This is a genomic window from Prevotella sp. lc2012, from assembly GCF_900107065.1.
GTDB lineage: Bacteria > Bacteroidota > Bacteroidia > Bacteroidales > Bacteroidaceae > Prevotella.
This window is the reverse complement of record NZ_FNUF01000002.1, coordinates 57672-173014: the sequence shown is the minus strand read 5'-3', so window position 1 is coordinate 173014 and position 115343 is coordinate 57672. Positions and strand designations below refer to the sequence as shown.

At 50.8% G+C, this 115343-nt stretch carries 78 protein-coding genes, 1 tRNA gene and 1 pseudogene (2 of these 80 cut by a window edge); 29 read left to right on the top strand and 51 right to left on the bottom strand.

Going from position 1 to position 115343, the window contains the following annotated elements; all coding sequences use genetic code 11:
- From BLU99_RS04845 to BLU99_RS04805, 9 genes are all read right to left on the bottom strand, one after another.
- Positions 1-187 carry the 5' portion of a carbohydrate kinase family protein gene (locus BLU99_RS04845; RefSeq protein WP_091900067.1) on the bottom strand. 698 nt of this gene lie to the left of the window's left edge, so the window shows 187 of its 885 coding nt (coding positions 1-187); it begins with the start codon at positions 185-187; its stop codon lies beyond the left edge, outside the window.
- A gap of 4 nt (positions 188-191) precedes the next feature.
- Entirely contained in the window at positions 192-1352 is a 1161-nt protein-coding gene (locus BLU99_RS04840) for an MFS transporter (protein WP_091900066.1), read from the bottom strand.
- Between the two features lie 19 nt (positions 1353-1371).
- Entirely contained in the window at positions 1372-3045 is a 1674-nt protein-coding gene (locus BLU99_RS04835; RefSeq protein ID WP_091900065.1) for a glycoside hydrolase family 32 protein, read from the bottom strand.
- A gap of 39 nt (positions 3046-3084) precedes the next feature.
- Complete coding sequence (locus BLU99_RS04830) at positions 3085-4581, bottom strand: DUF4960 domain-containing protein (protein ID WP_091900064.1); 1497 nt, start codon at positions 4579-4581, stop codon at positions 3085-3087.
- Positions 4582-4627: 46 nt separating this feature from the next.
- Positions 4628-6370 carry a RagB/SusD family nutrient uptake outer membrane protein gene (locus BLU99_RS04825; RefSeq protein ID WP_091900063.1) on the bottom strand — a complete coding sequence of 581 codons (1743 nt, stop codon included), beginning with the start codon at positions 6368-6370 and terminating at the stop codon, positions 4628-4630.
- A 20-nt stretch (positions 6371-6390) separates the two neighbouring features.
- On the bottom strand, positions 6391-9504 hold the full coding sequence (locus BLU99_RS04820; RefSeq protein WP_091900062.1) for a SusC/RagA family TonB-linked outer membrane protein: 3114 nt from the start codon (positions 9502-9504) through the stop codon (positions 6391-6393).
- Between the two features lie 192 nt (positions 9505-9696).
- Positions 9697-11196: an AraC family transcriptional regulator gene (locus tag BLU99_RS04815; RefSeq protein WP_255397449.1), complete on the bottom strand. Its 1500-nt coding sequence runs from the start codon at positions 11194-11196 to the stop codon at positions 9697-9699.
- 183 nt (positions 11197-11379) lie between these two features.
- Positions 11380-12948 (bottom strand): carboxylesterase/lipase family protein, encoded by a 1569-nt coding sequence (locus BLU99_RS04810; RefSeq protein WP_091900060.1) that lies wholly within the window; start codon positions 12946-12948, stop codon positions 11380-11382.
- 24 nt (positions 12949-12972) lie between these two features.
- Positions 12973-14595 carry a glycoside hydrolase family 43 protein gene (locus BLU99_RS04805; RefSeq protein ID WP_091900059.1) on the bottom strand — a complete coding sequence of 541 codons (1623 nt, stop codon included), beginning with the start codon at positions 14593-14595 and terminating at the stop codon, positions 12973-12975.
- A gap of 85 nt (positions 14596-14680) precedes the next feature.
- On the opposite strand from BLU99_RS04805, the gene BLU99_RS04800 reads away from it, so the two are divergent.
- Positions 14681-15703: a DUF3667 domain-containing protein gene (locus BLU99_RS04800; RefSeq protein WP_091900058.1), complete on the top strand. Its 1023-nt coding sequence runs from the start codon at positions 14681-14683 to the stop codon at positions 15701-15703.
- A gap of 40 nt (positions 15704-15743) precedes the next feature.
- Here the strand turns inward: BLU99_RS04800 and BLU99_RS04795 are convergent, their stop codons facing one another.
- From BLU99_RS04795 to BLU99_RS04750, 10 genes and pseudogenes are all read right to left on the bottom strand, one after another.
- Positions 15744-17231: a carboxylesterase/lipase family protein gene (locus BLU99_RS04795; protein ID WP_091900057.1), complete on the bottom strand. Its 1488-nt coding sequence runs from the start codon at positions 17229-17231 to the stop codon at positions 15744-15746.
- 220 nt (positions 17232-17451) lie between these two features.
- Complete coding sequence (locus tag BLU99_RS04790) at positions 17452-18525, bottom strand: hypothetical protein (protein WP_143065784.1); 1074 nt, start codon at positions 18523-18525, stop codon at positions 17452-17454.
- 140 nt (positions 18526-18665) lie between these two features.
- Positions 18666-20324, bottom strand: coding sequence for a helix-turn-helix domain-containing protein (locus BLU99_RS04785; protein WP_218128537.1), 1659 nt, complete (start codon positions 20322-20324; stop codon positions 18666-18668).
- A gap of 204 nt (positions 20325-20528) precedes the next feature.
- A complete protein-coding gene (locus tag BLU99_RS04780; protein ID WP_255397448.1) occupies positions 20529-21479 on the bottom strand; it encodes an alpha/beta hydrolase in 951 nt (316 codons plus the stop codon).
- Entirely contained in the window at positions 21476-23269 is a 1794-nt protein-coding gene (locus BLU99_RS04775) for an alpha/beta hydrolase-fold protein (RefSeq protein ID WP_176771045.1), read from the bottom strand. Before BLU99_RS04775 ends, BLU99_RS04780 begins: the two co-directional genes overlap by 4 nt.
- 63 nt (positions 23270-23332) lie before the next feature.
- On the bottom strand, positions 23333-25489 hold the full coding sequence (locus BLU99_RS04770) for a glycoside hydrolase family 31 protein (RefSeq protein ID WP_091900053.1): 2157 nt from the start codon (positions 25487-25489) through the stop codon (positions 23333-23335).
- A gap of 6 nt (positions 25490-25495) precedes the next feature.
- The gene (locus tag BLU99_RS04765) at positions 25496-27148 is read right to left on the bottom strand and encodes a family 43 glycosylhydrolase (RefSeq protein WP_369807708.1); all 1653 of its coding nucleotides are present in this window, start codon (positions 27146-27148) and stop codon (positions 25496-25498) included.
- A pseudogene (locus BLU99_RS04760) lies at positions 27134-28633 on the bottom strand (glycoside hydrolase family 97 catalytic domain-containing protein); the annotation flags it as partial. The gene BLU99_RS04765 and the pseudogene BLU99_RS04760, both read right to left, overlap by 15 nt.
- Positions 28634-28705: 72 nt before the next feature.
- A complete protein-coding gene (gene xyn10D/fae1 / locus BLU99_RS04755; protein WP_091900052.1) occupies positions 28706-30874 on the bottom strand; it encodes a bifunctional endo-1,4-beta-xylanase/feruloyl esterase in 2169 nt (722 codons plus the stop codon).
- A gap of 349 nt (positions 30875-31223) precedes the next feature.
- Positions 31224-33131 (bottom strand): bifunctional carbohydrate acetyl esterase/feruloyl esterase, encoded by a 1908-nt coding sequence (locus BLU99_RS04750; protein WP_255397447.1) that lies wholly within the window; start codon positions 33129-33131, stop codon positions 31224-31226.
- 322 nt (positions 33132-33453) lie between these two features.
- Here BLU99_RS04750 and BLU99_RS04740 point away from each other — a divergent pair, with 322 nt between their 5' ends.
- Complete coding sequence (locus tag BLU99_RS04740; protein WP_091900049.1) at positions 33454-37440, top strand: hybrid sensor histidine kinase/response regulator transcription factor; 3987 nt, start codon at positions 33454-33456, stop codon at positions 37438-37440.
- Positions 37441-37452: 12 nt separating this feature from the next.
- On the opposite strand, the gene BLU99_RS04735 is transcribed toward BLU99_RS04740, so the two are convergent.
- From BLU99_RS04735 to BLU99_RS04710, 6 genes are all read right to left on the bottom strand, one after another.
- On the bottom strand, positions 37453-39948 hold the full coding sequence (locus tag BLU99_RS04735; protein ID WP_091900048.1) for a glycosyl hydrolase 115 family protein: 2496 nt from the start codon (positions 39946-39948) through the stop codon (positions 37453-37455).
- A gap of 130 nt (positions 39949-40078) precedes the next feature.
- Positions 40079-41950 carry an alpha-amylase family glycosyl hydrolase gene (locus BLU99_RS04730; RefSeq protein WP_091900047.1) on the bottom strand — a complete coding sequence of 624 codons (1872 nt, stop codon included), beginning with the start codon at positions 41948-41950 and terminating at the stop codon, positions 40079-40081.
- A gap of 2 nt (positions 41951-41952) precedes the next feature.
- Positions 41953-43854: a type I pullulanase gene (pulA, locus tag BLU99_RS04725; protein WP_091900046.1), complete on the bottom strand. Its 1902-nt coding sequence runs from the start codon at positions 43852-43854 to the stop codon at positions 41953-41955.
- Between the two features lie 29 nt (positions 43855-43883).
- The gene (locus BLU99_RS04720; RefSeq protein ID WP_091900045.1) at positions 43884-46100 is read right to left on the bottom strand and encodes a glycoside hydrolase family 97 protein; all 2217 of its coding nucleotides are present in this window, start codon (positions 46098-46100) and stop codon (positions 43884-43886) included.
- Complete coding sequence (locus BLU99_RS04715) at positions 46097-48775, bottom strand: 4-alpha-glucanotransferase (protein WP_091900044.1); 2679 nt, start codon at positions 48773-48775, stop codon at positions 46097-46099. Before BLU99_RS04715 ends, BLU99_RS04720 begins: the two co-directional genes overlap by 4 nt.
- 232 nt (positions 48776-49007) lie before the next feature.
- Positions 49008-53030 (bottom strand): hybrid sensor histidine kinase/response regulator transcription factor, encoded by a 4023-nt coding sequence (locus BLU99_RS04710; RefSeq protein WP_091900043.1) that lies wholly within the window; start codon positions 53028-53030, stop codon positions 49008-49010.
- A 269-nt stretch (positions 53031-53299) separates the two neighbouring features.
- Between BLU99_RS04710 and BLU99_RS04705 the strand changes: the two genes are divergently transcribed.
- The 5 genes from BLU99_RS04705 to BLU99_RS04685 all read left to right on the top strand — a co-directional run bounded on the left by BLU99_RS04705 (position 53300) and on the right by BLU99_RS04685 (position 63646).
- On the top strand, positions 53300-56344 hold the full coding sequence (locus BLU99_RS04705) for a SusC/RagA family TonB-linked outer membrane protein (protein ID WP_255397446.1): 3045 nt from the start codon (positions 53300-53302) through the stop codon (positions 56342-56344).
- A 40-nt stretch (positions 56345-56384) separates the two neighbouring features.
- Positions 56385-57950, top strand: coding sequence for a RagB/SusD family nutrient uptake outer membrane protein (locus BLU99_RS04700; RefSeq protein WP_091900042.1), 1566 nt, complete (start codon positions 56385-56387; stop codon positions 57948-57950).
- A gap of 119 nt (positions 57951-58069) precedes the next feature.
- On the top strand, positions 58070-59278 hold the full coding sequence (locus BLU99_RS04695; protein ID WP_091900041.1) for an esterase: 1209 nt from the start codon (positions 58070-58072) through the stop codon (positions 59276-59278).
- A 1-nt stretch (position 59279) separates the two neighbouring features.
- Entirely contained in the window at positions 59280-61643 is a 2364-nt protein-coding gene (locus tag BLU99_RS04690) for a beta-glucosidase family protein (RefSeq protein WP_091900040.1), read from the top strand.
- Between the two features lie 683 nt (positions 61644-62326).
- Entirely contained in the window at positions 62327-63646 is a 1320-nt protein-coding gene (locus BLU99_RS04685; protein ID WP_091900039.1) for a serpin family protein, read from the top strand.
- A 66-nt stretch (positions 63647-63712) separates the two neighbouring features.
- Here the strand turns inward: BLU99_RS04685 and BLU99_RS04680 are convergent, their stop codons facing one another.
- The 5 genes from BLU99_RS04680 to BLU99_RS04660 all read right to left on the bottom strand — a co-directional run bounded on the left by BLU99_RS04680 (position 63713) and on the right by BLU99_RS04660 (position 67726).
- Positions 63713-64591, bottom strand: coding sequence for a PhzF family phenazine biosynthesis protein (locus tag BLU99_RS04680; protein ID WP_091900038.1), 879 nt, complete (start codon positions 64589-64591; stop codon positions 63713-63715).
- A 10-nt stretch (positions 64592-64601) separates the two neighbouring features.
- Complete coding sequence (locus BLU99_RS04675) at positions 64602-65252, bottom strand: CatA-like O-acetyltransferase, family 2 (protein ID WP_091900037.1); 651 nt, start codon at positions 65250-65252, stop codon at positions 64602-64604.
- A 7-nt stretch (positions 65253-65259) separates the two neighbouring features.
- Positions 65260-66381, bottom strand: a complete 1122-nt coding sequence (locus tag BLU99_RS04670) for a DUF418 domain-containing protein (protein ID WP_091900036.1) — start codon at positions 66379-66381, stop codon at positions 65260-65262.
- Positions 66382-66405: 24 nt separating this feature from the next.
- Entirely contained in the window at positions 66406-66723 is a 318-nt protein-coding gene (locus BLU99_RS04665; protein ID WP_091900389.1) for a heavy metal-binding domain-containing protein, read from the bottom strand.
- Between the two features lie 106 nt (positions 66724-66829).
- Entirely contained in the window at positions 66830-67726 is an 897-nt protein-coding gene (locus tag BLU99_RS04660; RefSeq protein ID WP_369807703.1) for a cation diffusion facilitator family transporter, read from the bottom strand.
- Between the two features lie 250 nt (positions 67727-67976).
- Between BLU99_RS04660 and BLU99_RS04655 the strand changes: the two genes are divergently transcribed.
- Together BLU99_RS04655 and BLU99_RS04650 are read left to right on the top strand one after the other, a co-directional pair.
- A complete protein-coding gene (locus BLU99_RS04655; protein WP_091900388.1) occupies positions 67977-70319 on the top strand; it encodes a glycoside hydrolase family 3 N-terminal domain-containing protein in 2343 nt (780 codons plus the stop codon).
- A gap of 33 nt (positions 70320-70352) precedes the next feature.
- Complete coding sequence (locus BLU99_RS04650; RefSeq protein ID WP_091900034.1) at positions 70353-71597, top strand: esterase; 1245 nt, start codon at positions 70353-70355, stop codon at positions 71595-71597.
- A gap of 89 nt (positions 71598-71686) precedes the next feature.
- Here BLU99_RS04650 and BLU99_RS04645 read toward each other — a convergent pair.
- Positions 71687-71768 (bottom strand) — tRNA-Leu (locus BLU99_RS04645).
- Between the two features lie 151 nt (positions 71769-71919).
- Here BLU99_RS04645 and BLU99_RS04640 point away from each other — a divergent pair.
- Complete coding sequence (locus tag BLU99_RS04640; RefSeq protein WP_091900033.1) at positions 71920-73014, top strand: mannose-1-phosphate guanylyltransferase; 1095 nt, start codon at positions 71920-71922, stop codon at positions 73012-73014.
- 32 nt (positions 73015-73046) lie between these two features.
- On the opposite strand, the gene BLU99_RS04635 is transcribed toward BLU99_RS04640, so the two are convergent.
- The 4 genes from BLU99_RS04635 to BLU99_RS04620 all read right to left on the bottom strand — a co-directional run bounded on the left by BLU99_RS04635 (position 73047) and on the right by BLU99_RS04620 (position 76134).
- Positions 73047-73445 carry an HIT family protein gene (locus BLU99_RS04635; RefSeq protein WP_091900032.1) on the bottom strand — a complete coding sequence of 133 codons (399 nt, stop codon included), beginning with the start codon at positions 73443-73445 and terminating at the stop codon, positions 73047-73049.
- A 47-nt stretch (positions 73446-73492) separates the two neighbouring features.
- The gene (gene greA / locus BLU99_RS04630; RefSeq protein ID WP_091900031.1) at positions 73493-73960 is read right to left on the bottom strand and encodes a transcription elongation factor GreA; all 468 of its coding nucleotides are present in this window, start codon (positions 73958-73960) and stop codon (positions 73493-73495) included.
- A gap of 179 nt (positions 73961-74139) precedes the next feature.
- Positions 74140-75108 carry a phosphatase PAP2 family protein gene (locus BLU99_RS04625; protein WP_176771044.1) on the bottom strand — a complete coding sequence of 323 codons (969 nt, stop codon included), beginning with the start codon at positions 75106-75108 and terminating at the stop codon, positions 74140-74142.
- Between the two features lie 36 nt (positions 75109-75144).
- The gene (locus tag BLU99_RS04620) at positions 75145-76134 is read right to left on the bottom strand and encodes an NAD-dependent epimerase/dehydratase family protein (RefSeq protein ID WP_091900030.1); all 990 of its coding nucleotides are present in this window, start codon (positions 76132-76134) and stop codon (positions 75145-75147) included.
- Between the two features lie 429 nt (positions 76135-76563).
- Here BLU99_RS04620 and rnr point away from each other — a divergent pair, with 429 nt between their 5' ends.
- The gene (gene rnr / locus BLU99_RS04615; RefSeq protein ID WP_091900029.1) at positions 76564-78786 is read left to right on the top strand and encodes a ribonuclease R; all 2223 of its coding nucleotides are present in this window, start codon (positions 76564-76566) and stop codon (positions 78784-78786) included.
- Here the strand turns inward: rnr and BLU99_RS04610 are convergent.
- Positions 78767-79501: a tellurite resistance TerB family protein gene (locus tag BLU99_RS04610; protein ID WP_091900028.1), complete on the bottom strand. Its 735-nt coding sequence runs from the start codon at positions 79499-79501 to the stop codon at positions 78767-78769. The genes rnr and BLU99_RS04610 overlap by 20 nt on opposite strands.
- Before the next feature lie 288 nt (positions 79502-79789).
- On the opposite strand from BLU99_RS04610, the gene BLU99_RS04605 reads away from it, so the two are divergent.
- The 3 genes from BLU99_RS04605 (at position 79790) to BLU99_RS04595 (ending at position 82986) form a co-directional block, all read left to right on the top strand.
- A complete protein-coding gene (locus BLU99_RS04605; protein WP_176771043.1) occupies positions 79790-80734 on the top strand; it encodes a sensor histidine kinase in 945 nt (314 codons plus the stop codon).
- A gap of 9 nt (positions 80735-80743) precedes the next feature.
- Positions 80744-81391 carry a PAQR family membrane homeostasis protein TrhA gene (locus BLU99_RS04600; protein ID WP_091900026.1) on the top strand — a complete coding sequence of 216 codons (648 nt, stop codon included), beginning with the start codon at positions 80744-80746 and terminating at the stop codon, positions 81389-81391.
- Between the two features lie 89 nt (positions 81392-81480).
- Positions 81481-82986: a succinate CoA transferase gene (locus BLU99_RS04595; protein WP_091900025.1), complete on the top strand. Its 1506-nt coding sequence runs from the start codon at positions 81481-81483 to the stop codon at positions 82984-82986.
- A gap of 62 nt (positions 82987-83048) precedes the next feature.
- Here the strand turns inward: BLU99_RS04595 and BLU99_RS04590 are convergent, their stop codons facing one another.
- The 8 genes from BLU99_RS04590 to BLU99_RS04555 all read right to left on the bottom strand — a co-directional run bounded on the left by BLU99_RS04590 (position 83049) and on the right by BLU99_RS04555 (position 95642).
- A complete protein-coding gene (locus tag BLU99_RS04590; RefSeq protein ID WP_091900024.1) occupies positions 83049-84338 on the bottom strand; it encodes an O-acetylhomoserine aminocarboxypropyltransferase/cysteine synthase family protein in 1290 nt (429 codons plus the stop codon).
- Between the two features lie 193 nt (positions 84339-84531).
- On the bottom strand, positions 84532-85722 hold the full coding sequence (locus BLU99_RS04585) for a dicarboxylate/amino acid:cation symporter (RefSeq protein ID WP_091900023.1): 1191 nt from the start codon (positions 85720-85722) through the stop codon (positions 84532-84534).
- Positions 85723-85826: 104 nt separating this feature from the next.
- Positions 85827-86879 (bottom strand): uroporphyrinogen decarboxylase family protein, encoded by a 1053-nt coding sequence (locus BLU99_RS04580; RefSeq protein ID WP_091900022.1) that lies wholly within the window; start codon positions 86877-86879, stop codon positions 85827-85829.
- A 52-nt stretch (positions 86880-86931) separates the two neighbouring features.
- Entirely contained in the window at positions 86932-88518 is a 1587-nt protein-coding gene (locus BLU99_RS04575; RefSeq protein ID WP_091900021.1) for a RagB/SusD family nutrient uptake outer membrane protein, read from the bottom strand.
- 32 nt (positions 88519-88550) lie between these two features.
- Complete coding sequence (locus BLU99_RS04570; RefSeq protein ID WP_091900020.1) at positions 88551-91622, bottom strand: SusC/RagA family TonB-linked outer membrane protein; 3072 nt, start codon at positions 91620-91622, stop codon at positions 88551-88553.
- A gap of 18 nt (positions 91623-91640) precedes the next feature.
- Entirely contained in the window at positions 91641-92573 is a 933-nt protein-coding gene (locus tag BLU99_RS04565) for a hypothetical protein (RefSeq protein ID WP_091900019.1), read from the bottom strand.
- Positions 92574-92721: 148 nt separating this feature from the next.
- On the bottom strand, positions 92722-94677 hold the full coding sequence (locus BLU99_RS04560) for a porin family protein (RefSeq protein ID WP_144006086.1): 1956 nt from the start codon (positions 94675-94677) through the stop codon (positions 92722-92724).
- 17 nt (positions 94678-94694) lie between these two features.
- On the bottom strand, positions 94695-95642 hold the full coding sequence (locus BLU99_RS04555) for a FixH family protein (RefSeq protein ID WP_176771042.1): 948 nt from the start codon (positions 95640-95642) through the stop codon (positions 94695-94697).
- A 486-nt stretch (positions 95643-96128) separates the two neighbouring features.
- Here BLU99_RS04555 and BLU99_RS04550 point away from each other — a divergent pair, with 486 nt between their 5' ends.
- Positions 96129-96545 (top strand): HU family DNA-binding protein, encoded by a 417-nt coding sequence (locus BLU99_RS04550; protein ID WP_091900016.1) that lies wholly within the window; start codon positions 96129-96131, stop codon positions 96543-96545.
- Positions 96546-96676: 131 nt separating this feature from the next.
- Here BLU99_RS04550 and BLU99_RS04545 read toward each other — a convergent pair whose 3' ends face one another.
- The 3 genes from BLU99_RS04545 to thiS are packed head-to-tail and all read right to left on the bottom strand — an operon-like array spanning position 96677 to position 98097.
- On the bottom strand, positions 96677-97075 hold the full coding sequence (locus tag BLU99_RS04545; protein WP_091900015.1) for a M67 family metallopeptidase: 399 nt from the start codon (positions 97073-97075) through the stop codon (positions 96677-96679).
- A gap of 3 nt (positions 97076-97078) precedes the next feature.
- Positions 97079-97888 carry a HesA/MoeB/ThiF family protein gene (locus BLU99_RS04540; RefSeq protein WP_218128536.1) on the bottom strand — a complete coding sequence of 270 codons (810 nt, stop codon included), beginning with the start codon at positions 97886-97888 and terminating at the stop codon, positions 97079-97081.
- Complete coding sequence (gene thiS / locus BLU99_RS04535; protein WP_091900014.1) at positions 97885-98097, bottom strand: sulfur carrier protein ThiS; 213 nt, start codon at positions 98095-98097, stop codon at positions 97885-97887. Before thiS ends, BLU99_RS04540 begins: the two co-directional genes overlap by 4 nt.
- 254 nt (positions 98098-98351) lie before the next feature.
- Between thiS and BLU99_RS04530 the strand changes: the two genes are divergently transcribed.
- From BLU99_RS04530 to BLU99_RS04510, 5 genes are read left to right on the top strand one after another with little or no spacing between them, the layout of a single operon-like run.
- Positions 98352-98831, top strand: a complete 480-nt coding sequence (locus BLU99_RS04530; RefSeq protein WP_091900013.1) for a DsrE/DsrF/DrsH-like family protein — start codon at positions 98352-98354, stop codon at positions 98829-98831.
- A 17-nt stretch (positions 98832-98848) separates the two neighbouring features.
- Positions 98849-99073: a sulfurtransferase TusA family protein gene (locus BLU99_RS04525; protein ID WP_091900012.1), complete on the top strand. Its 225-nt coding sequence runs from the start codon at positions 98849-98851 to the stop codon at positions 99071-99073.
- Positions 99074-99108: 35 nt separating this feature from the next.
- Entirely contained in the window at positions 99109-100548 is a 1440-nt protein-coding gene (locus BLU99_RS04520) for a family 2B encapsulin nanocompartment shell protein (RefSeq protein ID WP_091900011.1), read from the top strand.
- The gene (locus tag BLU99_RS04515) at positions 100549-102108 is read left to right on the top strand and encodes a cysteine desulfurase (protein WP_091900010.1); all 1560 of its coding nucleotides are present in this window, start codon (positions 100549-100551) and stop codon (positions 102106-102108) included.
- A 4-nt stretch (positions 102109-102112) separates the two neighbouring features.
- A complete protein-coding gene (locus tag BLU99_RS04510) occupies positions 102113-103345 on the top strand; it encodes a PLP-dependent transferase (protein WP_091900009.1) in 1233 nt (410 codons plus the stop codon).
- A gap of 70 nt (positions 103346-103415) precedes the next feature.
- Here BLU99_RS04510 and BLU99_RS04505 read toward each other — a convergent pair whose 3' ends face one another.
- A complete protein-coding gene (locus BLU99_RS04505) occupies positions 103416-104060 on the bottom strand; it encodes a helix-turn-helix transcriptional regulator (RefSeq protein WP_091900385.1) in 645 nt (214 codons plus the stop codon).
- A 175-nt stretch (positions 104061-104235) separates the two neighbouring features.
- Between BLU99_RS04505 and BLU99_RS04500 the strand changes: the two genes are divergently transcribed.
- Positions 104236-104697: an Lrp/AsnC family transcriptional regulator gene (locus tag BLU99_RS04500; protein ID WP_091900008.1), complete on the top strand. Its 462-nt coding sequence runs from the start codon at positions 104236-104238 to the stop codon at positions 104695-104697.
- A 40-nt stretch (positions 104698-104737) separates the two neighbouring features.
- Here the strand turns inward: BLU99_RS04500 and BLU99_RS04495 are convergent, their stop codons facing one another.
- The gene (locus BLU99_RS04495) at positions 104738-105316 is read right to left on the bottom strand and encodes a hypothetical protein (RefSeq protein WP_144006085.1); all 579 of its coding nucleotides are present in this window, start codon (positions 105314-105316) and stop codon (positions 104738-104740) included.
- A 13-nt stretch (positions 105317-105329) separates the two neighbouring features.
- Positions 105330-105809 (bottom strand): RNA polymerase sigma factor, encoded by a 480-nt coding sequence (locus tag BLU99_RS04490; protein ID WP_091900384.1) that lies wholly within the window; start codon positions 105807-105809, stop codon positions 105330-105332.
- Positions 105810-105927: 118 nt separating this feature from the next.
- Between BLU99_RS04490 and cysS the strand changes: the two genes are divergently transcribed.
- The gene (gene cysS / locus BLU99_RS04485) at positions 105928-107430 is read left to right on the top strand and encodes a cysteine--tRNA ligase (protein WP_091900006.1); all 1503 of its coding nucleotides are present in this window, start codon (positions 105928-105930) and stop codon (positions 107428-107430) included.
- A 24-nt stretch (positions 107431-107454) separates the two neighbouring features.
- On the opposite strand, the gene BLU99_RS04480 is transcribed toward cysS, so the two are convergent.
- Positions 107455-108216: a C1 family peptidase gene (locus BLU99_RS04480; RefSeq protein WP_091900005.1), complete on the bottom strand. Its 762-nt coding sequence runs from the start codon at positions 108214-108216 to the stop codon at positions 107455-107457.
- A 266-nt stretch (positions 108217-108482) separates the two neighbouring features.
- Here BLU99_RS04480 and BLU99_RS04475 point away from each other — a divergent pair, with 266 nt between their 5' ends.
- The 7 genes from BLU99_RS04475 to rpoN all read left to right on the top strand — a co-directional run.
- Positions 108483-109742 (top strand): U32 family peptidase, encoded by a 1260-nt coding sequence (locus tag BLU99_RS04475; RefSeq protein WP_091900004.1) that lies wholly within the window; start codon positions 108483-108485, stop codon positions 109740-109742.
- Positions 109732-110151, top strand: coding sequence for a SufE family protein (locus tag BLU99_RS04470; protein ID WP_091900003.1), 420 nt, complete (start codon positions 109732-109734; stop codon positions 110149-110151). Before BLU99_RS04475 ends, BLU99_RS04470 begins: the two co-directional genes overlap by 11 nt.
- A gap of 236 nt (positions 110152-110387) precedes the next feature.
- Positions 110388-112625 carry an anaerobic ribonucleoside triphosphate reductase gene (locus tag BLU99_RS04465; RefSeq protein ID WP_091900002.1) on the top strand — a complete coding sequence of 746 codons (2238 nt, stop codon included), beginning with the start codon at positions 110388-110390 and terminating at the stop codon, positions 112623-112625.
- 16 nt (positions 112626-112641) lie between these two features.
- The gene (gene nrdG / locus BLU99_RS04460; protein WP_091900001.1) at positions 112642-113145 is read left to right on the top strand and encodes an anaerobic ribonucleoside-triphosphate reductase activating protein; all 504 of its coding nucleotides are present in this window, start codon (positions 112642-112644) and stop codon (positions 113143-113145) included.
- Positions 113142-113615: a low molecular weight protein-tyrosine-phosphatase gene (locus BLU99_RS04455; RefSeq protein WP_091900000.1), complete on the top strand. Its 474-nt coding sequence runs from the start codon at positions 113142-113144 to the stop codon at positions 113613-113615. The genes nrdG and BLU99_RS04455 overlap by 4 nt, the downstream gene beginning before the upstream one ends.
- Positions 113616-113743: 128 nt before the next feature.
- Positions 113744-114400 carry a hypothetical protein gene (locus BLU99_RS04450; protein ID WP_091899999.1) on the top strand — a complete coding sequence of 219 codons (657 nt, stop codon included), beginning with the start codon at positions 113744-113746 and terminating at the stop codon, positions 114398-114400.
- Positions 114400-115343: the 5' portion of an RNA polymerase factor sigma-54 gene (gene rpoN / locus BLU99_RS04445; protein ID WP_091899998.1), read on the top strand. It continues 574 nt past the right edge of the window; only the first 944 of its 1518 coding nucleotides appear in the window; the start codon lies at positions 114400-114402; its stop codon lies beyond the right edge, outside the window. The genes BLU99_RS04450 and rpoN overlap by 1 nt, the downstream gene beginning before the upstream one ends.

Genomic DNA, 115343 nt, shown 5'->3' with positions numbered 1-115343 from the left:
GAGCCTCAATGGTCTCGTCGGCCAGTTTGTCCTTTCCCAGCGCACTGATAGCGATCGTGTAGTCACTACCCAGGAATTGTCCTGCATGATAGGCGAAATTGGCAGGGGCACCACCTAGTTTCTTGCCTTCGGGCAGTACGTCCCACAGGACCTCACCGAGTCCTACTACATAACGTTTCTGATTCATAGTTTTATGTGGTCTTTATTTGTTTGATATACGTAAAGAGGTAGAGGACACCGACAGCCATCACCAGCACGGCTCCGGCCTGTCCCATGGCGTCGCTCATGAAACCCATGAGCAGGGGGAAGATCGTGCCGCCGAATAAGCCCATGATCATGAGGCCCGAGACCTCGTTCTGCTTCTCGGGCATCGATTCGAGGGCGGTGGCGAAGCACATGGAGAAGATGTTCGAATTGCCGTAGCCCACCAATGCGATAGCGATGTAGAGCATCCATTGCTGCGTGCCGAAGAACAGACCACACATCGATAGCGCCATCATCACCGCCGAGATGATGAAGAACGTTCGCATCTTGAGTACGCGGAGAAAGAACGAACCCGTCAGACAGCCGATGGTACGGAAGATGAAGTAGAGGCTCGTGGCAAAGGCTGCCTCGTTGAGCGTCATACTTAGTCGTTCCATGAGGATCTTCGGCGCCGTCGTGTTCGTACCCACGTCGATGCCCACATGGCACATGATGCCAAAGAACGACAGCAGCACGATGGGGGTGCCCAGGAGTTTGAAACACTCCACAAACGTGGAAGGCTTGCCCTCAATGGCTGGTTCGTCAATAGACGTGATGAGGAGCAGAATCGATGACAATATTCCAACGATCAAGAAGATTCCGAACAGCACACGCCAGTTCAGTCCGAATTCAGGAATGACCATCGTGGCACCCCACATGGCGAGATAGGGAGCAGAGAACGAGGCGATGGCCTTGATGAACTGTCCAAAAGTGAGCGTAGAAGCAAGGTTACCGCCGCCCATCACGGTCGATACTAACGGGTTGAGCGATGTCTGCATCAGAGCGTTGCCGATGCCTAGCAGTGAGAAGGCCACAAGCATGATGCCGAACGACTCATCAAACAGCGGCAAAAGCAGAGACACGACTGTCACCACAAGTGAGAGCAGCACAGTCTTCTTACGGCCAATCCTGTTCATCAGCATGCCCGTAGGAACACTGAAGATGAGGAACCAGAAGAATACTAACGAGGGGAATACGTTGGCCACGGAGTCGCTCAGGGCCAGGTCGGCCTTCACATAGTTGGAGGCGATGCCCACCAAGTCCACGAAGCCCATGCAGAAGAAGCAGAGCATCACGGGGATGAGGGCGAGTTTACTAGTTTTATTCATAATGAACGATGGTCTGTTTTTATTTATCAAGTTGGTAGATGGTTGTCTTACCGCCCTTTACCTTTATGGTGTTGTAGGGCTCTGAGGGGAATACAAGGTTGGTCATCACCATCTTTCCTTCTGCGTCGAAGGCCTCGATGGAACAGCGGTCGATGAAAAGACGCAACTGCTTGATGCTACCGAAGGTGGGAGCAGCGGTCTCACAAGGGAATGCCTCACTGAAGCTCACGTCGCCGCTCTTCGTGCGATCCATCTTGAACTCCTGCTTCTGGACATCGTAGTGCATCGTGACCTGCTCACCCTTGGCATTAGACAGGACGATGTCGGTCGAGCTTTTCATGTCGATGACGATCTCGCAGGCCTCCGTCGGCTGCTTTACTTTCTTGCCACGCAGGGCCATCACCTCTTTCGAGGGGATGCAGGTCAGGATGGTCTCGCTGCCAATGGTCTTTATACCCAAGTCACGGGGCAATCCATTGGCTGAGCGGAACTGCTGGGTGGGCACTTGGTTGGCATACTGCCAGTTGCTCATCCAGGGCAGTGCTACGATGCGGCCTTCGGGAGCATTGTGGAAGGTGACGGTAGCATAATGATCCTTGCCGTAATCCATCCATTTCGTCTCTGAGGGATTGTCTTCGCACGTAAAGGTGTGGCCGTCGAACCGCCCAACGAAGTACTGCGTAGCCGAGCCACCGAAAGGTCCACCGGGATTGATGTTGAGCAGCAGTACCCACTTTTCGCCGAAGCAAAGCATATCGGGACATTCCCATACGCCATCGTGGTTGCCGTATTCACGACCAAATGAACTCTCGTACTTCCATTCTTTCAAGTTCTTGGAACTGTAGAACTGCACTTCCTGTCCCACTGCCAGCACCACCATCCATTTGCTTGTAGGCTCGTGCCAGAATACTTTGGGGTCGCGGAAGTCAGGGGCGTTGAAGGTAATGACAGGATTACCGGCATACTTAGTGAATGTCTGTCCGCCGTCGGTACTGTAGGCGATGCTCTGCGTCTGAGCGGCTCCAGCCGACGTGTACATAGCTACGACCGCATTGCGGCCGAATCCTGTCGTATGGTCCTTGTCAACGATGGCACTGCCCGAGAAGATGGCTCCCAGCCAGTCGCTCTCGATGGCCAGCGGCTGAGCATCCCAGTGAATCAGGTCGCGCGAGGTGGAGTGCCCCCAACTCATGTTCTCCCACTGTGAGCCATAGGGGTTATACTGATAGTACAGGTGCCACACGCCATCCTTATAGAACATACCGTTCGGATCATTCATCCAGCCATACAACGGCGTGTGGTGATATCGTGGACGGAAGCGTTCGCGGTTTGTCGTGTCGAAGGTGTCCGAGTACTTCATCTCCTTCCAACACACGAAATCCTTCATGGCTCCTGTCGTCCTCTTGTCGGCATGAAAGGTGATATCTAACAGTTGTCCGTTCCTGATTTCGAAAGGAACGAAATAATCCACTTTGTCCACGGCCAGACGGACGTTCAGCCGTTGTACCATCTCGTTACGTATGTCGAGCACGGCAATGTTCGCATTCTCTTCCTTCTCCTGCACGGGCAGCAGCAGATACTTTGTTCCCTGCTTCACCCGTAGCATGGCATGATTATCTCCCAGGATCATTGGACCTTGGGCCTTCACTGTCACCGCCATCAGTAGGGCAGTCATCATCATGAGTCTCTTCATATTCGTTTGTTTTAAGTTTCTGCTGCAAATTTACATATTTTATCGTGTTTTCAGATACTCCAAGGAGTTTTTCGCGAGGGTGAGGATATTGTCCTGATAGATGTTATTCTTCGGGTGGGCACTCTTGTCGGGCGTGCCATCGGCATTCTTCATCGAGAACTCGCAGCCACCGTTACCGATGCAGAGTAGCGTACCCTGGAAGTCTGTGTTGCCCTGTTGGGCTTCCCAGACGTTCATCTGACTGATCCACCATATCTGACCATCCCATGTGCCGAGCGGATAGATACCATAGGTCTGGGTACACTGGGTGTAGCAGGCCTCTTCGCTATTGCCGATACCTGTCAAGAGACTGGGAAGATTGAAGTAGAGGCAGTTGTGGTCTTCCGTCCAGCCTGGTCCCTTGAAGGCGATAAGCTTCGTATCGGCGGTTGTCTCCACCTCCAGACCCTTGTAGATGGGGTGCGAGGAGTGATCTTTCTTGAACTTATGGTCGGGATACAGTTCGACAGCCATCTTCCAAACGTCATTGTTAATGCCGCCGAAGCCGAAACCGAAGGCATGGTCGTTGTTTTTCATGTCGTCGAGATTGAGGCGTCCGAGATGACCAGCATAGACGGTGGCGTGACTCCAGAGCAGGAGGCTACCGCCTGCCTTGTACCACTCGCGGATGATGGGCGTGGCGGCCTCTACGTCGGTGGGTATATTCCAAACGTCGCTCTCGCTGACACCCTCTAGGTCGCGAAGCCAGAAGAGCACGCGATAGGGCTCGATGACATCAGCAGAGTTGATGCTGGTGAAAGGCACGAACTGAGCCGTCGGATAGGTCTCGTGGAGCCAGAGCCAGGCCGAGGCCTCGTCGTCATCACCATTGGCAACCAGTTCTTCAGGCGAGGCGTAGACACTCAGGAAGCCGATGGCAGTCTTACCGATGCGAAGTGATGAGCGGGTCGAGAGGGCTGTACCCTTATCGTTCACAGCAGTCAGGGTGACTTCCCAAGTGTCGCCAGTCTTTACGTCGGAGATCGTATAGGAAGTGGCTGTGCCAGGGAGAGTCTCATTGATGGTCTGTTTGCCATTGGTAGCGGAGAACTTGATGCCGGTGGCATCGGCAGTCTTGTTCCACTCTACGAGGGCATCGTAGCCGCCAGCCTTATCCACCTGCGACATCTGCACACCGCTGATGCTGGTGGCACCTTCACGCAGATAGTTTTTGATAACGCCAGTAGAGAAATTGGTGCCGTCGGTAAGTTTGAAGACATACTCAAATGGCACGTTCGTTGGCACGTCCTTCTGTGTATAGCTGTTGCCGCTGACGGTCTCGCTGACTGAGAGCGTGCCGTTGCGATAGATGCTGACCTGCATCTGCTCTGTCTGGGCAGACCAAGTCCAGGTGTAGTCATCGCCATTCAAGGCACCGGTGATTTGTGCGGCATCGGGAGCCGAGAGGATCATGGTCTTGCGGTCGATGTCCTTATCCTGACAAGCGGTCAGGATAAGTGCGCACATCGCCATTATAATGATAGATATCTTTTTCATAACTCTTAATTCTTAATACTTAATTCTTAACTCTTAACTCCCCACTTTAATTATATCCTTTATTCTGAGTATAGAGCCCTGGCACGTAGTAGAGCTGGATGTAGGGCAGGGGGAAGTACTCGTTCTTTGCGGGCGTATAGTGGGCGTCCTTATAATACTGGGCGTAAGTCTGACCGTCGTAGATGGCATCCTTCTCCTTGTCAAAGAACTTGTTAAGCGTCTGCGAGGCGATGCCCCAGCGGCGCAGGTCGAAGTAGCGGCCGTTCTCCATGGCCAGTTCTAAGCGTCGTTCCCACTGCAGGCACTTGCGGGCCTGTTCCTTATTAGAGAAATAGCTGGCAGGATAGAGGGCAATGTCGCACTGGTTGGCGGCATATTGGATATGCTTGGCGATGCTGTTCTTGGCACGCTGGCGGATGTCGTTGATAATGGTACGGGCTTCCTCCAGTTGTCCTGTCTCAATGAGGGCTTCAGCACGCATCAGCATCACATCGGTGTAGCGCAGCACATAGTCGTTCATGGCGAAGGCCTGCCAGGGATTGTCGAAGGTCTCTCCTTTCGAACGCTGCGGCACCTCCTTCAGTGAGGTATAGTAGCCGTAAGTGTTCGGTGTGCGACTGTTGTCCTTGGTCATGGTGTACTCGGCTTCGTACTTGTAGGGGAAAGTGGGCATGCCGACGGTATGGAAAAGGCGCGGATCCCATTTCTGGGCAGTAGGCACACCGTTGATAGGATAGGCAATCTCATCGTTGTAGTCGTCAAACATGGGCAGTCCGTCACGGGTCTTGAAGGCGTTGACGAGGTTCTGCGTGGGCTTGTGGAAGTCCCATCCGCACGACCATATCTGCCAGCAGCCATTGAGCATGTTGCTCCAGTTGGCGCGTCCGTAAAGGGTATTATCGTCCTGATAGTCGCTGTGCTGTACGGCGAAGACACTCTCCTTCGAGTTTTTGTACTCCGGCAGGAAGATATCTCCGAAATCCTCCAGGTAGCCGTATGGTGAGTTTTTCACATCGTTAGTGTACTTTATCACCTCCTGCATGTACTGGCTGTTGATGTGGCCGGCACCGGTCGAAGCCTCATAGCCATCGCCCCAGGCCATAGTCAGGTAGCACTTGGCCAGATAGGCTGCGGCGGCAATCTTGTTGGCGCGACCGCCTTCGCTCTGCTGTACGGGTAGCACATCATAGGCAAACTTGAAGTCAGCCACGATCTTGTCCATCAGCTCCTCATGGGTGAACTGGGTGTTGGGTGTCTGCTCCTCGGTGTGGTTCTTATATACCTCCTCGTCGATCCAGGGCACCTGGTACCACATCTGGACGAGTTTGAAGTAGAAGTGAGCGCGGAGGAAGCGCACCTCGCCCTCGCGGATTTTGGTTTTCTCCTCACCCAGTTTGGCATTCCCGTATTCGGCCAGCGAGACCAGCGCGCGGTTGCAGCGTGAGATGCTACAGTAGAAGTGATACCACTGCTCGTCCATGTGGTCGGGCGTCGAGGCTGTCAGCGTCGACCATACTTCCACAGGATGATAGTTGGTATCGGTGGTGCCCGATCCGCCCTTCATGGCATCGTCAGAGGAGACGTCGCCATAAGGCCAGAGATTAAACGGATAGGTGTACCAGTCGTCGCCCAGTTTGGCATAAGCTGAAGTTACCATTTCATTAGGCTGGCTCATGGCGAGATCTTCACTGATGACGCCCTGTGGTTCTACGTCGATGAAATCGTTGCATGATGTCAACGTACCACAGACGATCAGTCCTGCACAGATTGTTTTATATATTGCTTTCATAATCTTTACCTTATTATATATTAGAATGATGTTTGAATACCAATCGAGAAACTTGTGCTGTTAGGATACATCCAACGAGGGTTCTCGGGGTCGCTGCAGGTCAGAGAGCTGCTCTTCAGGGTGAGCAGGTTGTGCCCAGAGATGTAGACGCGTGCACTGCTCATGCGCACCTTCTTCAAGAGGTTGTCAGACAGGTTGTAGCCTATCTGCACTTGGCGCAGCTTAGCGTAGGAGCCGTTTTCCACGAAATAGGTAGAGGTGCGGTTCTCGTTGCCCACGTTGTTGGTGGTCAGAGCGGGAATGTTGCTGCCTGTGTTGGCTGTTGTCCAGGCATCGAGCATACGGTTGCCCTTGTTCGAACCGGCATCGGTGATGCTATAGAAGTCGGTCTGGAACTTTTGGTCGTTATACACATCCTGTCCAGCGACACCCTGCCAGAACATCGAGAAGTCGAAGTCCTTGTAGCCCAGCTCGAAGTTCAAGCCCCATGAGAAGTCGGGTACAGGATTGAAGATCCAGGTCTGGTCCTGCTCGTTGATGATGCCATTGCCGTCGAGGTCGGCATATTTCAGACCACCCACGCGGGCGTTCTCCTGACCGCCAGCCAGCACCTCTTCACGATTCTGGAACAGACCGTCGACCACATAACCTACAATCGAGCCATAGGGCTTCTTAGCCTCCACCAGGTTCTCCTTGGCGGTGTGAACGTATGAGCCTGTGGTCGTCTCGGGCAGGTAGGTCACGCGCTGACGGAAGAAGTCGAGGTTGCCGTTTACGTTGTATTTCAGACCGAAATCGGTGGTGCCGCGATAACCCAGAGCGAACTCCATACCCCAGTTGCGCAGACTGGGCCCGTTGAGCCACGAGGCGCCGCCCTCACCCACCGATCCGAGGTAGGCAGGGTTGATGAGCATGTCCTTCACATTCTTGATATAAGCATCCATTGTACCATAGACGGAGCTGCCGAAGAGGGTGAAGTCGATACCGAGGTTATACTGTTCGGTCGTTTCCCACTTCAGGTTGTTGTTCTGCGACTGTGTGGCGCGGAAGCCAGAAGGGAAGATACCGCTGCCGGCAAGCGCCAGATCATAGGCTGTCGACTCGTTGCGGCCACCGCCGTATGTGGCAGCATAGAGACCGTAGCGAGCGTAGTTGGAGATAGCCTGGTTACCGGTCTCACCCCATGAGGCGCGGAGCTTCAGGTCATTGATCCACTCCTGCTTCAAGTTCTCGGAGAGACGGTAGCCCAGCGTAAAGGCGGGGAAGGTACCATAGCGGTTGTTCTCACCGAAGCGTGAAGAACCGTCGCGGCGGATGGTGAACGAAGCGAGTACCAAGTCTTTCCAGTTGTAGTCCAGCTTGCCGAAGAACGATACCAGGTTATAGCCCTCGCGGATACCGCCGGCACGCTGGGTGCCCGTGGCGGCATCAGGCCACATGTAGTCGTAGTTCTCCAGTGCGTACATCTGTGCGTAAGCCGATGAGCGCTCTTCCACGTCGCGGTGCAGCTCCATACCGGCCAGCACGATGAAGTTGTGGTCGGCACCGATGTTGAATTTATAATTGGCTGTGTTCGACCAGGTCCACTTCACGGAGTTCTTAGTGCCCAGATTGGCAGAGGGCGTAGAGTTGTTCACCACGTCAGAGTGCCAGGTATAGGTAACGCTGTGGATAAACTCCGACCAGTAGTCAAGGCCAAAGTTAGAGCGCAGCGTCAGGCCCTTGACCGGCTGCAGGTTGACATAGGCATTGCCGAAGATGCGCCACATCTTCAGACGGTTGTCGCGGTTATGGTAGAGCTCACGTAGGGGGTTCTGGCGATCGCTCATACCACCTACAGGGCCTGAGAAGGTCTTGCCGTCTTCTTCATATACGGGTAGTGTAGGCGACATCTTCAGGGCATTCTCTAGAGGCTGGCAGTCCACCTGGTTACTGTAGGTGATAGTGGCGTTCTCACCCACGCTCACGATCTTGTTCACCTTGTAGCTGGTGTTGATGCGACCAGAGAAGCTCTCGAAATCGGTGTATTTCAGGATACCGTTGTTCTTCTTATAACCGAAAGAGAGGAGTGCCGATGATTTCTCTGTAGCGTTCGAGAGACTGAGATCGTAACTCTGCAAGAAACCCGTGCGACTGATTGCGTCGAGCCAGTCGGTGTCGCTGAAACGCATGGTCTTCTTAGAGTTCATGAAGCCGTCGTAAAGGCCGTTCACAATGAACTGGCGCATTTGTCCCGTGGCGGGGTCGTAGGCTTGAATATGCTTACCGTTGGCAGCGTTGAGTGTCAGCCCGTAGTTGTTGGCATACTGCTCGGGGTCCAAGCCGTCGTTCATGGCAGCCTGTGCCATGGCAGTAGCATATTCCGATGTGTTGGCCAACTTCATCATGGTCTGCTTGTTGTAGAACTGGGTGGTGAGATTGGCCGAGAAGTCTACCTTCACCTTGTCACCCTTCTTGCCGTTTCGGGTGGTGATGATAATCACACCGTTGGCAGCGCGGCTACCGTAGATAGAGGCCGAGGCGGCATCCTTCAATACCTGCATCGACTCGATGTCGTTCATGTTCAGGGTGTTCAGGCTCGTGGTCGTGGGCACCCCGTCAATAATAAAGAGGGGATCCTGTGACGAGTTGAACGAGCCACCGCCACGGATGCGGATGGTGCCAGTGCCTACAGGCGAGCCGTTCGAGGTGATGGTCATGCCCGGCACCTTACCTTGTAAGGCTCGCATGGGATCGGTATCACTCGACGTCTTCATATCGTTGGTCTTCACCACGGCTACAGAACCCGTGAGGTCGGCCTTACGCTGGCTCTGGTAACCCGTCACCACGACCTCTGCCAGTTCGCTGGCGTTCTCTTTCAGTTGCACCTTCATGCCTGGGGCGGCAGCCACTTCCACATTGTCATAGCCAATGTAGCTCACCACGAGCATGGTGCCCGCCTCAACCTTTAGTTTGAAGTTCCCGTCGAAGTCGGTAACAGTACCGCTCGTCGTTCCTTTCTCCTTTACGGTGGCACCGATGACGCCTTCTCCGTTCTCATCGACGACAGAACCCGTCAGTTCCGTTTGCGCGTATATTATTGTACTCGCAAAGATGAGCAGCGTGCTCGTTAGGAATCTCCTTAGTCTTTCCATTTGTCTTTTTTTGTTTTAAGTTAATACTCTGTCTGTTTGAAAATCTGCTGTGAAAGTACTAACTATTTGTTCTTGGGCATTAAAAATATCGTTCATCCCATGCGAAATATGTTGCAATGAAACATTTTTGCAATGGAATGAACGATATTTCTTAGCTTTTACTCGTGAGCCGGCAGCAGATTATTCACTTTTTCACTTCCTTACGTCTCCCGGCACCATGCCATACTCCTCCTTGAAACATTTCGTGAAATAGCTGGGAGCGGTAAAGCCGACGGCATACGCAACCTCAGAGACGCTCTTGTCGGTAGTAAGCAGCAACTGGTAGGCGCAGCTCAGGCGAGCAGTTCGTAGCAATTCCACAGGCGACGAGCCTGTCACAGCCTTCACCTTGCGGTAGAGTTGCACGCGACTGAGGTTCATGTCTTCTGCCAGATCTTCCACACTGGTATTACTGTCTGTCAGACGAGCTTCCACGACTTCCTTAAAACGCGTGATAAACAAAGAGACGGCAGAAGCGTCGCTTTCCTCTGGGATAACAGAGCTTCCTGATGCCTCTGAAATCTCGGACGTCTTCTGGGACTCAGAGGGTTCCGAGATCACTGTGACATCCTCTGGCTTAAGGTTCCATAAAGTGTTAACCACGCGCGCTCTTTGCATACTGATTTTCCGTAAATGATAGAGGTAGAACAATACGAAGACGACGATAAGTAACGCGATGATGCCGATGGCGAGCCAATTCACGACACGCTGGGTGTCAAGTTCATGCAGGTAGTTGTCGGCTTTATTATGTAACTGATCCAGATGGTCGGCCTGTCGCATCAATTCCTCGCTCTGCATGAGTAGTACCTTGGCATTGTCACTTGTTACAAGGGCAGACATCAACATGGTCTCTTTTTTATAGGGCTTGCCCTCAAGTATGCTAACGGCCAATTCTATGATCTGATCACCATGCGTGGGATAGATGTATGAAGCATCAAGCAAGGAGTCGCGCACCAGCTGGATACCACCGTTCTCGCCAGGCAGACCATCGATGCCGCAGAAAAGGGGAACGTGAATAGTTGCAAGTGAAGACTTGGCTATTGCTGTACGTGCTCCCATCGCCATGCGATCGTTGTGACCAAAAACACAATCAACACGATTATCAGGATTGTCTGCCAACCATTGCTTCATAGCCTCGACTGCGCTCTCTTCTGTCCAGTCGCCCTGTAGCGAGCCAACGATCTTGATACCTGGTGTATCCTTCAGGGCGTTCATGAAACCATTATGGCGCTCGATGGCAGACGACGAGCCTTCTAATCCTTTTATCTCCAACACCGTTCCCTGTCCATGAAGTCGAGAGGCGATGTATTCGCCCATCATACGGCCCATCTCGTAGTTGTCGGCACCGATAAAGGCGGTATATTTCCGTGAACTGGTCTTGCGCTCGAACACAATCACAGGGATGCCTTTTTCGTATGCACGATCGATAGCAGGCGAGATGGTCTGCACCTGATTTGGTGCCACAATCATCAAGTCGATGCCATCATTCACAAGACTGTCAATCTGCTGCACCTGCCGCTCGTCGCTATCGTAGGCCGCCGCGAACTTCAGTTCCACGTTATCATGGAAATAAGCACCCATGCGCAACTCTGCATTCTGCTTGTTACGCCATATGTCATCCGAACACTGCGATATTCCGATACGATACTTCACTTTGTCTCCAGAGCAGGAGGCAAGTACCGCGGCCAATACAAGTAAATAAAAGAATCTTTGTCGCATATATCAAATTATGAACAAGACAAGAATGCATAGGGCAACTTAATTGCTGCCCTAAGATTCGTTATACAGGTGGTTTACGTCTATTTTCAAGTCGTTATATTCTTACGTTTGTTATACTTATCTCTTCCTCTGGCTTTCTGTCTCTTCACGCTTGGCCTTGTAGTAACGGTCGACGAAGTCGATCTGTTCGCGGTTGGGGCGCATGATGAGTGAGGCTCCGTTGGAGAACTGCATCGTGGTGGGCTTGCTGTCGTCGAACGACGGCCAGTAGGGCAGACCCTTGCCATTCGGGTTGCCCGTCTTGGCGAAGTTCACCCAGTACTGTTGGATGATCTCTGCCACGGCCGACTCTGCAGGGTACTTGTCGGGCTGATTGAGGAACTCACCGTTGAGGTAGAGGATATCATCGGCATGAGCCACACCGCGACGGCGCGGGTCTGGCGAGAAACTGCGTGTGGAGGGCTGGGCTAGGAAGGCGGCATAGGCCGGACTCTTGCCGGTCTTGGCCTGCAGACTGACCCATGCGTAGGAAGGCCAGGCAAAGCCCATGTCGCGGAAGGCGTCGCCGAAGCCATGGAACGCCTCGTCGACCGTGCTGCCCGGATAGGTCTTCAGGGCCTCGTCGGCATAGGAGCCGAAGATGCCACGGATCTGCTTCTCGTAGTCCTCGGGCTTGATGGAGTGGGAGAACAGGGCGCCTTCGTCGCTGTTGGTCATCACGATGACGGGCACGTCGTTATACTCGCCACGCTCGTAGAGGCGGTACTGGTCGTCGCAGATCACATAGCCGTCGACACAGGGCCAGAAGCCACCGAAGCCGACATCCTTGCCACAGAGTGCCTGACTGTCCATCTTACGTAGCTCTTTCAACGACTTCTTTTTCAGGTGCTTCTGGAAGGCGAGACCTTGGGCCTCGGCACCTTTCTGTGAGGCATCCAGACCCAGTGAGCGCGGCTGGTCGCTCCAAGGGGCGAACGAACCACCGCTCTGACTGATGCAGCGATGGAAGAGGCCCTTAGCCAACGGTGAGGCGCAGAGGATGCTACAGCTGATGGCACCTGCCGACTCTCCGAAGATGGTGACATTGGAGGGGTCGCCGCCGAAGTTGGCGATGTTACGCTGCACCCACTGCAGGGCGAAGATCTGATCGAGCAGACCGTAGTTGCCGGAATGGCCTTCGCCGTTCTCCTTGGTCAGCTCGGGATGGGCCATGAAGCCGAGGGCACCAGTGCGATACTCCACGCTGACGATGACCACACCGCGCAGGGCGAGGTATTTCCACAGATCGCCGCCATAGTGCTCGGTCTGGAAGCCGCCGCCATGGATCCACACCATCACTGGCAGACGGTCGTCAGCCGAGGTGGCAGGGGTAGCGATACCGAGGTAGAGACAGTCTTCACTCATCATGTCGGGGGTCAGGCCCTGACGAACGGGCTGGGGCGGCCAGGGGCCGAACGTGTCGCATACCCTCACTCCCTGCCAAGGCTTGGCGGGCTGTGGTGCCTTCCAACGGAGGTTGCCCACAGGAGGGGCGGCATAGGGAATGGCCTTGTAGACAGCCAGGGTGGTACCGTCGGCAACACCTTCCACGTCGCCGGTCTCTACGTGTGTCTTAAGTAACGGCTGACTCTGTGCAGCAGTCATGCCCAGTAGTCCGAAGACCAGGATGAATAAATACTTTCTCATGTTGTTGGCTTTAATTGTTGGTGGTTATTGTTTCGAATATACGAAGTTGTCGACGTCGACATAGCCGCCGGCTTTCTTCGTGGCATAGCAGAAGATGGCGAACTTAGAGCCCATGAAGAACCGGCGCCAGTCGAACGCCATCTTATAGTCGTTGCCGATCTTCGTCCACTGCTTGCCGTCAAGACTGTAGTAGAAGGTGGCGAGGTCGCGGCCGGGACCGAACCCGCCGCTCGTCTTCGAATCACCGGCACGGAAGTCGCCGTCGATGCGCAGCCAGATCTTTGTCTGCTTCAGTGGCACCTGTGCGATGATCTTCTCCGTGTGGTTCTCTACGGCTTTCTCGCGGTCGGTGAGGCTGACGGTCTGCTCGCTCATCTCCAGCGTCAGCTTCTTACCCTGGCGCTTTACCGTCAGTATGCCGGAGTCGCTGTTGAAGGCGGCCAGACCGGCGCAGTCGCCGTCCTTCAGGTGCGAGAGGTCGAGCAGCACAGCACCGCTGCATGTCGGACCTTCCATGCGCTGGGTCAGGGTGTTGGGCGCCAGATAGAGGTTGGGCACGACACGGTTGGTCTTCAGGCGCAGGAAGCCAGGACGCTCCGTGAGCGACCAGGCTTGGTTGATGGGGTTGTGGTTCCACTGCCAGTGGAGACCGAGTTTCGCATCACCGAACTCGTCGCTTTTCACGATGGCAGTCTCGGGTTGTCCGCTCTTCAGCGGGCGCATCGTCTCGGGCACCTTCCCGTTCTCGTCGCCGATCTGCGGCCAACCGTCGATCCAACGACAGGGGGAAAGTGTGAGTACACGTCCCACACCGCCACGGTCCTGGAAGATGATGCCATACCAGTCGCCGTCCTGTGTGTCGACGATGGTGCCTTGTCCCACGTAGGGGAATCCGCCGAAGTCTGACTCCAGGATCACGTTCTTCTCATACGGACCGTGGATGTCGTCGGCACGGTAGCACACTTCCCGACGATGTCGTCCGGGGGCATAGGCCTGCGAGATCATCAGCAGGTAGTATCTGCCGTTATGCTTGATCATACGTGAGCCCTCCAACAGTCCTGTCTCGTCGGCCTCGCGCTCGAAGATCTGCTGGTGAGTACCCTCGATGACATCTGAGAGGTCTGGTTTCAGCTCCATCATCTCGCCAGTGCCATAGACCACATACATACGGTCGTCGTCGTCGAAGAACAACGAGCAGTCGTGGAAATGGCGCATCCTTGATACGATGGTCCACGGCCCTTCGGCCTTCTCGGCTGAGAAGATATAGGTGTCACCCATAGCGCCCTCCTCGTTGGGCGCCAACAGCGCATAGAACTTACCCTTGTGGTATTTCAGGGAGGTGGCCCACTGACCGCGCCCGTAGGCCGTTCCTTCCTGCAGGTCGTATTTCGGTGAGTCGGTCAGACGGTCGAAGATATAACCGACAGTTTCCCAGTTCTTCAGATCCTTCGAGGCCATCACCGGCGCTCCTGGCATCAGGTGCATGGTGGTGGACACAAGGTAGAAGGTGTCGCCCACACGGATCACGTCGGGGTCGGGCACGTCGGCCCACAGCATCGGGTTCTGGATCTTCTCATTACAGGTACTCTGTGCCGTCATGTTCATGGCGGCCCAAAGGATCAGAATCATAGTCAGGAGTCTTTTCATTTCTTTGTTCGTTTTAGGATTCGCATGCAAAGATACAACAAGTAGGTGAAAAAACTCACAGATTGAAAGAGAAATAAGAAAAAAGATGTTATCTTTGCAGAGACAAACCATTATCATCATGTATCGGATAGAATACCTCTTTGACAAAGAGCGGCGTAAGATGTGGTACAGGGCTTTCCGTATGTGGCAACGTAGGCCTCACGAGGTGAAGCCGCTCTCTGAGAATCAGCATGCTTGTGCCTCCTGTGGCACGCTCTATCAGGGAAACTACTGCCCTCGTTGCGGACAGTCGGCTGTCGTCGGCCGTTTCTCATTTAAGAAGGCCTTGTTGCTTTTCTTGGATGTGTGGGGCATCGGAAACCGGGGTATGTTCCGGAGTATCCGTGACCTGATGTTCCGTCCGGGATATATGATTCATGACTACCTCGGAGGAATGCAGTCGGCTTATTTCCCCCCATTTAAGATGTTTTTCCTACTGACAGCTCTCTCATTACTCATCGAGCATGGCGTCGACTTCGGAGTGGAGGAGAAAGAGGCGGATGCCAAACAGAACCTGGTTGAGACCATCAAAGAAAAGAAAGGCCTGTCGGATGCGAAAGCTGATTCTATCGCTTCATTGCTTCAGGAGAAAATCGCTGAAAAGGAAAGTGATGACAGCGGGGTCTACAAGAATGGGAAGAAGGTGGACAACCAGTATGTCAACGACGGACTGAGTTTCATGAAGTTTATGAATGGATTAAGAAAGAAGAATCCGGCCATCTTCTCGCTATTCACGCTTCTGTTAGTCTCTGTACCGCTTTATTTCCTCTTCTTCCGACGGAGTCCGGCCGTACAGGATTTGCGCTATTCCGAGTTCTTTGTGGCATTGGTGTATGTGTCAAATGTGTATACCCTATATGCCATCATCGGGAAATTGATATGGCCAGTCAGTATTATCGCATACTGGATGGTCTTTGTGGCTCTCAAGCAGTTCTCGGGATTCACGAAACGTAGGGTGCTTGCTTATTTCGCACTGACCTTCGTCGCGGTCTTGCTCGCACTGATTTTTGTGGGTGTGGTCTTTAGTCTCTGTGCCGGTTTATTAAGTAACTTAAAGACGGCAGCGTGATGACGCCGCCGTCTTTATATACCATATAGGGTGTCTGTCGTTATTCGGGACGGATGGGGGCACCCATCTCTGATGCCTCTGCATCCTGAGCATCGAGCTTGAAGAGCATGAACTGCGGGTTCTCAGCCGTACAGGGCGTCCATGAGAGTCCCTCGCTACCTTCGGCACCATTCGGGTTGGCGTATTTCACGAAGTTTGTCCAGGCAGTCAGCATCTTCTCAGACAGATCCCAGTCGCCTTGTGTCCAAGGGCGCCAGCAGTGCTGCAGCGACTTGAAGACATACCACAGGTCGCTGGAGTGGAAAGCACCTTTCAGACGACTGGTAATCTCGGGATGATGGCCGTCGTCGGGTAACGGACGGGCAAACTCATAGGCCCATGCCTTACCACCCTGACTCTCACGTACCTTACAGAACTCAGCGATGCCGGGTGCCATCGAGCCCATGTCGTTAAGGGTGTATCCAATCATATAGGGTACATCGGCAATTGTTCCGCCACGGGTTGCCTCGTCGAAGTTCTTCAGTGATACGTATCCGTCGATGATGGGACGCTCCATGATCATGACGTCACTTTTGTTGACCATATTATAAAGTGTTCCGACTGTGTAGAGCAATTCTGTTGAAGCGGCGCGCAGCTTGGTCAGGTTGGTGAGTCCGGCCCAGTCCATCACTTTCTTGGTCTCGGCCTCGGCCTCTTTGAGCGTCGGGTTGTAGGTGAAGAACTTCACCATCGGGGTAGCCGGCATGGCTTCCTCACCCTCTTTCGCTGGCACGTTGATACCACCGCCACTCATGATGACTGCCTTGTTGAAGAGACCACGGGCCAGGGGAGACTCACAGAGTGTCTTCACACTACCGGCACCTGCACTCTGTCCGAAGATCGTGACATTATCGGGATCGCCACCAAACTGCGCAATATTCTGCTTAATCCATTTCAACGACTGGATCTGATCGAGGATGCCATAGTTGCCAGAGACCTGATGGGGACTCTCTGCCGACAGCTCTGGATAGGGCATAAAACCGAAAATGCCGAGACGGTAGTTGATCGTGACGAGCACCACATCCTTTGAGGCCCACTCCTGACCGTCGAACTCAGGCTCCGAGCCCCAACCCTCGCGGTAACCACCACCGTGAATCCAAAGAGCTACCGGCAGTTTCTTCTCGACCTGACCGGGTGCCTTCGTCCATACATTCAGATAGAGGCAGTCCTCACTGTAAGGTGCTTCATCGCCATAACCCCATTCAGAGGTGTAGTAACCAGGATAGTGGACGGACTGATAACCGGGATGACCGAATTTATCGCAAATTCGGATGCTGTCCCACGCTTCCACTGGCTGTGGCTCTTTCCAGCGCAGGTCGCCGATAGGGGGAGCGGCATAGGGGATACCGCGATAGACATACACGCCAGTATTCTCGGCTAGCACACCCTGTATCCTGCCACCATCAACGGTAAGGACGGGTGTCTCGACTTCGGGCATCGTACAGCCCAACAATGCCAACAATGGCAAAAGAAGCAAAGATTTTTTCATAAATTGTTATTTGGGTTTAGGTCCTTAATTATTGGATTTCCTGTTGCAAAAATACGAAAAACCTTAAAACGCTTCCCCTTTCATTGTATCACATAGTTTGGAAAATGTATCATTTCCAGATAGATAGCTGATAATGAGCGATTTGGTGAATAAAATGACAGAGACCGAAAATAAGTCGGTCTCTGTCGTTATAGATTAACAACAAAATGATGAGAGACAGTTATTCTATACCTTCTTCCCTGTCCATCTGTTTGGCCATATCCGTTGCTGTGGGCTTATAAATGCACTTGATCTTTGGAGCTGCGTTGGATCTCGTAGACTCCTTGATCTTGAAGTCCATGACATATTTCTGGGTTCTGCCAGCATGATTATAGGGATAGCGACCCCAGACGGGATTGTTGGGCGAGACACCAGTACTCTCAAGCGTGGTGGCACCGTCGGTGAAAGCCATCGAGTTGTCGCCAGGACCAGGCATCGTTATGAGGTTCTTGACCCTATTGCCCTTGTAGCGGACTGTCAGCTGCCAGTTGAGATCGGTACCGATGCTCTTGTCGCAGTTCTTATACATCTCAATGTATACCTGATATACACCAGGCTCGATAGCTTCCTCGGGGATAACGATATTCTCATTGTTCAAACCATCGATACGGCAGTCTGCATTTGAGTCGTGGTCCAGACCGTAGGTGATGGTAGAGCCGTCGGCGGCCTCTACCGTCCATTCACGTGCATTGTAGTAGATGTGCTTGCCACTGGGGGTCAACAGATGGAGGTCCAGATCCTTCTTCCTGTCGAATGTCAGGTTGATGGTTAACTCTCCTTCTTCACTCTCCACGAAGGTAACCGTCTTACGGAAACCCTGTGTGATATCTCCGGCGGTGGTACGAGCCTTGATGACCATGACGAGATTACTGTTCATTCCTTGTCCGTAGACAATCGGGATCATGTAGTAGTGACTGGCGTCACGTGTCCTTGTGGTCATGTTAGCAGGTATCTCCATATAACCGTTCTGACCATCTACGCCAACGTAGAAACGATCGTATTCCTGGTTGGAGTTCACGGAGATGAAGTTAAAGCCGCCAGTCAGTGCATAGTCGTTCATCTCTACACCACTGATGGTCGCTTCGGTTGTGGATTCTGGCATGCCCTCACTATGGAAAGTACCATTTTCGATAGAGAAGAATTTCTCTGCGTACTTCGACTCGGAGCCAGAAGAATCGTCGTCCTTTTCACATGATAAGAACAAACATGTCAGTGATGCTACCAGCATCAGACAGGGTAAATACAATTTTTTCATAATGCTTAATATTTTATTGTTAGTACTGTTATAGGATTCGCCGATGAGTCACAACGATTATTCTATAACGCAAATATAAGGAAGAAAAGCAACGGGGGTACTAACAAAAAAAGAAAATCGACTGATAATTTCTGAAATTGTCAGTCGATTTTTTCCATCCATTCTTTCGGCGTCATATCCGTCAAGGCTTTAAAGGTGCGGAAGAAAGATGTCTCATTACTGAAGCCTGCTTCCATATACACCGTTGAGATTTTCCTTTCCGGATGATGTCGCATGATCTCCTGGACATAGTTGATGCGATAACGATTGATGAAATTGGAGAACGTACATCCTTCGCATGAGTTGATACAGTCGGAGATATAGCGACTGTTCGTGCCCAGCATGGTTGCGATGTCAGAAACTTTCAGGTCACTTTTCCGATAGAGTTCCTGGCTCTCAACCAACTTACGGATATTCTGTATCAGCGTGGCTCTGGAATAAGGCTTGTCATCAGTATCATCCGTGAACTCTTGCTCTAATAATGCCCGATGATGCTTCCTTCTATGTAGAATCAGATAGATAATCAGGAAAGCTGCAATCAGGATGGTCGAGATGAGTAGTGTCAAAAGCCACTGCCAGTTGTTCCCCGCCTTGATCGTCGTTGGACTTTGAGCGATGCGTAGTAGATAGGCGGCAGCAGAGGGGGTGAAATTACTGTGGTCGAGCAGACCGCCAGCCATCAGTAAGTTACCTTCATGGTCAAAGACTGGTACGTTGTCTGGACAGAAAGACAGCGTGTCGGTGTAGTAGAGTGTCAATGGCGCAGGCTTACTTTCGGTGGCATGAGCATAATCGATACAAAGAAGGTAGAAGCGATGGGCTTTTTCTTGGTTGGAATGGTCATCATGGCTGCTTCCCATGATATAGCCTCGTCCGGCTTTCTGATCGACAAAGACAGGTGTGTAATACTCGATATTCTCCCATTGGCTTCGCATCGGTATAGGACAGACGGTGGGCAAGAGTGAGAAGTTCCCGTTCTCCGCTTTTGCGATGGCCACTTGTCCGGTACTGTCCTGAACCGGTATCAGATAGGCATAGAGATTCTTCGTCTCGTCACCGATAAAGCTCTCAGCAGGGCGATGGTGACTGACAGGCAACAGACGCCATGACTCAAACAGTGGAAGGTGTATGGTGTCACCTTCCAGACGGTCGGCCACGGCGCAGGAAATCGTGTCACCTCTAATGCCAGACATGCCGAAGATGATGACGTCGCTTTTGGAGGTGCGGAGGATATAAGGATGGGAGCGTTCAACAGTCGCGTCTTTGATATAGGTGAATTTCTTCTGACCATTGAACACCTCGATACCGTCCTTGTGGTACCAGTTGCCTGCGATGACCACTTGTCCATTATCCATCTCCAAACCAGCGGCAAGCGTCCGTTTCAGGTCCATGCTACTAAAGCCGTCGAAGGTGTGGGTGACGGGATCGTAAAGTTCTGCCAGATGAGTCTGGCCGATGCCGATAGGCTGATCACAGCCTCCAGCCAGCAGCACCTTTCCCGATTTCAATACAACGGAGAAACCGACATCATGGTTGTAGACCATCTGCAACTGATTCCATTTGCCATTGCGATAGTATTCTGCTGTGGGGGTGGGCACGAAGCCATTGGTATGACCGCCAGCCACGACGAGCTCACCGTTGACATAGAATAACTCATGTCCTGCACGGGGGATGTTCAGGTCAGGAAGTCGTTCAATCTCAATCTGGATCATCGGACATTTCTCTCTCGACTGATTGGGCGATGAGGCCTTCTGTGCCATGAGTGACGGCGCAGAAATGAGACTTAAGAGAAGTAGGCCGAGTATTCTTTTCATAAACGCACTAACGGGCTAGTAGACTGATTGTTGTTGCAAATATACGAAATAAATCAGAAATATGGAACGTTTTTCTTCGTTTTTTGAAGAAAAAGATGATGTAAGAGTAAAAAAAGAGATGACACTTCCGAGTGTCATCTCTTTGAACTGTTATTTTGCTGCCCTTACAGCATTGAGGAAGTTGACCATCTTCTGGAGGTTCTCTTCGGCATACATGCCCATGCCATGACCGCCCTCAGGAACGAATGTAGCCTCGGTTTTCACACCAGCGGCCTTCAGAGTCTCGAACAACTTCTTTCCCTGACAGCAGGGAACGACATTGTCTTTTTCGCCATGGAAGATGATGAGGGGAGGATCGTTCTTGTCGACATACGTGGTGGCACTCAGACTCAGGTATTTGTCTGGTTCCTTGTCGAGTTTGGCATTCAGCAGCACATCCTCGGGGCTGTTCTCGCCCATCTGCATATGCTCGCCGCAGTCCATGGCTGTCAGGTCAATAGGGCCAGACCAGTCGCAGGCGGCGTTGACAGCACTACTCTCACTGGTATAATTGCCGATCTGACCCTCCAGATCGATGTCGACCGTACCGACGGTCTCTTGCTTTGTTCCGCTGGTGGTGGCTGCGACAGATGACAGATGGCCGCCGGAAGAGAAACCGGAGGTGGCGATGAACGAGGTGTCGAACTTATATGTCTGTGCCTCTCCCCGTACAAAACGGATGACAGCCTTGATGTCATGGATCTGTGCTGGCCATTTGGCATCCATGCTGGAGCGATGGTTGGGACATACCACAGCATACCCAGCCTCTAACAGTGCCTTGACGATGGTGCCGAGATCGGCCATGCCTTTGCTGTTGTTGCTGAACCATGCACTGCCGTAGATATGGATAACGACGGGATAAGATGCCTGTTCCTTCTTAGGCAGATAGATGTCGCAGGTATGGTAGGCCTGATCGTCGCCGGCGTAGTTCACGTCTTTCCACTCCTGTGATGTCTCCAGTTTTACCTGTGGTACTTGGAAGCCTCCGAAGCCTCCTTGGGGCTGTGCCATGGCTACGGATGTCAGGCACAGCATCATTGTTGAGAATAGTATCTTTTTCATTTCTGTTTGAGTAATAGTGATTCTAATGCCTGACGGCGCTCGGCCCATGTCTTGTAATCATCGGCCCGGAGTGTCTGTATCTGAGGAGCATTGTCGCCGGCTTGTTTCATAAAGTCCAGCGAACTGGTGGTCAGAATGCATGGTTTGATCTTTTTGTCGGCGATCAGCTTATCGGCAACGGCATCGGCACCACCAATCTTGAACCAGCTCTCCATGGTGTCGTCTTTGCCAGGAACCAGTTGGATGAGTTTCGGCATACTCTCCCTCATATCCGTGCCGGGAACGTACCATGCCTCGTTCAGATCCAGATTGTAGCTGACCATGCCATGCTGGATGGCACCCATCCCGGCAAAGTGATAAGGTGAAGCGGGATGGTCGGCAATGCTGGGCTTGAAACCCTTAGATGGTGCCAGATACATATCGTTCGGGTCGGCTGTCTGCATACCGTCGACCAAGAAATAATAGGTGAAGGGCTGCATGATCTGATCCGTCAGTTCTACGCTCCATACTCCGTCGTCGTCTTTCTGCATAGGCAGAGGCTCGCTCAACAGTTCTGTGACGAGTGACACCTGTTTAGCGTCGGCAGCCTTGAAACGGAAGGCGATGCTGTTGTCCTTGTATTCGGGTGAGACGATAGGCTTGGGGAATAGTCGTGCCATCACACCTGCGGTGAACTGCTGTTCCTGACCAGTAGCTGCTGGCGCAGGTTTCCCGTTCTTCATGGCTTCCTCAGCGACATCTGGCTTGAAGAGCAGACGCAGGGTCTTGTCGAGGAAATATTTGGCATTCATCCAGGTATGTCCGAACTTGTCGGTTGTAAACTCCTTCACAGAACGGATACCCTTCTTATCAAGAAACTCCATGTAATCGCGTGCGTTACCGAAGAGGAAATCATCGGTGCCTACGCCGAGCCAGAAGAGATGAAGCTTGCTGTTTGTGTCGGCAGCATTATCGTATACTCCAGGAATGTCTGTCGAGGTGAACGAACTGTAGCTACACAGATATGAGAACTTGTCGAGATGATGCAGACCGTTTGACAGACCTTGGTTACCACCACGTGAGAAACCACCGATGGCGCGGTGGTCGCGATCGTTGATGGTGCGGAAGTGCTGTTCGACATACGGCATCAGGTCGTTGATCAGGTCAAGACTGAAGACGTCGCGTCCAAACTGCATCTGCGGCATGCCGCCCATACCGGGTTTGGTGGGTAACAGCTTATAGGGGTTACCGTAGGGCATGACGATGATCATCTCCTCTGCCGCTCCTTCGGCCAACAGGTTGTCGAGGATGTAATTGGCGCGTCCTACTTTATAGTATACCTCCTCGGTGTCGGTGGTTCCACTGATCAGGTAGAAGACGGGATACTTCTTGTCGCGGTTTCTTTGGTAGCCAGGTGGCAGGTAAACCACGGCTTGATTGGTAGCGCCGAGACTCGTGGAGAAGTAATGGATATACATTACAGATCCATGGGGAACCGGTCTGATGTCGTGTGCCAAAGAACCTTCCCGGCTGGGAATCTCCAACAGACTGTTCTTGAACCCTTCGTTGGGGAAATACAGATCGCACTGGGGATCCATGATGCTCACTCCGTCGACAACGAAACAATAGGGATACATGTCTGGCGCAGCAGGCCCTAGGGTCACTGTCCACAGGCCGGTCTGCTCATCGCGTACCATAGGGACGCGTCCGGCAAACTGCACATCTACCAGAACCTCCTTGGCTTGGTCGTTCTTGTACTGGAATGTCACCGTACCGTCATCATGACAGATGGTTCCGGCATTGACTTGCATACAGCAAGCCAAAAAGCACATGAGAATAAGAATAGTTTTTGTTTTCATAAGATAATAGTTATGTTAATGAATAGTGTATCCTGCACGGATAAATACAGGGATATATGCTTTACTGACGGGTGTCGTGACATATTGCCCGCCGTCGTAGTGCTTGCCAGAGTGATAGTCGTTCCACCCATCTGGGTTCTGGGGTAGATAGGTCTGCCATGTCGTTACCCCAGGTTCCGTGACAGGACTTATCAGAAGTGCTTTGCCGAACATATATTCATATTTCTGTTTCAGAGCCTCTGGATCATTGGCAAAGTCGAATACCAGCGGGCGCATCAGCGTACTACCCTCTTCGGCGACGGCCTTGGCCTGGCGCTTGATATAAGGCAGCAGCCTGTATCGTTCCTTTAGGCATTCTGCGATGATCGTCTGCGCTTCCTCGCCGTAGTTCCAGGGCTCGGTGTTGCTCATATATCCATGGACTCTCATCAATGGTAGATAGACCGACGTTTCAATCCAACGTAGCATACGCTCTATATAAGCACTGTCAGTATATTGGTTCTGAGGACGGAAGAAACCGCCAGCATCATAGGTCCACCAAGGGATGCCTGCTGCCTGCATCCCCAGTCCTGCTGTGATCTGTCGACGGAAGGTCTCCCAATCGTTACCCACATCACCGCTCCACATGGCAGAACCATATCGTTGGATACCAGCAAAGCCGCAACGTGTTAGGATCATGGGAGCCTTGCCTGCTTGCAGCAGACCTTCGTAAACGGTCTTGTTGACTAACAGCGGATATACATTGCGCACCTGCTCGCCCGTCCATTGACCATGATTCACCTTCCTGCCCAGCAGATCGTCGTTTTCTGGTTCGGTAGCATCCTGCCACCAAGCATCTATGCCCAGAGGTAGCAGCCTCTCCTTGAAATGCTTCCAGTAGGCTGCTGCAGCATCAGGGTTAAAGAAGTCTATCCAGTCGGTTCCGGGGATATAGTGACCAGCGGCCTCCATCTGCTTTCCTACTTCTGAGTTCTTGTCGATCTTCGACCATACGCTTAACATCAGCTTGATTCCCATCTTGTGCAGGCTGTCGGTCAGGGCTTTGGGGTCGGGGTAGTTATCTTCGTCGAACTGCATGGAGTTCCAACCATGCTTGCCCCAGTACTGCCAGTCCTGAACGATCACGCTTACCGGCAGCTGCTCGCTGCGGAAGTGGTTGGCCGTCTGAAGGATCTCTTCTGACGAATGGAAACGTTCGCGACAATGGATATAGCCTAAAGCCCAATCCGGCATTTGCGGACATTCGCCTGTCAGTTCACGATAGGTGGCGATGATCTCGTCGGGTGTACCAATAAAGATTGTGTAGTCAACGGCTTCGGCTGCAGGCGAGCGGAACGTCGTTTCGTCTTTCACCTTTTGATAGTAAAGCACAGGTTGATCGTCCTTGGTTAACTCTGCTGATAGTTGATGACGCCCTTTGGCCAGATATACGATTCGCGACGCTGTCGGTGGCAGCCAGAGGTTCTGCATCTCTATCACCGGTTGTCCGTCAATGCAGAGGTTGTGACGGCGGGCCATCTTCTGACCAACATCCAACAGCAGGCTATAGTCGCCATCTTCTAAGATGTCAACTGTAGCGTCGAAGATATGACGCTCGCGTACTTCGCGCTTTCCACCTTCGGTCGATGTCACATTCACGACCTCACGTTCGCCGATTCCTGTGCGTTTTAGGAGTTTCACGCTCTTCTCGCAGGGGTTAAACTCGGTCAGACCGTAGTTGTTCCATAATACACCGTAACCCTTGCTTGACAATAGCATGGGGATGCTGATTTGTGTGTTGACCTGTGTGAGGCGTCGTGACAGTCCCCTGACGTTGCTATAGCCGTCCTGAAACTGCCCCAGTCCGTATAGGTACTCATCTTTCGGTGAGGAGAAGGTCAGCGTGGCCTCGCCAGCCTGAAGTTGATGGGTGATGGCATTGAAAACGACGTTCCCTGTCTGATCCTTTATCGTCAGTCTGTTCCCTTCCACTTCAGCCGAGACATCTGCCGTCTTCAACTCATCGTGCTTGACATATAACCAATCGGGTAAGGAGGAGATGGCCTGAGAGGTAGCATATCTCACACGTACGGCATTCTTAGCTACATAGCTTACTATCAGTTTTTCCTGTGCCGTGGTTGGTGCAGTTATCACGCATAGCCATATAACCGAAAGAAACACTCTTCTATTCATACCTTTTTATTTAAACTGCCACCAGTCTAGGCGGACATCACCGCTGACTTTATCAAAACAGATGTAGAGGTCGTGCACACCAGCTGCATTTTTAACGATGCCACTGAATGAGCGATAGGTCTCTATTCTACCGGTCTTGCCGATGATAACCGAACCGATCGCAGGTCCTTTGTTGCTATCTAGTCGCAGGGTCACAGTAACACCGCCTGTTGATGCCGCAGTCATCATGAAACGCTTGGCGCCCTTGGCAAAGTCTACACCGCGAAGTTTGATATACTCACCATCGTTGATGTCGTAGATATACAGATTCCTTTTTCCTGTGGATGATGGCATATCAGCCACAACACCCGTATTCTCTATTCCTATCTTGGCACTCTTCAGTCCGTAGCCCCAGGCCATCGTCTCGGCTTCTACACGCTGATAGGGATTGAGCCAACATAGTTGTTTCATCGGCTTCTGATCCAACCAATAGGGTACTTCCAGAATCGTACCGTCGGCATTGTAGGTGATCTCCGTAGCTGAGACGCTGCGGCGCTCGTGATGCACGAAGGTGTCCAGGTGCATCAGATCATAGTTTTGTCCGAACACGTACGAATGCCCCTTATAGTCGATGATGCCGGGATGATTGCCGCGGTTACGTTCTGTTGGGCGCATGATATAACCTTTCCACTCCCAGGGACCTGTCGGTGAGTCGCTCATGGCATAACCCAGAGCCTCGGGGCAGCAGGTGGATGCAAATCCAAGATAATAATGCCCATTGCGCTTATAGAACCATGGCCCCTCCTGATAGTTGGGAATATGCGACAATTTGGACACTTCGCTGGTCAGGGAGGTCATGTCGTTACCGAGTTTTGCCCAAAATGTATAGGGATTCCCCCAATACATGTACGCCTGGCCGTCGTCGTCGGTATAGACCGAAGGATCGATGTCGTACCAGTTGCTCTGATCCCATACCAGAGGCTTACCCAGTGGATCCTTGAACGGTCCGTAGGGAGAGTCGGCCTCCAGCACACCGATGCCATGTCCGTGCAGTGGGGCATAGAGGTAGTATTTCCCGTTACGCTCAACGGTCTGGATGGCCCAAGCACCGTTCTCGCGTGACCGCCAAGGGAAATCTTTTAGTGAGGCTACGGCTCCGTGCTCGGTCCAGTTTACCATATCGGTGGTCGACCACAGCAACCAATCATACATGAAGAATCCTGCGGATCCTTCCTCGTTCTCATCAGGAATATCCTCGGGTGAGGCATCGTGTGAGGTATAGAGGAAGAGGGTGTCGCCTACGACAAGCGGTGATGGGTCGGCGGTGTATTTCGTTTGGAAGAGCGGCATATTCACTTCGTCGAGTTGAAGGGTCTCGATGATGGCAACGAAACCACCTCTTGGCAGACAGGTGATATCATCGGGCAGACGGTCTATGGTTTCCACATTCCACAGACTCTCCGTCTTCGGCTCATCCAGGTAAAGTGTCGTGCGATGAATTCCTTTCCCGATGAAGTCTAGGTCAAGGGCGAAGGTCTTCTCCTGTTCCGTACCATTGATGCCTGCTACATACCAAATATTGCCGCTTCTGCGGGCAAGCACGACAGACTCACCAGGGTAGCCGCTGACGAAACGGGTGTCGTCCCATACGACTGGGAGCTGACTCAAGAATTCCTGCACCTCTTTTGGTTGTGCCAGATAGCTCTCGGGTCTGTCGGCAAGATGTTGTAGGCCAGACTCATAGAGAATTGTCAATGCCAACTCATGTCCGTTTGTGGTGATATGCGGATGCTGGGAGTCACTGAACGTGCATGGGGTATAGTCCATCGGACCGATGACATTGCGGGTGAAGGGGAGTGTGGCATTATGAGAAGCGGCCTTGTCGGTGAAGGTCGGTACATTGTTATACCATTCCGCACCATAGACCCCTTCGGTGCTAAGCAGGTTCGGATAAGTGCGTTGCCAACCTCTGGGGATAGTGGCACCGTGGAAGTTCACAAGGAGGTGATGCTTGGCAGCGCACTCCAGTAAGTCCTGACAGTAATCCATGTTCATCTGGTTGTCACCGGAGAAGAAATCAATCTTTACGCCTGCCACGCCGATGCGTTCGCACCAGGCGAATGCTTCCTCTCGATCTTCTGGCTTGTTCAGTCGGAATTTCGGTCCGGGAGCACCATCGATCCAGCCCACAGATGAATTGTACCAGATCATCGGCCTGATTCCCTGTGACTTGGCATATTCGACAGCATCTTCGATGGTCTTACCATCCTTCATCTCGTCCCATTCGGCATCGATAAGCACGTAAGGCAGATGCAGGGTGACGGCCATGTCCACGTATTTCTTGATGATATTGTAGTCGTTGCTTCCATGGTTATAGGCCCAATAGATCCACGATACCACACCGGGATGAATCCAGTTCGTATCATCAATCCGGCATGGCTCGCTGACATCCGTGATCAGTGTGGACTGTACGATGTCGGACAGTTGACCGATGATGGCCACACGCCAAGGTGTGTGCCAGCTGCCATTTACCTTCACCTCGTTCTCATCGGGAACTACACGGTAGTCGCCGTCAGCACCATAGAGGCAAGAAGCACTTTGTTTTCGTTCGATGTTCGCCTCACTGATCAGGACAAAGAGACCATCTTGGGGCTCCAACAAGGCGGGGTAGCCCCATCGATTGTTATATCCGTCTGGAGTGACGGATGGACGATTGAAGCTCGGTATTGGTTTTGCCTTGGCTGTTGTGGAGAGGGGAAAGAAACCTTCGTAGGCCTCAGTCCACTGTTGTATCCAACGACGTGTCCCCTCGGGTATATGATAGATAGTCTGCTCTTCCCATGGTTTTTGGTCTTGCAGGTTGTCGTATTCATAACGGAATGCGATGCCGTCGTTGTACAGTCTGACAACCAAGCGTCCATGCTTGTCGCGCAAAGGGACCTGGTACTCGTTGGCTTCGTTGGTGCAGTGGAGACGTTTGCCAGCTATCATGCGGTAGTCGTCTTTGACCTGTCTGACAAATGATAGTGCGGACTCCGTTGTAGAATACTGAAAAGCCGTTGGTGTCAACTCCAGAGCCTGTTGCTGTTTATAACAAACAATCAGTCGGTCGTCATGAACCTTTACCGATATATGCCCATTCGGCGATAGCACATTCTGTGCCATCGCCGAAAGAGACAGTATGCTCGTCAGAACGAGCATGATTTTTATAATCTTCATCGTCAGGTGTTCTGATTCTTATTTGAAGAGCAGGGGAGCCATCTCACGAAGGCTACGACGCCAGGTCAGGAACTCATGGGCGGTGCCTTCCGACACAAATCCTACAGCATTGTAACCTGCGGCTTTGAGTGCCTCAACCGACTTGTTGATGCCGTCGGGGAACTCCTTTGAACCACAGCTCTCGAAGATCAGACGTACCTGTTTCGTGTCATTGATCTCCTCGGGAGCATACTGACCACCGCTGAGCAGACCCCAGTAGCCGAATACCTCCGGACGGCGCAGTGTGATGAGTTTCGTCTCAACACCACCCATTGACAGACCGGCCATGGCACGATTCCATTTATCAGCTTTGGTGAGGTAGTTTTTGTCAATGAAAGGTACGAGCTCATCGACAAGCAGGGTCTCAAACTCTTTGGCATCGAACTTGCCGATGGTACCAAACTTGATGTCATTGGTCAGACCATAGGCCATCACGATGATGAAGGGCTTAATCTTGCCTTCTGCGATCAGGTTGTCCATGATCAGACCGGCACAACCCTGTACGGGCCAACTGGTCTCGTTCTCACCCCATCCGTGCTGCAGGTAGAGAACAGGATAGCGTTCCTGCTTGCCCTTCACGAGCTTGCCGTATCCATTGGGCAGATATACGGTTGCCTCCTGCATCTTGCCAAGACTCTTTGAATAGAAAAGGATCTTCTGGATGTTCCCGTGAGGAATATCGGTACGACAGGCGTAGAAATCTTGGTCGGGTGCGGGAATCTCGATACCACTCTCCCAACGGCAAGAGCCAAAGTAGTTGCCGGTACCGGGATCGTTTACTACGCCACCATCAATCGTCAGGTGATAGTAGTGGAAACCAGGATCCATCGGTCCCTCTGTAGTACCAGTCCATACACCGTCTTTGTCCTTGCGGAGCACTGTACCGCCACGGCCACCAAGACCGAGACTGACGATGACAGACTTGGCATCGGGCGCCTCTATGCGGAAACGAGCATAACCCTCGCTGTTAACCTGTGGGTACTCCTGTCCGGGTTGGTTCCACTTGTTGGGAACGAAGTCCTCTTTTGGTACAAAGTTGTCGCTGGCTGTATCGAAATCTCTGATCACTCTATAGGAAGCCTTTGGCTTGTAGTTCTCATCGAAAGGCAGCGGGTGGTTGTTCAGACCGAGCCAAGAGTCCTTATCGCCAAGATTCCAGAATGTTACATTGTCGATGACATCCTTGTGCTTTCTGAAAACACGGAAGATACGGTTGTACTGGTCTTCTTGAAGGGTGGCGATGTAGGGCGCCTGTGGCTTAGCCGCACCACGGGCAAATATTAACTGTCCACCGCTCTCTGTGTTGGTACGCAGGTCGAGCTCTGTGATGTGGATGTGCTTTACCAACTCACTGAAACGGGTGATGGTCTTGTCGAGTTCTTTTTCGTCGGGAGTATAGATGTTATAGTGGCCTTGCATACCGATACCGTCGATGGGTACGCCAGCATCCAACATCTTCTTTACCATGTTATATATGCGCTCACGCTTGCCGGGATCCACGCAACTGTAGTCGTTGTAGAACAGCAGCACGTCGGGGTCAGCCTCGCGGGCGAATTCGAAGGCTTTTGCAATGAACTCGTCGCCGCAGAGCTTGAATAGCTGACTCTGGCGATAAGGGCTAGCTTTGGGCCAGAACATCTGAGGACCGTCGTCGGCCATGGCTTCGTTGACAACGTCCCATGCATAGATGATGTCCTTATAGCGATTTACCACTGTGTGGATATGCTTGCGCAGGCGCTCGTAGAATACCTCTTTCTTGACGGGCTTGCCCTTCTTGTCCTTGAACATCCAGTCGGCAAACTGAGAATGCCAGCAGAGGTTATGTCCACGCAGTTTGATACCGTTCTGACGGCAGAAATTGGCAATGCTGTCGGCAGCACCGAAGTTCCAAACACCTTCCTTGGGCTGCATCATTCCCACTTTCATGTCATTTTCTGCAGTGATGCTGTTGAAGTTCTTCTTGATGAGTGCAATCTGGTCAGAATCCTGAATGTTTCTCTTGTTCACTGCGACACCAATGGTGAAATAGTCTTTGTAGGCATCTTTCAGTCCAATTCCCGCATTTGGATCAACTGGCTGCGGCCATTGTGCGAATGTGGACATGCTACCTGCTACAAGCAGGGTCAGTCCGAGTAATAGTCTTTTCATTTGAAGAATTTGTTTTATGTTATAATATCTTTATTCAGCCGCAAAGGTACGACAATTCCTCTAGAAATATTATTTCGAGCGTATCATATACTTTACTATTTGTATCATAGCGGACGCAATCGTAACATCCGAGAATTGTAAGATGCTACGCAATAAGATGATCCTTGTGCTCAAAAAGAATCAAAAAAAGTAAATAATAACCGAAAAACATATAGAACAGACATGGATTTTGTATCTTCGTAGTCAAAAACAACCGAAAAACAGCACCCTTTTCACACGAGGAAGAGATAAAAAAAAGGCGAAATCTAACCAGATAGGTAGATTTCGCCTGTGTTGTTATATCTCTAGTTTACTTCTTGAACAAATGTGGGATGAACTGGTTGAGACCACGGCGCCAGGTAAGCCATTCGTGGGCTGTACCCGTCGATTCGTAGTAGTGGGCGTTCACACCCAGATCGTTGAGGCTCTTGACAAGTTTCTCTGTACCAAACATCTTGTCCATGCCCTCCGTACCACTCATCATGAAGAAGTAGTGGATCTGCTTGTTCAGCTCGTCAGCCTTGGTGAATACTCCATCGTAGGCGGTCTTCACATCGAGGTTGAAGATGGCACCACTGAAGGTTCCCAGATAAGAGAACTTGTCGAGATTGTTAAGCACGATATCGAAGGTCTGGTGACCACCCCAGGATAAACCTGCCATGGCACGGTTATCACGGTCGCTCTTCGTGCGGAAATTGTTGTCGATGTAGGGGATGAGATCGTTCAAAAGAACTGGATAGAAGGAGTTTCCATAAGTCTCCATGGTCTGTCCTTGTCCGAACGGAGCTTTGATGTCGCCACTCTCCATAACCACGATCATCGGTACGGCCTCGCCCTTGGCGATGGCGTTGTCCATGATGTGTTGCATGTGACCCTGCTTGCTCCAGCCAGTCTCGTCCTCACCCATGCCGTGCTGCAGATAAAGCACAGGGTAGCGCTTCTTGACATTTTTCTTCAGGTCGTATTCGGCAGGGGTGTAGACCATGGCGTGACGCCATACCTGTTGTTCATTGCTGAAATAGTAGATGCTGCGAACCTGTCCAGCGGGTACACCCTGCTGTGGGCGGTAGTAGTCGCCTTCGCTGCCCTCGGGCACCTCGATACCACCTGCTTCGCGGTTGCAGCCGAAGAACGTCTCAGTGGCTGGGTCGATGAAGTTCACACCGCCAATGTTCATGAAGTAGTAGTGGAAACCCTCTACCAGCGGATCGGTGATGGCGGTCCAACCACCCTCGCCGTCGCTCTGCATGTTGTATTTCTTGTCACAGATGTCGAGTACTACGTTCTTGGCTTCAGGAGCCTTCAGGTAGAAGTAGCCGCGGCGTTCCTTGTCGAGTTTGGGGAATTGATTGCCTGGAACGGTGGTCTCCGCGATGAAAGCATCGGCGGGCACCTCCATCTTCTTGATGCTTGACTCCATCTTAGGACGTATTGGCTCGTATCCCAAGAAACGGGCGACGGCCTCGCCATAACGGCAACCCAGCTCACGATAGCCTGCTGCATCGAAATGCAGTTTGTCGGGACCGTTGGTGCAGTCGTCTGAGGAAATCACCTGTGAGGTATGCAGGGTCTTTGGTAGATCGTCAATCTGTTTTTTGCACCCGATGCATACGCCCTCGCCGTTGGCCTGTACGATATTTCCGGCATAAAGGGGCACATCTTCTGGCTTCAACTGTAAGTCGCCACACAGGTTGTCGTATACCTGCTTCACCATGCCTGCCCACTTCGGGTCACCCGTGTTCGTCTCACCCTGATGCATCAGAATGCCTTTGATAACACCGTCCTTCTGGGCCTTCTTGGCTAATGTGACCAAACGCTCGTAGGGGTTGTTGTCGTAGGCGGCAAGCATGCCCTTCATCCATTGTGGAGCCTTCTTGATGTAGCTCTGGATGCTGTCGGGGAGGAATCCCTTGATGTCAATACCGCCGATGGCCACATGGATGACACCAATTTTTATATTCTCAGGCAGTGAAGTTACAAGGGTACGGCCAAACCAGTCGACAGGTGTCAGTCCGGTATTAGGACGACAGAGGGGGGCAGAAGCCTCACACCATTCGCCCATCTTACGACCTTTCTCAGGAAAGTCGACTGCAGGCATCAGCAGGAATCGCGGACCAGGACTAGCAAGGTCCTGAGCCTCTGGGCGTGCAGCTCCCTCCATGTTTGATTGCCCGAAACAAAGGAAAATGTAGAAATTAGGGTCTACGGCTGCTGTCATCCTTGAAAACGGCAACGCTAAAAGTGCTATTGTTAGCACGGTTCTCATTGATTTTTTCATCTCGTTATTGGTTTATTGAAGTCTTCCTTGTCTGAAGGAAAAGTGGGTGCAAAGTTACATAGTTTTTTTGAGGTGCCCTTTTCTGTATGTTACAACTTCTTTTTGTTGTGTTTCATTTCGCAAAAAGGGAGCAAAAGGTGAACAGGTTCTCTCTATCGGCGGGGAAATGTGGGCCATAAACATAATTATATATAACATTTCCTTGGTGGTTTTTGAAAAATACATTATCTTTGCCCAAGAAATCATAAACATGCCAATACATATGGATAGGAAGATTCTACTAACTTTCTTCACTTTTTGGACACTTTCAATATCAGCGCAGATGGGGCGGTTGTTTGACGCTAACCACCAGTTGTCGAGCAATTTTACCAGTCAGGTTTACCTTGACAATGACGGCTTCATCTGGTTGGCAACCCGCAATGGCTTGAATAAGTATGACGGCTACCAGTTCCATATCTACAAGAAAGAGAAAGGTGGTGCTTTGGGCATGGCCAGCAATTACGTAAACTGTATTGTTCAAGATCATCAGGGACTATTCTACCTGGGTATGTGGGGTATTCTTCAGACGTATGACGGCAATCGCTTTCAGACGGTAGAGGTAAAGGACCTAGGAGGTAAACATATCGATTGTTTTATTACCTGCTTCCTGAAAAGACGTAATGGTGAAATACTGGTCGGAACGTCAGGCTTTGGCGTGCTGAAGATCGACAACGCCAAGAATGCTCATCAGGTGGGTGGCGCTTTGAAAGGTGTCCATACTGTTGAGCAGATGATGGAGGACAAGAAAGGAAACCTGTGGGTCGTGACCCGTAATCAGGGTCTGATCTGTGATAACGGGAAGTCGTCGCGTGTTTACTTCAAGGATGCTCCGATGAACGCATCTCTCCGTAAAGTCTGCGAAGGTTCTAATGGTATGATTTACCTTGGAACATCGAAGGCAGGCCTGTTCCAGTTGAAAGGCAACGACTTCGTTCGTGTGGAGCAGGTGGGGACAAAGCCTATTGAGGAACTCTATTTTAACCGGAGGGGCGAGTTGTTATTGGGCTATGACGGTGAGGGACTTGGAGTCTATCATCCTCAGACAGGAGTGCTGACTGATAATCCGTATTATAGTACGGAGGTCGATCTGTCGAAGAGCAAGGTTACTTCAATCACGGAGGACCATAGTGGTAATATTTGGCTGGGACTTCTACAAAAGGGACTATACATGCAGTCGGGTGCTTCGATGGGCTTTAACTATATGGGTTATAAACAAGGCTCCCGTAATATGATTGGCTCGGCCTGTGTCATCAGTACCTGTGTTGATAGTCAGAAACGCCTATGGGTTGGAACGGATAAGGATGGCCTTTATTGTTTTAGTAGTGACAGACAACAGGTCAGGCACTACAAAGATAACTTCCCCGCTTCGGTCATGACGATTGCCGAAGACCTTCAAGGGCGAATATGGATTGGCTCATATAACGATGGTGGTGGATGGATTGATCCTCATGGTGGACAGTATCATAAGTACAATTTCCCCTTCCCGGATAATTTCAGTATCTTTGATATTGAGGTTGATAATAAGAACCGTCTATGGATAGGAACTTTGGGAGACGGCATGTTAATGCTGGATCAGCAGACTGGCAAGACCGTCATCTATCCAGTGAAAGGAAATGCGGAAAGTAACAGGAACGTCAACAGTCTGACCAATGCCTATGTCTCGCAACTGTCTATCTCACCAGACCAGAGGCGTATCTATGTGGCAACAACAATGGGTGTCTGTTGTTTGGATGTTGAGAAAGGCAGTTGGCTTAGTACCTTTGGCAAAAACTGTCTGAATTATGGAACACCAGTACGTGTAGCCCGTGAGTTTATGGGAAAACTCTGGATTGGTACAAATGATGGCCTCTGCTGTTACGACCTGGAGAAGAGAACGCTGACGCAGTTTGCGGAGGAAAAAGGACTTGGTGATAATGGTATCGCTTCTATTGAGCAGGATCTGCGTGGAAAACTCTGGGTGGCCACAGACCATGGTCTCTATTGCTATGACCCGAAAACGGAACTCATACAGAGTTATTTTATTGACAACGGACTACAATCCAATGAGTTCTCCGATGGCGCGTCGTGGATGACGAACACGGGAACTTTGTATTTTGGTGGCGTCGGTGGACTCACGTGGTTTAATCCTGTGGATATCGCACAGAGTAAATGGGAGGCGACGGTGCAGTTGACGGGATTCACCATCAATGGTGAGGTCGTTAATAATACGACAAAATCTGGCCGGTTCCATGTGACGGATACGACGGTTATCGCCAGTCGGAATTTTGAGTTAGGTTATCATGATAACTCGTTTGCCATCCAGATGTCGACACTGACCTATGATAATCCCGAGCATATCACATATCTGTATAGTATTAACGGTGAGGCCTTCGTTCGTTTGCAGCCAGGTGTTAATGAGATTACTTTCTCGCATCTGTCACCAGGCACCTATCGCTTCCGTGTGAAGGCAGAACGGAATAATATTGAGACCCCGGAGCGCATGTTCACGGTGGTTGTGCATGCTCCTTGGTACCGATCGGCATGGGCTTGTTTCTTCTACCTGCTTGCGTTGGGAGCAGGAACCTGGTATTATGTTGTTAACCGTCGACGGAAGGAGCAAGATCGGTTACGCTTGCAAGAGCATATCCATGCGGAGGAGTTGGGTGAGGCGAAGTTACGCTTCTTTATGAATATCAGTCATGAGATTCGGACTCCGATGACACTGATTATGACTCCATTGCTGTCTTTGCTGAAAGAGGAAACTGATCTCAGAAAGAAAGGTGTCTATGAGACGATCAAACGAAATGCGGAACGTATTCTCCATCTGATTAACCAGATGATGGATCTGCGTAAGATCGATAAGGGACAGATGCAGATGCGTATGAAGGAAATTAATCTCGTGGGTTTTGTCGGAGATATCTACGCACTTTTTGAGCATCAGGCGAAGGTGAAGGGAATCACCCTGACGTATGAGCATGATACGCCTTCCCTGCCGGTATGGTTAGATCGGCAGAATTTTGACAAGGTGATTATGAATATCCTTTCAAATGCCTTTAAATTCACCCCGACAGGAGGAAAAATAGATATCCGTGTCACGCATGATGAGAAGAATGCAACCATTTCTGTCAGTGACAATGGTGAGAAGATCCCAGACGAGAAGATTGACAAGATTTTCGAGCGATTCTATCAGGTGGCTTCAACAGCCAATGACCGGAATGTGGGAACGGGTATCGGTCTTGATCTGACGCGCTCACTTGTGGAGTTGCATCATGGCACGATCTCTGCACATAATCTAGAACAGGGTTGTGAGTTTATTGTCTCTATTCCATTGGGTAATGCCCACCTGAAACCAGAGGAGATGGATGTGGAGATGGACGACAATATGGCAGAGAGTATTTCTATTGAGATTGAAGATCTGGAACAGATGGATGATGACTCGGCTATTGCTCAGAAGAGCGGTAGGAGACACACGTTGGTGGTGGCGGAAGATGATGATGAGATCCGTGACTATCTTGTCAGTGAACTGAGTCGTGACTATGATGTGTGCGCTTGCACCAATGGTGTGGAAGCATTGAAGGAAGTACTGCGTGTGCGACCTGATCTGGTTCTCAGTGATGTGATGATGCCTGAGATGGATGGAAGCATGCTCTGCTCAAAGTTAAAAGCCAACCCGTCTACGAATATCATGCCTGTTGTGCTTCTGACTGCCAAGAACCGTGATGAGGATCGCTTGGAAGGTCTGGAGACAGGTGCCGATGCCTATATCGTTAAACCGTTCAATATGGATATCCTGCGACGTACCATCATCAACCTGATCAATAGTCATCAGCTTCTCCGTTTGAAGTATGAGCGTAACGATCAGTTAGAGGAGAAACTTGACGAGGTGAAGTTGAAGTCACCGGATGAGAAGTTGCTGGAGCGAGTGATGGCAACGATTAACGCCCGTATTGATGATTCCGACCTAAGTGTAGATATGATTGCCGACGAGGTGGGTATCAGTCGTGTCCACCTGCATCGTAAGATGAAAGAACTGACAGGACAGACTCCTCATGACTTTATCCGTAACATACGTCTGAAGCGAGCCGCTTATCTGCTAGCTAACCAAGGCGTGAACGTCACGGAGGTCATGTATGCCTGTGGCTTCTCTAATTCGGCTTCGTTCTCTACCCTTTTCAAGAAGTTCTATGGTGTTTCACCAAGAGACTACATGAGGGAGCACGGGAACCGTTAATAGTCTTATCTTCTACTTCTTGTAGCTCTTGGGTGACTCTTTCCCAAAGAGGTACTGTGGCTGGTAGCCACCGAAGTCGATGACAATTTTCTCAAAGACAATACCGGGATCCTGTGGGTGTAGTGTAAGGATGTGTGTATCAAGACTGTCATCGAGAGGCAGTTCTACAATCTGTTCTACCACACGACGAGCTACGGTAGGATAGTAGACGGTGTAGATGTTTTCTGGTTTCTCGTTCAGGTTGCTGTTGAAGTTCACACTTACTGGTTGGTTGTTGTCGAAGGATACATCGTAGATGAGACCTCCTTTGTCAAGGAAATCGAGGGTCGACTTGGTGATGATGTGTACCTTGGCAGTCTTTTGTCCTTTGACTTTGAAACGGTAAATCAGTCTCGCCTCGTCGGTGGTTGCTGTATAAGGCATCAGGGCGATACCACTAAGTGTGCGCCCCATGTGGGGAATAACAGTCCACTCAGTACCTTCCATTTGTGTTCTCAGGAAGGTGTGCTCGGCCTCGATGCTGATATAGCCGTCACGTGCGCAGAATGTCGGTCCTTGCTCTGGGCTGGGAACCTCTTTGAGTTTCGGGCATTCGTCGGCAGGGAACCAGTCGTTCCAATCCGTGTAACTGATGTGCTTCTGTGTCATCATTCCATCCCATTTGCCATTAGCGATTTCCTTGTTGTATTGGAGGTTAAGAATGGAGTCGCGTCGGAAAGCCTGACGGCAACGCTCTGCCCAGATGTTGGCATCGGGATCATCCAATGCTGCCAACTGGTAATTCATGGCCTGTGCATAATACATGTCATAGATATTGCCCATGGCTTGCACAGGGAAGAGAATAATCTGGCGGTAGGTGTCACGATATTCGGGTTTGAGAGTGATGAATTGTCGTAATGCACGGGTCTCCAATGCCTGATAGTCGCTCACTACCTGTGCAAACTCATCGGTGGTGTAGGTCGAGGCGTCAAGCATCTCTGAGGTGATGCGGCCGTTATATTTGCTGATAAGGTTCAGAATTGATGCGGCTTCCTCAGCTTGGTCCTCACCGAAACTCTCTACACAGAAATCGCGGGTGTGGTCAAGCAGATTATCTGCTTTATATTTGCTGGGATTCCATGCCATATCCATGAACAACTGGATAGGATACTCCATCGGCTTCAGATCGCCTACGTTCAGAATCCAGAGTTTCTGGATACCGCCATTGTAGGCTAATTGCAACTGTTCCCACATATTCTGTATAGGAGTGACGTTAATCCACTTTGAGTTGCGGGGAGCACCAACATAGTCCACGTGGTAGTAGAGTCCCCAACCGCCTTTACGCTTCTTTTCCTCTGCAGTAGGTAGTCGGCGTACGTTACCCCAGTTGTCATCGCAAAGCAGTACAGTCACGTCATCAGGTACTCGCAGACCAGCATCGTAGTAGTCTTGTACCTCTTTATATAATGCCCATATCTGTGGGGTCTCCTTTGCGGGACGCTTAGTGACCTCCTTAATGATACGACGCTGGTTGTCGATGATTGTCTCCAGTAACTTGGTGTCGGTGCTGTTGCCCATCGCTTCGTCCCCGTCGCCACGCATTCCGATGGTGATGATATCGTCGGTGCCTTTCATGCGCTCAATGCCTTCACGGAAGAATCGGTCGAGGTTCTGTTTATTGGTAGTATAGTTCCATGCGCCCCATCCCTTACGGTCACGTGCGTATTCTTGATGGTTACGTGCCATCGGCTCGTGGTGTGAGGTTCCCATCATAATGCCCATGGCATCGGCGGTTTTCAGGTTTTCCGGATCGTCAGCATAGAAAGCCCAGTTCCACATGGCTGGCCACAAGTAGTTCCCCTTTAGTCGCAGAATCAGTTCAAAGACCTTCTCATAAAAATGGTGATTACCGTAGTCGGTGCCGAATGTGTTCTTTACCCATGAAGTGAGACACGGAGCCTCATCGTTAAGAAACAGGCCGCGGTAGCGCACAGCAGGCTCTCCGTCGGAGTATTCCCCGTCTCTTACATACAGATCATTATGTTTCTCTACAGGAACATCTGCCCAGTAGTACCATGGAGAAACACCGATTTGCCGTGACAATTCGTAGATGCCATATACCGTGCCCCGCTTATCACTACCGGCAATGACAAGCTGACCGTCAATGGTTTTGATGATATATTTCTCAGTCTTCCCTTTAAGATTACGGAGCTGTCCTTGCTTTACCCATTGGTCGATCTTCGAGTGAATGCCAACAGTTCCAATAAGAATGGTTGGTGAATTGGCCTGGAATGAAGCCGTCCTTCCTGTGACCCGTTCAAGGTCTATCGTCAGGTTCTTTGCAGCCAGTTGTACGCAACTATGTTCCCGACCATCTATACCGATGGTCAGGTCTTGTAGGTGTATGGCCCCTTTGATGGGACTATAGGAAATAAATTGCTCAGCAGCCTGTATAGGGAGCGAAAGAATAAGAGCAAGACTGTATACAAGTATTCTTTTCTTTCTTAAACCAGATTTTATCCTTTTCATTATCTTTCGTTATTTTTAGCTGCAAAGATATGGGAAAATAACAAAAAGGATATCTTGATATGTATCAGATGTTTTAAGATTCGTATCAAATCAAAAGAAAGCAGGGGCCGAAACGACCCCTGCTGTGATATCAGAATTCGAGAATCAAACTTTCTCGTGGCCTGAGTTCCAGATTCTTGGAGATATCATACTGTCGGTTGGTTAGGATATCCATTGCCTGAGTCGCCTTGCCGATAGCTTCAGCGTAACGGCTGACATCCATTGTGGCGGGCTTCGATGTGCCATTGAGAACAGTGAGCACCGTCTTGCCTTGGTATTGGCGAGCTATCACATATATGCCGTTGAAGGGGATGAACTGTGTTTGCTTGCCTTTTGAGATGACCTCATTGCCTTGTCGCCAATGAAGCAAACGACTCAGCCATGTGAACATGCTCTGTTCTGCTTTGGAACGTCCTTCCTGCGTAAAGGCATTACGCTCATCGCCAGGGAATCCGCCAGGGAAGTCTTGGCGCACATAGCCGTCTGAGATATTCTTCGTACCGTTCATAAGTATCTCAACGCCATAGTAGAGCTGTGGGATACGGTTCACGGTGAGTAGCAGCGCCAGAGCCTGTTTTAGGGCCAAAGTGTCTTGACCTTCACCCAGGAATCTGTCGGTATCGTGGTTCTCGATAAATGCCATGACACTCGACGGGTTGGGGTAGAGGTAATCGTATACAAACGAACAGTAAAGACGGTTCAGTCCTTTCTCAAAGCCGTCGGTTTCCTCATCCTTTGCCTGACTGAACTTGTTGTAGAAAGAGAAATCCATCACCGTCTTCAAGTAAGAATTAGTCTTGGCGAGTTTCGAGTCTTTCTGCCAGGTGGCTGTATAAGCTGGCTCTGTGACCCATGTCTCGCCTACAGTATTGAAGTTGGGATACTCTTCATTAATTTCTTTCATCCATTGAGCCATGGCATCTGCGTAAGCGTAAGGATAGGTGTCCATGCGGATGCCGTCGATTCCGACGGTCTCTATCCACCACATACTGTTCTGGATAAGGTAGCGCAGGAGGTGTGGATTGTGCTGATTTAAATCTGGCATAGAAGGCACGAACCAACCCTCGGTTGTCTCTTTGAGGTCAACCTCTGAAGCATAGGGATCGACGATTGGCGTCAGCTTGTAGCTGGTCTGCAGGTATTTGTTCTGCTGTTGCTCGTTCAGCCAGTCGGGGGCGTTCAACCAGTCTTTGGAAGGCATGTCCTTGGTCCATGGATGTTCGAAACCACTGTGGTTGAATATCATGTCCATCACAATCTTCAATCCCTTGGCATGAGCCTCGTCGCAAAAACGCTTGTAGTCCTCGTTGGAACCGAAGCGCGGATCTACCTTATAATAATTGGTGGTGGCATAGCCGTGGTAAGTGGAGAAACCATCTTCGCTATCGGGAGAGTCGTTCTCCATAACGGGGGTGAACCAAAGGGCGGTGACACCAAGTTCATTGAAGTAGTCAAGATGCTCACGGATACCGTTCAGATCGCCGCCATGACGGAGCGATGGCTTTGTACGATCTTCAACATAGGAACGCATACCTTTGATCTGTTTTGGATGATTGGCACTCTGTGCAAAACGGTCTGGCATGAGTTGATATAGTACGTCGGCGTTGGAAAATCCCATTCGCTTGTCGCCACTCATTTCACGCTGTTTCAGTTGGTATTGTACCTTTGTCTTGCCAAAGTTGAGTGTCATCGTTCCTGGCTGAGCAGTCTTCAAGTTCATATAGACAAGCAGGTAGTTCGGAGAATCTAAGCGAACAATGCTGTCGATGACTACTCCCGGATAGTCGGTAGTTACACTGGCTACATCACGGATACCTTGACCATAGACCATCAGCTGTACCGTAGGTTTTTTCATTCCTATATACCAATCAGTTGGTTCGATGTGGTCAACTAAGGTCTTCTTAGTTGCCGCCATGGTCATTGTCGTGCTTACAAGTAAGCAGATCGTTATTATTTTCTTCATATTTAGTTGTGAATGATTAATGCAGATTGTGGATCCACGACAGCTTTGTTGCCTTCGATGGTGCTGAGGCCATCCTCACAGATGACTCCGTCGCAGCATACAACACTATATTTGCCTTGTGGAATGGTGATCTCGATAGCGTCTTTATTGGCATTCAGAATGACAATGATGTCACGCCAGTCATCACGTCCAGCGTAGTTCTTAAGACGGTAGGCCACTACGTTCTTTGGTGCTTCCATGAATTCCAGGTGCTTCCTGACCAGATCTGCTGATCCGAGACGGAAGGCAGGGTGGTGCTTGCGTAGAGCAATCAGATCTTTGTAGTAGTTGAATACTTGTGGGTATTTCGCCTTGTTATCCCAGTTTATCTGGTTTACAGAGTCAGGCGACTCAAAAGAGTTATGTACTCTTTTCTTATCACGTAGCATCTCCTCACCACTGAGCATGAAAGGTACACCCTGAGAAGTGAAGACTGCCGTCTGTGCTAACAGGTCCAGACGAATCAGTTCGTCGGTCTGTATGCCAGGGATACTTGTCTGCAGGCGGTCTACAAGACACATGTCATCATGGCAACTGACATACGACATCATCTGTGTCGGTTCTGTGGCCCACGGCTCTTTCGAGTAGTTCACTTTCGACATATCTACTTGTGGATGACTGATGGCACCCACGATACCGAACTTAAGGCTCTCTTCGTTATCTGCTATTCCACCGAGGAAAGCGGCTTTCTTATCGTCGTCGAACGGACCGCGGAGGGCATCGCGGATCTCATCAGAGAAGGCTGCAATGCCAGGCATTTTTGTGATGTTCGCCTTTAAACCAAGTTTTTCCTGCGGATAGGCACACTGACCAGCACTCCATCCCTCACCATAGATGAAGATGGTGGGGTCAATCTCATCCACAGCCTTGCGGATCTCGTTCATGGTCTCAATATCATGGCAGCCCATTAGGTCGAAACGAAGGCCGTCGATATGGTATTCGTTAATCCAATATTTGACGCTCTCAATCATGAACTGACGCATCATCGGCTTATCAGAGGCGGTCTCATTGTTACAACCAGAACCGTTGCTATACTGCCCGTCAGCGGTCTTACGATAGAAATAGTCCGGGTAGGTACGCTGGAAGTTTGAATGTTCGATGTCATAGGTATGGTTATACACCACATCGAGAATGACACGGATGTCAGCTTTGTGGAGGGCTTGTACCATTTGCTTGAACTCACGGATACGCACTTCAGGCTGATAAGGATTGGTAGAGTAGCCGCCCTCGGGTACGTTGTAGTTCACAGGGTCGTAGCCCCAGTTGTACTGCGGAGTGTTGAGGCGCGTCTCATCAACGGAACCATAGTCATAGCTCGGTAAGATATGGATGGCATTCACCCCTAATTGTTTCAGGTGATCGATGGCCCATGGTTCAGTGAGTGCCATGAACTTGCCAGGATACTCGGCGTCGGCACGGTTGATGGAGAAGTCACGATGGTGCATCTCATAGACAACGAGGTCTGCAGGTGACTTGGTGACTGGACGTTTGTCGCAGCACCAATGTTCAGGGTTGGTCTGCTTCATGTCGATGATGGCAGCGCGTTTGCCATTCACACCAACAGCTTTGGCAAAGACACCAGCACACTCGCCGCGTCCTACGTCGAAGGTATAGAACTTACCCATCAGATCACCTTTAACGGTGGCACTGAACTGCTCTTTTCCCGTCTTCTGCATCTTCACGGTCTTGACGGCTTTACCATCCTTTCCTTGTTGGTAGATGCGTAATGTTACCTTTGCGTTGTCGGGCGCAAAGAGTTTAAATGTGGTGGCCTGTGGGGTGTAGGTCATCTCTTGAAAAGCCTGAGCTGCAACCTTATTGGTCAGCATCATAGACAATAGTCCTGCAATAATCAATTTCTTCATTGGTCTTTAATTATGGTTGGCCGTTAATACTATTTGGCAATCAAGGAAACGGCAAAACCGCCACCAGGAGCCTCTTTGAGTTTCAGGATGTCGCCCGCTTTGACCACACGCTTGCTGATGGTGTAAGCCTGCGGATTCGTCTCGTAATGTGCCCCCTTCGCGTCTGCGTAGATGGTACACTCATACTTACGACCTTTATCGAGGAAGTCGAGTTTAATGACAGAGGTGTGACCGTTTTCGTCGCATTTTCCACCGATGAACCAGTTGTCGGTTCCCTTGGCCTTACGGGCTACGGTGATATAGTCGCCTGGTTCTGCTTCCAGATATTTCGAGTCATCCCAGTCGCAAGCCACGTCGCGGATGAACTGGAAGGCATCGTCGAACTTCTCGTAGTTCTCAGGCAGGTCGGCTGCCATCTGAAGTGGGGAATACATCGTCAGATAGAGTGCCAGAGAACCAGCGAGGGTGATACGAGCCCAAGAGGGGTTGTCGCTCCACTCAGAGAGTTTGGTCACGAAGATTCCAGGTGTGTAGTCCATCGGCCCTCCCTGCAGACGAGTGAATGGCAGGATGCAGGTATGGTCAGGGTTTGAACCTCCGAAAGCCTCATACTCTGTACCACGTGCCGACTCGTTGCCTACAAGGTTAGGCCATGTGCGGCAGAGACCAGTAGGACGTGTCGCTTCGTGGGCGTTGATCATGATATGATGCTTGGCAGCCTCCTTTACCACGTAGAGATAGTGGTTGTTCATCGACTGCGAGTAGTGATGGTCGCCGCGTGGGATGATGTCACCCACATAGCCTGTCTTTACTGCGTCGTAGCCGTATTTGTTCATCAGCTCAAATGCTTCCTTGATGTGGCGCTCATAGTTCTGGGAACTAGATGATGTCTCGTGATGCATAAGAATCTTTACGCCTTTAGAGTGAGCATATTCGTTGAGCATCTTGATGTCGAAGTCGGGGTAGGGGGTTACAAAATCGAATACGTCGCGTTTCCACATGTTTGCCCAGTCTTCCCAACCGACATTCCATCCTTCGACCAATACTTCATCAAGCCCGTTCTTGGCAGCAAAGTCGATATAACGCTTCACCTTCTCGTTGTTGGCACCATGACGGCCGTTGGGTTTCACGCTGTTCCAGTCTATCTTGTCGAGCTTGATGCTGGGGAAATCGTCCGTGTAGTTCCATGAGCTCTTGCCGACAATCATCTCCCACCACACACCGCAGTATTTTGTAGGGTGAATCCATGAGGTGTCCTCAATCTTACAAGGCTCGTTCAAGTTTAGGATGAGGTTGTTGGCCAGCATGTCGCGGGCATCGTCGCTCACCATCACCGTGCGCCATGGTGTCTCACAAGGTGTCTGCATGGCACCTTTCAAACCAGTTGCATCAGGCGTGAGATGACTGACAAAGGTGAAAGGTTGTGGCAACGGATAGGCCGAAGGTTTGGGGCTTGGTGTATAGGCATTGCTGCCGCCTCCGAGTTTAGTAGTGAAGGCCTTTGTCTGGTCGTCGACCAGCTCGAGGTGCATCGTCGCGTAGTCCTGACACGCGGCCTCGTGTATGTTGATGTAGAGACCATCCTGTGACTTCATCTGCAGTGAGGTCTGTACGCCTGTCTCTGAGAAGATGGCTACCGAGCTGTTGCTCCAGTTCACCGCTTTCTTCATGCACTCACGGATTTCCGAGAGTCTGGTCTCCTGAGTCTCCTGCTCCTGAGTGTCATAATCGCCAGGCAGCCACCACGCCTTGTGGTCGCCAGCCATGGCAAACTCAGTGCGCTCTTCCTGAATCAGGAAGTAGTTTAGCGCCTGCTGCTGAGGGAACTCATAGCGGAATCCGACACCATCGTCATAGACGCGGAAGCGAATCAGTATTTCGCGCTTAGTGTCGGCCTGCAACAGTGTGGCGGCCAACTCGTTGTAGTGGTTGCGTATGGTGGCAGTCTCGCCCCATACAGGTCTCCATGTCTCGTCGAAGGTTGAGGTCTCCTCCTTGGCAATGCTGAAACCGTCTATGAGGTTGGTCTCATCCATACCCTTCGAGGCATGCTTGTCCTTAGCCAGTTCAAGGCCGAGGTGCGAGGGCTTGATCACCTCACGCCCCTTGTAGGTCATCTCGTAGACAGGACGCCCTGTATTATCCACAGAAAACTTCACCTCAATGTTGCCGTTGGGCGACTTGATGCTTCCTGCCATTGCTATCATCGGCAAGGCGAGCATTACAAATATTAGAATTCTTTTCATTTTCTTCCGCTTTGTATGATTAGTGTACTGATTTCGTTGTTCAGATCATCGGCAGCCAACAGTTGTTCAATGGTCATGTGCATACGATAACGCCAATAGTGACGGGGGTTGGCAGGAATGTTGATTCGCTCGGCATTGGCATCTGGCAGACGACGGTTCTCGTCGATGCTCATCCAGTCCTGGAAGGAGAGTAGGCAGAGCATTGAGGGTGATGTGAGATGCCGACTGACGATATCCTTGGCCAGCCAACCGGGTAGTGGGTGGGGGGCCGCACCGCCACGGTAGAGCATGGAGTTGAAATAATCCTGAGTCTGCCCTTCGTCCTCGTCCCACCACTGGCGAAGTGTCGACATGTCGTGGGTAGAGATTGTGCATACACTACGATAGGGGTTGCGTGATAGGTGGCCAAAGCGTACGGTATTGTCCTTCGGCATTGACTGGATCTCAAGGCTGAGGATGCGTAGCTCGTTCATCACCCAGGGCACGCAGTCGGGTACCATGCCCAGATCCTCTGCACAGACGAGCATTCTGGTGGCTTGTGTCAGTCTGGGCAGTTTCTTCATGGCCTCGGTATACCAGAACTGGTTATTGCGGCGATAGAAATAGTCGTTGTAGAGCTTGTTGAACACAAACTTATCATGATCCCAAAGAGTTTGGTATATGAAGTCGTTCTGCACCCCGATTCTCGGATGGAACTTATCGTTGTTTTTCCGGTCTCTGACGAACAGCACGTCACTGATGAGAGCATAGAGACCATCACGGAGATCCATATCCTCCTTCTCGGTCTTTCCCTTGAAGGCCGCTTCTACCTTACGCTGGGTGTCGAACTCAGGCTTCATCTCCCAGATGTCGTCGTGAGTGTGGTTGAGGAAGGTGTCTTTGACGTACTGTGCTTTCTTGCCGAACATCCTCTCCAGGGTCCAGTCAGCGATAAACGGTTTGGTAAAGAGCTCCTCCTGGAACTGCAGACCATAAGCCTCAATCTCCTCACGGGTCATGCCGAGTGAGGGAGAGAACTGTCCCAGCAGACCGTGAACGGCATCGATGGGAATCTCCCAGATACGGAAGAAGCCAAGTACATGGTCAATACGATAGGCATCGAAATACTCCGACATCTTTCTGAAACGGCGGACCCACCAGGAGCAACCGTCCTCAAGCATCGCATCCCAGTTGTAGGTCGGGAATCCCCAGTTTTGTCCGTTTACGGAAAAAGCGTCGGGGGGTGCTCCGGCCTGACCGTTCAGGTTGAAGTATTTGGGCTCGACCCATGCCTCAACGCCGTCGCGACTGATGCCGATGGGGATATCGCCCTTCAGGATGACTCTCTGTTCACGCGCATGGTGATGAGCAGCATGCATCTGCTGGTCAAGGATAAACTGGACGAAATACCAGAAAGCGACTTGTTTATATAGCTTTGTCGTCGACTTCGACATGGACTCGCGTTCCTTGGCGGGCAGCGTATGATGATCGGGCCACTCTGAGAAGGTGGCTGTGCCATAGAGGTCACGATAATAGCAGAAAGCTGCGTATGGAACAAGCCATTCCTTGTTCTGCTCGAAGAAAGCTTTGAAGGCCGTCGTCTTCATCATCTTGTCACCCTCCTGAGCATAGATCTCACGCAGATATTCCATCTTCGCGTTGTTCACACGCTCATAGTCGATCTGAGGCAGCGCATTCAGTTCCTGGCGCAGCTTCTCAAAATAGGTCTTCCGTTTCCGGTCTTTCAGATCTGGCAACTGTCGGAAGTCTGTGTACTGCGGGTGGAGGGCATAGATGCTGATGCTGTTATAGGGATAGGAGTCCTGCCATGTGTGAGTGATGTTCGTATCATTGATAGGCAGCACCTGAAGGATACGTTGCTTCGTCTTGGCGCACCAGTCGATCATCATCTTCAGGTCGCCAAAGTCGCCAACACCGAAGCTACCCTCACTTCTCAGTGAGAAGATGGGTATCACGGTGCCTGCTCCTTTCCACGGATAGGCCGGGAAATAAGCCTGCGGCAGTTCGTAGACCACCACCTCGCCCATATCCAGATCTGGCATTGTGACGACGCGGTTCATGCCGTTCTCCCACAGCGGCGTCACGTCACTATCCTCGTTGAGGGCGATGAACTTGAACTCAATGGTCTGTGGCAGTTTATCAGCATCAAGACTGATAACCCATTCGTTACTTTCATGTTCTGCCATGGCGATGGCACGCTTGGTATCCCAGTTGCCAAGTGTCTCTCCACTACCGATGATGGCCAGTCGCTCGTTGTTGCGCAACTGCGGTGCACGGACCTTCAGTCTGACGGTCTTGGCATATTCCGTCAGTCGACTCATCTGATGTTTCCTGGCGGCAACGCACTCTGTGAACGCAGAGGAGTACATATAGGAATCTTCCGGTATGTCCAGCCAGTGGTCGTAGATGATATAGCGCGCCCCTTTCTTGGCGGCAAATTCCAGTCGGTGGGGAGCTACCAGCCATTCGTGGCGTATCTGCTGCTCTCCTCTTACGACACTGTAGAAATAGTCGATGTGTGCGCTGGCCTTCACGGCCTTGCTCAGCTCGCATGTCCAGTGAAGACCGTCAACAGTCTTCATCTGATGCTGTTCCGTCTTTCCTGCAGCGATAATGTTCAACATCAGTTCCTCGCCGAAAGTTGTCTGGTACTCAAGATTAAATGCTACTCTCATATTTGTCTTTAGTTATTTTATACGGAATATGTCAACAGTTTCTCTCTTATTCCGGGTCAAAATTACAAAATATTCTGTATCAGTGTTTTATTTGGGCTGAGTTATTGGCCTTGCAAATGCGCAAACGTTTGCATCCGCAAGGCATAGGACTTCCCGATCTGGAACGATGCCGTGCCACCATTCTGAGAGGGTGATGGAAGGTGCCGATCTCTGTGCTATAATTCAGAAAGAACTATGGAGTGTTCTTGTACTCGCTTGGACTGACACCAAACTGTTTCTTGAACAGAGACGAGAAATGGGAGAGGGTACTGAACCCTGTCAGGTCGGCCACTTCAGAGATGGTGTGCCTGCCCTCCTTGATGAGTTGTGCCGCACGGTTCAGTTTGTACATCCGGAAGAAACTGCTGGGTGTCTCACCGGTCAGTCCTTTAATCTTATAGTATAGTTTGGTGCGTGAGATATAAAGCATTTCTGTGATGCGTGTCACGTCAAGTTCAGAGTTGGCCAACTCATCTTCCATGAGTTTGTAGAGTTCGTCCATGAATGCTTTATCTTGTGGCGACAAAGCCTCTTCCACGCCCTTCTCCTCGGTGGTGGTCTTGGTACTGAGGATATGTTGGATGCGAAGTCTGTTGCTGAGCAACGATTTGATCTGTGCCAACAGAACATTGGGATCGAAGGGTTTCGTGACGTAAGCATCAGCACCGGTGTCTAGTCCTTCTATCTGATTCTCCGCCGTAGCCTTGGCTGTTACAAGGATGACAGGGATATGACACAGTTGTAGGTCGTTCTTAATCTCCCGACAGAGGTCGTATCCACTTCTGCCAGGCATGACCACATCGCTGAGTATGATGTCAGGTTCCTTCTCACGGATGGAGCGTAGACTGTCATCAGCGTTGAAATGGCTGATGACATTATAGTGCTGCTGCAACAGGACTTGCAGATAATTGACGACCTCAGAGTCGTCATCGACCACGAGGATGGTCGGACGGTCATCTCTGGTCTCTGCCGTGACGGTATGTTGCTCAGGAACCTGTTCATACGGATAGTCTTGCTCATCCTGTTCTAACGGTCTTTTCTCCGCATCACTGTATGCGTCCTCATGCATCGGCAATAGCAGAGTGAATACGGCACCAGTCTGTCCATTCTTGGCATTGCTAGCGGTGAGTTGTCCGTGGTGAAGTTCTGCCAGTCTACGTGCATAGTAAAGCCCGATGCCTGTTCCCCAGTTGATGGTACCTTTGGTCTGATTGTCCAGTTGGTAGTAACGTTTAAAGATATTCTCCAGTTGATCGTCAGGGATGCCCTTACCTGTATCGGTCACCATGACCTTCAGTTGTTGAGCGTCCGTATCGATCGTGAGGGTCACCTGTCCGCCGCGCGGTGTGAACTTGATGGCGTTCGATAGGAGATTAACAAGAATCTTCTCGACCTTGTCTGCATCCACCCACATCTGCATGGTATCCTCCATACCGATGACCTTGAAGGTAATATCCTTCTCTTTCATGTTGAGAAGGAAGATATCACAGATATGTTGAACGAGAGGAATGACATCCTGCATACTGACGGCGAGTCTTAATGTATCGTTCTCCAGTTTGTTAAAGTCCATCAACTGGTTGACGAGCCGTAGCATCCTTCTTACACTCCGTTGCACGATTAAAAGCATATTACGGTCCTCGCCTTTGAGGTTGCTGCTCTTGGACAACAGGTCTACCGGTCCTTTTATCATTGTCAGGGGGGTACGGAACTCATGGGAGATATTAGCAAAGAAACTCATGTTCATGGCATTGACACGTTTCTCCTGTTCCTTCTCCTGCTCCGCCAGTCGGGCAGCTTCCTTTTCCTGACGGATTCTCCGGCGCAGTCTATAGATAAACCGTACGATGAGCATGAATGCCAATAGGTAGAGCAACCATGCCCACCAGGTGTTTGCTGGTGCTGGATCAACGATCACGCTTATGGTACGTTCGTCGCTGCCGGCCTCATCACTGGCACTGTCGGTGGTGCGCACCCGGAAGGTATAATGTCCGGCGGGAAGATTGGCATAACTGGCCGAGTGACTATTGCCTGCATCGATCCAGTCGTCGTCTATCCCGTCTAACATATAATAATAATGTACGCGCTCGTATTCGCCGAAGTCGAGAGCCGTGAACGAGATGCTGAAACTATTCTCCCTGTGACTCAGATGAATGCTCTGACAACTGTCAAGGACAGCCTCGATGGGACCACCTTCGGCTGGGTGTATGAGTTGGTTGTGTATCTTCAGGTCGCAGAGCCTCAAAGGAATCTTTCTCAGGGTGTCGATGTCGGCAGGATTGAACATGGTGATGCCGTCCGTACTGCCGAAGACCAGACTGCCATTAGGCAGCTGGCATGAGGCGCGGTCGCAGAACTCGTCACCGCCGATGCCGTCGGCCTTGTAGAGTGAGGTGATGCGGCCGGTCTTGGCATCCAGACGGTTCAGTCCTTTCATCGTGCTGATCCAGAGATTACCCTGACGATCTTCCTCGATGCTACCCACGTCGGAACAGGAGAGGCCTGCGATGCGAGTCATGGTATTTGTCTTGGGATTATAACGCAGCAGACCGTTGCTCACGGTACCTATCCATACGTCGCCTCGTGTGTCTTGATGCATGTCGGTGGGTATATATACACTACGACGGATGCACTGTTGCATGTCGGGGATATCAAGTAGCGTCAGTTTTCCCGTCTTGGGATCCATCTTCAGAATCTTCTGGTAGAAGGCGGATATCAGCATGGAGCCATCATTTATCTTTAGCAGTGACGGGATAAAGGTGAAATCCACGTTAAAGACCTGCTTCCGTTCCGGTTCATTGTTACCAGGGTGAAAGGCGAAGATATCCGTTGAACTGGTCGATACCCATACTGTGCCGTCATCGGTCTGCTCGAAATCCATGGTCATGAAGATTGGCCACTGATTAAGTATGTTCAGGCGCTCTCCGTTATAGCGGCATTTCATCACGACATTGCTTGTTGAGAGCCAGAGCAGTCCGTCGCGGTCACAGAAGATATGGGTTACGGTATTGTTCTTCTCACCGGCAGCCAGTCCTTCTATCTCAATCTGCTCAGCCTTCTGGCTACGACAGTGATATACATAGACCCCTTTCAGGAGGGTTGAGATCCAGAGGTTCTCTTGCTGGTCCATCGCTACGGCGAAGACCGACGAGTTCTCGATGACACGGTTCAGGTAGTTGTCACTGCCACCGAACTTCTCCTTGTAATAGTAGTTGGCAAAAAGTCCTTTGTCGTAGGTTCCCATCCAGATGTTCTTGCGAGAGTCTTGGAAGATCTGTGTCACGTAGGCATCGGGTACTGGCACTGAGAATCCCGCATCGCCTTCGCCGGTAAGTGTATGGGTTAGCAGGTTCAGTTCGAAGATGCCGTTGTGCGAGGTGCTCAGCAGAATGGTATTGTTGTTCAAGAGACAAGCAGCCTGAACCACGTTGTTGTGTGCCAGCAGCCTTGTCTCCATCTCCGGACTGAGAGGAATCCTCTGACGTGCCTTTGTGTCGAAGATCATCAGCGTGCCGTTACCCGACGATAGCATCAGCCCGTTTGATAACAGGTCGAAATAGTAGAAGTTCGTCCCGGCAGGATGTCTGAGTTCCATGCGCTGTTTGAAGTCCTCGCCACTGTATATCAGCAGATTCTCCGGTCCGACCAGCAGGATATCGTCGGCGGCATCGATGAAACAGTCGCCCCACGACTGGTTGGTCATCGTCCTGTTGATACGCGACAAGAAGATATGTTGCACCTCGTCGTACATCAGCAGTTCTGTACCGTTGTATACGAAGATACGTCCCCGACTGTCTGTCAACAGTTTACGGGCATTGCAATTGCCCGTCTGCATCGGGATGCGCTCAAAGTTGTCTTTTCTTGTATAGCGACATACACCGTTCACCGTAGCCACCCACAGTCGTCCCTGTTTGTCGCAGAGCAGTCCTTGAACATTGTTGTCGGGCAGCCCCATCGAGTCGTCGGTACAGAAGTACTGGTGATACTCATGACCGTCGTAACGGTTCAGTCCACGGAAGGTGGCTATCCACAGTTGTCCCGTCTTGTCCTCCTCGATACATTGCACCCGACTATTCGATAACTCCTGTGCCACGACAAGACCATGTGCCTCGTCCTTATCCCCTTCAGAGTCTTTCCGCCCTTCCTGATGACAGGCGCCGATGACGATTGCCCCAAGGATACAGATAACAGTCCTACCGATGTCTTTACGATGAATCATAGATTGTATTTTGTTGCAAAGATACAAAAAAATGTGATATGTCACAGAACGTCAGTTGTTCTTTTGAACGAATACGATAGTTTTTGAACGAATAGGAAAACGGCAGAGTTGATTTGAACAAAGAGGATAATCGAAAAACAGAATGAGGAAGTGAGATATGTGCTTTCCTCTTATCTTTGCAGCCGAAAAACGATATAGGGTCGATTACCTAAACATAAATAACGAAACAATTTATTCCTAACAATTAACTCAAAACAATTAAAGACTCAATGAAAAAGAACAGTATTCTATTGATGTTGATGGCATTGTTTATGTCAGTGACATCTTTCGCCCAAGGACTGATGGGAACTGTGATTGACGAAAACGGCGAACCTGTTATCGGTGCCACCGTTACCGACAAGAGTAACGCAAAGAATGCAGCCATCACAGATTTCGATGGTCGCTTTACGATGAACGTCAATGTGGGACAGATCATCGTCATCTCCTATATCGGCTACGATACACAGGAGTTGGCTGCTAAGAATGGCATGGTCGTCAGACTGCAGCCCGACAATAAGGTGCTCGATGAGGTGGTTGTGGTTGGCTATGGTGTACAGAAGAAGAGTTCTGTGACAGGAGCTATCTCACAAGTGAAGCCCGAGGATATGGAGAACCGAACCATCTCCAATGCCCAGCAGGCCTTGCAGGGTAAGACCTCCGGTGTGCAGATCATCTCGACATCGGCAGCTCCTGGCTCATCACCGACCGTACGTGTACGTGGATACTCTTCTAATAAGAGCTCCGAACCCCTCTATGTGGTCGATGGCGTACGCCTGAGTGATATCAGCGGTATCGACCCCGCCACCATCGCCTCGATGGAGATCCTGAAGGATGCCGCATCGGCCGCCATCTATGGTGCTGAGGCAGGCAATGGTGTCGTACTCATCACCACCAAGAAGGGTAAGGCAGGACAAGGTAGGATCGCCTATGATTTCATGTGGACGGACGAGAGCCTCGCTCGTATTCCGAAGATGCTGAATGCCGAGGAGTACAAGCAGTACATGACCGAGGGCATCCTCTTCACGAAAGACTATATGGATGCCAACTGGGACGGAAAGACTGATACCAGGTGGACTGATGTCGCCTTCAACCACGGGCATATGCAGAAGCATAACCTGTCGTTCACTGGCGGTAATGATCGCGGTAACTATTACCTGGCTCTCTCGTACCTTAATAATAATGGTATCGTTAAGGGCGATGCCGACACCTACAAGCGACTGACCGCCACCATCAACGGCGAGTATAATATCAAGGATTGGCTGAAGGTAGGTACGACCAACCAGATAGAAAAGTACGATGTTCGTCAGGTATCATCGAACAACGAGTATGGCTCACTGCTGACCGCCGTGCTGATGATGGATCCTCTGACGCCCAATACCTATGGCAGTACACTGCCATCTAACTATCAAGTCTATCAGGCCATGGGCAAGACCTTCATGCAGGATGAGAATGGCAACTACTACGGTATCTCTCCGTTCTACAACGGTGAGCAGTATCACCCGATGATCATGCGTGACAATGGCCTGAGTAAGAACGGGGGCTTCAACGTGACGGGATCTATCTATGGCGACTTCACGCTGATTCCTAACCTGACGGTCACTTCGCGTTTCGGCTATCGCCTGAACGGTGCCCGCTCTTCCTCTACGAGTCTGCCTTTCTATGGCAATGCCGTACAGAGTCGCGACTATGTGAGTCAGAACAACACGTCTTCTACCACGATCTACTATCAGTGGGAGAACTTCGCCAACTACATGCAGACCTTCGGCAACCACACCGTGACAGCCATGGTCGGTGTATCCTTCCAGGATTCATCTTACGACTATGTGACTGGCGGCCTCGAGGCCAACGGCGAGGATGCCCTGAAGAAGAATCATCCGCTGTTCTACTATCTGAACTATGCCAATCCCTCGGCCACGAAGAGTGTCAGTGGTGAGACCACCAGCAGTACAAAGTTCTCCTACTTCGGTCGTCTGGGCTACGACTTCCTCGGTCGTTATATGCTGAACGCGTCGCTCCGTGCTGATGCTGCCGACCTCTCGAAGCTCTCTCCGAAGAAGCGCTGGGGTTACTTCCCCGCCGTGTCAGTAGGATGGACCATCAGTGAGGAGAAATTCTTCCAACCTCTGAGGAAGGCCTTCGACAGCTTGAAGTTCCGAGCCAGTTGGGGACAGAACGGTAGTCTCTCCGCACTCAGCGGCTACAGCTACAGCACAGACATCGCCTTGGGCGGTCTCTATGCCTTCACACCTGGTATCCAGTATACGCAGGCCGCAGCTCCCTCGACCATGGGTAACGAGGACCTGAAGTGGGAGACCTCCGAGCAGCTGAACTTCGGCTTCGACGGCATCCTGCTGGGCGGTCGCATGACCTTCGGTGTCGACTACTACATCAAGAAGACCAAGGACCTGTTGGTATGGAACACCACCCCCTCACTGATTATCGGTGGTGCCACATCGCCTATCAACGCAGGTAACGTGGAGAACAAGGGCTTCGAGTTCGAACTGGGATGGAGAGACCGTATCGGCGACTTCAGCTATGGCATCCGTGCGAACCTCTCTACGCTCTCCAACAAGGTGACCTATATCGACCCCTCTATCACCCGTCTGGCTGGTAGCACCTTCCATACCTATACCATTACCTATTTCGAGCAGGGCTATCCCGTGTACTATTTCCGTGGCTTCGAGTTCGATAAGATCAATCCTGAGACGGGTGACCCGATGTTCAAGGATATCACAGGCGATGGTGTGGTTAACAACGACGACCTGACCGATATCGGCAATGCCATCCCCGACATCACCTATGGTGTCACTCTCACGGCTGCCTACAAGGGTCTCGACCTGACGGTCTTCGGCACTGGTTCGCATGGTAATAAGATCTTCAACTGTATCAACCGTCCTGACTATGCCACCTCGAATAAGATGAAGAAGGTGATGTTTGATGACCGTTGGACGCCCTCGAACACCAATGGTACCAAACCCCGTGCTGGCGCCAACGACCTCGACAAGTACGTAGACTCCAGTGCCATGATCTACGATGGAAGCTACTTTAAGATCAAACAGATACAGCTCGGCTATACACTGCCCAAGAGTCTGCTCGGTAAGGTGGGTGTCAGCCATGTCCGTGTATATGGATCTCTCGACGATTTCTTCACCTTCTCAGGCTATCCAGGCTTCGATCCTGAAGCCGCAACCAACGCCACCACTGGTATGGGTGTGGATAAGGGTGCCTATCCGACATCTAAGAAGGTAGTCCTCGGCTTTAACATCGAGTTCTAAGAAAAGGCAAAAAAGGAAATAAGTAAAAAGGAAAATAGTTATGAAAAAGAACATTTTATATATCGCGTTGCTGGGCGGCTTGTCGCTGATGAACGTCAGTTGCGAGAGCGAGCTCGACATCGAGAAGCACGGCAATATGGGTAGCATGGACACATACTATACCACAGACGAGAACATAAATACCGCTACTGCCTCCCTGTATCTGGAGGCGAAATCGAACTACTACAACTGGTTCTTCGTAAAGAACCTGCTCTCCGACGATATATGGTGCGGCGGCGGCCAGCGAGGTGACAACGGTGAGATGGAGAAACTCAACGAGTATAGCTTCGACTCCAACCACGGCATGATCGAGAGTCTCTACTCTGGTCTCTATGGCATCATCTACAAGGCCAACCTCATTATCGATAAGACCGAGGGCGACACCCCAGTCATGAAACGCGCCATCAACGAGGCCAAGGTGTTCCGTGCCCTCGGGCACTTCGAACTCGTCACCCTCTGGGGTACGGCTCCGAAGGTGGACCATCTGCTCGCTGCCGATGAGTATCGTCAGGCTAACGGTACTGCTGCCGACACCTGGGCCTTTATTGAGCAGGATCTCACGGAGGCCATCAACTCAGGAACCCTACCATCCAAGAGCGATGCGAATGATCAGGAGACAGGTATCCGTGTCACCAAGGAACTGGCTCAGGCTCTTCTCGGTAAGGCTTATCTCTTCCAAGGTAAGAACAGTGAGGCGGCTATCATGCTCGACAACGTGATCAGCTCTAACAAGTATGCCCTGTTCGCTGGCGAGTACGATGACCAGTTCCATGCAGCCGCCAACAACAACTGTGAGTCGCTCTTCGAACTGCAGAAGCGCAACGACCCCGAGCAGTTGTGGAACTCCTTCGATATGGTGTACATCATGCAGGGCTGGCGCACCAGCGAGCTCTCCTATGGTGGTGAGTCCATCATGAAGCTTGCCATCGGTAACTATGGCTTCAGCAATCCCCGTAAGTCGCTCTACGAAGCCTTTGTGGCATGGGAGGGTGCCGACGGCTACCGCCTCGGCAAGACCATCATGAACTACGACCAGCTCAAGGCCTTTGGAGTGCAGGTACAGTCAGGCAAGTCTGTCTATGGCAACGAGGGATACTTCTTCTGGAAGAACCAGGCATTCAGAGAGGACTGTATCATGGATATGTCGTACTTCCAGATCGGACAGTACATCGACCTCAAGGTGATGCGCTATGCCGAGGTGCTGCTGTTGGCAGCCGAGGCTAATCTGCAGGCCGGCAACACAAGCAAGGCTCTTGAGTATATCAATATGGTCCGTGCCCGCGCCAAGGAGACGCCTCTGACAACGGTCACCCTCAACGATATCAAGACCGAGAAGCGTCTGGAGCTATGCAACGAGGGTGTGCGCTATCAGGACCTTGTGCGCTGGGGCGATGCCAAGACGGCGCTGGGCGAGCAGGGCAAGCAGGTACCGGCCTTCACGGTCAGCGGTGTGCAATGGAACTGGCAGAACACCAAGTATGGTTTCCAGGATAAGAACATGCTCCTGCCCATTCCTCTGAAAGAGCTCGAACTGAATCCGAACATGCATCAGAACACAGGCTGGTAAATGAATCGTCAGACACAGAGATACGGGGATGCAGAGAAAAAACTCTGTTGCTCTGTACCTCTGTGTTGAAATTATTTGTATATTTGCGCCAATCAATATCTTAAAGAAATCATCTCATCATGAAAAAGTTATTCTTTCTCGCTGCCTTCTGCCTGATGGGCATGGCAGCCAAAGCTCAGCAGAACCTAAGTTGGGGACAGGGACCGCAGGTGGCCTCGCCCGTGGTGAATGCTGACAACTCCGTGACCTTCAACCTGATTGCCCCCGAGGCCCAGAAGGTGCAGATCACGGGCGACTTCCTGCCTGCAAAGAAAGTGGAATTCGGCGGTAACTCCTACGAGACGCCTGGTGTTGTCGATCTGGTGAAGGACGACAAGGGTGTGTGGAGCTTCACCTCTGAGCCCTTGAAGCCGGAACTCTACACCTATAATATGTTGGTCGACGGTGTGAAGATCATCGATCCGCTGAACGTCTACAACATCCGCGACATCAACAACCTGTTCAGTGTGCTGCTCATTGGTGGAGAAGGCCGCGCTGATCTGTATAAGGTCAACAAGGTGGCTCACGGCACTGTGAGCAAGGTGTGGTACGAGAGTCCTACAGCCGGACTGACGCGCCGCCTCACGGTCTACACCCCTGCCGGCTACGAGACCAGCGGCAAGGAGTATCCCGTACTCTACCTGTTGCATGGCATCGGTGGCGACGAGAACGCCTGGAGCGAACTGGGGCGTGCCACCCAGATACTCGACAACCTCATCGCCCAGGGCAAGGCCGAGCCGATGCTCGTGGTGATGACCAACGGTAACATCTCGCAGGAGGCTTGTCCTGGTGAGACCTCTGAGGGCTTCCGTGTGCCTACGATGATGCTCCCCAAGACGATGGAGGGCTCGTTCGAGACGGCCTTTCCTGATGTGGTGAACTTCATCGAGAAGACCTACCGTGTGAAGAAGGACAAGTCTCACCGTGCCATCGCTGGTCTGTCGATGGGTGGTTTCCATAGTCTCTTCGTCTCGATCAACAATCCCGATATGTTTGGTTATATCGGCCTGTTCTCTGCTGCCGTGGATCAGCAGCAGAACGGTCAGGGTGGCTTCCCTAATATCTATGCCGACCGCAACCAGAAGATCGACAACCTCTTCAGCAAGAAGCCCAACCTCTTCTGGATCGGTATCGGTAAGACCGACTTCCTGATCAAGAACAACAACGACCTGCGTGCCTATCTCGACTCGAAAGGGCATAAGTACACTTACCTCGAGACCGATGGTGGTCATATCTGGCGCAACTGGCGTATCTATCTTTCAGAATTCACTCCCTTATTGTTTAAGTAACATGAAGAAAACCGCTTTATTTCTCGCCACAGCCATCGTCGCAGTGGGCTGTGCCACAGCCGACAAGTCGGCCCCCAAGAACAAGATCAACCAGGAAGAGGTGATGGCCAGGATGTCGCTTGAAGACAAGGCCCACTTCGTCATAGGCACTGGCATGGCCGGCTTCTCTGGCAATGATGCCGTGATCGGTGCCACACGCAGTCTTGTACCTGGTGCCGCTGGTACCACCTATCCGCTCGACTCACTGGGCATCCCTGCCATCGTACTGGCCGACGGTCCTGCCGGACTCCGTATCGATGCCACTCGCGAGGGTGACTCAGCGACCTACTACTGCACCCATTTCCCCATCGGCACCCTGCTCGCCTCGACATGGAATACCCAACTCGTCGAGGCGGTTGGTCAGGCCATTGGCGAGGAGGTGAAGGCATATGGCGCCGACGTGCTGCTGGCTCCTGCCCTCAATATCATGCGCAATCCGCTCTGTGGTCGTAACTTCGAGTACTATTCCGAGGATCCGGTGGTGGCTGGTAAGACGGCTGCCGCCTATATCACGGGCGTGCAGAAGAACGACGTGGGCACGAGCATCAAGCACTTCGCGGCAAACAATCAGGAGACCAATCGCATGAACAACGATGCACGTATCTCTCAGCGAGCTCTCCGCGAGATTTACCTCAAGGGCTTCGAGATCGCCATTAAGGAGAGCGAGCCCTGGACGGTGATGACCTCGTATAACTATATCAATGGTGTCTATAGCTCAGAGAGCAAGGACCTCGTGCAGACCATCCTCCGCGATGAGTGGGGCTACAAGGGAACGGTGATGACCGACTGGTTTGGTGGTAAGGACGGTGCCCGTCAGATGTGGGCTGGTAACGATATGCTGCAGCCAGGTAAGCAGGAGCAGTTCGATAGCATCGTGGCTGGCGTAAAGAGCGGCAAGCTCGCTGAGGCCGACCTCGACCGCAGCGTTCAGCGCACACTCAGTCTCGTCGAGAAGAGTCCTCGCTTCCAGGGTTATCAGTACACCAACAAGCCCGACCTGAAGGCTCATGCCGAGGTGACACGCCAGAGTGCTGCCGAGGGTATGGTGCTGATGAAGAACAACGGCATCCTACCATTAGAGAGTTCAAAGCTCAACGTGGCTCTCTATGGCAACACCTCCTACGACTTCATCGCTGGTGGCACGGGCTCTGGTAATGTGAACCATGCCTATGTGGTGTCTCTGCTCGACGGACTGAAGAACGGTGGCTATACCGTCTCCGACGAACTGAAGAACGCTTACGCCACCTATGCCGACGACTGTAAGAAGGCCATCGAGGCCGAGATCGAGGCGGCCTCCAAGAAAGATCCCAAGAACGCCATGCTGTTGCGCTTCATGCCTCGTCCGCTACCTGCCGAGAAGCTCTTCTCTGTCGACGAGCTGACCAAGCAGGCCGAGGCTTCCGACGTGGCGGTGATCACGCTGGGACGTATCTCTGGCGAGTTTGTGGATCGTAAGGTGTCCGACTTCAACCTCAGTCCCTCTGAGCGCAAGCTCATCGAACAGGTGTGCGAGGTCTATCACAAGGCCAATAAGCAGGTCGTGGTGCTGCTGAATATCGGTGGTGTCATCGAGACTGCCTCGTGGAAGGATCTGCCTGACGCCATCCTCTGTGCTTGGCAGGCTGGTCAGGAGGGCGGCAACAGTGTGGTCGACGTGCTCAGTGGCCGTCAGTCGCCAAGCGGAAAGTTCACCATGACCTGGCCCGTGAACTTCGCCGATGTCTACTCATCGAAGAACTTCCCCATCGACCAGGATCCTCGTATCGACATGATGAACCAGGGACAGAAGAGTACTAACGTCCGCAATGTCGACTATACCGACTATGAGGAGGATGTCTATGTGGGCTATCGCTATTTCGACTCGTTCGACGTGCCCGTATCCTATCCCTTCGGTTTCGGTCTCTCATACACGACCTTCGATTACGCTGATGCCAGTTGTACGGCCGACGACGATGCCATCACCGTTAAGGTCACCATCAAGAACACGGGCGCTCACGAGGGCAAGGAGGTGGTAGAGCTCTACGTCTCTGCTCCTGACAACAAGACCAACAACAAGCCCGTCAAGGAGCTCAAGGCCTATGGCAAGACGAAGAGCCTGAAGCCAGGAGAGAGCGATACGCTGACCCTCCGTGTGAAGACGGCCGATCTCGCCTCGTTCGATGAGGCTGCCTCGGCTTGGGTCGTTGCCGAGGGCGAGTATCAGTTGCTTGTTGGTGCCTCGTCGCAAGATATCAAGGCTACCCTTACTGCCAAGGTCAAGGCCCAGCAGACGAAGGTCAACGATGTCATGAAACCTCAGACACAGCTCCATCTGCTGAAGCGATAATCCGCAGAGCAGCGATATCCATACAAATCCCAGACGGTCTTACATGATGACCGTCTGGGATTTTCTCCGTTTGTCCTAAAAAAGTGCCGAAAAAAGCGTTCGTCCGAAGTCGTGAACTAGAAAAAACGAGGGGGACTTTTAGTGCCTTTTTCCCCTGTTCGGCGTAGAGATGAGGGCAACTTTGGGTAGGGGTGCCTTCTAACAGTCAAAGGGATGGTCTCCACGACCATAAGGAATGGCACTTACGAGAGAAAGGGATAATCCCTTATAGGGTATAGAGATAATCTCTTACACTCGTAAACCCTATCTCCACGACTCATAAGGCCTATCTCCTTGACTGTAAAATCCTACCCCTTTCTTGTGTAGTTGTAATTGCCTTATTATCAGTCAATTATCGAAATTGCTCAAAACTCGCGCCTACGCCCCACATTCCCATGCTCCTGATCACCACGCGAGTTATAAGCGGTCGTTTGTAAAGAAAAGTCGCCATGGGCCCTATGGGACTCCCTTCGACAGGCTCAGGGACCGCGGTGGGGCCGTGGAGGTGTGTCACACTCGTTAGCCTCTCTCTTAGCTTGTCGTGCCCAGACTTCTAGGGCGTTATGATTATTTAACACAAGGACGTGCAGGAATTGCCGCTTGTCTGTGTTATAGTAGCAGAAACATTCCTAAAAGTATCAGATATGAAAAAGAATCTATTTGCAATCCTGGCCGCTGCGGCTTTGGCTGTATTGATGCTGTCGTGCTCCTCGTCGGACATAGAGAATTTTGGAGAGTTAAAAGCGCCGGTGGCAACCATTAACATGTTGGAAGAGGACACCCGCATCGTATTGACTGAAGCGCAGCAGGTATTCGTCAACGACAACAACCGTTTTACTCTTAACTTCCTGAAAGCAGCGAACGAGGCTGATCAGAGCGGCAAGAGTTTCATCTACTCGCCACTCAGCATCACCTATGCATTGGGAATGGTAAACGATGCCGCCGTAGGTAAGACAGAGGAGGAGATCGAGCAGACCTTAGGCTTCCTTCAGGGAGGTTCCAAGGCTGTGAACGAGTTCTGCAAGAACCTGATCGACAATCTGCCAAAGGTGGATAATAAGGTGACGCTGAACATCGCCAACGCCCTCTTCCTGAACAAGCAATACACGCTGAAGAAGCAGTTCGAGGAGGATCTAAAGGACTATTATGATGCCAAGGCCGAGGTACTCGACTTTAGCGCATCCCAACAGTCGGCTGCCGTTATCAACAAATGGTGTGAAGACAAGACCAAGGGTATGATTCCTGAGATAATTGAAGCAACAGCCCCTAATGCGGTGTCGTATCTGTTGAATGCTATCTACTTCAAGGCCGACTGGGCTTCGAAGTTTGACGAGAAGAACACCAAGGAAGAGGACTTCGCCAGTCTAAATGGCAATCTCACGCTGCCCTTGATGCACCAGAAAGTGCTGATAAGATATCACAAAGATGATGTCTATTCTTCGATTAAGATGCCTTACGGCAATGGCTCGTGGGAGATGACCGTGATGCTGCCAGAGGAAGGGAAGACAACAGACGACGTGATTAAGCGCGTGAACCAGTACGCTTCGGAGGGGCGCGACTTCTGTGGTACGGATACTTATTCTCCCTATGAAGTCGATCTGAAGTTGCCTAGGTTCGAGACATCATCAGATACCGATAACCTGGATGGAAAGCTTAATCAGCTGATGCGTAAGTTGGGCGTCAATCTAGCTTTCAATGCCGATCTCTCGCAGATACCTAATATGTGCGAAAATAGGAATCTTTTTATAGGTACGATGCGGCAGAAGGCAAAGATCAAGGTCAGCGAAGAGGGATCGGAGGCTGCGGCAGTCACGATAGCTGGTATGTTTACTAGCGCTATTGGTCCGTCAGATCCCCCCGAGTATCCCAAGGCAATCTTCCATGCCAATAAGCCTTTCGTCTATGTGATACGTGAAGTTTCAACAGGCATCATCCTGTTCGTGGGTAAGTTTACTGGCGAGTAGATGAGTCTTTGATTGGTGTTGATAAGGTATAAGAGGATGTGTCAAGAATGACACATCCTCTTATATCTATATCTGATATGTTCCTTCTATCCGTACGGTGGCTTTTCCTCCGAAAAGAACCTTTCCGTTGACGTACTTCAGTCTGACGGCATTGAAGATGCGATTATCGCCACCCTGTTCGATGGTGACAGGATGGCCGTCCCAGAGATCCTCACTTAACAGGTAGTTGGCAAAGGCACTGTTGCCAGAGCCCGTTGCTGGGTCCTCGAGGTAGCCGAACCTTGGCGCGAAGACTCGTGAATGGGCGAAAGCCGAAGCATCGGCCGTCTGCTTGGAGAAGAGAAGGATGATATCGATGTCGTTTCCTTCACAGAAGGTCTTCAGACGGTTCACATCTGGGTAGACCGAGATCTCTGTCGCCAGGTCTTTGACGGGTACGATAAGCGTCCGCAATCCTGCGTCAATGATTCGTATGGGCAAGTCCTTGCGGATGCTGTTGTCAGGCAGTTCCAGGATGTCTTCCAGTTGTCTTGTCGTGAGTTCCGTTGGATGCTCAATGGGGGCTGGGGCACTGATGTAGACGGCATCTTCTTCTTTGATGGCGTTATACACCTCGATTATTCCCTTGCGGTTGGTCTCTACGGTGACTACGGGCTTCGACATCAGTTCGGGGGTGTCCTTGACCAACGAATACATGGTGGCGATGGTCCCATGGCCGCAGAAGTCGACCTCACACTCTGATGAGTAGTAGGTCAGTTTGGCATCTGCTTTATCAGAATGTCCACAGAACACCATCTCCATCACGAACCCTTTATGCTCGCTGGCAATCGTTTGCATCTGTTCGCCTGTCATGGTCGCGTCGCCCAGGAACAGGCATGCTGCTGGGTTGCCAAGCGAATCCCCAGTCGTGAAGGCGTTGCTCTTGATGTACTTGTATGCTTTCATCTTATAACGCTCATATCGCCTTGATGGTTTTCTGTAGGTCTTCCAGGAAGCGGGCAGCGTGTCCGCCATCCATCTGCACATGATGGAACTGGAACGAGATGGGGAGTGTGGTCTTCAGCAGGCGGTGCCTGTATCTGCCCCAGGCCAGAAAGGGATTGTTGAAGACATTGCTGTATTGATTGACGATGCAGTCGAGCTCTGTGGCCACCAACGTGGAGGTTCCAACAATCATCATGTCGTCGCGAAAGGAGCTCGTACATGTCTCGCTGGCCAATCGTGTCAAGTTCATGTACTCGGTATTGAACTGTTCCAGATCGTCGGTATAGGGGATGTCGCATGAGCTGATGTCTCCTTCCTTGTTGTCGACAATCACATTGATGGCGAGACTGTCAAACTTATAGAGTCTCCCCAGTAATCCTGAGTTCTGCTCGTCTGCCCGGGCTTTCTCAGGCAACAGGTAGAACTCCTTGATCCTGCTGGCTGTCTTGCCGATACACCAGCATAGGAGCACGTTGAATTTGATGCCCCTTCGTTTGCTGACCTTATAGAGATGTGTCACGTCGAAGGTCTTGGTAAGCGTCACCATCGGCATGGGTGATTTCATCCAAAGCTCGAAGGCCTTTGCACGAGACGTCTCCTGCGGGTTTACTTCTTGTTTCATACTGATCTTATATGGTTATCCATGTCAGTTTCCGCCAGAGCCCCTCTAATGGGCCGCGAGGATGATTCTTAAACCAATAACGGCAGAAAAGGTATTGGCAGATGACCATGCTCAGGCCGATGATCACAGCATAGGTGGTACCGAGTCGTCGATAGCAGGCCAGACCATAACCACAGAAGATGGCACAGCCGATGATGGACTGCAGCAGATAGTTGGTAAGACTCATTCGGCCGAAGATGCAGAGGTGATGAAGTACGCGGCGCACACCTCCGAAAGCATACCAGGCAGAGACCACTGCCGAGACAATCATCAGCAGGATCAAAAGACTGTAGATGGGGGTGGCCCACAAGGAAAGTGCTCCGAAGTCGATGAAGCTTAGGCTGACGACGATAAGCGTCGAAGCACAAAGGACCATGTGCCAGATGCGTAAGTTGTGTCCCTCGTTGTAGAACAACCTCTGTCGACCAAGTTGCATGCCGAGGATAAAGAGACAGAGGAGCTGTGTCAGACGTCCGCTGAAGACATTGAATCTGAAATTCACCTCAAACCCGTATCGGAGGTTGGTGATGGTGTTCTCCAGAAACGAGCCATGTTCGTGCATGCTGTTGATACGACTATACAGTTCCCACATGGTGGAATGATCAATCGTACGACCAGTCAGCAGACAGAAGAGCTCCACGGGTTGGATGGCTAATAATACAAGGATGCACCAGACGACTCGCGATGGCAGATAGCTGATAGGGATGAGCAAAAAACCATATAGCGCATAGAGCATCAGAATGTCGCCATCGTAGAAGGCCAAGTTGATGAGGCCGATGCCAAACAGCAGGCACATACGCCAGGCAAAGCGACCAGAGAACGAGCGCCCCTTTTGCTGCTGGTTGTCGTTCATGATGAAGAAACTCAGTCCGAAGAGCATGGCGAAGATGCCATACATCTTACCAGAGAGCAGCCATGCCAGCACATCGGCCACCTGCTGGTCGCAGGGCAGAGTGTGGGCTATCGACTCCATGGTAAAGATGTTGAAGTGCTCAACAGAATGATACAGGATGATGCCAGCCACAGCGATTCCCCTTAGGGCATCGGCCACATCGATTCGGGTATTGGGGAGATGACGAGTTGTATACATGGGATAAATAACGTATCTATAGCATCAGATGACTACTGCCGTTCCGCTAGTAGACACCATGAGCATCGAACCGTTGCTCCCGATGGTCTCGTAATCGATATCAATTCCTACAACAGCATTGGCGCCTATAACCTGGGCACGCTCCATCATCTCTTTTAATGATGTGTCTTTTGCCTCACGCAGTACCTGTTCGTAACTGGCAGAGCGTCCGCCTACGACATCGCGGATGCCTGCAAAGAAGTCTTTGACGATGTTAGCACCAATAATGGTCTCGCCTGTCACCAAACCTTTATACTCTCGGATTGTGTGACCTTCAATGGTTGGGGTTGTTGTAAGTATCATAATTGTTATCGTTTTAAGATCTTTATTTATATGACGTGACAAAGATACGAAAAAGTTGCATAACTCCGCATGATTTGCTTCCGCCTTCTTATCTTCTCCGGTGATTTTATTTCGGTTCGACATGGACGGAGATGTGAGTGCTTTCTCCATAATGCTGTCTGAGGAGAGCTTCTACCTCGGAGGCTTTGTCGTGGGCCTCGCTTAGGGGGATGTCGCCGTCCATAAGGATATGTAGTTCGATGGCATAGTGATTACCGAGCCGACGTGTGCACAGATCATGAGGCTCTGCCACACCAGGTACGGATGCTGCGAGTTGTAGGATCTCTTGTTCCACCTCGTCGGGTAGTGATTGCTCCATCAGGTCGCCGATGCCATTACGTAACAGGTCTGTTGCCACCTTTATTATAAATAGTCCAACGATAACAGATGCCACAGGATCGAGAACCGTCCACCGCCGACCGAGGAAGATGGCACCGCCGATGCCGACGGCAGTACCTATTGACGAGAGTGCGTCGCTGCGATGATGCCAGGCATTGGCCTCCAGAGCCTGTGAGTTTAGCAGCTTGGCTTCCATCATCGAATAACGGTAGACTGCCTCTTTTAGTACCACAGACAAAAGGGCAGCCCAGAGTGCCAGCATGTCGGGAGCCTCCAACTGCTGACCGCCCAGCCATGCCCCAATCTTCACCATGCCGCTATAGACAATGCCTATTGCCACGACAAGCAAAGCGACACCGATAAGGGTCATCGCCAGGGTTTCGTATTTGCCGTGACCATAGTCGTGCGACTTATCCTTGGGTTTGCCGCTGATGCGGACAAAAACGAGTACGATGATGTCCGTTACGAAATCACTGAGCGAGTGGACGGCGTCGGCAACCATCGCGGCACTATGTCCCATGATGCCCGCCACGAACTTGAAGAGCAACAGGATAATATTGACAGCCCCACCTATCAGGGTGACCTTATAGATTTCCTTGTTTCTTTCCATCTTTTCTTTTCGCATACAAAAATACGCCATTAATTCGAGAAATCATCTAAATGTCTTCGGAAAATGAACAAACAAGACAGAAAATGAACGAATAGGATAGTTGACGGGTACTTTTGAACACAGATATAAAACAAATGAACGGAGCGGAAAAGCGTTTTTGAAAATAATCTATATCTTTGCAGCCGGAATCTGTAAGGTTTTCGTATCTTTGCAGAATCAATAACAAAACTATAAAACAATGAAGAAGAAGATTAAACTATGTCTGATGCTTGCAGGCACGTTCTTGGGTAGCGGCTTGCATATGTCTGTCTTTGCACAGGTCAAGCTCTCTGCAATCAATATTGACGAGATTGTGCAAACGATGACGCTGGAAGAGAAATGTCATCTTGTACTGGGTTGCGGTATGCATTTCAATGATGAGGCGAAATTCCCTGGTACGGCAGGAAGCACGTATGCCATCGCCCGTCTGGGTATCCCCGAGACCTACTGTGCCGATAGTCAGCAAGGCCTGCGTATGGACCATCACCGTGATTGGGATCATCGTGATTATTATCCCACGGACTTTGTGGCTAGCATGACCCTTGCCTCTACTTGGGACCGTGAGGCTGCCTATAAGGTCGGACAAGGCATCGGTAATGAAGTGAAAGAATTCGGACTCGACTGGATCCTCTCACCCTCGATGAACTTGATACGTGACGCCCTCTGTGGTAGAAATCATGAGTACTATAGTGAGGACCCTTATCTCTCGGGCATGATTGCTGCAGGCTATGTGAACGGTGTGCAGAGTGAGGGTACGGCCGCCTGTCCGAAGCATTTTATTGCAAACAATCAGGAGACTAACCGTAGCAACAATATCTCTCAGATGTCACAACGTGCACTTCGTGAGATTTATCTGAAGGCCTTTGAGATCATGGTCAAGGAGAGCAATCCCTGGACCATTATGACCTCTTATAATAAGTTGAACGGTCCATATGCCGTGCAGAATCATGAACTACTGACCACCATCGTTCGCGACGAGTGGGGATGGAAAGGTATGTATGTGTCGGATTGGGGCGGCGGTGATAATGCTGTGGCCGCCATGCAGGCCGGTAACGATATGCTACAGCCTGGCAGCGATATGCAGTATCAGGTCATTCTTGCTGCCGCTAAGAATGGACAACTGTCGATGGAGGTGCTCGATGCCAACGTAAAGCGTATCCTTGAATATGTCGTGAAAACCCATAACTTCAGGGGCTATGCATATACGAACACCCCAGACCTGAAGGCGCATGCTCAGGTGGCGCGTGAGGTGGGGGCCGATGGTATCGTACTGCTGAAGAACGGTCGTTCCTCCAGTGCTTCCGAAGGCGGGGAGAAGCTGTTGCCGTTAAAGGGTAAGCGTGTGGCTCTCTTCGGTTGTACCAGTTATGATTGGATATCTGGAGGGTCGGGCTTTGGTGGTACTACCGTAGGTCACTATACCGTCTCGCTTGTTGAAGGTATGCGTAGCGCAGGCTATGAGGTGTATAAGCCTCTCATCGGCATCTATAAGAAACATATCGCTGGCGAGCAGAAACGATTATATCCCAACGGTCGCCCGCAGTTCTCATTGATGCCTCCTGCTCGTGCAGAGGAGAAGCTCTTTTCGAATGAAGAGCTTGCTTCTGCCATCGATGGTAGTGATGTGGCTATCATCAGTCTGGGACGTAAGAGTGGTGAGGCTGCCGACCGTAGTGAGGCAGACTTCTATCTGAAAGATGGTGAGAAGGCACTCATCAAACAGGTCAGTGAGGCCTATCATGCACAAGGGAAACAGGTGGTGGTCCTGCTTGACATCTGCAGTCCTATCGACGTGGCCTCATGGCAGGATCAGGTGGATGCACTTGTCTGTACTTGGCAAGGTGGACAGGAAAGTGGTTTTGCTGTGGCCGACGTACTCTCTGGTAAGGTGACCCCCAGCGGAAAATTGCCTATGACTTTCCAGATCAAGTACGGTGATGCCTATGCTGACAGGAACTTCCCCTCTAATGTCGATGATAAGACGCTTGGTGCAATGTTCATGTGGGGACGAAACAAGGATGATGCCAAGAAACGGGAGCCGCAGAAGAATATCGATTTTACCAACTATGAGGAGGATATCTACGTGGGCTATCGCTATTTTGACAGTTTCGACAAGCCTGTGGCCTATCCTTTCGGATTTGGTCTGAGTTACACGACGTTCGACTATGGGAATATGCGTGTGAGCGAGAATAATGGTATCTTTACTATCAAGGTAGATGTGAAGAATACAGGCGACTATGCTGGTCGTAATGTTGTGGAGCTCTTTGTGGCTGCACCAAATAGCAAGAAGGCAAACAAGCCGGCCAAGGAGTTGCGCAACTTTGCCAAGACACGTCTGCTGCAGCCTGGTGAAAACGAGACTGTGACGATGACGGTCTCGACTGCTGATCTCGCTTCGTTCAACGAGAAGCTGTCGGCATGGAAGACCGATGCCGGTCTGTATACGTTTATGATCTGCTCGTCGGCCAGTGATGTGGAGGCCAAGGCCACAGCCAAGGTGAAGGCCTATACTCGGAAGGTGAACAACGTCATGAAGCCCAACGTACAACTGAATCTGTTGCGGAGATAAGAAAAGGTAAGACAACTATAAGTATAATATCGTATGAAGAAAACAATTATCATGATGGCGCTTGCAGCGGTTTGCTGCATGAATGCCTCAGCCCAGGAGAAACTCTTCAACAGTGCCAACGTACAATCGCCCGTCGTCAATCCCGACGGAACGGTGACCTTTAACCTCTTTGCCCCCAAGGCCGTGAAGGTGGAGGTGACAGGCGACTTCCTGCCCACGCAGACCATCGAGGCGCCTGGCTTTGGCTCCTATGATGCTCCAGGTGTGGCACAACTGAAGGAGGACAAGAACGGTGTGTGGAGCTATACCACCGACAAGCTCGCTCCAGAGATGTACAGCTATACCTTTAATATCGATGGCATGACGGGGGTGAAGGATCCTGCCAATATCTATGTGAACCGTGATATCGTGTCGTTCTCGAACATCTTCATTGTCAGCGACCAGAAAGGCGACAAGGGTGATCTCTATCGTGTGAACGAGGTGCCTCACGGCAACCTCTCCAAGGTGTGGTACAACAGTCCGACGTTGAAGATGCAGCGCCGCATGACCATCTATACCCCTGCGGGCTATGACAAAGGCGGTCGTTATCCGGTACTCTATCTGTTGCATGGCGCTGGTGGTGATGAGAACGCGTGGAGCGAGCTTGGGCGTGCTGCGCAGATTCTCGACAATCTGATTGCCGCGGGTAAGGCCAAGCCCATGATTGTGGTGATGCCCAATGGTAATCCCAATTGTCAGGCGGCTCCTGGGGAGTGGTCGTTTGGCATGTACACCCCGGGTTTCCGTGACAGCGGTACTGGTCCCACGGCTCCTGCTGCTGCAACAATCCCAGAGAGTTTCATGGACATCGTCAAATATGTCGATGCCAACTATCGCACCATCAAGAGTCGTGCAGGTCGTGCGGTCTGCGGACTCTCGATGGGGGGCGGTCACACATTCCACATCAGCCTGCTCTATCCCACAACGTTCGATTATTATGGTCTTTTCTCTGCTGGGTTGCATCTCGGCAAGAGTCAGATTATGGAAGGATCGTTTGCCGATCAGATCAAGGGCGATCCCGATTTCGCGGGACAGTCAGCTCGTCTGTTCGGTAGTAAGCCCAAGCTTTATTGGATGGGTATGGGCAAGACCGACTTCCTCTATCAGGGTACCGTCGATCTGCGTGACTACTGGGATTCCAAAGGTTACAAATATGAATATGTGGAGACTGAGGGCGGACACATCTGGCGTAACTGGCGCATCTATCTGACGATGTTTGCACAGAAGGTTTTTAAATAAGGAAAAACTGATTATATATGAAAAGAGCGCTGTAAGTTTTGACTTGCAGCGCTCTTGTTTTTGTAACCAGTCTTAAACTAGTACCGAAGTACCCAGAGCCGGGGTCGAACCGGCACGGGTTGCCCCACTGGTGTTTGAGACCAGCGCGTCTACCGATTCCGCCATCTGGGCATGTGTCGCCTGCTGGTTACCAAAAGTGGGTGCAAAGGTAATATAAAAAAATGAAATCACAAAGGTTTCTGATAAAAAAATAAAAAATGCTTGCAGATATCACTTATTATGCTTATCTTCGCAAACAGAAGGTTAACTATAAATATGATTCATGGATAAAACTGACAAGAGAAACTTTTGCGTGATACTCGCAGGAGGTCGCGGCAGACGATTATGGCCTTGTAGTAGGAATTTGTATCCCAAACAGTTTATTGATTTCTTCGGGACAGGACGTACGCAACTGCAGGAAACTTATGATCGTTTTGCGAAACTTTTGCCAAAAGAGAATATATATATATGTACGTGTAAGGAATATCTGGTGCAGGCTCAAGAGCAGTTGCCAGAGATACCAGAACGGAATATCTTGGTAGAACCTGTTCATCGTAATACTGCTCCAAGTGTGGCTTGGGCGAATATGAGAATTCTTCGGGAGAACCCCGATGCGAATATCATCATAACCCCTTCGGACCAGATGGTGCTTCATGAGGATGCTTTTGTCAAGAGTCTGGAGAATGGTATCGCTTATGTGTCAGAGAATAATGTTCTGCTGGTCATGGGCGTGAAGCCCACGCGACCAGAGCCAGGCTATGGTTACATCCAGTTGGGCGACCAGAGCAGTGAACTGGATGTGTATAGGGTGAAGTCGTTCACAGAGAAGCCGGAACGTGACTTTGCGAAGATGTTTATGGAGAGTGGTGAGTTCTATTGGAACACGGGCATCTTCATCTCTAATGCTCAGCATCTGCGCAATAATTTCGAGATGCAGTTCCCAGAGGTACTGCGTAATCTTGAGGTGGAGAAACCCAACTATACCTATGAGGAGGAGATGGAGTATGTGGCTCAACGTTACTCGCTTTATCCGAACTTGTCTATCGACTATGCTATCCTTGAGCACAGTGACGATGTTTTTGTCATGAAGTGCGATTTTGGTTGGGCCGACATGGGTACATGGCATGCTATCTATGAGGCGATGAGCAAGGTGGAGAACGACAATGTGGTAATCAACTCGGAGGTGGTGATGGATGATTGTCACGATAATGTGATCAAACTGCCGAAGGGGAAACTTGGTGTCTTCAATGGCTTAGACGGCTATATTGTCGCCGAGGAAGGTAATGTGCTGATGATCTGTAAGAAGGGCGACTCGTCTTCGCTCGTCCGTAAGTATGTCAGTGAGGTGCAGATTCGATACGGTGATGATTTTGTATAGTAAGATAAAAAAAGAAGCAGTAGCCTTTCGGACTACTGCTTCTTGTATTCTGCATATATCTTTGATGCGATATCCTTGAACTCTTCTTCCGTGAGCTTCAGTTTCTCACGACGGAAGTCGACATCCTGCTCCGACTGCATCGGAATCAGATGAATATGGGCATGAGGAACTTCTAGGCCAAGTACCACCTGAGCCACTTTCTTGCAAGGGAAGGCTTTGCCGACTGCCAGCGCCACCTTCTTGGCGAACACCTGATACTCGGCAATCTCATCATCGCCCATGTCGAAGATATAGTCTACCTCACGACGAGGAATCACGAGGGTATGGCCTTTTACCAATGGGTTGATATCAAGGAAAGCGTAGAACTTCTCGTTCTCAGCGCACTTATAGCTAGGAATCTCGCCTGCTGCAATCTTACTGAAAATATCCATCGTTATATCGTTTAATGATTCAACAGCTAACAGTCGGCAGCCAAGGGCTAACCTACAGTGATCTTGTCAATACGGAGTTTGATGGTGCCGCGTGGTATCGTCACCTCTACTTCATCGCCCACCTTGTGATTGAGCAACCCTTGTGCGATTGGAGTTTGGATAGAGATTTTTCCCTCGCGGAGGTTGGCCTCGCTCTCGCTGACGATGGTATAAGTCATCTTGGCCTTATTGGTCAAGTTCGTCATCTCTACTTTCGACAGAATCTGAACGGCGTCAGTGCTCAGACGGGATGTATCGACAACCTTTGCCTCGGAGATGGTCAACTTTAACTGATTGATCTTATCCTCAAGATGAGCTTGTGCCTCTTTGGCGGCATCATACTCTGAGTTCTCACTGAGGTCGCCCTTTTCGCGTGCCTCGGCGATAGCGGCTGAGGCTTTTGGGCGCTCAACACTTTCCAGATGTTTTAGTTCGGCTATCAGTTTGTCATAGCCTTCTTGTGACATATAAGCCATAGTTATTCTTTTTTATTGTTCTACATTGTTCTTCTAAGATGGATAAACAAAAAACAAAGAATCCCGACAATACCGTCGTGTCGGAATCCTCATGATCTTATGATGTCTTATCCTTACTTGTCTGTGTGCAAAGATAGGAAATATTTTCGAATCAAACAAATTTTTCTCGCAAAAAAACATCAGTTGCGATGACCTGTAAATCTCCATGCATAACAGAGAACCATGTAGATGATGGCTGCGGAAACCCATCCTCCGATGACGTCTACGGCATAGTGGGCTTGGATGTAAACGGTGGCGAAGCACATCAGCACGAAGAAGGGCAGTATGCCATAGAAGAGTTTCTTGTTCTTGGCGCGCCAGGCGAGGAAGAGCAAGATTGTACAGATGCCTACATGACTGCTGGGGAAGGCGGCCGTGGGGCGTTCGCCGGCATCGTGGGCGGCCACCACGCATTGGTAGAAGAATCCGTCGCGATAGCCGGGGATGGGCAGGCTCTCACTGTGTGTAGCGAAAAAGTCGTGCATGTTGGGGAACACTCCGTTGGCGATGTTATCCATACCTGCGGCCAGATAGTAGTACTGTGGTCCTGTGACGGGCAGCGCGATGAAGATGACGTAGTAGACGAAGAACGCAGTGAGTATGATAAAGGCCGTGCGACTGAATTCTTTATAACGGTAAAAGAAATAGAACAGGGTCACCAAGGCGATCAGTGGATAGTACGAGGCATAGCCCAGGTGCATCAGCTCGCTGAGCACCGGATTGGTGAAGTTCTTCGAGAAGAGCAGGGCAGGCTGGCAGTTGAAAAGCTGTTGCTCATAGCCTGCGAAGAGATGGTCGAGGTTGGGGAACATCCTGTTGAACTCATAGGTGTCGGGATACCACCAGGAAAGCAGGGCCATCTGGGCAATGATGCGGCAGAGGTGGGTGAACCTGCAGGGCAGCATCCTGTAGACAGCCCACATGGCAATGGTCATCGCCACGATACGTATGCGCCCCCAGAGCATCGACTCGGGGTTGACCACTTTCGTGTAGGTGAAAAACATGATCAGCAGGGTGAGTGCCAGATAGCCGAGGATGACCCATTCGACGGTCAGCAGTCCTTTCTTCGGCTTCTTCTCAATCTCGAATAAATATCTTAGTGATTTCAATGTGAGTTCAGTATTGTTTTTGTTGTCAATTGCGGATTACAGCCACTGGTGGTCTTTGTACCACTGGATGGTCTTCTTGACGCCTTCCGCCAGTTGCACCTTCGGCTGGTAGCCCAGCTCGCGCCGAGCCGGTTCTATGTCACAGCGCCAGTTACGCTGGCGCAAGATGTTGTACTTGTCGTTGTTTAGGGCCGTCACCTTACCTGTTATCTGCCCAATATACTCTCCAAAGAACGTTACGATGCGGAGGACCCATACGGGTGCCGTGATGCGGATCCACCAAGGACGTCCTAGTTCCTCATGGATCAGGTTACTGAATGTGGCACTCTGGTATACCTTCCCGTCGGAGAGGAAATATTTACGCCCCGTCTTGCCATTCTCCAAGGCGAGGAAGACTGCTTGTACCACGTCGTCGACATACACGAACGTGATATCCTGACGCTTAAAGCCTACGGCAAAGTCGGAGTGTTGTTTGATACTCTTCGCCATGATGAAGTAATCCTTTTCACGAGGGCCATATACACCTGTTGGTCTTAATATAATATAAGGTATTGTGGTCGTGGCAAGGAACTGTTCGGCTTCCAGCTTGCTCCTTCCGTATTCGGTGTTGGGTTGTGGGGTGTCCGTCTCGCGAATCTCCTGATAGGGCTGTTTCTCACGGATGGCTCCGAAGATACTGAGACTACTCACGAACACAAAGCGTTTCAATGGCATCTGCAAATCGGTGAGTGCCTCGACAAGGTTTTTCGTCCCCTCGGTATTGATGCGACGGAAGTCGGCTTTGTTCAGGCATTTCGTCACACCAGCAGCATGCACCACGTAGTCAAAGTCCTTGTCTCGTAGCTGTTCTACGAGTTGTTCCTTCGACGAGAGGTTCAGTTCGATGAGGTGGATGCGCTCGTCCTGCAGATATTCCCTTGAGCTACTTCCTCGCACGGCAGCCCATGTCTCAAAGCCTCTTCTGAGGGCCTCCTCTACGATAAACGAGCCGATAAATCCGCTCGCGCCAGTAATCAGAATCTTCATCTTTCGCTGTTTTGGGTGCAAAGGTAGTGCAAAAATCTCATTTTGCGAAAGAAAAGGGCATAAAAGTTCAGAGGGCCTGTCTGTACAGAAAGAGATGCCTCCTTGGACAGGAAGTTTGTTTGTTATAGAGTAAAGATTGTTTACCTGTTGTGGAGACGACTTTGGGAAGCCCTGTTTATGGGCGTTTTGGGGCTGTTTGTTTTTCCCAGCGGGAAAGTCGGGGTTTCCTCCCAGGTTTCTGCCACTTTGCCGGCATGAAACTCCCAGCTTGCTCCACCCTTTCTTCATGCGACCTCGTGACGGCATACAATTTGTAAACATTTAGTCAAATAGAACATATAAGAATGCAAAAGAAAAACAAGGATTCCTTTTGCATTTCTCTCGTTTTTTCGTAAATTTGCCGTCGAACTATATGAAGTATATAAGACTATGGGAAAGAAAAAAGGTGGAAAACGACTAGGGAAGAAGCAGGTCAGTGAACTGCTTCAGAATCTCTTTCAGCATAACCCAAACGAGACATTCTCGTTTAAGCAGATATTCAAAGCACTGAAGTTTGATACCCATCCGTTGAAGATGCTTGCTATCGACGTGATGGAGGAGATGGCATGGGACGACTTCCTGAGCAAGGTCAGCGATAACTCATACCGCCTGAACATGAAAACGCAGGTTCAGGAGGGCATCTTCCGTCGCAAGGCGACAGGGCGCAATTCCTTTGTGCCCGATGACGGTGGAACCCCAGTCTTTGTGGCAGAGCGTAATTCTATGTCGGCCATGGATGGTGACCGTGTAAAAGTATCGTATATGGCCCGCCGTGACAAACATATTAAGGAGGCTATGGTGGTGGAAATTCTCAAGAGGGCTCATGATACTATCGTCGGCAAGCTCCGAGTGACGAAGGATATTGCATTCCTCGTTACCCCCGATAGTACATTTGTTCATGACATCATCATCCCGAAACGTAAGTTGAAAGGAGGTAAGTCTGATGATAAGGCTGTGGTTAAGGTGATGCAATGGCCCGACTCAGAACATAAGAATATCATTGGCGAGGTGATTGACATCTTGGGAAAGACTGGTGAGAACAACGCCGAGATGCATGCCATCCTTGCGCAGTATAACCTGCCATACAAGTATCCGAAGGCAGTGGAAGAGGCTGCAGAGAAAATTGATGCGACGATTACACCACAGGAGATCGCACGACGTGAGGACTTCCGTGATGTGTTTACCTGTACCATCGACCCCAAAGATGCCAAAGACTTCGACGATGCTCTGTCTATCAGAGCCGTTGGTAATGGTGAGGCGCAGAAGAGCAAAGGGCAGCTCTGGGAGGTGGGCGTGCATATCGCTGATGTGTCACACTATGTGAAGGAGGGTTCCATGATCGATAAGGAAGCGGTGAAGCGTGCCACGAGCATCTACCTCGTGGATCGTACGATCCCCATGCTGCCCGAACGACTCTGTAACTTCATCTGCTCACTCCGCCCTAACGAGGAGAAACTGTGCTATAGCGTCATCTTCCAGATGGATGATGAGGCGAATGTGAAGAGCTGGCATCTGGCCCATACCGTGATCCGCAGCGACCGCCGCTTCGCTTATGAGGAGGTGCAGCAGATTCTTGAGGATAACGGTGTCAAGGACGGCACAGGAGAGCCGGCACCGCCAGCTACGAAGAAACATCCTTACAAGGGGGAGTATGCTACAGAACTTATTAAGCTTGATGCTCTGGCCAAGAAACTTCGTGCCGCCCGTTTCAAGAATGGTTCTGTGAAATTCGACCGCGAAGAACTACATTTCGATATCGATGAGAAAGGTAAGCCCATCAGGGCCTACTTCAAAACATCAAAGGATGCCAATAAACTCGTTGAGGAGTTTATGCTTTTGGCAAATAAAACCGTGGCCGAGTCTGTTGGTAAGGTGAAGAAAGGGGTGAAGGCAAAGACGCTTCCCTATCGTATTCACGATCAACCGGATCCGGCTAAGCTGGAGAATCTGCGTGAGTTTGTTGCCAAGTTCGGCTATAAGGTGAAGACCAGCGGAACGAAGGGTGCCATCTCCCGCAGTCTTAATGCTTTGATGTCCTCGGCAGAGGGAACCCGTGAGCAAAATGCTATTGAGACTGTGGCTCTCCGTGCGATGATGAAGGCAAAATACAGCGTCCATAATATCGGCCACTATGGATTGGCTTTCGATTATTATACACACTTCACCTCACCTATCCGCCGTTATCCTGATACGATGGTGCACCGTCTGCTGACGAAGTACCAAGAGGGTGCTCGCTCGGCCAACAAGGATAAGTATGAGGAACTCTGTGAGCATTGTTCTGATATGGAGCAGATCAGCCAGAATGCAGAACGCGACTCCATCAAATATAAGATGGTGGAGTTTATGGAGGATAAGATAGGTAATACGTACGATGCTCATATCAGCGGTATCCAGTCGTATGGCATCTATGCTCAGATAGATGAGAACCATTGTGAGGGTATGATTCCCATCCGTGATCTAGGTGACGATTACTACGATTTCGACGAGAAAAACTATATGATTGTTGGCCGCCGTCATCACACGAAGTATCAGCTCGGTGATCCGATCCGTATCCAGGTGGCTCGCGCGAACCTCGAGAAGAAACAGCTCGATTTTACCCTGGCAGACGATTGATAATGATGTCTCCTGGCCGTTGCTGCAGTTGAATCTGCCTTCCGAGAGCTTTTATGCTCTCAGACTCTAGTATTTCCCTGAAGTTAAGACCCGCCGTCTGGAACTCACGGGCAAGTAGTTCGTTGGCTAAGAGGGTCTGGGTCGCTTTGGCAAAGGCCTCTCTTAGGAGAAGCTGGTTCTCCTGAGCATCGTCTGTTAGGATTGTAGTGTTTGCGACCGCATCGTAAATCTTAGCGATATTATCGTGGTTTTGTTGGTTGCTTTTACCCTTAGGGTCGACAATGTTCTTCAGGAAAGTAGAAAGTACCTTGGCGCCAAAGTCGCCAGGGAAATTTTTCCTGGTGGCATTGAGCAATACTAGTGCTGTCAACTGTAGTCGGGAAAAACCAAGTCTTCCCGCCATGATCTCCAAAAGGAAAATCTCTTCTGTGGCGCTGTCGCCGTCGGCTCCCATAACCTGAATCATCTTGACCAGATAATCTTCCTTCTCTTTTCGAGTGGCGGGAATGGCAACTTGAGCTTGTTGACCGCTACTCTTGAACATCTCCTTGAGTTGATCCTCGGTGATATTGTCCAACTGACAGATTCTTGCTATGGCGGCCTTTTCTTCTTCAGTGATTTTTCCGTCGGCAAGGGCAAGGCCAATAAGATCACGAGCCAATGAGTAGTCATTGTCTGTCGTGATAGTCATGATGTCTGTAAGAACTCCTCCCATATTTGTTGATAAATGGTGTCTATGGATACAAAGATATGGAAATCTTCTGGGAAAACAAAGAATTTGGGGACTTTTTTGCCGAGGGATGATGTTAACGAGACTCGATTATGCGAAAAACGGAAGAAAATATGTCTTTTTTTCTTTTTTTTCAAGGAAAAGTTCTTATCTTTGCACACATAAAAACTATATTAATCAGCTATAATGTTAGGACAGATTGAACAACGAATGCTAAATCTGGCTTTTTCAGGATTACAGATTGGCATAGGGATTTACGATAAAGATGGACATATGATGACCAGTAACGAAGAGTTCAACAGGTTACAGAATGACTATCCGCAAGATTGTGAATTGCTGTGTCGATCAATCCGTGAAGGGAAGTCTGGAAAAGAGCAGTGGATTCGCGAGGATGGAACTGTCTTAGAGTCTTTCGTTGTCCCCTTTACCAACGATCAGGGGGAGACCGATGGTTATATATTCCGGCTGAGTAATATTACGGAAAGAAGACCGCGATACGGAAATGAAGACCAAAGCCGGTTGGAAGAGATATTTCTGAATAATGTGAACCATGAGATCCGAACCCCCTTGAATGCGATTATTGGTTTTAATGATCTCTTGAACGGTGTGGCCGGCGAACATATGGAGGAGGAAGAGAAACGGATAATGAAGGATCATATCCACAGGAATGCCGAGCGACTGATTAATGTCGTAAATGACTTGGTCGATCTATCAAAGATGGAAAAAGGTAGCTTGATTATTCATAAGACGGTGGTGAGTCTGATGGAGATCTGTTATAAGGCACGCGAGAGCGTGAAGAATGAGGTTCAACCGGGAGTAAAGCTGTTGCATCAGTATCCTGTGGTGCTCAAAGATACGAGAATCTATACGGATGGTCGTCGGATGGTACAGTTGCTGCGTAACATCTTGTCGAATGCCTGCAAACATACAAGGATGGGCGCGATTACACTGAGAGTCAGAACGGTGGAGAGTGACGATTCCCAAGGACAACCGCGACTACAGATACGGGTCAGTGATACGGGGGAAGGTATCCCCGTGGAGAACCGCAGTCAGTTGTTTCTGCCGTTCCGCAAGTTCGATGGTGTGACAGAGGGTCTTGGCATGGGACTGGCGATCAGTCGTCAGATCGCAAAGATGCTTGGTGGACGCCTCTATCTGGACGAGGACTATGAAGGCGGCTCAAGCTTTGTGTATGAGATGCCTTTTGAGGAAGCGTAAGCGAGTGGAGTGATAAAATACACGAGGAAAGAGGAAATCTGGAATGCAGTATCGCATGGCGGAGGCATTCTGCTTGGGGTGGTGGTTGGTGTCATCTTCCTAGTGTGGTGTTTCCGAAGCGATAACAATTGGGCACGGATTGGTGTCATCCTCTATCTCTTTGGTATGCTTGGTTCTTACGTGGCTTCTACGGTTTATCATTCTATCAAGCATCATTCGAAATGGAAAGAACGGCTCCGGAAATGGGATCATGCCGCCATCTATTGGCATATCGCCGGAAGTTATTCTCCGCTTACATTGGTTGCGTTACGCAGTCAGGGATACTGGGGGTGGAGTCTTTTTTCTTTTGTCTGGCTCTGTGCTATTGTTGGAACGGTTATTAGTCTCATTAAGCTAAAAGAGCATTCAAATCTGGAAACCTTTTGTTTCGTGGGTATGGGACTGAGTGTGCTTGTTGCTTTCAAACCGCTACTGGATTCTGTCAGTACGGCGGCAGTTATCTGGATAATTGCTGAGGGAATATGCTATATCACGGGGGCAGTGTTCTACTCTCTGAACAAAAAGAAATATATGCACTCTGTGTTTCATTTCTTTGTGTTGGCAGGTAGCGTCTGTCATATCATTGCCGTCTGGGATGTACTGATGGAGTACTTATAAGAAGGTAGCGGTAAATAATTTGTTTTTTGTTTTGTATTTCGCTATAAAAATTGTAATTTTGCGAGCAAAATTTGCAAAAACTGTAAGATATGGCTTATACACGTATGACTGCTGCGGAGGCTGCAGCACTGATTAAGAATGGCGAGAATATCGCTATGAGCGGCTTTACACCTGCGGGTGTGGCCAAGGCAACAACAAAGGAATTAGCAAAGATTGCCGTTGCTGAGCATGAGGCTGGGCGTGAGTTCAAGGTGGGTATCTTTACCGGTGCGTCGACGGGACAGTCGACTGATGGTGACCTTGCCAATGCGCAGGCTATAAAGTATCGTGCACCCTATACGACAAATCCTGATTTCCGTAAGCATGTAAATATGGGGGAAATCCCTTATAACGATCTGCACTTGAGTCATATGGCACAGGAGTTGCGTTATGGCTTCTATGGTAATCTTGATTGGGCGATTCTTGAGGTATGCGACATTGAGGAGGCAGGCAATGACTATCATGTGTATCTGACTGCTGCCGGTGGTATTTCTCCGACGGCTGCTCGTCTGGCCAAACATGTCATATTAGAGTTGAATTCATTTCATAACCCGAATGCGAGATTTATCCATGATGTGTATGAGCCATTGGATCCTCCTTACCGCAAGGCTATTCCAATCGAACACGTCAGCGACCGTATAGGTAAACCTTACGTGTCGATTCCAAAGGAGAAGGTGGTGGGAGTCGTGGAGTGTAACATCCCTGATGAGGCCCGTGCTTTTAAAGACAGCGATCCTGTTACTGATAAGATTGGTTTCCTGACGGCTGAGTTCTTGGTTGAGGAGATGCGCAAGGGGCGTATTCCTAAGGAGTTCCTGCCGTTGCAGAGTGGTGTGGGTTCAACAGCCAATGCCATCCTTGGTGCTCTGGGCCAGGACAAGCACGTACCTGATTTTAATATCTATACCGAAGTGCTGCAGGATTCTGTGGTTGGCATGATGATGAACGGCCGTGTGAAGGATGCTTCAGCCTGTTCCCTGACGGTCAGCAATGATTGTCTGATGCAGGTATATGATCATATGGACTATTTCAAGGATCATCTGACACTGCGTCAGAGTGAGATATCCAATTCGCCGGAGGTGATTCGTCGATTGGGAGTGATAGCCATCAACACTGCTATAGAGGTCGATCTCTATGGTAATGCAAACTCAACGCACATTAGTGGCGTGAAGATGATGAATGGTATCGGTGGCTCGGGTGACTTTATCCGTAACGCTTATCTGAGCATATTTACCTGTCCGTCTGTGGCCAAGGGTGGTGTAATCTCTTCGATTGTTCCGTTTGTCAGTCATCAGGATAGCTCGGAGCATGATGTGAACATCATTGTTACCGAACAGGGTGTCGCCGACTTGCGCGGAAAGTCGCCTGCTCAGCGTGCGGAGATCATCATTGAGAACTGTGCGCATCCTGACTATAAGCAGTTGCTTTGGGACTACCTGAAGATTGCGAAGATGGGACAGACTCGTCATAACCTGACAGCCGCCTTCGCTTTGCATGATACGTTGGCACGTAAGGGTGACATGAAACTGACGGATTTCGCAGACTATATCAAATAAGTGAATCAAAAAGAGAAGAGGCCTCGCTATAACAGCGAGGCCTCTTTTCTTAGGTAAACCCCTTAAATCTTATCAAATGCCTGACTCAGATCAGCAATGATATCGTCAATGTGCTCTGTTCCGATGCTGAGGCGGATGGTCGAAGGCGTGATATGCTGTTCTGCCAGTTCCTCGGGCGAGAGCTGGGAGTGAGTGGTGGTGTAGGGATGAATCACCAGACTCTTCACGTCAGCTACGTTAGCCAGCAGAGAGAAAATCTGCAAGGCGTCGATGAACTTCCATGCCTCTTCTTGTCCACCCTTGATCTCGAAGGTGAAGATTGAGGCACCACCATTGGGGAAATACTTCTGATAGAGTTTGTGATCGTGGTGGCTCTCCAATGCGGGATGGTTCACCTTGGCAACCTTCGGGTGCTTGGCGAGGAAGTCGACCACCTTCAGGGCGTTTTCTACATGACGCTCCACACGCAGACTCAGTGTCTCGACACCTTGCAACAGGATGAAAGCATTAAAAGGTGAGATGGCTGCACCAGTATCACGTAAGATGACGGCACGGATGCGGGTTACGTAGGCTGCGGCACCCACTGCATCGGCAAACACGATACCATGGTATGAGGGATCGGGTTTTGCCAGTGTCGGGAATTTGTCGGGGTTAGCCTTCCAGTCGAACTTACCACCATCTACGATGACGCCACCAAGAGACGACCCGTGACCACCTAAGAACTTTGTAGCTGAGTGAACGACGATATCTGCGCCATGCTCCAACGGACGGATAAGATAAGGTGTGCCGAAGGTGTTATCCACGATGAAGGGGATTCCGTGCTTGTGAGCCACGGCTGCCACTCCTTCCAAGTCAAGCACATCAGAGTTCGGGTTTCCGAAAGTCTCTGCATATACAACCTTCGTGTTTGGTTTGATGGCAGCTTCGAGTGCGGTGAGGTCGTTCACGTTGATAATAGTATTGCTGATGCCTTGTGTTGCCAGCGTGTGGGTAATCAGGTTGTATGAGCCACCATAGAGGTTGTCGGCTGCCACGATATGATCACCAGCCTGAACGATATTCTGTAGGGCATAGGTGATGGCGGCGGCACCAGAAGCTACGGCCAGACCGGCGACACCACCCTCGAGGGCTGCTACACGATCCTCAAACACACCCTGTGTCGAGTTGGTCAGTCTACCGTAGATGTTACCGGCATCGCGCAGACCAAAGCGGTCGGCGGCATGCTGACTATTGTGGAACACATAGCTTGTGGTCTGGTAGATGGGTACTGCGCGTGCATCAGTAGCGGGGTCGGCCTGCTCTTGGCCTACATGGAGTTGCAGTGTCTCAAAACGATAATTCTTTGTACTCATAATGATATATCCTTTCTTTTTTTGTTATTTAATGTCTTATTCACGCTGCAAAGGTACGAAGATTAGAATTATCATCCAAATTTTGCTCAAAAATCGGAAGATATATCTATTATGTAGAATTATATGGATGGTTATTCTAAATGCTACTCTTTATAACAGCTTAAATAGAATAATTTACTAAAAAAGGGGGCTTTTATGCCCCCTGAGACTGTGATTTGTCTACCATTGCCGCGACGCAAGAGTCGGACCATACATTCTCGGCTGTCTCCACCATATCTATAATAGTATAGATAGGTAGGATAATTCCCAGTACAGCGACGGGTGCACCAATGCCCGACATCAGGGAGAGTGTGAGAAAGAAACAGCCCATCGGTACACCTGCATTGCCTACAGCTGAGATGACGGCGATAAGAATCCAAAGTAGGATGGTGGAAAGAGTGATGGGTGTATCTCCCTGTTGCATCACAAAAAGAGAGGTCACTAAGATGAAGGCTGCGCAGCCGTTCATATTAATGGTGGTGCAGATAGGCAAGACGAAACGAGCGACCTGACGACGGATGCCAAGGCGATTCTCAGCTGTCTCCATGGTGACGGGCAAGGTGGCGGCGCTGCTTTTGGTAAAGAGAGCCATGAGAACGGCTGGCATCATTTTCCCAAGCACGTGAATGGGATTGAGTCCTCGTGCCAAGAGAAACAGCGGGAGTACAATGAAAAACTGGATGATATTGCCGCCTAATACCACCAACACATATTTACCGATGCTATCGGCCACTACACCTGCAGAGACCTGTGCCGACAACTGAGCGGAGAAAGCCACAATGCCGAGAGGCAGTGTCCAGATGAGGCCGCGGATGAGAAAGAAAAGCAGATCCTGCAGCCCGAGAAGTCCTTTTACAACGATGGTCTTATTCTCGGTCTCCGGCAACTTCGACAATCCGATACCAATGGCAAAGGCCAATAGAAGCAGTGATAGCACGTTGCCTTCGAGGAAAGGACGTACGATATTGTTTGGGATGACGCTGAGAATATGCTCTTTGTATGAGAGTGGTGTGCTTTCTGTCACATCATTTGTCACGAGAGCTTCTGCGGGCAGGTTGCCTGGGGCAATGAGTACATAGAGAAAGGCTCCAACAATGGCTGCAGCGAAGGTGGTCAGTAGTGTGTAGGTTAGTGTTCGTCCGAATATCCTACCTGAACCTTTGGATCCAAAGGTGGCAAAGGTCGTGATTACCGCCAGTACGATGGTTGGCACTGCCAACAACTGGAAAAGTCTTGTATATACTGTCGCCACAAAATCCATCACTTCGTTGAGCCAATCCAGCCCAAGTAGTCCTAAAACAGCACCCACCACGAGTGCACCTATCCATAATAACGTTCTTTTCATTAGTTTGAGAATCTGCCTGCAAAAATACAAATTAATTAGAAAAGTCCGGGTACATAGTTATAAAAAACTGTGTCACCCGAACCATAGAAATAAAGTATATGAGACTACTTCTTGTGTGTCTGTCGCCATGTGTGTGTGTAGTCGATGACGGCGCGCAACTTTTCCCAATCGGTTTCACCTGGCACGGTGCAGTCGGCACCGAGGATGAAGTTGGGTGATGCGTTCTCCAGTACCTTGTCAACTTCGGCCTTTGCTTCCTCGATGGTACCAGTAGCGATGACGCCTAAGCGCTCCAGTCCGCCAAAGATAGGACGACCAAACCGCTGTTGGGCTTCTTTCAGGTTGAGCGTTGATCCATCAGAGAATTTCAGAGGAACATTAATGATGCTTGCTGGATAGTCGGCGAACGCGTAGAGAGCTTCTGCATTCTTGAATGGTGTACCATAGTCGCAGATGTGGAGAATATTGATCTCACCAATCTCTGCGGCAACTTCAGACACATGCTTATCCCACTGACGTACGTACTTATTCCAAACCTCAGGAGTGAGGGAATTGCCGTCACCTCCCTGACTAGATACGTAGAAACCGTCGGCACCATGCTTGCGGGCAGCACGGAGATAGTTCTCGATGCTCAGTGAGAGGTTCTTGATGGCCTGTCCGAAAGCCTTCGGGTCTTCCTCAATCAGTTTCTTGAGATTCTTGCGATTTCCGAATCCCAGTGTTTGACCGGCCAGTGCCAGAGGCGAATAGACGGTAGGCAGTATAAAAGCCTCACCACCAAACTCACGTGCAAGGTCTGCTATGACGGCTACCTGTGGCTCGAAGAAATCTTCACCATAGACAGGGACCTTTGCCCAGTCTTTTCCAGACAGGATATCAATCTTCGGAACAGAGATCTCATAGAACACTTTCACGAAATCCATGTTGGTGGCACGATAGAAATCCTTGTGATCCTGAACGGCCTTACGACCCAGTTTGTTCTCAAAGTGCAGGAAGAAGGCTGCCGGTACGTATTCGTTAGGACGACTTTGGTCGAGCACCTGGAGGATACGCTCACGGCTGTTGACCTTTGAGGTAGAAGACTGGGCATTAGCAGCCTGACTGGTAAGAGTGGCAAGTGCAATGACTGCCAATGTTGACTTTACAATCTTTTTCATGTTGTTGTTATTTTAATGATTATTGTTGATGATCTGTTTGATTGCTTGGGGTTTATTCAAAGCTGCTGTCGTATGGGCCGTCTCCGGTCTCGCCGCTGTAACCCCAGTTCTGTTCGAGGTTGGGGTTGAGGATGATCTGATCCTGTGGCAGAGGCAGATAGTAGTTCTTCTTCGAGACATTCTCTGCCTTGGTGGTCTTTGTGCCAGTGACTTCTTCGTTGCTGGGTGTGTGAGCCTTGACATATTTTACAAGGATATGCCAGCGTTTCAGGTCAAACCAACGATGCCCCTCAAGTATGAATTCCAGACGACGCTCTTCGCGCAGATGCTCGCGGAACTCCTCCTTTGTCAGGCCACTCAGTTCCAGTGGCGAACCGTCGGAGGGTGTGTTTTGGATATTCAGATATGGACTCCAATAGGCACGACGACGCACTTGGTTGATGGCATCGTAGGCGGCAGCAGTAGGACCGTTCAACTCGTTTTCCGCCTCAGCCTTGATAAGTAGCACCTCTGCATAGCGGATGACGGTCGTATTAGTCGACTGTCCTGCAGCATTACCACTTGATGACGGATTAGCGTAGTTCAGAGAGTCGATATACTTACGGAATCGTGGAATGTCGAACACGAAGTCGGAACTTGTATTGGGATTGTAGATACGCTTGGCCCAGGAGCCGTCGCGGCGTTGGTCCTTAGGGTCGGTCTGCTCGTAGTAGCGGTCGCTGGTTGCCAATAGTACGGGCTCAGAATTGCTCCAGTTGGTGGCGAATGTGCAATGGCCTGTCACATTACCGTTCACACTGCGGTCATGCTCGATAGAAAAGATATGTTCCGGGCCGTTTTTCTTGTCGACCGACCAGTTGTCGATAAACTTGTCCAAAAGACGGTATTTGCCAGAGTCGATGACCTTTTGAGCGTAGTCGATGGCCTTCTGGTAATAGTCACGCTGGTTGAGCTTGCTTTTCTCGGTGCTCGTCTGCGCCCACTCAAGATAAACTTTCGAGAGCAGAGCGGATGCGGCAGATGATGAGGCTTTGCTGTCACGTGTAGAATAAGTGGCAGGCAGGCTCTCTGCAGCGGTAAAGTCATTGACGATCTGTTCAAACACCTCATCAATCGTGTTGCGTGGGGCACCCTCGCCCTCACCGTCGTGCAGAACGATGGGCACACCGCCGAAGTAACGTACCAGATTGAAGTACATCAGGGCACGGAGGAAACGGGCCTCGTTGATATAGTTCTTCTGGGTCTGCTCATCGAGCCATGCGGCATCGCTTACCTTGTCAATCACAACATTGGCGCGGTTGATGGCCGTATAGTGTTCTTCCCAGGCATAACCCACAAAGAGATTGGTCGGCTGTACGGCGAAGTTTGATAGCTCACGGATATGGGCGGAGTTAGTCTGCGCTCCAGCCTTCACATAGTCGGTTTGCAGATCGTTGATGTAAATGCTCTGGTTGTTAAACATGCCATAGAACCCATCAACGGTAAACTCCTGATAGATGCCGTTAATGGCAGTCTCAATATCTTCCTTGCTCTTGTAGAAGTTGTCTCTATCAATAGAACTCAGGGATGTCTGGTCCAGGTCGGCGCAGCTGTTCAGCAGTAGTGCTGCTGCGAATATATAGATAACATTTTTCTTCATAACTCTTAATCTTCTTTTTATCTTCTAACTTCTTAAAGCGTTATATTGAATCCTACTAAAACAGTTTTAGACGAGGGATAGGTTCCGTTGTCAATGCCTTGGTACAGGGCGCTGGTCTCGTCGCTTCCGCTACGGTTGGCTTCAGGGTCATAGCCTCTGTAACCAGTAATGGTGAAGAAGTTCTGTAGCGATACATAGAGACGGAGGTTGGCATCCTTTGTGATCTGTTTCAGCGGCAAATTATAGCCCAACTGGATGTTCCTGATCTTCAGATAACTGGCGTCTTCCACAAATCGGTCGTCGGTGTAGATCGATGTGGCATTGCTGGCCTTCTGAATTGTCTGACTGGGATTGGTGGGTGTCCAACGATCAGCCACTGTAGCCAACGGGTTGTAATAGTAGCCATTACCGCGCTCCAGACGACAGGCCAGTTCGTTGAAGATCTTATTACCGTAGCTTCCGCTTGCGCTGACAAAGAGGTCCCAGCTCTTGTAAGCCACCTTCGTGTTGAAACCGTAGGTGAATTTCGGTTGGATGTTTCCGAGTACCACACGGTCTTGTTCGTTCACGACACCATCTTTGATCACATCCTCAAACTTCGGGTTACCGGGCTCGACGGTCGAGATGGTTTGCGAAGGCAGACTGCTTAGGTCTTCTCCTGTCTGAATGATCCCCTTGAACTTGTAGCCATAGAATGAACCAAGGGGCTCGCCGACTTTTACGATAAGTGGGTTGGTGTAGCCATGCGAGGGGATGAAGTATTCAGCATCACCTAAGCTGACGACCTCGTTCTTGTTATGGGCGATATTGCCGTTCAGTGTCCAGCGTAAGTCCTTCTGTTCGATGAGCACGCCGCCGATTTCCAGTTCTACACCTTTGTTAGTGACAGAACCCACATTTCGTAGTACGGTGGAGAAACCGGTCACCTGTTCTACTGGCACATCAAGCAGCAGATCGCTTGTCTTCTTATAATAGCCGTCGAGTGTCACTGTCAGACGATTCCGGAAGAAACCAGAGCTCAGACCTATATTATAAGAGGTGGTGGTTTCCCACTTCAGGTCGGGGTTCGATTTATTCGAGATGATATAGCTTGTGGCACGTTCACCATCGATAATCACCGTGCGGGGCACCACATTGGCGGCAAACTGGTAGTCGCCGATCTCTTGGTTGCCTACGACACCGATAGATGCCCGCAGTTGGATATAGTCAACCTTCTTGCTCAGGTGTAACCATTTCTCACGGTCGATGTTCCATGAGGCGCCCAATGAGGGGAACCATCCCCAACGATGGTCCTTCGCGAATCGACTGCTACCGTCGGCGCGGAGTGTGAGTGAGGCGTTATACCGTGAGTCGTAGCTGTAGTTTACACGACCAATCCATGACTGGAGCGTAGAGATGTAATGCCCACTTGATGAAGGCTGCGTCGTACTGGCAGCGCCTAAGTTGTCATAGCCAGTGGCATCGTTACTGAATCCATAGGCTGTGGTGGCAATCCTACTGCGGTCTGTGCGCTGGGCGGTATATCCTGCGAGGACCGTCAGCGAGTGCACGTTCTTGAAAACATTATTGTAGGTGGCGGTGTACTCCGTCTGCCATACGTGTGTCTTGGTCTGTCCAACGGAAGCGTAGCCGTTGTAAGGCAGTCCGTCAGAGGTGTAAGAGGGGGCATAGTAGCTCTGACGGGTGTTCGACAGATCAGCACCGAGACTGGCTTTCAGTTTCAGTTGTGGTATGACGGTCCATTCGGCAAAGCCTGTTCCCATCACGCGGGTGTTCTCCGTCTCTGTCTGATAGTTCTGCAGGTCACTGATAGGATTACCCACCTTACCATTATAGATATCCACACTGGTCGGTGTCGGCTCGTAGTTGAATGATCCGTCGGCATTATAAATAGAGGTATAGGGTGTATGTGAGATGGCACCATACCAGGAGTTGGCTGCAAACATCGAACTTCTGTCCGACATACCTGTCATCTTGTTATAGGCACCATTGGCGTTGACACCCACCAGAAGGTTCTTCAGCACATTGCGTTCATAGTTGACACGTCCGGCATAGCGCTTCAGTCCTGTGTTGATGATGATTCCCTCCTGACTCTTATAGCTGCCGCTGATGCTATAGCGTGAGATCTCGTCGCCGCCTACGGCCGACAACTGATGCTCTTGTTGAAAGCCGGTCTGCAAGGCTGCATCCTGCCAGTCGTAGCTCTCGGTCGGCTCGTCCAGGCGATAGCCAACTTCACCGTTCTCGTACATCTCGTTCCATAGGTCAGCCCACTGCCAGGCATCCATGAAGTCGACCTTCTTACTGATCCGACTCCAACCGAAGGAGGCACTGTAGTTGATGTTGTTACGACCATGAGAGCCTTTCTTGGTTGTGATGATAATCACACCGTTGGCGCCTCGTGTGCCATAGATGGCTGTGGCCGACACATCTTTTAATACTTCGATGCTCTCGATATCACTTGGGTTCAGGAAAGCCAGCGGGTCGAGCACGGCATCGGTGCCTCGTGCACCAGTGCGGTTCGATGAGGCGTCGTTGTAGACGATGAAGCCGTCGATGACATAAAGGGGCTCGTTACCGCCGGTGATGGAGTTTCCACCACGTACCCGGATGATGCTGGCTGCACCAGGCTGGCCGCTGGTGGTGGTCACATTCAGACCTGCTACGGCTCCCTGAAGGGCGCTCTCGACAGAGGTGTTCGACTGCTTGAGTAGATCGTCGCCAACGGATGAGATACTACTGGTAAGTTCCAAGCGCTTCTGAGCGCCATAGCCTACGACGACGACCTCGTCCAGACGACTGGAGTTATCGACGAGACGGATCTCTACGGGCTCCTCGAAGTCGTAGACATCTACGTCCAGAGGACGATAGCCTACATATTCCACACGGAGGGTAAGTGGAGCTTCCACCTTGGTCTTCAGGGAGAAGTTTCCATCAACGTCGGTGACAACACCTTGTGTCTTCTCTGTTTTCACAATGACGGAGGCGCCGATCAACGGTTCTCCCGTGCGTCCATCAGTGATATGTCCTGTAATCAGGTTCTGGGCAATAGCCAATAAGGGGCTAATCGCAACAACAGTTGCAATAAACAATCTTTTTACCATAAGTCTAATGATTATCTTTTATTTCTGTGCTGTCAGTGTGTCATTAATCTTGCTTGCTTCGGCTTGAGCGATCTTACTGTCTAGGTTTAGCAGACCGAATTCATGGTTGTACTTCGTGCCGTTGTTAAGTATCCATCTCAGGAAACGGCTGACGGCCTCATCGGCGATGTTATAGTCAAGGCCGATCTTCTCTACGGCAACTCCAGACACTTTCCCGTTCTCGAGTGCAACAAGCACATCATCAAGCGTACCGTTATCGCTAAAGCTGTTTTCCAGATCGCGCTTTACGTCGATTCCAATCAGTGAGAGGTCACTCTTCAGGTGGCGACTCTTCAGATCGAAGATGTTCGGAAGGGCGTTGAACGACACACCGAGAGGATCTTTCTGTAGGGCCGTGTTCAGGAACAAGTCGTCGCCAGAGATGCGCTTGCCCCGGAAGTTACTGCTTTCCTCACCGAAGTTATGGGCAAACGAGGCGGCTACCGAGGTGGCGTTGCTACCGCTATAGATAATAATGTTCTCGAAAGCCTTGATCTTCTTCACGTCCTCATCGAAATCGTCGTTGAGGAAGAAGAGCTGCTTGATCTTCTTGTTGTTCAGATGCTTCCCTTCGAGCAGTCGTGCTGCCTCCGAACGACGTGCGGTGATAGGCAGTACGGCTGTCTCTCCGAAATAGACGACATGACTGAAGCCTTCGTTGTTGATCTCTTTGTTTTCTAATACTATATGAAGGTCAATGTTATCCTGACTGCCCGAACCCTTTACAATCTGGAACACCACGCCCGGCTCAGTCTTGGCGTATTCCTCAATCCATTTCTCAACCAGTGGCCGTGCAAAGCGCGGACTCTTAATGGTACGCACGTTACCGTTTACACTGTTTCCTTCAGCCCAGATGTTGTTCTGTAATCCAAGCCCCAATACCAATGCTATTGTAAATACGATTCTTCTCATAATTCTGTTGTTTAGTTTATTAATCATCTCTGGTGCAAAGGTACGGCGATTCCCGTATTCCCACAATCCCTTTGATATGTCATTCCGTATACCAAAGGTGTGGTATTTTTGTCAGAAAGGCCAGATTTGCAGGGCAGAAAGGCCCTGTTTATAGCTCAAAAGAGATGTTCAGGTAGATATTCCGCCCTTTCTGAGGGATGCCATTCCAGTCGGCATATGTGGTATAGAACCTATCAAGGATATTCTCTATGCCAGTCCGTAAGGTGACATGCTGTAGTGTGTAGCTTGTTGAAAGGTTACAGACGACCCATCCCGGTGTTTCCTTCTCACCGTATTTTACGCCGTATGCCGTATGTCGTACATGTCCTTTTACCTCTGCCAACAGTCTGAGACGTCCTGTGGAGTAGGTCAGTCGGGAGGTATAACTGAATGGTGCGATGAGGGGCAGTGGGTCATCATGCTCATCATGTCCAAGGCTGAAGGCGAGTGTCGTGCTCCAGTTGAGACCGTCGAAGGGCTTCCATCCTATTGTCAGCGAGGCGTTGGCGATGATGGCATGACTGATGTTCCCATATACCTTTACGCCCTCTGCACCGACAGTCATAGGACTGAGTCGTGTCTCGAACTGTCCAATGATATAATTGGTGAAAAGGAATGCGTTGCCGTCAATACCTATGGAGAAGGTCTTGTCGGGTTGCCAGTTGATGGCCGCATTTACTTCTACTGCCGACTCGTTCTTCAAACGTGGATTGCCGATGTAGTCGTACTGGTCGAAGGTATTGTTTAAATAGTATCCATAAGATTCTGTTACCGTGGGCGCACGACTCCCCCAGCCGGCACCAACTGAGAGCCGGAGGTCGGAGAGGGATAACTGATAGCTTGCGGCCATGCGACCTGTTGTCTGGTGATATTGCCGTCGCATCCCAGGGAAGAACACACTTAGTGCCTGGTGACCTTCCTCGTTGTTCAGTCGTTGCTGTTGCCACGACACCTTTGCCGAGAGGTGAAGGACCGACAGGGAGGAGAGTATGATACGATCAGAGAAGGAGACACCCATGTTGAGCGTGCCCACGTCGGGCCATGTCACCATATACATCGGGGCGGCACCACCCGGATACATGGTCATGTCGGCAAACAGACGGTTGTAATACCCGTCTACGTTCAGACTCGTCTCATGCCGTCCAACGGATCCTGTCAGCAGACTATAGGCGCCTGCCGTCCAACTTCGTCCTGGCATATCCATGTGAATCTCCACGTCAGGCCGATGGGTGTCGTCCATCTCGTGGACGATATGGTTATAGTAGACCTTGGTCTCCCATGAGTTGAAGAGGGGGCTGACAAACAGGTGTTTGTACGAGAGTGATGTAATGAAAGCCTCGGCCTTGGCAACATCCATATTGAGGGCTGGGTAGCCTACGTCGGAGGCACGGTCGACAATCAGCGTCGTCTCCATCACGTTGTTATCTGTCAGCTTAAGACCGGTGTTGACAAAGGCATTCACCTTCTGGAACTGTGAGAACGGCAGTCTGTCTCCTCCACCGCTCTTGTAGTTGTCCGCATGACGATAGAATGCGCCACCACCGATATAGAAATGCCGACTGGAGTGTGTCGCGTCGGCACCATATACCTGTAGCTGACCGTTGGCCTCGTAGCCTACGGAGGTGTTCAGGTGGAAAGGGGCGCCAGCGAAGCCGACCTTTCGCAGACGTAGGTCCAGACTGCCACCGATGTTGCCAGTGGCTTGTGGGTTTCCGTTCAACCCGGCATTCAGACTGATGCTCTGTAGATTGCCGCTCTCCACATAGCTTGTCACGGGGTCCATCTTGTCCGTGCAGGCATAGAAGATCTTCATGCCATCAATGGTGGTCGACAACCGTTCCGTCTGCATGTTGTTGACCATCGGCTCCCAAGCATATGAACCACGACGCACCAGTTCGACATGCGACAGCTCCGACAGGTGCTCGTCGATAGACGCTGTCTGTCCCTTGGCCGAGCGCTTGCCACCTTGTTTATACGACACGACCACCACTTCGTCCAGATGATGTGGCGCCGTGGCAGTCGTGTCCGTCAGAAATATGGTTGATAGCAAAAGAGTTCCTAACATGTTTCTTTGTTTCTTGACTAGATGGTTACGTCCCAGAAGAGCGAACTGTAGCCACTACTCTGATTGTCGCCTCCGGCAACGACATGACCTTGGGCATCGCGAATGGTCAGATGGATGCGCCAGAGACCGGTCATGGTGAGATTGATGGTGCCCTGATAGCTGCCGTCGGCCTGTGGGGTGAGTGGTCTGTTGTCTGGCGAAGTGTGGTTGCCCATATCCGGCATACGTGGGTCGATATCCACGGTGAACGACTCTTCTGCCAAGGCATAGGGTGTGGTGATGGGGGTGCTCTTCTTCGAGATATAAGCACGTATCACGTTGCTACCCGTCTTCCAGTCCGAGGCGTTCGCCAGCGAGAGGAAGTATGTGTCGTCGCCTACCTTGAACGACTTGAGCCATGCTTGTCCGTCGGGTAGGGCGTCGACCGTGATGCCGGCCTTGTTGACATCTCCTTTTCCACCGAGCACGTCCACATGGTATGATAGTGTCCACGATCCACTCTCGCCCGACGACATGATAAATGATACCCATGCACGTTTAATGGCTGGGAAGTTATCGTTGAAGACCTCGGCATTTCCGGATACAGGCGTGGAATGCTCCATCTTCATCTTGGTCATCAGCATCAGTGGTGTCAGACCGGTGATGGAGAAGTCTTTGATGTAGTTGTTCGACGACTTCTTCGTCGCAACAAAGAAGACCTCGTTATAACCTATATGGAACTTGCCGGTCCGGGTGTATGCATACACGTTGTATTTACGGTCCACCTCTGTCGTCAGTGTCGGAATGATCTTCACTGTCTCCAGAAACTTGTAAGCCTGTAGGGCTTGTTCGGCCGTGCAACAGTCAATATCGTTGGTGATCGTGATTCCTGGTATCTCAATGCCAGCACTGACCCCGTCGTCGTTGCTGTTGCAAGACGTCAGGGCAATGGCTGATAAAAACAAAAACAATCCTTTTACTTTCATAATTCTTTGCGTTAGTTTGACACTGCAAAGGTACGGCGATATGCTTGCTCCCACAATCCCACGTTCGTGGCATTCGCATACCATCTCATAGGTATTTTACCATCTTCACCGTACTGGACAACCGTCGAAAACGTGGGCTCACGCTCGCTTACTTGCAAAAAAGAGGGGCGAAGGATGCTTTTTCATGGATATTTTTGTATATTTGCACTGTTATTATAGATAAACCATAAACAATGACAAGTATGTTTAACCAGAATAAAGAATCGGCGCTTTAAATCAATGAGATAGGTTCTTTTACAGTAAAACAACTTGTTTTACTGTCGTGGAGATGCCTTCTTTGATGGAAAGAGATCATCCCTTTGAAGGTAAAACAAGTTGTTTTACTGTAAGAGATGACTGTGGAAGAAAGGTAAGAGACGTCTTCTTATAATAAGACAGACGACTCGTATCATAAAGAAGAATAGTGGTAGACTAACAAAAAGAAATATGGCAGTACACATCAAACTGATTAAGAACAACATCAAGAGTAGTAGTTCTTATGGGAAGTATTTTGCGAAGACAGTGAGTCAGGGCGAGGTTACTCTCGACGAGATCGCGGCTGAGGCATGCCGTAACAGTGGATTCTCGGAAGGTGCTGTGGTCGGCGTGGTCACAGAACTGCAGGATATCCTGAAGCAGAAACTTACCGAAGGGCAGACGGTGATCCTTCCTGGCATCGGTCGTTTCAGTCTCCGGGTGGAGAGCGTCGGTGTGGATGACCCGAAAGCGTTCAACATCCGTCAACACATCACCCGCGTTGTCTGTGGCTTCCTTCCTGCTGGGCGCCGCATTCAGGGGCGTCATATCCTCTATGATTTCTGCGACGGTGTGAAGGCTGTTTGGCAGAAAGGCTTCAAACCATAATGGTTGTCGCTATGTAAAAATCGCTAGTAGGAATGGTCTTACTAGCGATTTTATAGATAAAAGCGGTTGGCCCTGGCTCTCTCTTGTGGTGGAACAGAGTCGGGTAAGTACGTCCTGACGTCGTGGATCACCTATAGGTGGACCTCTTTGTCAACCACTTCACCGTTTAGGATGCGGAAGGAATTCAGGTGAACACCCTCATGCAACGATAGGATGGCATAGCGGATCGTGGGATCGTTGGCCAGACGGAGATCTTCCTGTGACGGTCGCGAGGGCGAAGCAGGATGACTGTGCCAGTTGGCGAGAATCTTCAGTCCTTTGGAACGGGCATATCTCAAGGCCGCAAACTGATCCTTCGGTGCGAAAGAGAAGTGCTCGGAGGAGTGGTCGATGTTCTCCATCCAATAGTTCTCCGTCACGACGTCGCCCTCATCAGAGCTAATGCCCAGCAGGTAGCCGCACGTCTCGTCGGGTGCGTCCTGCCGGGCCTGACTAATCAACTTATCAATGATTTCTTGTGGAATAAGCATCTCTTAGTGGTTTTTGAGGTCGCATGCGGCCTGTTCGTAATCTATCAGGTGGTCGATGGTCGGGTTGGAACCGCAGATGGCGCACGAGTCACGGTGCTTGACTGGGACGGTGCGGAACTGCATGGTCTTGGCGTCGAAGGTCAGCAGACGGTTGGTGAGCAGCTCACCGATGCCTGTGAAGTACTTCAGTGTCTCCGCGGCCTGGATGGTACCGAGCATACCCGCGATGGCGCCAAGTACACCGGCTTGCGAACAGGTGGGTACTGCTCCCACGGGAGGCGGCTCTTTGAACATACAACGATAGCAGGCTGTACCGGGCAGATGCGTGAACGTCTGACCGTTGAAGCGCAGGATGCCACCATGTGAGAAGGGCTTGCCTGCCATGACGCAGGCGTCGTTGATGAGGAACTTCACAGGGAAGTTGTCGGTGCCGTCGACGATGAAGTCGTACTCCTTGATGATGTCGAGCGCGTTCGACGAGTCCAGGAACTTGTAATGGGTCTCTACCTTTACGTCGGGGTTGATGGCCAGGATCTTCTCTTTGGCACTTTCAACTTTCGGTACGCCCACATCCTTGGTGAAGTGAATCACCTGGCGCTGAAGGTTGCTCAGGTCTACCACGTCGGCATCCACGATGCCGATGGTGCCGATACCTGCCGCTGCCAGATAGAGTGAGACAGGAGCACCCAGTCCGCCGGCGCCCACTACGAGCACACGTGCGTTCATAATCTTCTCTTGTCCCTCTACTCCCACATCCTGCAATAGGATATGTCGTGAGTAGCGCTGTATCTGTTCTTCTGTGAAGTCAATCATCGTGCGCCTCCTCCCATGAAGTACAGGAAATCGACCTTGTCGCCTTCCTTCAGTTGAATACTTTCCCAATCCTCACGCTCGGCAAACTCCTCGTTCACCTGCACGCTGACCATATCGGGTTGCTGTACATCGCTCTGTTTAATGAGTTCACTCACGTTGAGCGGCAGGCCCACTTCCTGCGCGTCTCCATTAACATAAATCTTTGCCATAATTGTTTGAGTTTGATTCTGGGTGCAACGTCAGTGCGGACCTGGCGTAGAGAACTTGCTCTTTGCCAAAGTGCGACCTGACTTCGCGATATAAATATCCGACTGCAAAGGTACGGTGTTTTGCCTGATGCCACAATCCCGCAGGGATGGTAATTCGCATACCATATCAAGGGTATATGAAATGCCATGAAAAGGCGATTGTAAGGCGTCTGATTTCGCCGTACCTTTGCACCCAGACTCAAACGTATAAAACGATGGCAGAAAACAAGAAACTAAGCATTATCGCCTTCAGTGGCGATTTCGACAAACTGACAGCAGTATTTACATTAGGTACAGGCGCGGCAGCCGTGGGCTATGAGGTGAACATCTTCTTCACCTTCTGGGGGCTCGACGCGATCAAGCAGAAACAGGGACGGAGCTTTACCGGCGGCAACTGGCTCACGAAGCTATTCGGCTTTATGATGGGAGGCCTCCGCGTTACCCCCACGAGCCGTTTCAACTTCCTTGGTGCAGGTCCGGGGATTTTCCGTTACCTGATGCGTAAGAACAATGTGGCAACCCTTGAGGAACTCGTCGAGGCTGCCAAGGCTCTTGGCATCAACCTCTATGCCTGCGAGATGGCGATGCATGTGCTTGGCTTGAAGAAAGAGGATTTCATCCCTGAGGTGAAGGACGTTCTCGGCGTGGCCTCGTTCCTGAATCTCTCCGAGGGCGGACAGACATTATTTATATAATAGATAAAAGGTAAGATATGGCTACAAAGGTATTAGACATCACGAAGGAACATTGTCCGATGACCTTCGTCAAGACCAAGATTGAACTCTCGAAGCTACAACCGGGCGACATCCTGGAAGTGCTGCTCGCAGAAGGCGAACCTCTCGATAACGTGCCTCGCAATGCCAAGGATCAGGGCTACAACGTTCTCTCTGTAGAACACGTGGAAGGCACGACGTATAAGGTAACTATTAAGAAATAAATCACAATTCAAACGTATTAAACTAGAAAACAATTATGGCAGAATCAAATCTTCAGCGCAGTGTGACCACTGCTACCGCCAGAAGACTGGCGACGACAACTAAGACGGCCCCGCAGATGGGCAGTATCACCCCGAGACTATTATTGAAGCTCTTGCCGTGGGTGCAGGTTAGTGGCGGCACGTTCCGTGTAAACAGGACTAAGGTCGAATTAAGGAAGAACGACCGTCTGCCCATCCAGTACGTGAACGGTGTGCCGTCGTTTACGGCGAAGAACTTAAAGGCAATCCCCCTCTTCTCTGAGTTCGACGACGAGATACTGAACCGTCTGGTAAGTGCTTTTGAGACACAAGAGGTGGATGTCGACAAACTGTTCGTGGAGGAGGGCAAGGACAAACAGCGCTTCTTCATCGTAGCCAGTGGACAGGCTGAGGTCATCAGCAAGGGCTCTCATGGCGAGGACCTGCGGATCGCTCTGCTGGGCGATGGTGAGTATTTCGGCGAGGCCGACTTGTTGGACGAACAGGAGTCGACGGTCTCGGTGCGTGCCATCACGCCGACGGTGTTCCTTGGCCTGAAGCTGAAGGAACTGATCAAGTTCATCAAGGAGGTGCCCGACTTCCGCGAGACGTTCAATAAGGCTGTCGATAAGCAGTTGCGCCTGAAAGCGTCGGTGAACGACAACGGTGAGAAACACATCGACCTGGTGAGCGGTCATGAGGAGGATAATATCATCCCCGAGACCTACATCGACTACGAAGAGAACCCGACGGAGTACTCGTTGAACACTCTGCAGACCGTCGTTCGTGTGCATACCCGTGTCAGCGACCTCTATAATAACCCTTATAACCAGTTGGAAGAGCAGCTGCGCTTGTCGATAGAGAGCATCAAAGAACGACAGGAGTGGGAACTCATCAATAATAAACAGTTTGGTCTGCTGGCAGCTGCAAACCCTGCCTACCGCATTACCACACGCTACGGCTCGCCAACACCCGACGACCTTGATGAGTTGCTCTCGTTGGTGTGGAAGGAACCGGCATTCTTTATTGCCCATCCGCGAGCAATCGCTGCCTTCGAACGAGAGTGTACGTGGCGTGGTGTGCCGCCTGTGACAACTGATCTCTTCGGTACTCGGGTTATCTTGTGGCGTGGTGTACCCCTAATCCCCTCGGACAAAGTAGAGGTGGAGGGCCAGTACCTGACTGGTAGAGGCGTAGGTACGACGAAGATTATCCTCGTGCGTGTCGGCGAGAAGAACCAGGGTGTCATCGGCTTGCATCAGAGTGGCATCCCCGGTGAGATAGCACCGTCGCTGAGTGCCCGCCTGATGGGACTCGATAAGTTTGGCGTGGCCTCATATCTGCTCACGAAGTACTTCTCGTTGGCCGCCCTTACCGACGATGCCATCGCTGTGCTCGAGAATGTAGAGGTGGGCTATTATCATGACTATCAGCATCGAAATAAAGTTGAAAAGTAAATGATCAATATATCAGAACTAAATAGTTTTCCGACACAGGACGGTGGCTCGCTGGCTCTGCTGAAGGAACTCGCACAGAAATACTGCCCAGAGGAATTGCAGGCAGAAAGGCGACGGGTAGTTGGGGATGACCTGGGAATACGGCAGGTGGTACTACCTGACGAAGGCCTGAACCTCTCGGAGCTGGAAGCTGGCTTCAGGCAGCTTCTGGCGGGGGGCAGTGGCTATAGCGAGTTGCCTTACATCGGGGATACGGATGCACAGACGTCGGCTCTCCCCAAGGACGACGGTTTCGGTATCGGCATCCCTGAGACGCAGAAGTTGAGGAATCTGCACTACGAGGAAGCTGACACACTGAACTCGGAGCAGATCAAACACGACTTCCCCGTACTACAGCAGAAGGTCAACGGTCACGATCTTGTGTGGCTTGACAATGGGGCAACGACGCAGAAACCCAATCAGGTGATTGATAAGATCGCGGACTACTACCGCAACTACAACTCGAACATCCACCGTGGAGCTCATACGCTGGCAGCCCGGGCGACGGATGCCTATGAAGAGGCGCGGGAGAAGGTACAGCGGTTCATCAACGCTGCTACGAGCGAGGAGATTATCTTCGTACGTGGTACCACGGAGGGTATCAACCTTGTGGCACAAACCTACGGGCGTCAGTTCCTGTCACCTGGCGATGAAGTCATCGTCTCAGAACTGGATCACCATGCAAACATCGTGCCTTGGCAACGTGTCTGTCAGGAGCGTGGGGCAACACTCAGGGCCATTCCAACCGATCAGAACGGAGACTTGATCCTGTCGGAGTTCGAACGACTCATCACACCACATACCCGCTTTGTTTCTGTGGGGCATGTCAACAACACTTTTGGTACTATCAACGACGTGCAGCGTATCATCGAGATCGCCCATGCACACCAGATCCCGGTGCTGATAGACGGAGCTCAGTCGATAGCTCATACGCCTGTGGACGTACAACAATTGGGCGCCGACTTCTTCGTGTTCAGCGGTCATAAGATCTACGGGCCTAACGGCATAGGCGTGGTCTATGGACGCAAGGAACTGTTGGACAAGATGCAGCCCTGGCAGGGTGGTGGTAATATGATTAAGGACGTGACCATCGAGCGCACAGAGTACAACGTGCCGCCTGCACGCTTCGAGGCTGGCACCCCTAACGTGGCCGATGCCATCGGACTGGGGGCGGCGCTCGACTACGTGAGTCGTCTTGGTATCCGTAATATCGAACACCACGAACATCAGTTGACGGAGTACGCTCGTGAACAGCTCGGGCAGATTCCTGGTCTGACGCTCATAGGTAACCCGAAGAATCGCGTGTCGGTCGTGAGCTTTGTGCTTGACGGTATTCCTGTACCTGAGGTCGGTACGCTACTCGATAAGGAGGGTATTGCCGTGCGTGCAGGTCACCACTGCGCCCAGCCCGCCTTGCGTGCCCTCGGCTATGAGATGAGTGTGCGCCCCACCTTCGCGCTCTACAACACCCGTGAAGATGTGGACAAGCTCGTGATTGCGGTGAAGAAAATAATTGGGTAGATAAATGAAGTACGAAACGAGAATACTGACGACGAAGTATCAGAAACCTGATGCATACGGGGCACTGTCGATGCCCGTCTATTATACGGCGGCGTTTGAGTTTGAGTCTGCCAAGGCCATGGGCGACGCGTTTTGTGGTCGCTCCATGGCCCCGTCGTATGCTCGCATCGCCAATCCCACGACGACCTATCTGGAAGAGCGAGTGCGGCAATTGACAGGGGCAGCGAGCGTGACTGCTCTCAACACCGGTATGGCGGCCATTCATTATGCCTTGACGGCAGTCAGCGCAGCAGGTCTTAATATCGTGGCTTCGAAACATCTGTTTGGTAATAGTGTGTCGCTGCTTCGAGATACACTGGGCAGCTTCGGCGTTGAGCCGCGCTTCGTCGATTTTACGAAACCCGAGGAGGTGGAGGCTCAGATTGACGACAATACTTGTGCGTTGTTTTTCGAGATTATCACTAATCCGCAGTTGTTCGTGGCAGACATCCGCAAATTGGCTGATATCGCCCATAAGGCTGGTGTCCCACTGATTGCTGATACCACCATTGTCCCGTTCTCCACCTTCCATGCCGTTGATTTCGGTGTGGATATTGAGGTGGTGTCAAGTACGAAATACATCTCTGGTGGTGGCACGGGTCTCGGCGGCCTGCTTATCGACTATGGACGTTTTGACTGGAGTCAGGCGCCTTCGTCATCGATACAGGCGCGTGTCAAACGTGTCGGTAAGAAGATGGCCTTTACGGCTCGTGTGAAGACGGAACTGGTGACGAACCTTGGGGCACTCATGACACCGCAGGTGGCTTATATGGAAACCCTCGGTCTTGACACACTTGATATCCGTTTCCGTCGTCAGGCCGAGACCACGTTGTGGCTTGCCAAACAGTGTCAGGCATTGCCGGAGATCAAACGCGTGAATTATACCGGTTTGGAGGATAATCCGTTCTATGCCCTTTCGAAGGCACAGTTCGGCCCGTTGCCAGGCGCTGTTTTCACCATCGACCTTGCCGATAAGGATTCTGCTTTCGCTTTCATCGACAGATTGCAGATCATCCGTCGTGCCACAAACCTCTTCGACCGTAAGTCGCTGGCTATCCATCCCGCCTCAACGATCTTTGGCTTGTTCTCTGCTGAACAATGCGCAGAGATGTCTGTGCCTGACACTACCGTTCGTCTGAGTATCGGTCTTGAGAACGGGGAAGACTTGCTGGAGGATATCAAGCAAAGTTTAAGATAAGAGTGAAGGAACTTCACTCTTATCTGTTCCCATGGCAGGAACAGGTCGTTCCCTTTATGGTTACCCCTTCTCAGATATAGAACTCCGACGAGTCTACCAATCCTGCCCTTAATGCATACTTGATAACCTCGTGAGCTGTGTTGATACCCAACTTGCGGAAAATGTTCTTGCGATGGGTCGTGATGGTGTGGACACTCGAGATTCGCTCAGCGGCAATCTCTTTCGTCGACTTACCTTGGGCGATGGAACGCACGATTTCTATCTCGGTTTCTGTCAGGAAACTGGGACGGCTCTCCTCTACCTGTTGCTGGTTGATAATGACTTCCAGTGCCCGCTGACTGATATATCGTTGATGACGGTCGACGGTCTGAAGGGCCTCACGTACTTCGTTCAGCGGACCGTCTTTGAATACGATACTGAACTGATGGGATGAATAAACCACACGACGCATGAAGGCTGGCGTTAACTCGTCGCTGATCAGTATCCACTGTGACAACGCAAAACGCTCACCAACGATAAGCAACTGGTCTGCATCTGTGAAGTCGAACAAGGTGAAGTCGAGTAGTACAATGGCGTCCTCGTGTTCTTTCAGTAGCTCTACAAGTCCCGCTTTGTCGGTGGCCACGTAGAGTTTGTTCTCTTCATCCTGCTTGATAAGGCTTATCAATGCCAATCGTGTCAGTTCTTGATTATCTGCCAATATGTAATTTCCCATCATCAAATAGTTTAGCAACGTATCTTTTCACGGTGCAAAGGTACGAAGATTAGAATTATCATCCAAAATACTTGCGTAATTCGGGAAATATATCTAAATTTGTATCCGAATTAGAGAAATCCTCTAAGTTCGTTGTTTGAAACTCGTTATGATAGAATAATATTCTAAGAGAGATATGGAAACATTAGATGAGACCGACTTGCAGATATTGCGCATCCTGCAGAAGAATGCGAAATTGACAACAAAGGAGCTGGCAGATGCTGTTCATCTGACGCCCACGCCTGTCTTCGAGCGCCAGAAGCGACTCGAGCGCCAAGGCTATATCAAGCGTTATGTGGCTGTTCTTGATCCGGAGAAATTGAATCAGGGATTACTTGTCTTCTGTAAGGTGAAGCTGAAGCAGATAAACCATGAGATCGCCGATGCCTTCACTCGTCGTATCATGCGTATTCCGGAAGTGACGGAGTGTTATAATACTTCGGGCGCTTACGACTATCTCCTGAAGGTGCGTGCCTCTGATATGAAACAGTATCAGGAGTTCGTATTGAACAAATTGGGTGATATCGAATCGCTAGGGTCTATCGAGAGTACCTTTGTGATGAGTGAGGTTAAGCAGAACCACGGCATTAACCTATAGACTTGCGAATAACAAAAATGGGGCAAACGCCCCATTCCCGTTATTCCTGTGTCAGTTCTTCTATCTGGTCGACAATCTCCTGGTAGTTGTCTTGGTTGCGGTAGTGGATCTTCAGACCGATGAGTACACCGAGGATGCAGGCAATCGTCATCGAGGCTGCAAAGATCCAGAACGAGTCGTCGGATATCTGCTGGTATTTGTCGTAGATGAAGTAAATGATCCAAAGCAGTCCGGCGGGGATACCGAATTTCAGCCAGTCGCTATCAAGTTTCTTGGCTTTAGCCACTTTCTGGCGTGCATCGATCAGATTACTATTATAGAGGTCGTTGGCACGTAGATAGCGTCCTGTATATAGAGTGTAGCCGAAGACGATAAGCATCAGAATGCTCATGGTGATCCATACACCAATCGATGAACCGTTGAGTTTCACGAAGGCCCAGTAGCCGTAGGGAATCATTAACAGACTGATAATATATACAAACGTGTAGCGACGGTTGATGTTGGATGCGGCATGACGGATCGATTTACGGATGATGCGGTCGTTAATGATCTCCTGCTGTTCCAGTTTCTTCTTCAGCGTGTTCATCTGTTCACGCATCTCTTCTAATTGTGTATCCATAATGGGTAAGTTTTTAATCGTTAGACATGTTCTTTAGTTGTTCTCTAATCCTGAACAATCGGATGCTGACGTTCTTAGTCGTGATGCCGACAATCTGTCCGATTTCCTCGTAAGAGAGGTTCTCGAGCCAGAGCAGGACAATCGCACGGTCGAAAGGCTGTAGCTTGGAGATGCGCTTATGAAGCATGTCCACCTGGCGCGTGTCCTTGTCGCGGTCTTCAAAGAGATTGATGTCCATGGTCAACGGGACGGTGGCACTGCGCCGCTTCTTCCTGTCGAGAGAGATACAGGTGTTGAGGGCGACGCGGTAGATCCACGTCCTGATGTCACTGCGATGCTCGAAGCTTTCGAATCCCTTCCAGAGATTGACTAGTACTTCCTGGAACAGATCGTTCACTTCGTCGGCATCTTGCGAGAACATATAGCACACGGTGTAGATGGTGCTCTTGTGTTCCGCTACGGTTTGCGCAAACTGTCTTTCTAATGTCGTCATTGTCGTCTTGTTCTTTAGAGTTTTCACCCATTAGACGCAACAAAATTACGAAAAACTACACGAACTTTGGAAAAAAATAAAAAAAATCGTAACTTTGCAGTCTCTAAACGTTTAGTATATGGAATCAAGACTGGTTATTTATAATACGCTGACACGACAGAAGGAGCGCTTTGAGCCATTACATGCACCGAATGTGGGTATGTATGTGTGTGGCCCGACGGTCTATGGCGATCCACATCTGGGTCATGCCCGTCCTGCCATCACCTTCGATCTCGTGTTCCGCTATCTGAAGCATCTGGGATATAAAGTAAGGTATGTACGTAATATCACTGACGTAGGTCATTTGGAGCACGATGCCGATGAAGGAGAAGACAAGATCGCCAAGAAAGCCCGACTGGAGCAGTTGGAGCCCATGGAGATAGCGCAATACTATACCAACCGCTACCATCAGGCGATGGATGCCCTGAACGTGTTGCGTCCGAGCATCGAACCTCACGCCACGGGGCATATCATCGAGCAGCAACAACTGGTGCAGCAGATTCTGGATAATGGCTTTGCCTATGAGTCGAATGGATCTGTTTATTTCGACATCGAGGCTTATAATAAGAAATTCAAGTACGGAATCCTTTCTGGTCGCTCGCTGGAGAACATTAAGGATGCCAGTCGTGAGAATCTTGACGGTGTAGGAGAGAAACATAACCAAGCCGACTTTGCTCTGTGGAAGAAGGCGCAGCCTGAGCATATTATGCGTTGGCCTTCACCTTGGAGCGATGGTTTCCCTGGTTGGCACTGTGAATGTACGGCTATGGGCCGCAAGTATCTTGGCGAAGAGTTCGATATCCATGGTGGTGGTATGGACCTCGTGTTCCCGCATCATGAGTGCGAGATTGCACAGGCACAGGCATCGATGGGACATCCGGCCGTGAAATATTGGATGCATAACAATATGCTGACCATTAACGGTCAGAAGATGGGTAAGTCGTATAACAACTTCATCACACTGGAGCAGTTCTTCACGGGCAATCATCCGCTCTTGGAGAAAGCTTACTCACCGATGACCATCCGTTTCTTTGTCCTTTCTGCCCATTATCGTGGAACGGTTGACTTCTCGAACGAGGCTCTTGTGGCTGCGGAGAAGGGATTGGAGAAACTCATGAATGCCATCAGCGACCTTGAGCGTGTTCAGGTGTCGGATAAGTGTGACGCTGAAACGGAGAAGGTCGTCAAGAGCCTTCGTCAGAAGTGTTATGATGCCATGAATGACGATCTCGCCACACCGCAGGTTATCAGTAATCTCTTCGAGGCTTGTACGGTGGTGAACAAACTCACCGACCACAAGGCTACGATCTGTGCCGACTGTTTGAAGGAGCTCTCCGAGACGATGCACCTCTTTGCCGAGGATATCCTTGGACTACAGAATAGGAGTCAGGAGTCGGGTGCCAAGAGTCAGGATAGAGAAGCGGCTTTTGGGAAGGTCGTTGACATGGTGCTTGAGTTGCGTGCGAAGGCTAAGGCAGACAAGGACTGGGCAACATCGGACAAGATTCGTGACGAACTCGCAGCCGCCGGCTTTGAAGTGAAAGATACCAAGGACGGTGTTACATGGAAACTGAATAAATAAAAGGAGGGCGGTACCGCCCTCCTTTTATCTTACCATTGCTGTTTGAAAAAAGGCTAAAGGCATTTCTATGGCCAGGGTCTGATCGCAGAAATCCTCGAACGATAAGTATGTGAGTCCTTTGTATGGATCTTCCGTTCCCCATGAGTTCTTCATGATAAAGAACGGCTCGCCACTGTCGTCATGGGCGATTCCGACGATGGCCATGGCGTGTTCCTTACTCTCCCAACAAACACCATGGTGCTCACGCACAGCCTGCTCGGTCTTTGTCAGTAGCGTGTCCATGGGAATATTGTAGAAACGGTCGTGCAGCCAGTTGGCTGGTTGATCGATGTCCACCTTTTTATAATATGGCTCGCGATCAGTGCTGGTCAAGGCGATGTATTCGTTTGGCGCACAGACGCTGCGTGCAAACTCCTGGGGCGTGTAGGCGGCGCCAAGCATGAATACCCACTGAGGAGCGGGCGTCTCGACGGTGCGCATGGCATCATAGCCTACGATGCCGTACTTCTGGATCAGACGGATGAGTGTGACGCCCATGCCGTGTTTGTTCTTCGGAGCGGCAGATTCCTTCTCCATCATCTTCTCTATATAATAAGGTGAGAGGTTTACTGAGTCGCCCCAGCTCAGATGCTCCGTCTCGATAGCCGCCAGCATGGCGTATGCCCAACATATCTCACTCTCGCCTTGATCTTTGATGGGCGTCATCCTGTTGAGCACCTCGTGTGTGAAGTGCTTTGGCTCTTGCCAACCACATCCGACCGTCAGAACAAGACATAACAGGGGCATGACAACCCTTATAGGTCTCTTGCCAAATAACAGTATGCTCCTTTGGAGGTCTCCTGTATCTGCGTGATTAGTCTGTTCCATCTCATCAACTTGTTGTTACAAGACGCAAAATTACATAAAAAAGAGGGAAAAAGCAAATAAACATTGCTTTTCACTCTTCTTTTCGTGTCTTTACGTTCTTTGAGTGCGAAGCTGCATGCTCTTTGCAAAAAAAAGAAATGAATTTCTTTTGTTCTGCGCTCGTTTTTATGTACCTTTGCACCCAGATGAGAGAAACGATCAAGGATTTTGAGATCATGGCACCAGTGGGCTCTCGGGAGTCGTTGGCTGCTGCCATACAGGCCGGTGCCGATAGTATCTACTTTGGCATCGAGAAGTTGAATATGCGTGCTCATTCCGCTTCAACCTTCACCATTGACGATCTGAAGGAGATGGCGCAGACCTGTTGCGAGCACGGTATCAAGAGCTACCTGACCGTCAACACGATTATCTACGGTGAGGATATCCCTTTGATGCACGAGATTGTCGACGCGGCGAAGGCGGCCGGCATCTCTGCAGTCATTGCTAGTGATGTGGCTGTGATGACCTACTGTAATAAGGTAGGCCAGGAGGTGCATCTGTCTACCCAACTGAATATCTCGAACATTGAGGCGTTGCGTTTCTATGCTCAGTTCGCTGACGTCGTCGTACTGGCACGTGAGTTGAATATGGATCAGGTGGCAGAGATCTACCGTCAGGTGGAAGAGGAGCATATCTGCGGTCCTTCGGGCGAGCAGATCCGTATCGAGATGTTCTGTCATGGCGCCCTCTGCATGGCCATCAGCGGCAAGTGCTATATGAGCCTCGATGCGGCCAACCGCTCGGCCAACCGCGGCGAGTGCATCCAGATATGTCGTCGTTCGTATACTGTGACAGACAATGAAACGGGTCACCAACTGGAGATTGATAATAAGTATGTCATGAGTCCGAAAGACCTGAAGACCGTACGTTTCATTGACCGTATGATGACATCCGGCGTGCGCGTGTTCAAGATAGAAGGTCGAGCACGAGGACCTGAATATGTGTATACCGTCGTGAAGTGTTATAAAGAGGCCATTCAGGCTGTCCTCGACGGTACGTTCACGGAGGCGCGGAAGGATGAGTGGGATGAACGCCTGGCCACTGTCTTCAACCGTGGCTTCTGGGATGGCTACTATCAGGGACAGACGATGGGCGAGTGGAATAAGAACTATGGCTCGAACGCCACGGAACGTAAGGTCTATATCGGCAAGGGCGTGAAATATTTCTCGAAGCTCGGCGTAGCGGAGTTCACCGTCGAGGCGAACACTTTCAAAGTAGGAGATAAGATGCTTATCACAGGTCCGACTACAGGAGTGATGTACGTCACGGCCGACGAGATCCACGATGATCACGGTCCTGTAGAGGTGGCACAGCAAGGCACGAAGGTCAGCATCGCCGTTACAGGTAAGGTGCGTCCCAGTGATAAGTTGTTTAAACTAGAAAAGTCAAAAGGCAATGGCAATTAATGATATTCAGGACGAGATTATAGAGGAGTTCTCTGCTTTCGATGATTGGATGGACAAGTACCAGTTGTTGATTGATCTGGGGAATGAGCAGCCTCCTCTTGATGAGAAATATAAGACGGAGAGCAACCTGATAGATGGTTGCCAGAGTAGGGTATGGCTCCAGGCCGACTATGAGGATGGAGTTCTCCGATTCACGGCTGAGAGTGATGCGCTGATCGTGAAAGGTATCGTGGCTTTGTTGATACGTGTGCTCAGCGGACATACACCTCAGGAGATTCTGGATGCCGATCTCTATTTCATCGAGGAGATCGGTCTGAAGGAACACCTGTCGCCGACGCGTTCGAACGGACTTGTAGCAATGGTGAAACAAATCCGTATGTACGCCCTGGCATTCAGTACGAAACAGTAATTTAGACGTTTTTTTATAGTCCGTTTTGGAAAACAAATGTGCGTAACAAGTTTTCCAATACGGACAACTGTGTATTGCCCTTTTTCTGCAAAGTTGTCCGTATTGGTTTTCTAAGTGCTTTTGAATCAGCTGATTAATATTTATTAACGCAAGAAAAGTTTTCCAAAATAGGCAACTTACGGATAAATGTCGTATCTTTGCAAACGGAATTTTTTGACTAAAAACTCGATAAGCATATGATTCAGACAGTAGTAAAGCGTGACGGACGCATTGTGGGCTTTAATGAGCAGAAGATTATGGCAGCCATCCGTAAGGCAATGCTTCATACCGATAAGGGTGAGGATGAGCGCCTGTTGTATCAGATCACCGATCATATCGCCCAATGTGGCGACAGTCAGATGACCGTGGAGCAGATCCAGGACTCTGTAGAACTTGAACTGATGAAGTCGAGCCGAAAGGATGTGGCACAGAAGTATATCGCCTATCGCAATCAGCGTTCTATAGCCCGTAAGGCGAAGACACGCGACGTGTTTCTTGATATTGTGAACATCAAGAACAACGATGTGACGCGCGAGAATGCCAACATGAACGCCGACACGCCTGCCGGCATGATGATGAAGTTCGCTTCTGAGTCGACGAAACCGTTTGTCGACGACTATCTGCTGTCCGAGGAAGCCCGTGATGCCGTGGAGCACAACTATCTGCATATCCACGACAAGGACTATTATCCCACCAAGTCGCTTACCTGCTGTCAGCATCCCCTCGATAATATCCTCAACCGCGGTTTCGTGGCCGGTCATGGTGCTTCGCGTCCGGCCAAGCGTATCGAGACGGCCTCGGTACTGGCTTGTATCTCCATGGAGTGTGCTCAGAACGAGATGCATGGCGGTCAGGCTATCCCGGCCTTTGACTTCTATCTGGCACCCTATGTGCGTATGAGTTATGTGGAAGAGCTGAAGGCGCTGGAGGAGTTGAATGGTGAGAGTTATAAGGACCTCTACGACGAGCCGCTGATCGACTATATCAAGAAGCCGCTTGACGGTCTGACGGGTAAAGAGCGTGCACGTCAGCATGCGGTCAACAAGACCGTTGGTCGTGTGCATCAGGCCATGGAAGCGTTCATTCATAATATGAATACGATCCACTCCCGTGGTGGTAACCAGGTGGTATTCTCTTCGATCAACTATGGAACGGATACCTCTGCCGAGGGTCGCTGCATCATGCGTGAGATCCTGCTTTCGACTTATGAGGGTGTCGGTAACGGCGAGACAGCCATCTTCCCCATCCAGATATGGAAGAAGAAGCGTGGCGTGAACTATCTGCCCGAGGATCGCAACTTCGATCTTTACCAGCTGGCCTGTAAGGTGACGGCGCGTCGTTTCTTCCCGAACTTCCTGAACCTCGATGCATCATATAACCAGACTGACGAGTGGCGTGCCGACGATCCTAAGCGTTACATCCATGAGGTAGCCACGATGGGTTGTCGTACCCGTGTCTTTGAGAACCGTTTCGGTCCGAAGACCAGTGTGGGACGCGGCAACCTTTCCTTCTCTACCATCAATATCGTGAAGCTCGCCATCGAGTGTATGGGCGAGCCCGACCAGCAGAAGCGTGTCGATATGTTCATGGCGAAACTCGACAACATGCTGGAGATCACGGCTAAGCAACTTGACGACCGTTTCCAGTTCCAGAAGACAGCCTTCACTAAGCAGTTCCCCTTGCTGATGAGGAGCCTTTGGATTGGAGCCGACAAGCTCGGTCCCAACGACACGATCGAGAGCGTTATCAACCAAGGCACCCTTGGTATCGGCTTCATCGGACTGGCAGAATGTCTGGTGGCCCTGACGGGTAAGCACCACGGAGAGAGCGCCGAGTCTCAAGCGCTGGGTCTGAAGATTGTGGGATATATGCGTCAGCGTGTCAACGACTTCTGCGAGCGCTATCATCATAACTATTCTGTGCTCGCCACACCGGCCGAGGGCCTGAGTGGTAAGTTCACGAAGAAAGACCGTAAGCAGTTCGGTAGCATCCCCGGTGTTACGGATCGCGACTACTATACCAACTCCAACCACGTGCCTGTGTACTACAAGTGCTCTGCCCGTCACAAGGCAGAGGTGGAGGCGCCCTACCATGAGATGACCCGTGGCGGTCATATCTTCTACGTGGAGATCGACGGCGACGCCACCCACAACCCCCAGGTCATCATGAGCGTGGTCGATATGATGGACCAGTTGGATATGGGTTACGGTTCCGTGAACCACAACCGTAACCGTTGTATGGACTGTGGCTATGAGAATGCCGACGACAAACTGGAGAAGTGTCCGAAGTGCGGATCTACGAATATCGACAAGCTGCAGCGTATCACAGGCTATCTCGTCGGAACGACCGACCGTTGGAATAGTGGTAAGTTGGCCGAGTTGAACGACCGTGTGACACATATCGATCACGGTGCACAAGACCTGTTCAATAGCTAAAGGCTGACAGTCCGACATGATACGAGTGCTCGATATCATAGAAGATACGATGGTGGATGGTCCGGGATTCCGGACCTCCATCTATTGTGCGGGGTGCAGTCATCGTTGCCCGGGCTGCCATAACCCCCAGTCATGGGCTTTCGACCAGGGCCATGAGATGACGACAGACGAGCTGATGAAGATCATCATGTCCGACCCTTTCGCCAATGTCACCTTCTCTGGTGGCGACCCGATGTATCAGGCGGCAGGCTTCGCAGAACTGGCACAAGCCATCCGTCAGCAGTCGAACAAGGATATCTGGTGCTTTACCGGCTTCGTCTATGAGAGTCTGATCCATGAGGACCAGCGTGCGTTGTTGGAACAGATCGACGTCCTCGTCGACGGTCCTTTCATCCAGGAGCTCCATGACCCCGACCTGCTCTTCCGTGGCTCGTCGAATCAACGCCTGATCGATGTGCAGGCCTCGCTCTATGCCGGTAAGACCGTCTTGTGGAACCCCGATGTCACAGTGAACATATGAAACAGCGTCTTCTCTTTATCTGTCTGGGCAATATCTGCCGCTCTCCGGCTGCCGATGGCATCATGCATCATCTCGTCGAGGGGCGTGGTCTCGTCGATGATTTCTATATTGACTCCGCCGGTATCGGCTCCTGGCATGTCGGACAGTTGCCCGACTACCGTATGCGTCTCTGTGGCGAGCGGCATGGTTATGTCTTCGACCATCGTGCCCGTCAGTTCTCTGCTGCCGATTTCGACCGCTTCGACCTGATTGCCGTGATGGACCATGAGAACTATCACGACGTGGCGCGCCAGGCCCGTTCGGCTGCCGACCGCCAAAAGATTATCCGGATGAGCGACTACCTCCGTCACCACCCTGGTCAGCAGACCGTCCCCGATCCTTATTATGGCGACGAACGCGATTTCGAGTTTGCCGTCGAGCTGCTCGAAGACGCCTGCGAAGGCCTGTTGGATGAACTGACCGGTCGGTAATACCATTGCATCATTAAGTCAGGGGGTGCCCTATAAGGGCAGGGACGAAAAAATTCTGATAAGTTTTTGACCTTTTCGATGCTATTATACGAAAAAAGCAGTATTTTTGCAGAAAAATACTCGGCATTATGGCAAGAAACACGAAATGGCAGGATGATTACTGGCTGCTGTTGATGCAGATATACCTGCAGAAGCCAGTCGGCATGAAACCGATGTACAGTCGGAAGATGGTCGATCTGAGTATGGAACTGCATATCCCTCCTACGGTGCTTTTCAATAAGATGTGTCAGATCGCTAATCTGGAGACACCCCGTATTGAGCATATCTGGGAGACCTACGGTAATAATCCCCGTAAACTGGCACGTGCTGCCCGTCTGTTGCGTGAGATGACAGGCTTCAACCATGCCGACGAGTTCTACGACGGTGTGGAGATGAACGAGAGCTTCGAGAAGGATTTCAGGCCGGCGACAGAAGAGACGCCGATGACGCCCGTGATGCTGACACTGATCCTCGACCTTTATTTCCGTCTGACCCCCATCACGATGGTGGCAGAGACCCCCGAGGTACAGGAACTGGCCCGACTGCTGAAGGTGAGACCGCAGGAGGTTGCCGAGGTGCTGGATGTGTTCCAGCACTGTGACCCGTATCTGAACAAGAAGAACGTGATGATCAGTCCGCTGCTTCTTCCATGTCAGCAGATATGGCGGCGCTTCGGCAATGCCAACCCCGAGGATCTGGCCTCATATGCCGATCAGTTGAAAGAGTATTATAAGAGTGATAAGTGATGAGCGATAAGTTGGGACAGATACAGGAGCAGTCGCAACAGCTGAAGCAGGCACAGAGTTTCTCGCATCAGCAGTTGCTGCAGGCCTCGTTGGTGGAACTGCCCGTCACCCAGCTGTTGGATCGTATCAATACAGAGATGAACGACAACCCGGCCTTGGAGTCAGAGTCGGGTGGTGACTATACGGAGAGCACGGACACTCAGGAGAGCCTGGATAATCCGGAGCCTTCCGACGACTTCTATGAGCAGAACGAGCGCGAGGAGCGACAGTCGGCCCTCGACGATGCCTTGAGCAATATCGGGCGCGACGACGAGGATCTGCCCGTTTATCATGGCGGCAGTGCCATCGCGGAAGAGCACGAGGATATGGTCTACGGAGAGGCCAGGTCTTTCTATGACCAGTTGAAGGAGCAGATGGGCGAGACAGATATGACCGCACGTCAGTATGACGTCATGGAGTATCTGATCGGTTCGCTCGACGATGACGGCCTCCTGCGGAAGAGTCTGGTGGCCATCAGCGACGAGCTGGCGGTCTATCATAATCTGGATGTGTCGGTCCCGGAGATCGAGCAGGTGCTCCTGCTCCTGCAGACCTTCGATCCGGCTGGTATCGGTGCCCGTTCACTTCAGGAGTGCCTGCTGCTGCAGATCGGTCGTCGGGAACCGTCACGACTGAAGGACCTGATGATGCGTGTGGTCAACGACTATTTCGAGGCGTTCACCAAGAAGCACTGGGATAAGATACAGACAGAGTTGTCGCTGAACGAGTTGCAGGCAGCGACGTTGCTTCAGGAACTGCGGAAGCTGAATCCCCGTCCGGGCGCCTCGTTGGGCGAGACGGTCGGCAGGAGTCTCCAGCAGATCACGCCCGACTTCATCGTCGACACCCAGGACGACGGTACCGTCACCTTCACGCTCAACAACGGTGAGGTGCCTGAGTTAAG

Bases quoted from the DNA above. Each gene is read 5' to 3' on its own strand.
- BLU99_RS04840 (WP_091900066.1), bottom strand. From the start codon at position 1,352: ATGAATAAAACTAGTAAACTCGCCCTCATCCCCGTGATGCTCTGCTTC.
- BLU99_RS04835 (WP_091900065.1), bottom strand. From the start codon at position 3,045: ATGAAGAGACTCATGATGATGACTGCCCTACTGATGGCGGTGACAGTG.
- BLU99_RS04830 (WP_091900064.1), bottom strand. From the start codon at position 4,581: ATGAAAAAGATATCTATCATTATAATGGCGATGTGCGCACTTATCCTG.
- BLU99_RS04825 (WP_091900063.1), bottom strand. From the start codon at position 6,370: ATGAAAGCAATATATAAAACAATCTGTGCAGGACTGATCGTCTGTGGT.
- BLU99_RS04820 (WP_091900062.1), bottom strand. From the start codon at position 9,504: ATGGAAAGACTAAGGAGATTCCTAACGAGCACGCTGCTCATCTTTGCG.
- BLU99_RS04810 (WP_091900060.1), bottom strand. From the start codon at position 12,948: ATGAGAAAGTATTTATTCATCCTGGTCTTCGGACTACTGGGCATGACT.
- BLU99_RS04805 (WP_091900059.1), bottom strand. From the start codon at position 14,595: ATGAAAAGACTCCTGACTATGATTCTGATCCTTTGGGCCGCCATGAAC.
- BLU99_RS04800 (WP_091900058.1), top strand. From the start codon at position 14,681: ATGTTATCTTTGCAGAGACAAACCATTATCATCATGTATCGGATAGAA.
- BLU99_RS04795 (WP_091900057.1), bottom strand. From the start codon at position 17,231: ATGAAAAAATCTTTGCTTCTTTTGCCATTGTTGGCATTGTTGGGCTGT.
- BLU99_RS04790 (WP_143065784.1), bottom strand. From the start codon at position 18,525: ATGAAAAAATTGTATTTACCCTGTCTGATGCTGGTAGCATCACTGACA.
- BLU99_RS04785 (WP_218128537.1), bottom strand. From the start codon at position 20,324: ATGGCACAGAAGGCCTCATCGCCCAATCAGTCGAGAGAGAAATGTCCG.
- BLU99_RS04780 (WP_255397448.1), bottom strand. From the start codon at position 21,479: ATGAAAAAGATACTATTCTCAACAATGATGCTGTGCCTGACATCCGTA.
- BLU99_RS04775 (WP_176771045.1), bottom strand. From the start codon at position 23,269: ATGCAAGTCAATGCCGGAACCATCTGTCATGATGACGGTACGGTGACA.
- BLU99_RS04770 (WP_091900053.1), bottom strand. From the start codon at position 25,489: ATGAATAGAAGAGTGTTTCTTTCGGTTATATGGCTATGCGTGATAACT.
- xyn10D/fae1 (WP_091900052.1), bottom strand. From the start codon at position 30,874: ATGAAAAGACTATTACTCGGACTGACCCTGCTTGTAGCAGGTAGCATG.
- BLU99_RS04750 (WP_255397447.1), bottom strand. From the start codon at position 33,131: ATGACAGCAGCCGTAGACCCTAATTTCTACATTTTCCTTTGTTTCGGG.
- BLU99_RS04740 (WP_091900049.1), top strand. From the start codon at position 33,454: ATGGATAGGAAGATTCTACTAACTTTCTTCACTTTTTGGACACTTTCA.
- BLU99_RS04735 (WP_091900048.1), bottom strand. From the start codon at position 39,948: ATGAAAAGGATAAAATCTGGTTTAAGAAAGAAAAGAATACTTGTATAC.
- BLU99_RS04730 (WP_091900047.1), bottom strand. From the start codon at position 41,950: ATGAAGAAAATAATAACGATCTGCTTACTTGTAAGCACGACAATGACC.
- pulA (WP_091900046.1), bottom strand. From the start codon at position 43,854: ATGAAGAAATTGATTATTGCAGGACTATTGTCTATGATGCTGACCAAT.
- BLU99_RS04720 (WP_091900045.1), bottom strand. From the start codon at position 46,100: ATGAAAAGAATTCTAATATTTGTAATGCTCGCCTTGCCGATGATAGCA.
- BLU99_RS04715 (WP_091900044.1), bottom strand. From the start codon at position 48,775: ATGAGAGTAGCATTTAATCTTGAGTACCAGACAACTTTCGGCGAGGAA.
- BLU99_RS04710 (WP_091900043.1), bottom strand. From the start codon at position 53,030: ATGATTCATCGTAAAGACATCGGTAGGACTGTTATCTGTATCCTTGGG.
- BLU99_RS04705 (WP_255397446.1), top strand. From the start codon at position 53,300: ATGAAAAAGAACAGTATTCTATTGATGTTGATGGCATTGTTTATGTCA.
- BLU99_RS04700 (WP_091900042.1), top strand. From the start codon at position 56,385: ATGAAAAAGAACATTTTATATATCGCGTTGCTGGGCGGCTTGTCGCTG.
- BLU99_RS04695 (WP_091900041.1), top strand. From the start codon at position 58,070: ATGAAAAAGTTATTCTTTCTCGCTGCCTTCTGCCTGATGGGCATGGCA.
- BLU99_RS04690 (WP_091900040.1), top strand. From the start codon at position 59,280: ATGAAGAAAACCGCTTTATTTCTCGCCACAGCCATCGTCGCAGTGGGC.
- BLU99_RS04685 (WP_091900039.1), top strand. From the start codon at position 62,327: ATGAAAAAGAATCTATTTGCAATCCTGGCCGCTGCGGCTTTGGCTGTA.
- BLU99_RS04680 (WP_091900038.1), bottom strand. From the start codon at position 64,591: ATGAAAGCATACAAGTACATCAAGAGCAACGCCTTCACGACTGGGGAT.
- BLU99_RS04675 (WP_091900037.1), bottom strand. From the start codon at position 65,252: ATGAAACAAGAAGTAAACCCGCAGGAGACGTCTCGTGCAAAGGCCTTC.
- BLU99_RS04670 (WP_091900036.1), bottom strand. From the start codon at position 66,381: ATGTATACAACTCGTCATCTCCCCAATACCCGAATCGATGTGGCCGAT.
- BLU99_RS04665 (WP_091900389.1), bottom strand. From the start codon at position 66,723: ATGATACTTACAACAACCCCAACCATTGAAGGTCACACAATCCGAGAG.
- BLU99_RS04660 (WP_369807703.1), bottom strand. From the start codon at position 67,726: ATGCGAAAAGAAAAGATGGAAAGAAACAAGGAAATCTATAAGGTCACC.
- BLU99_RS04655 (WP_091900388.1), top strand. From the start codon at position 67,977: ATGCTTGCAGGCACGTTCTTGGGTAGCGGCTTGCATATGTCTGTCTTT.
- BLU99_RS04650 (WP_091900034.1), top strand. From the start codon at position 70,353: ATGAAGAAAACAATTATCATGATGGCGCTTGCAGCGGTTTGCTGCATG.
- BLU99_RS04640 (WP_091900033.1), top strand. From the start codon at position 71,920: ATGGATAAAACTGACAAGAGAAACTTTTGCGTGATACTCGCAGGAGGT.
- BLU99_RS04635 (WP_091900032.1), bottom strand. From the start codon at position 73,445: ATGGATATTTTCAGTAAGATTGCAGCAGGCGAGATTCCTAGCTATAAG.
- greA (WP_091900031.1), bottom strand. From the start codon at position 73,960: ATGGCTTATATGTCACAAGAAGGCTATGACAAACTGATAGCCGAACTA.
- BLU99_RS04620 (WP_091900030.1), bottom strand. From the start codon at position 76,134: ATGAAGATTCTGATTACTGGCGCGAGCGGATTTATCGGCTCGTTTATC.
- rnr (WP_091900029.1), top strand. From the start codon at position 76,564: ATGGGAAAGAAAAAAGGTGGAAAACGACTAGGGAAGAAGCAGGTCAGT.
- BLU99_RS04610 (WP_091900028.1), bottom strand. From the start codon at position 79,501: ATGGGAGGAGTTCTTACAGACATCATGACTATCACGACAGACAATGAC.
- BLU99_RS04605 (WP_176771043.1), top strand. From the start codon at position 79,790: ATGATGACCAGTAACGAAGAGTTCAACAGGTTACAGAATGACTATCCG.
- BLU99_RS04595 (WP_091900025.1), top strand. From the start codon at position 81,481: ATGGCTTATACACGTATGACTGCTGCGGAGGCTGCAGCACTGATTAAG.
- BLU99_RS04590 (WP_091900024.1), bottom strand. From the start codon at position 84,338: ATGAGTACAAAGAATTATCGTTTTGAGACACTGCAACTCCATGTAGGC.
- BLU99_RS04585 (WP_091900023.1), bottom strand. From the start codon at position 85,722: ATGAAAAGAACGTTATTATGGATAGGTGCACTCGTGGTGGGTGCTGTT.
- BLU99_RS04580 (WP_091900022.1), bottom strand. From the start codon at position 86,879: ATGAAAAAGATTGTAAAGTCAACATTGGCAGTCATTGCACTTGCCACT.
- BLU99_RS04575 (WP_091900021.1), bottom strand. From the start codon at position 88,518: ATGAAGAAAAATGTTATCTATATATTCGCAGCAGCACTACTGCTGAAC.
- BLU99_RS04570 (WP_091900020.1), bottom strand. From the start codon at position 91,622: ATGGTAAAAAGATTGTTTATTGCAACTGTTGTTGCGATTAGCCCCTTA.
- BLU99_RS04565 (WP_091900019.1), bottom strand. From the start codon at position 92,573: ATGAGAAGAATCGTATTTACAATAGCATTGGTATTGGGGCTTGGATTA.
- BLU99_RS04560 (WP_144006086.1), bottom strand. From the start codon at position 94,677: ATGTTAGGAACTCTTTTGCTATCAACCATATTTCTGACGGACACGACT.
- BLU99_RS04555 (WP_176771042.1), bottom strand. From the start codon at position 95,642: ATGAAAGTAAAAGGATTGTTTTTGTTTTTATCAGCCATTGCCCTGACG.
- BLU99_RS04550 (WP_091900016.1), top strand. From the start codon at position 96,129: ATGGCAGTACACATCAAACTGATTAAGAACAACATCAAGAGTAGTAGT.
- BLU99_RS04545 (WP_091900015.1), bottom strand. From the start codon at position 97,075: ATGCTTATTCCACAAGAAATCATTGATAAGTTGATTAGTCAGGCCCGG.
- BLU99_RS04540 (WP_218128536.1), bottom strand. From the start codon at position 97,888: ATGATTGACTTCACAGAAGAACAGATACAGCGCTACTCACGACATATC.
- thiS (WP_091900014.1), bottom strand. From the start codon at position 98,097: ATGGCAAAGATTTATGTTAATGGAGACGCGCAGGAAGTGGGCCTGCCG.
- BLU99_RS04530 (WP_091900013.1), top strand. From the start codon at position 98,352: ATGGCAGAAAACAAGAAACTAAGCATTATCGCCTTCAGTGGCGATTTC.
- BLU99_RS04525 (WP_091900012.1), top strand. From the start codon at position 98,849: ATGGCTACAAAGGTATTAGACATCACGAAGGAACATTGTCCGATGACC.
- BLU99_RS04520 (WP_091900011.1), top strand. From the start codon at position 99,109: ATGGCAGAATCAAATCTTCAGCGCAGTGTGACCACTGCTACCGCCAGA.
- BLU99_RS04515 (WP_091900010.1), top strand. From the start codon at position 100,549: ATGATCAATATATCAGAACTAAATAGTTTTCCGACACAGGACGGTGGC.
- BLU99_RS04510 (WP_091900009.1), top strand. From the start codon at position 102,113: ATGAAGTACGAAACGAGAATACTGACGACGAAGTATCAGAAACCTGAT.
- BLU99_RS04505 (WP_091900385.1), bottom strand. From the start codon at position 104,060: ATGGGAAATTACATATTGGCAGATAATCAAGAACTGACACGATTGGCA.
- BLU99_RS04500 (WP_091900008.1), top strand. From the start codon at position 104,236: ATGGAAACATTAGATGAGACCGACTTGCAGATATTGCGCATCCTGCAG.
- BLU99_RS04495 (WP_144006085.1), bottom strand. From the start codon at position 105,316: ATGGATACACAATTAGAAGAGATGCGTGAACAGATGAACACGCTGAAG.
- BLU99_RS04490 (WP_091900384.1), bottom strand. From the start codon at position 105,809: ATGACGACATTAGAAAGACAGTTTGCGCAAACCGTAGCGGAACACAAG.
- cysS (WP_091900006.1), top strand. From the start codon at position 105,928: ATGGAATCAAGACTGGTTATTTATAATACGCTGACACGACAGAAGGAG.
- BLU99_RS04480 (WP_091900005.1), bottom strand. From the start codon at position 108,216: ATGCCCCTGTTATGTCTTGTTCTGACGGTCGGATGTGGTTGGCAAGAG.
- BLU99_RS04475 (WP_091900004.1), top strand. From the start codon at position 108,483: ATGAGAGAAACGATCAAGGATTTTGAGATCATGGCACCAGTGGGCTCT.
- BLU99_RS04470 (WP_091900003.1), top strand. From the start codon at position 109,732: ATGGCAATTAATGATATTCAGGACGAGATTATAGAGGAGTTCTCTGCT.
- BLU99_RS04465 (WP_091900002.1), top strand. From the start codon at position 110,388: ATGATTCAGACAGTAGTAAAGCGTGACGGACGCATTGTGGGCTTTAAT.
- nrdG (WP_091900001.1), top strand. From the start codon at position 112,642: ATGATACGAGTGCTCGATATCATAGAAGATACGATGGTGGATGGTCCG.
- BLU99_RS04455 (WP_091900000.1), top strand. From the start codon at position 113,142: ATGAAACAGCGTCTTCTCTTTATCTGTCTGGGCAATATCTGCCGCTCT.
- BLU99_RS04450 (WP_091899999.1), top strand. From the start codon at position 113,744: ATGGCAAGAAACACGAAATGGCAGGATGATTACTGGCTGCTGTTGATG.